The 113,611-nt window shown below is 74.4% G+C and carries 105 protein-coding genes and 2 pseudogenes (2 of these 107 only partly in view); 58 read left to right on the top strand and 49 right to left on the bottom strand.

Annotated elements, in window-relative coordinates; genetic code table 11:
- The 3 genes in view from OG767_RS09080 to OG767_RS09090 are tightly spaced (at most 47 nt apart) and all read left to right on the top strand, a layout consistent with a single transcriptional unit that may run on beyond the window.
- Positions 1-431: the 3' portion of a sulfurtransferase gene (locus OG767_RS09080; RefSeq protein ID WP_405092997.1), read on the top strand. The gene continues 427 nt to the left of window position 1, outside the view; 431 of the gene's 858 nt are visible here — the last part of the coding sequence; its start codon lies off the left edge, out of view; the stop codon is at positions 429-431.
- 47 nt (positions 432-478) lie between these two features.
- Entirely contained in the window at positions 479-1,660 is a 1,182-nt protein-coding gene (locus tag OG767_RS09085; protein WP_405092998.1) for an acetoin utilization protein AcuC, read from the top strand.
- 23 nt (positions 1,661-1,683) lie between these two features.
- On the top strand, positions 1,684-4,239 hold the full coding sequence (locus tag OG767_RS09090) for a GNAT family N-acetyltransferase (RefSeq protein WP_405092999.1): 2,556 nt from the start codon (positions 1,684-1,686) through the stop codon (positions 4,237-4,239).
- A gap of 58 nt (positions 4,240-4,297) precedes the next feature.
- Here the strand turns inward: OG767_RS09090 and OG767_RS09095 are convergent, their stop codons facing one another.
- Both OG767_RS09095 and sigB read right to left on the bottom strand, forming a co-directional pair.
- The gene (locus tag OG767_RS09095; protein WP_405093000.1) at positions 4,298-4,705 is read right to left on the bottom strand and encodes a VOC family protein; all 408 of its coding nucleotides are present in this window, start codon (positions 4,703-4,705) and stop codon (positions 4,298-4,300) included.
- An 84-nt stretch (positions 4,706-4,789) separates the two neighbouring features.
- Positions 4,790-5,776, bottom strand: coding sequence for an RNA polymerase sigma factor SigB (sigB, locus tag OG767_RS09100; RefSeq protein ID WP_281935362.1), 987 nt, complete (start codon positions 5,774-5,776; stop codon positions 4,790-4,792).
- Positions 5,777-5,999: 223 nt separating this feature from the next.
- Between sigB and OG767_RS09105 the strand changes: the two genes are divergently transcribed.
- Positions 6,000-6,788, top strand: coding sequence for a sporulation protein (locus tag OG767_RS09105; protein WP_405093001.1), 789 nt, complete (start codon positions 6,000-6,002; stop codon positions 6,786-6,788).
- A gap of 16 nt (positions 6,789-6,804) precedes the next feature.
- Here OG767_RS09105 and dtd read toward each other — a convergent pair whose 3' ends face one another.
- Entirely contained in the window at positions 6,805-7,227 is a 423-nt protein-coding gene (gene dtd, locus OG767_RS09110; RefSeq protein ID WP_405093002.1) for a D-aminoacyl-tRNA deacylase, read from the bottom strand.
- Complete coding sequence (locus OG767_RS09115; protein ID WP_405093003.1) at positions 7,227-8,711, bottom strand: methyltransferase; 1,485 nt, start codon at positions 8,709-8,711, stop codon at positions 7,227-7,229. Before OG767_RS09115 ends, dtd begins: the two co-directional genes overlap by 1 nt.
- Positions 8,712-8,893: 182 nt before the next feature.
- Here OG767_RS09115 and OG767_RS09120 point away from each other — a divergent pair, with 182 nt between their 5' ends.
- The 3 genes from OG767_RS09120 to OG767_RS09130 all read left to right on the top strand — a co-directional run bounded on the left by OG767_RS09120 (position 8,894) and on the right by OG767_RS09130 (position 12,034).
- Positions 8,894-10,114 carry a S8 family serine peptidase gene (locus OG767_RS09120; RefSeq protein WP_405093004.1) on the top strand — a complete coding sequence of 407 codons (1,221 nt, stop codon included), beginning with the start codon at positions 8,894-8,896 and terminating at the stop codon, positions 10,112-10,114.
- A 114-nt stretch (positions 10,115-10,228) separates the two neighbouring features.
- Complete coding sequence (locus tag OG767_RS09125; RefSeq protein ID WP_405093005.1) at positions 10,229-10,804, top strand: HhH-GPD-type base excision DNA repair protein; 576 nt, start codon at positions 10,229-10,231, stop codon at positions 10,802-10,804.
- A 3-nt stretch (positions 10,805-10,807) separates the two neighbouring features.
- Positions 10,808-12,034 (top strand): low temperature requirement protein A, encoded by a 1,227-nt coding sequence (locus OG767_RS09130; protein WP_405093006.1) that lies wholly within the window; start codon positions 10,808-10,810, stop codon positions 12,032-12,034.
- A 49-nt stretch (positions 12,035-12,083) separates the two neighbouring features.
- Here OG767_RS09130 and OG767_RS09135 read toward each other — a convergent pair whose 3' ends face one another.
- Together OG767_RS09135 and OG767_RS09140 are read right to left on the bottom strand one after the other, a co-directional pair.
- Positions 12,084-12,395, bottom strand: a complete 312-nt coding sequence (locus OG767_RS09135) for a hypothetical protein (protein ID WP_107159166.1) — start codon at positions 12,393-12,395, stop codon at positions 12,084-12,086.
- A complete protein-coding gene (locus tag OG767_RS09140; protein WP_233219766.1) occupies positions 12,385-12,696 on the bottom strand; it encodes a hypothetical protein in 312 nt (103 codons plus the stop codon). Before OG767_RS09140 ends, OG767_RS09135 begins: the two co-directional genes overlap by 11 nt.
- A 98-nt stretch (positions 12,697-12,794) precedes the next feature.
- Here OG767_RS09140 and OG767_RS09145 point away from each other — a divergent pair, with 98 nt between their 5' ends.
- Entirely contained in the window at positions 12,795-13,151 is a 357-nt protein-coding gene (locus OG767_RS09145) for a DUF3099 domain-containing protein (RefSeq protein ID WP_281935345.1), read from the top strand.
- 165 nt (positions 13,152-13,316) lie between these two features.
- On the opposite strand, the gene OG767_RS09150 is transcribed toward OG767_RS09145, so the two are convergent.
- Entirely contained in the window at positions 13,317-14,231 is a 915-nt protein-coding gene (locus tag OG767_RS09150) for a carbohydrate kinase family protein (RefSeq protein ID WP_405094169.1), read from the bottom strand.
- Positions 14,232-14,398: 167 nt separating this feature from the next.
- The gene (locus tag OG767_RS09155; protein ID WP_357296772.1) at positions 14,399-15,334 is read right to left on the bottom strand and encodes a pseudouridine-5'-phosphate glycosidase; all 936 of its coding nucleotides are present in this window, start codon (positions 15,332-15,334) and stop codon (positions 14,399-14,401) included.
- Positions 15,335-15,421: 87 nt separating this feature from the next.
- Here OG767_RS09155 and OG767_RS09160 point away from each other — a divergent pair, with 87 nt between their 5' ends.
- The 3 genes from OG767_RS09160 (at position 15,422) to OG767_RS09170 (ending at position 18,241) form a co-directional block, all read left to right on the top strand.
- Complete coding sequence (locus OG767_RS09160; RefSeq protein WP_107159174.1) at positions 15,422-15,640, top strand: DUF3039 domain-containing protein; 219 nt, start codon at positions 15,422-15,424, stop codon at positions 15,638-15,640.
- A 40-nt stretch (positions 15,641-15,680) separates the two neighbouring features.
- On the top strand, positions 15,681-16,331 hold the full coding sequence (locus OG767_RS09165) for a trimeric intracellular cation channel family protein (RefSeq protein WP_405093007.1): 651 nt from the start codon (positions 15,681-15,683) through the stop codon (positions 16,329-16,331).
- Between the two features lie 176 nt (positions 16,332-16,507).
- Complete coding sequence (locus OG767_RS09170) at positions 16,508-18,241, top strand: DEAD/DEAH box helicase (RefSeq protein ID WP_405093008.1); 1,734 nt, start codon at positions 16,508-16,510, stop codon at positions 18,239-18,241.
- A gap of 72 nt (positions 18,242-18,313) precedes the next feature.
- Here the strand turns inward: OG767_RS09170 and OG767_RS09175 are convergent, their stop codons facing one another.
- The gene (locus OG767_RS09175; RefSeq protein ID WP_091070720.1) at positions 18,314-18,547 is read right to left on the bottom strand and encodes a hypothetical protein; all 234 of its coding nucleotides are present in this window, start codon (positions 18,545-18,547) and stop codon (positions 18,314-18,316) included.
- 247 nt (positions 18,548-18,794) lie between these two features.
- Positions 18,795-20,396, bottom strand: a complete 1,602-nt coding sequence (locus OG767_RS09180; RefSeq protein WP_405093009.1) for an RNA polymerase sigma factor — start codon at positions 20,394-20,396, stop codon at positions 18,795-18,797.
- A 284-nt stretch (positions 20,397-20,680) separates the two neighbouring features.
- Between OG767_RS09180 and OG767_RS09185 the strand changes: the two genes are divergently transcribed.
- Entirely contained in the window at positions 20,681-21,502 is an 822-nt protein-coding gene (locus tag OG767_RS09185; protein WP_405093010.1) for an inositol monophosphatase family protein, read from the top strand.
- A 96-nt stretch (positions 21,503-21,598) separates the two neighbouring features.
- Here the strand turns inward: OG767_RS09185 and OG767_RS09190 are convergent, their stop codons facing one another.
- Positions 21,599-22,114: a LytR C-terminal domain-containing protein gene (locus OG767_RS09190; protein WP_405094170.1), complete on the bottom strand. Its 516-nt coding sequence runs from the start codon at positions 22,112-22,114 to the stop codon at positions 21,599-21,601.
- 438 nt (positions 22,115-22,552) lie between these two features.
- On the opposite strand from OG767_RS09190, the gene OG767_RS09195 reads away from it, so the two are divergent.
- Positions 22,553-22,849, top strand: a complete 297-nt coding sequence (locus OG767_RS09195; protein WP_013284790.1) for a DUF4193 domain-containing protein — start codon at positions 22,553-22,555, stop codon at positions 22,847-22,849.
- A 270-nt stretch (positions 22,850-23,119) separates the two neighbouring features.
- Positions 23,120-23,848 carry a hypothetical protein gene (locus OG767_RS09200; protein ID WP_405094171.1) on the top strand — a complete coding sequence of 243 codons (729 nt, stop codon included), beginning with the start codon at positions 23,120-23,122 and terminating at the stop codon, positions 23,846-23,848.
- 19 nt (positions 23,849-23,867) lie between these two features.
- On the opposite strand, the gene OG767_RS09205 is transcribed toward OG767_RS09200, so the two are convergent.
- Positions 23,868-24,359, bottom strand: coding sequence for a DUF3093 domain-containing protein (locus OG767_RS09205; RefSeq protein WP_405093011.1), 492 nt, complete (start codon positions 24,357-24,359; stop codon positions 23,868-23,870).
- Between the two features lie 82 nt (positions 24,360-24,441).
- Here OG767_RS09205 and dut point away from each other — a divergent pair, with 82 nt between their 5' ends.
- From dut to OG767_RS09225, 4 genes are all read left to right on the top strand, one after another.
- Positions 24,442-24,939, top strand: coding sequence for a dUTP diphosphatase (dut, locus tag OG767_RS09210; RefSeq protein ID WP_199199859.1), 498 nt, complete (start codon positions 24,442-24,444; stop codon positions 24,937-24,939).
- A 25-nt stretch (positions 24,940-24,964) separates the two neighbouring features.
- Positions 24,965-25,609: a DUF3710 domain-containing protein gene (locus OG767_RS09215; RefSeq protein ID WP_405093012.1), complete on the top strand. Its 645-nt coding sequence runs from the start codon at positions 24,965-24,967 to the stop codon at positions 25,607-25,609.
- A gap of 165 nt (positions 25,610-25,774) precedes the next feature.
- Entirely contained in the window at positions 25,775-26,155 is a 381-nt protein-coding gene (locus OG767_RS09220) for an OB-fold nucleic acid binding domain-containing protein (RefSeq protein ID WP_107159277.1), read from the top strand.
- Complete coding sequence (locus tag OG767_RS09225) at positions 26,152-26,835, top strand: DUF3159 domain-containing protein (RefSeq protein WP_405093013.1); 684 nt, start codon at positions 26,152-26,154, stop codon at positions 26,833-26,835. The genes OG767_RS09220 and OG767_RS09225 overlap by 4 nt, the downstream gene beginning before the upstream one ends.
- A gap of 6 nt (positions 26,836-26,841) precedes the next feature.
- On the opposite strand, the gene OG767_RS09230 is transcribed toward OG767_RS09225, so the two are convergent.
- Together OG767_RS09230 and OG767_RS09235 are read right to left on the bottom strand one after the other, a co-directional pair.
- Entirely contained in the window at positions 26,842-27,531 is a 690-nt protein-coding gene (locus OG767_RS09230) for a potassium channel family protein (protein ID WP_396776100.1), read from the bottom strand.
- Between the two features lie 3 nt (positions 27,532-27,534).
- Positions 27,535-28,200, bottom strand: a complete 666-nt coding sequence (locus OG767_RS09235) for a potassium channel family protein (protein ID WP_405093014.1) — start codon at positions 28,198-28,200, stop codon at positions 27,535-27,537.
- 157 nt (positions 28,201-28,357) lie between these two features.
- Here OG767_RS09235 and OG767_RS09240 point away from each other — a divergent pair, with 157 nt between their 5' ends.
- From OG767_RS09240 to OG767_RS09260, 5 genes are all read left to right on the top strand, one after another.
- Positions 28,358-30,409 (top strand): APC family permease, encoded by a 2,052-nt coding sequence (locus OG767_RS09240; protein ID WP_405093015.1) that lies wholly within the window; start codon positions 28,358-28,360, stop codon positions 30,407-30,409.
- 55 nt (positions 30,410-30,464) lie between these two features.
- Entirely contained in the window at positions 30,465-31,703 is a 1,239-nt protein-coding gene (locus tag OG767_RS09245) for a class I SAM-dependent RNA methyltransferase (protein WP_405093016.1), read from the top strand.
- Between the two features lie 54 nt (positions 31,704-31,757).
- Positions 31,758-32,909, top strand: a complete 1,152-nt coding sequence (locus OG767_RS09250; protein WP_405093017.1) for an anhydro-N-acetylmuramic acid kinase — start codon at positions 31,758-31,760, stop codon at positions 32,907-32,909.
- A 48-nt stretch (positions 32,910-32,957) separates the two neighbouring features.
- Entirely contained in the window at positions 32,958-34,901 is a 1,944-nt protein-coding gene (gene dxs, locus OG767_RS09255) for a 1-deoxy-D-xylulose-5-phosphate synthase (protein WP_405093018.1), read from the top strand.
- A 78-nt stretch (positions 34,902-34,979) separates the two neighbouring features.
- On the top strand, positions 34,980-35,507 hold the full coding sequence (locus OG767_RS09260; protein ID WP_405093019.1) for a GNAT family N-acetyltransferase: 528 nt from the start codon (positions 34,980-34,982) through the stop codon (positions 35,505-35,507).
- Between the two features lie 97 nt (positions 35,508-35,604).
- On the opposite strand, the gene OG767_RS09265 is transcribed toward OG767_RS09260, so the two are convergent.
- Complete coding sequence (locus tag OG767_RS09265) at positions 35,605-36,798, bottom strand: hypothetical protein (protein ID WP_405093020.1); 1,194 nt, start codon at positions 36,796-36,798, stop codon at positions 35,605-35,607.
- 144 nt (positions 36,799-36,942) lie between these two features.
- Between OG767_RS09265 and OG767_RS09270 the strand changes: the two genes are divergently transcribed.
- On the top strand, positions 36,943-38,841 hold the full coding sequence (locus OG767_RS09270; protein WP_405093021.1) for a hypothetical protein: 1,899 nt from the start codon (positions 36,943-36,945) through the stop codon (positions 38,839-38,841).
- Positions 38,799-40,583 carry a hypothetical protein gene (locus OG767_RS09275; RefSeq protein ID WP_405093022.1) on the top strand — a complete coding sequence of 595 codons (1,785 nt, stop codon included), beginning with the start codon at positions 38,799-38,801 and terminating at the stop codon, positions 40,581-40,583. The genes OG767_RS09270 and OG767_RS09275 overlap by 43 nt, the downstream gene beginning before the upstream one ends.
- A 97-nt stretch (positions 40,584-40,680) precedes the next feature.
- Here the strand turns inward: OG767_RS09275 and OG767_RS09280 are convergent.
- Positions 40,681-41,205 (bottom strand): annotated as a pseudogene (locus OG767_RS09280) (hypothetical protein); the annotation flags it as partial.
- A 114-nt stretch (positions 41,206-41,319) separates the two neighbouring features.
- Positions 41,320-42,612, bottom strand: a pseudogene (locus tag OG767_RS09285) (hypothetical protein); the annotation flags it as partial.
- A 95-nt stretch (positions 42,613-42,707) separates the two neighbouring features.
- Here OG767_RS09285 and OG767_RS09290 point away from each other — a divergent pair.
- Together OG767_RS09290 and OG767_RS09295 are read left to right on the top strand one after the other, a co-directional pair.
- Entirely contained in the window at positions 42,708-43,961 is a 1,254-nt protein-coding gene (locus tag OG767_RS09290) for a PQQ-binding-like beta-propeller repeat protein (protein WP_405093023.1), read from the top strand.
- The gene (locus OG767_RS09295; RefSeq protein WP_405093024.1) at positions 43,958-45,259 is read left to right on the top strand and encodes a PQQ-binding-like beta-propeller repeat protein; all 1,302 of its coding nucleotides are present in this window, start codon (positions 43,958-43,960) and stop codon (positions 45,257-45,259) included. The genes OG767_RS09290 and OG767_RS09295 overlap by 4 nt, the downstream gene beginning before the upstream one ends.
- Here the strand turns inward: OG767_RS09295 and OG767_RS09300 are convergent, their stop codons facing one another.
- Positions 45,260-46,663, bottom strand: coding sequence for a C39 family peptidase (locus OG767_RS09300; protein ID WP_405093025.1), 1,404 nt, complete (start codon positions 46,661-46,663; stop codon positions 45,260-45,262). It lies immediately after the preceding gene.
- A gap of 68 nt (positions 46,664-46,731) precedes the next feature.
- On the opposite strand from OG767_RS09300, the gene OG767_RS09305 reads away from it, so the two are divergent.
- The 4 genes from OG767_RS09305 to OG767_RS09320 all read left to right on the top strand — a co-directional run bounded on the left by OG767_RS09305 (position 46,732) and on the right by OG767_RS09320 (position 51,888).
- A complete protein-coding gene (locus OG767_RS09305; protein ID WP_405093026.1) occupies positions 46,732-47,397 on the top strand; it encodes a response regulator transcription factor in 666 nt (221 codons plus the stop codon).
- Positions 47,394-48,551: a sensor histidine kinase gene (locus OG767_RS09310; protein ID WP_405093027.1), complete on the top strand. Its 1,158-nt coding sequence runs from the start codon at positions 47,394-47,396 to the stop codon at positions 48,549-48,551. Before OG767_RS09305 ends, OG767_RS09310 begins: the two co-directional genes overlap by 4 nt.
- Positions 48,552-48,754: 203 nt before the next feature.
- Positions 48,755-51,295, top strand: coding sequence for a malectin domain-containing carbohydrate-binding protein (locus OG767_RS09315; RefSeq protein WP_405093028.1), 2,541 nt, complete (start codon positions 48,755-48,757; stop codon positions 51,293-51,295).
- A gap of 206 nt (positions 51,296-51,501) precedes the next feature.
- Positions 51,502-51,888, top strand: coding sequence for a VOC family protein (locus OG767_RS09320; RefSeq protein ID WP_405093029.1), 387 nt, complete (start codon positions 51,502-51,504; stop codon positions 51,886-51,888).
- Between the two features lie 66 nt (positions 51,889-51,954).
- Here OG767_RS09320 and OG767_RS09325 read toward each other — a convergent pair whose 3' ends face one another.
- From OG767_RS09325 to OG767_RS09340, 4 genes are all read right to left on the bottom strand, one after another.
- Positions 51,955-52,725, bottom strand: coding sequence for a hypothetical protein (locus tag OG767_RS09325; protein WP_405093030.1), 771 nt, complete (start codon positions 52,723-52,725; stop codon positions 51,955-51,957).
- A 184-nt stretch (positions 52,726-52,909) separates the two neighbouring features.
- Positions 52,910-54,976, bottom strand: coding sequence for a 3-hydroxyacyl-CoA dehydrogenase NAD-binding domain-containing protein (locus tag OG767_RS09330; protein ID WP_405093031.1), 2,067 nt, complete (start codon positions 54,974-54,976; stop codon positions 52,910-52,912).
- A complete protein-coding gene (locus OG767_RS09335) occupies positions 54,973-56,169 on the bottom strand; it encodes a thiolase family protein (protein ID WP_405093032.1) in 1,197 nt (398 codons plus the stop codon). Before OG767_RS09335 ends, OG767_RS09330 begins: the two co-directional genes overlap by 4 nt.
- A gap of 106 nt (positions 56,170-56,275) precedes the next feature.
- Positions 56,276-57,598 carry a ribonuclease D gene (locus OG767_RS09340; protein WP_405093033.1) on the bottom strand — a complete coding sequence of 441 codons (1,323 nt, stop codon included), beginning with the start codon at positions 57,596-57,598 and terminating at the stop codon, positions 56,276-56,278.
- Between the two features lie 1,088 nt (positions 57,599-58,686).
- Between OG767_RS09340 and OG767_RS09345 the strand changes: the two genes are divergently transcribed.
- Positions 58,687-59,523 (top strand): S1C family serine protease, encoded by an 837-nt coding sequence (locus tag OG767_RS09345; RefSeq protein WP_405093034.1) that lies wholly within the window; start codon positions 58,687-58,689, stop codon positions 59,521-59,523.
- Positions 59,524-59,636: 113 nt separating this feature from the next.
- Positions 59,637-60,536, top strand: a complete 900-nt coding sequence (locus OG767_RS09350) for a hypothetical protein (protein WP_405093035.1) — start codon at positions 59,637-59,639, stop codon at positions 60,534-60,536.
- 98 nt (positions 60,537-60,634) lie between these two features.
- Here the strand turns inward: OG767_RS09350 and OG767_RS09355 are convergent, their stop codons facing one another.
- Positions 60,635-61,207 (bottom strand): DUF3000 domain-containing protein, encoded by a 573-nt coding sequence (locus tag OG767_RS09355; RefSeq protein WP_405093036.1) that lies wholly within the window; start codon positions 61,205-61,207, stop codon positions 60,635-60,637.
- 184 nt (positions 61,208-61,391) lie between these two features.
- Here OG767_RS09355 and hemE point away from each other — a divergent pair, with 184 nt between their 5' ends.
- From hemE to hemQ, 3 genes are read left to right on the top strand one after another with little or no spacing between them, the layout of a single operon-like run.
- Positions 61,392-62,483 carry a uroporphyrinogen decarboxylase gene (gene hemE, locus OG767_RS09360; RefSeq protein ID WP_405093037.1) on the top strand — a complete coding sequence of 364 codons (1,092 nt, stop codon included), beginning with the start codon at positions 61,392-61,394 and terminating at the stop codon, positions 62,481-62,483.
- Between the two features lie 8 nt (positions 62,484-62,491).
- A complete protein-coding gene (gene hemG / locus OG767_RS09365) occupies positions 62,492-63,901 on the top strand; it encodes a protoporphyrinogen oxidase (RefSeq protein WP_405093038.1) in 1,410 nt (469 codons plus the stop codon).
- Complete coding sequence (gene hemQ / locus OG767_RS09370; RefSeq protein WP_281935281.1) at positions 63,898-64,599, top strand: hydrogen peroxide-dependent heme synthase; 702 nt, start codon at positions 63,898-63,900, stop codon at positions 64,597-64,599. The genes hemG and hemQ overlap by 4 nt, the downstream gene beginning before the upstream one ends.
- 115 nt (positions 64,600-64,714) lie before the next feature.
- Here hemQ and OG767_RS09375 read toward each other — a convergent pair whose 3' ends face one another.
- The 4 genes from OG767_RS09375 to OG767_RS09390 form a co-directional block, all read right to left on the bottom strand.
- Positions 64,715-65,833, bottom strand: coding sequence for a lytic polysaccharide monooxygenase (locus OG767_RS09375; protein ID WP_405093039.1), 1,119 nt, complete (start codon positions 65,831-65,833; stop codon positions 64,715-64,717).
- Between the two features lie 112 nt (positions 65,834-65,945).
- On the bottom strand, positions 65,946-66,386 hold the full coding sequence (locus OG767_RS09380) for a GNAT family N-acetyltransferase (RefSeq protein ID WP_396776141.1): 441 nt from the start codon (positions 66,384-66,386) through the stop codon (positions 65,946-65,948).
- A 62-nt stretch (positions 66,387-66,448) separates the two neighbouring features.
- On the bottom strand, positions 66,449-67,138 hold the full coding sequence (locus tag OG767_RS09385) for a hypothetical protein (RefSeq protein ID WP_405093040.1): 690 nt from the start codon (positions 67,136-67,138) through the stop codon (positions 66,449-66,451).
- A gap of 137 nt (positions 67,139-67,275) precedes the next feature.
- Positions 67,276-67,536: a Prokaryotic metallothionein gene (locus OG767_RS09390; RefSeq protein WP_107159255.1), complete on the bottom strand. Its 261-nt coding sequence runs from the start codon at positions 67,534-67,536 to the stop codon at positions 67,276-67,278.
- 152 nt (positions 67,537-67,688) lie between these two features.
- Here OG767_RS09390 and OG767_RS09395 point away from each other — a divergent pair, with 152 nt between their 5' ends.
- The gene (locus OG767_RS09395; protein WP_405093041.1) at positions 67,689-67,964 is read left to right on the top strand and encodes an isoamylase early set domain-containing protein; all 276 of its coding nucleotides are present in this window, start codon (positions 67,689-67,691) and stop codon (positions 67,962-67,964) included.
- Positions 67,965-67,974: 10 nt separating this feature from the next.
- Here the strand turns inward: OG767_RS09395 and msrB are convergent, their stop codons facing one another.
- Positions 67,975-68,385 (bottom strand): peptide-methionine (R)-S-oxide reductase MsrB, encoded by a 411-nt coding sequence (gene msrB, locus OG767_RS09400; protein ID WP_107159259.1) that lies wholly within the window; start codon positions 68,383-68,385, stop codon positions 67,975-67,977.
- A gap of 47 nt (positions 68,386-68,432) precedes the next feature.
- Between msrB and ligD the strand changes: the two genes are divergently transcribed.
- A complete protein-coding gene (gene ligD / locus OG767_RS09405; RefSeq protein ID WP_405093042.1) occupies positions 68,433-69,464 on the top strand; it encodes a non-homologous end-joining DNA ligase in 1,032 nt (343 codons plus the stop codon).
- Positions 69,465-69,486: 22 nt separating this feature from the next.
- Here the strand turns inward: ligD and OG767_RS09410 are convergent, their stop codons facing one another.
- Positions 69,487-70,320 (bottom strand): hypothetical protein, encoded by an 834-nt coding sequence (locus OG767_RS09410; RefSeq protein WP_405093043.1) that lies wholly within the window; start codon positions 70,318-70,320, stop codon positions 69,487-69,489.
- Positions 70,321-70,594: 274 nt separating this feature from the next.
- On the opposite strand from OG767_RS09410, the gene OG767_RS09415 reads away from it, so the two are divergent.
- The 6 genes from OG767_RS09415 to OG767_RS09440 all read left to right on the top strand — a co-directional run bounded on the left by OG767_RS09415 (position 70,595) and on the right by OG767_RS09440 (position 79,345).
- Positions 70,595-73,780: an FtsX-like permease family protein gene (locus tag OG767_RS09415; RefSeq protein ID WP_405093044.1), complete on the top strand. Its 3,186-nt coding sequence runs from the start codon at positions 70,595-70,597 to the stop codon at positions 73,778-73,780.
- 232 nt (positions 73,781-74,012) lie between these two features.
- A complete protein-coding gene (locus OG767_RS09420; protein WP_405093045.1) occupies positions 74,013-76,730 on the top strand; it encodes an FtsX-like permease family protein in 2,718 nt (905 codons plus the stop codon).
- Between the two features lies 1 nt (position 76,731).
- Complete coding sequence (locus tag OG767_RS09425; protein ID WP_405093046.1) at positions 76,732-77,766, top strand: ABC transporter ATP-binding protein; 1,035 nt, start codon at positions 76,732-76,734, stop codon at positions 77,764-77,766.
- Positions 77,763-78,476 (top strand): ABC transporter ATP-binding protein, encoded by a 714-nt coding sequence (locus OG767_RS09430; protein ID WP_405093047.1) that lies wholly within the window; start codon positions 77,763-77,765, stop codon positions 78,474-78,476. Before OG767_RS09425 ends, OG767_RS09430 begins: the two co-directional genes overlap by 4 nt.
- A gap of 51 nt (positions 78,477-78,527) precedes the next feature.
- Positions 78,528-78,995, top strand: coding sequence for a hypothetical protein (locus tag OG767_RS09435; RefSeq protein WP_405093048.1), 468 nt, complete (start codon positions 78,528-78,530; stop codon positions 78,993-78,995).
- Positions 78,992-79,345, top strand: a complete 354-nt coding sequence (locus OG767_RS09440) for a type II toxin-antitoxin system RelE/ParE family toxin (RefSeq protein WP_405093049.1) — start codon at positions 78,992-78,994, stop codon at positions 79,343-79,345. Before OG767_RS09435 ends, OG767_RS09440 begins: the two co-directional genes overlap by 4 nt.
- A gap of 23 nt (positions 79,346-79,368) precedes the next feature.
- On the opposite strand, the gene OG767_RS09445 is transcribed toward OG767_RS09440, so the two are convergent.
- Both OG767_RS09445 and OG767_RS09450 read right to left on the bottom strand, forming a co-directional pair.
- The gene (locus tag OG767_RS09445) at positions 79,369-79,905 is read right to left on the bottom strand and encodes a hypothetical protein (RefSeq protein WP_405093050.1); all 537 of its coding nucleotides are present in this window, start codon (positions 79,903-79,905) and stop codon (positions 79,369-79,371) included.
- An 82-nt stretch (positions 79,906-79,987) separates the two neighbouring features.
- Entirely contained in the window at positions 79,988-80,440 is a 453-nt protein-coding gene (locus tag OG767_RS09450; RefSeq protein WP_405093051.1) for a GNAT family N-acetyltransferase, read from the bottom strand.
- Between the two features lie 51 nt (positions 80,441-80,491).
- Between OG767_RS09450 and OG767_RS09455 the strand changes: the two genes are divergently transcribed.
- Positions 80,492-80,974, top strand: coding sequence for a potassium channel family protein (locus OG767_RS09455; RefSeq protein WP_405093052.1), 483 nt, complete (start codon positions 80,492-80,494; stop codon positions 80,972-80,974).
- A 10-nt stretch (positions 80,975-80,984) separates the two neighbouring features.
- On the opposite strand, the gene OG767_RS09460 is transcribed toward OG767_RS09455, so the two are convergent.
- Entirely contained in the window at positions 80,985-82,133 is a 1,149-nt protein-coding gene (locus OG767_RS09460; protein ID WP_405093053.1) for a helix-turn-helix domain-containing protein, read from the bottom strand.
- Positions 82,134-82,301: 168 nt separating this feature from the next.
- Here OG767_RS09460 and OG767_RS09465 point away from each other — a divergent pair, with 168 nt between their 5' ends.
- Positions 82,302-83,573, top strand: a complete 1,272-nt coding sequence (locus OG767_RS09465) for a YncE family protein (protein WP_405093054.1) — start codon at positions 82,302-82,304, stop codon at positions 83,571-83,573.
- Positions 83,574-83,588: 15 nt separating this feature from the next.
- Here OG767_RS09465 and OG767_RS09470 read toward each other — a convergent pair whose 3' ends face one another.
- Together OG767_RS09470 and OG767_RS09475 are read right to left on the bottom strand one after the other, a co-directional pair.
- Positions 83,589-85,145: an alpha/beta hydrolase gene (locus OG767_RS09470; protein ID WP_405094172.1), complete on the bottom strand. Its 1,557-nt coding sequence runs from the start codon at positions 85,143-85,145 to the stop codon at positions 83,589-83,591.
- A 73-nt stretch (positions 85,146-85,218) separates the two neighbouring features.
- Complete coding sequence (locus OG767_RS09475; protein ID WP_405093055.1) at positions 85,219-86,331, bottom strand: ATP-dependent DNA ligase; 1,113 nt, start codon at positions 86,329-86,331, stop codon at positions 85,219-85,221.
- A 135-nt stretch (positions 86,332-86,466) separates the two neighbouring features.
- Between OG767_RS09475 and OG767_RS09480 the strand changes: the two genes are divergently transcribed.
- Positions 86,467-86,679, top strand: a complete 213-nt coding sequence (locus OG767_RS09480) for a hypothetical protein (RefSeq protein WP_107162219.1) — start codon at positions 86,467-86,469, stop codon at positions 86,677-86,679.
- Positions 86,680-86,707: 28 nt separating this feature from the next.
- Here the strand turns inward: OG767_RS09480 and OG767_RS09485 are convergent, their stop codons facing one another.
- Complete coding sequence (locus tag OG767_RS09485) at positions 86,708-87,184, bottom strand: GNAT family N-acetyltransferase (RefSeq protein ID WP_405093056.1); 477 nt, start codon at positions 87,182-87,184, stop codon at positions 86,708-86,710.
- A gap of 45 nt (positions 87,185-87,229) precedes the next feature.
- Here OG767_RS09485 and OG767_RS09490 point away from each other — a divergent pair, with 45 nt between their 5' ends.
- Positions 87,230-87,757 (top strand): DUF1990 family protein, encoded by a 528-nt coding sequence (locus tag OG767_RS09490; RefSeq protein ID WP_405093057.1) that lies wholly within the window; start codon positions 87,230-87,232, stop codon positions 87,755-87,757.
- A gap of 4 nt (positions 87,758-87,761) precedes the next feature.
- Here OG767_RS09490 and OG767_RS09495 read toward each other — a convergent pair whose 3' ends face one another.
- The 10 genes from OG767_RS09495 to OG767_RS09540 form a co-directional block, all read right to left on the bottom strand.
- On the bottom strand, positions 87,762-88,676 hold the full coding sequence (locus OG767_RS09495; protein ID WP_405093058.1) for a DNA-3-methyladenine glycosylase family protein: 915 nt from the start codon (positions 88,674-88,676) through the stop codon (positions 87,762-87,764).
- 178 nt (positions 88,677-88,854) lie between these two features.
- Positions 88,855-89,511 (bottom strand): hypothetical protein, encoded by a 657-nt coding sequence (locus tag OG767_RS09500; RefSeq protein WP_405093059.1) that lies wholly within the window; start codon positions 89,509-89,511, stop codon positions 88,855-88,857.
- A gap of 208 nt (positions 89,512-89,719) precedes the next feature.
- Positions 89,720-90,502 carry an anti-sigma factor family protein gene (locus OG767_RS09505; RefSeq protein ID WP_405093060.1) on the bottom strand — a complete coding sequence of 261 codons (783 nt, stop codon included), beginning with the start codon at positions 90,500-90,502 and terminating at the stop codon, positions 89,720-89,722.
- A complete protein-coding gene (locus OG767_RS09510; protein ID WP_405093061.1) occupies positions 90,499-91,200 on the bottom strand; it encodes a sigma-70 family RNA polymerase sigma factor in 702 nt (233 codons plus the stop codon). Before OG767_RS09510 ends, OG767_RS09505 begins: the two co-directional genes overlap by 4 nt.
- A gap of 82 nt (positions 91,201-91,282) precedes the next feature.
- On the bottom strand, positions 91,283-92,140 hold the full coding sequence (locus OG767_RS09515) for a spermidine synthase (RefSeq protein WP_405093062.1): 858 nt from the start codon (positions 92,138-92,140) through the stop codon (positions 91,283-91,285).
- A complete protein-coding gene (locus tag OG767_RS09520) occupies positions 92,140-93,120 on the bottom strand; it encodes a hypothetical protein (RefSeq protein ID WP_281935222.1) in 981 nt (326 codons plus the stop codon). Before OG767_RS09520 ends, OG767_RS09515 begins: the two co-directional genes overlap by 1 nt.
- Positions 93,121-93,210: 90 nt before the next feature.
- On the bottom strand, positions 93,211-95,685 hold the full coding sequence (locus OG767_RS09525; RefSeq protein WP_405093063.1) for an AAA family ATPase: 2,475 nt from the start codon (positions 95,683-95,685) through the stop codon (positions 93,211-93,213).
- Positions 95,685-96,833 carry an exonuclease SbcCD subunit D gene (locus OG767_RS09530; RefSeq protein WP_405093064.1) on the bottom strand — a complete coding sequence of 383 codons (1,149 nt, stop codon included), beginning with the start codon at positions 96,831-96,833 and terminating at the stop codon, positions 95,685-95,687. Before OG767_RS09530 ends, OG767_RS09525 begins: the two co-directional genes overlap by 1 nt.
- A 13-nt stretch (positions 96,834-96,846) precedes the next feature.
- Positions 96,847-98,595, bottom strand: coding sequence for an ATP-binding protein (locus OG767_RS09535; RefSeq protein WP_281935217.1), 1,749 nt, complete (start codon positions 98,593-98,595; stop codon positions 96,847-96,849).
- A 316-nt stretch (positions 98,596-98,911) separates the two neighbouring features.
- A complete protein-coding gene (locus OG767_RS09540; RefSeq protein ID WP_405094173.1) occupies positions 98,912-99,691 on the bottom strand; it encodes a pyrimidine reductase family protein in 780 nt (259 codons plus the stop codon).
- 334 nt (positions 99,692-100,025) lie between these two features.
- Here OG767_RS09540 and OG767_RS09545 point away from each other — a divergent pair, with 334 nt between their 5' ends.
- The 5 genes from OG767_RS09545 (at position 100,026) to OG767_RS09565 (ending at position 105,920) form a co-directional block, all read left to right on the top strand.
- Positions 100,026-101,345, top strand: a complete 1,320-nt coding sequence (locus OG767_RS09545; protein WP_405093065.1) for an ABC transporter substrate-binding protein — start codon at positions 100,026-100,028, stop codon at positions 101,343-101,345.
- Between the two features lie 121 nt (positions 101,346-101,466).
- The gene (locus tag OG767_RS09550) at positions 101,467-102,444 is read left to right on the top strand and encodes a carbohydrate ABC transporter permease (protein WP_405093066.1); all 978 of its coding nucleotides are present in this window, start codon (positions 101,467-101,469) and stop codon (positions 102,442-102,444) included.
- 10 nt (positions 102,445-102,454) lie between these two features.
- Positions 102,455-103,357 (top strand): carbohydrate ABC transporter permease, encoded by a 903-nt coding sequence (locus OG767_RS09555; protein ID WP_396776187.1) that lies wholly within the window; start codon positions 102,455-102,457, stop codon positions 103,355-103,357.
- Positions 103,354-104,787 carry a GH1 family beta-glucosidase gene (locus tag OG767_RS09560; RefSeq protein ID WP_405093067.1) on the top strand — a complete coding sequence of 478 codons (1,434 nt, stop codon included), beginning with the start codon at positions 103,354-103,356 and terminating at the stop codon, positions 104,785-104,787. The genes OG767_RS09555 and OG767_RS09560 overlap by 4 nt, the downstream gene beginning before the upstream one ends.
- A gap of 86 nt (positions 104,788-104,873) precedes the next feature.
- Positions 104,874-105,920 (top strand): LacI family DNA-binding transcriptional regulator, encoded by a 1,047-nt coding sequence (locus OG767_RS09565; RefSeq protein WP_107162237.1) that lies wholly within the window; start codon positions 104,874-104,876, stop codon positions 105,918-105,920.
- Positions 105,921-106,054: 134 nt separating this feature from the next.
- Here the strand turns inward: OG767_RS09565 and OG767_RS09570 are convergent, their stop codons facing one another.
- The gene (locus tag OG767_RS09570; protein ID WP_405093068.1) at positions 106,055-107,266 is read right to left on the bottom strand and encodes an acyl-CoA dehydrogenase family protein; all 1,212 of its coding nucleotides are present in this window, start codon (positions 107,264-107,266) and stop codon (positions 106,055-106,057) included.
- Positions 107,266-108,339, bottom strand: coding sequence for a phosphotransferase family protein (locus OG767_RS09575; protein ID WP_405093069.1), 1,074 nt, complete (start codon positions 108,337-108,339; stop codon positions 107,266-107,268). Before OG767_RS09575 ends, OG767_RS09570 begins: the two co-directional genes overlap by 1 nt.
- A gap of 148 nt (positions 108,340-108,487) precedes the next feature.
- Here OG767_RS09575 and OG767_RS09580 point away from each other — a divergent pair, with 148 nt between their 5' ends.
- On the top strand, positions 108,488-109,192 hold the full coding sequence (locus tag OG767_RS09580; protein WP_405093070.1) for an amino acid-binding protein: 705 nt from the start codon (positions 108,488-108,490) through the stop codon (positions 109,190-109,192).
- Positions 109,193-109,273: 81 nt separating this feature from the next.
- On the top strand, positions 109,274-110,407 hold the full coding sequence (locus tag OG767_RS09585; RefSeq protein WP_405093071.1) for a GNAT family N-acetyltransferase: 1,134 nt from the start codon (positions 109,274-109,276) through the stop codon (positions 110,405-110,407).
- 813 nt (positions 110,408-111,220) lie between these two features.
- Here OG767_RS09585 and OG767_RS09590 read toward each other — a convergent pair.
- Both OG767_RS09590 and OG767_RS09595 read right to left on the bottom strand, forming a co-directional pair.
- The gene (locus tag OG767_RS09590; RefSeq protein ID WP_405093072.1) at positions 111,221-111,415 is read right to left on the bottom strand and encodes a DUF397 domain-containing protein; all 195 of its coding nucleotides are present in this window, start codon (positions 111,413-111,415) and stop codon (positions 111,221-111,223) included.
- Complete coding sequence (locus OG767_RS09595; RefSeq protein WP_405093073.1) at positions 111,403-112,236, bottom strand: helix-turn-helix transcriptional regulator; 834 nt, start codon at positions 112,234-112,236, stop codon at positions 111,403-111,405. The genes OG767_RS09590 and OG767_RS09595 overlap by 13 nt, the downstream gene beginning before the upstream one ends.
- Positions 112,237-112,579: 343 nt before the next feature.
- On the opposite strand from OG767_RS09595, the gene OG767_RS09600 reads away from it, so the two are divergent.
- The 3 genes from OG767_RS09600 to OG767_RS09610 all read left to right on the top strand — a co-directional run.
- Positions 112,580-112,870 (top strand): hypothetical protein, encoded by a 291-nt coding sequence (locus OG767_RS09600; protein WP_405093074.1) that lies wholly within the window; start codon positions 112,580-112,582, stop codon positions 112,868-112,870.
- Positions 112,870-113,127 carry a flavin reductase gene (locus tag OG767_RS09605; RefSeq protein ID WP_405093075.1) on the top strand — a complete coding sequence of 86 codons (258 nt, stop codon included), beginning with the start codon at positions 112,870-112,872 and terminating at the stop codon, positions 113,125-113,127. Before OG767_RS09600 ends, OG767_RS09605 begins: the two co-directional genes overlap by 1 nt.
- Before the next feature lie 195 nt (positions 113,128-113,322).
- On the top strand, positions 113,323-113,611 hold the beginning of the coding sequence (locus OG767_RS09610) for a glycoside hydrolase family 9 protein (protein WP_405093076.1). The gene runs 2,597 nt beyond the window's last position; 289 of the gene's 2,886 nt are visible here — the first part of the coding sequence; its start codon is at positions 113,323-113,325; its stop codon lies off the right edge, out of view.

Here is a 113,611-nt window from a genome sequence, read left to right on the forward strand (position 1 = left end):
CGCCCGGCGACGTGACCGTCACCCCGGGCGCGATGCCGGTGCTCGACGCCGGACAGGCCGCCCGGCTCGCCGCCGCCGAGGACGCGGTGCTGCTCGACGTGCGGGCCGCGCCGCGCTACCGGGGCGAGAACGAGCCGGTTGATCCGGTCGCCGGGCACGTTCCGGGCGCGGTGAACCTGCCCGCCCCGGAGTACGTGACCCAGGGCCGGTTCCCGGCCGCGGAGACGCTGCGCGCGCGGTTCGCCGAGGCGGGGGTGCGCGGGGACGCGCCGGTCGGGGCGTACTGCGGCTCCGGGGTGACCGCCGCGCAGACGGTGCTGGCGCTGCACCTGGCTGGCCGGCCGGACGCGGCGCTGTACGTGGGCTCGTGGAGCGGCTGGGTGGCCGACCCGGACCGTCCGGTGGCGACCGGTGGCGCCACCGGTCGGTGAGTGCGCAGTTGGTGGGCGTGTCCGCGCTCACGTGCGACGATGGCCGCATGGCCGACGACACGGTGGTGGTGTGGGACTCCGCCCTCCTCGCCTACGACATGGGGGACCACCCCCTCGACCCGGTCCGCGTCGAGCTGACCATGGCGCTCGCCCGCGAGCTGGGCGTGCTCGACCGGCCGGGCGTGTGCCTGGTCAGGCCGGAGCCGGCCGACGACGCGCTCCTCACCCGGGTGCACGATCCGGCCTATCTGGACGCGGTCCGGGCCGCGCCGCGTGACCCGCTCTTCGCCGGCTTCGGGCTCGGCACCTCGGACAATCCGGTCTTCGACGGGATGCACGAGTCGAGCGCGCTGATCGCCGGCGCCACCGTGGCCGCCGCCGAGGCGGTCTGGCGGGGCGAGGCGCGGCGCGCGGTGAACGTGGCCGGCGGCCTGCACCACGCCATGCCGGCCCGGGCGGCCGGCTTCTGCGTCTACAACGATCCGGCGGTGGCCATCGCCCGCCTGCTCGACCTGGGCGCGGAGCGGATCGCGTACGTCGACGTGGACGTGCACCACGGCGACGGGGTGCAGGAGATCTTCTACCGGGACCCGCGGGTGCTCACGGTCAGCCTGCACGAGACCCCGCTGGCGCTCTTCCCCGGCACCGGTTTCCCGGACGAGACCGGCGGGCCCGGCGCGGAGGGCAGCGCGGTCAACGTGCCGTTGCCGCCGGGGGTCGGCGACGCCGGCTGGCAGCGCGCGTTCCACGCGGTGGTGCCGTCGGTGCTGCGCGCGTTCCGGCCGCAGGTGCTCGTCACCCAGTGCGGGGCGGACGGGCACCGGGCCGACCCGCTGGCCGACCTGCACCTGTCCGTGGACGGGCAGCGGGCCACCTACCGGGCGTTGCGGGCGCTCGCCGACGAGCTGTGCGAGGGCCGCTGGGTGGCCACCGGCGGCGGCGGGTACGCGCTGGTCGAGGTGGTGCCCCGGGCCTGGACGCACCTGCTCGCGGTGGCCACCGGTGAGCCGCTGGACCCGGCCACGCTCACCCCGCCGGGCTGGCGGGAGTTGGCCGCGCGCCGGCGGCCCGGGCACGACATCCCGCTGCGGATGACCGACGACGTCGATCCGGAGTACCAGCCATGGCAGCCCAGCGGCGAGCCGAACGCGGTGGACCGGGCGGTCGCGGCCACCCGCAAGGCCGTCTTCCCGCTGCTCGGGCTCGACCCGCACGATCCGCGCGACTGAGCGGCGGTGGGGAGGACCGACCGGTGACCACAGTCGAACAACCGGTGGACGTGCTGCTCAGCGACGGCACGACCGTCCAGCTGCGGCAGATCCGCCCGAACGACGCGGCGGCGATCGTGGCGATGCACGCCCGGTTCTCCGAGCGCACCCGCTACCTGCGGTACTTCTCGCCGTATCCGCGCATTCCGGAGCGGGACCTGAAGCGGTTCGTCACGGTGGACCACCGCGACCGGGAGGCGTTCGTGGTGCTGGCCGGCGAGCGGATCGTGGCCGTCGGCCGGTACGAGCGGCTCGGTCCCGCCTCGCCGGAGGCCGAGGTGGCGTTCGTGGTGGAGGACGCCTACCAGGGGCGGGGCATCGGCTCGGTGCTGCTGGAGCACCTCGCGGACGCGGCCGGCCGGCACGGTATCGGGCACTTCGTCGCCGAGGTGCTGCCGGCGAACGGGACGATGCTGCGGGTCTTCGCCGACTTCGGTTACCAGGTGCAGCGCCAGTACGCCGACGGCGTGGTGCACCTGAGCTTCCCGATCGCGGCGACCGAGGCGACGCTCGCGGTGCAGCGTGGCCGGGAGCACCGCACCGAGGCGCGGTCCATCGCCCGGCTGCTCGCCCCACGCGGCATCGCCGTCTACGGCGCCAGCACCACCGGCCAGGGCGTCGGCGCGGCGCTGCTCGGGCACCTGCGGGACGGCGGGTTCACCGGCGCGCTCGTCCCGGTGCACCCGAGCGCGGCGACGGTGGCCGGGCTGCCGGCGTACCGGTCGGCGGCCGACGCCGGTCTCGACGTCGACCTGGCCGTGGTGGTGGTCGCGCCGGACGCGGTGCACGACGTGGTGCGGGACGCCGCCCACGCGGGCGCGCACGGGCTGGTGGTGATCTCGGCCGGGTTCGCCGAGGCCGGCCCGGCCGGGGCGGCGGCGCAGCGGGCCCTGGTCCGGGCCGCGCACCTGGCCGGCATGCGGGTGGTCGGCCCGAACTGTCTCGGCGTCGCCAACACCGACCCGGCGGTACGCATGAACGCCACGCTCGCGCCGGCGCTGCCGGCGCCCGGGCGGGTGGGCGTGTTCAGCCAGTCCGGCGCGTTCGGGGTGGCGTTGCTGGCCGAGGCGTCCCGGCGCGGGCTCGGGGTGTCGAGTTTCGTCTCGGCCGGCAACCGGGCCGACGTGTCCGGCAACGACCTGTTGCAGTTCTGGCAGGACGATCCGGGCACCGACGTGATCACGCTCTACCTGGAGACGTTCGGCAATCCGCGCAAGTTCGCCCGGCTGGCCCGGCACATCGGCCGGAGCAAGCCGGTGGTGGCGCTGGCGTCGCTGGCCCGGCCGCCCGGGGTGGGCGAGGCGCCGGCGCTGGACGCCGCCGCGGTGAGCGCGCTGTTCGCGCAGTCCGGCGTGCTCCGGGTGGACACGGTCGCGGAGCTGCTCGACGTGGGTGTGCTGCTGGCCCACCAGCCGCTGCCGGCCGGACGGCGGGTCGCCGTGGTCGGCAACTCGTCGGCGTTGACCGGGTTGGCCGCGACCGCCGGCGCCGGCCAGGGGCTGATCGTCGTCGACGGGTACCCGCACGACGTCGGGCCGACCGGCGGCGCGGCCGCGTACGCCGCCGCGCTCGCCGCCGCGGCGGCGGACGACCGGGTGGACGCCGTGGTGGCGGTGTTCGCGCCGCCGCTGCCCGGTCAGCTCACCGATCCGGAGGCGGACTTCGCGGCGGCGCTGCCGGACGCGCGGGCCACCGGCAAGCCGGTGGTGGCGACGTTCCTCGCCGGGCGGGCGCCGACCGGGGTGCCGACGTACCCGAGCGTGGAGGAGGCGGTGCGGGCGCTGGCCCGGGTCACCCGGTACGCGGACTGGCTGCGTCGGCCGCCGGGCGTGCTGCCCGAGCTGGCCCGGGTCGACCGGGCGGCCGGGCAGGCGGCGTGGGGCCCGGACGGGGCGGATCCGGCGACGCTGCTCGCCGCGTACGGGATCGACGTGGTGGCGTCCGTGCCGGCCGGTTCGGCCGAGGCGGCGGTGGCGGCGGGGGAGCGGCTCGGCTGGCCGGTGGCGCTCAAGGCGGCCGCCCCGGGGCTGCGCCACCGCCTGGACCTGGGCGCGGTCCGGCTCGACCTGGCCGACGCCGGGGCGGTGCGCCGCGCGTACGCCGAGATGGCTTCGGGGTTCGGCGCGGAGGTGCTGGTGCAGCCGATGGTGCCGCCGGGCGTGGCGTGCGTGGTGGAGCTGGTGGAGGATCCGGCGTTCGGCCCGGTGGTCGGGTTCGGGTTGGGCGGGGTGGCGACCGAGCTGCTCGGCGACCGGGCCTGGCGGGCGGTGCCGCTGACCGACCGGGACGCCGCCGAGCTGGTCGACGAGCCGCGCGCCGCGCCGCTGCTGCACGGGCACCGGGGCGCCGCCCCGGTGGACCGGGCGGCGCTCGTCGACCTGCTGCTGCGGGTCGGGCGGCTGGCCGACGAGCAGCCCCGGGTACGCGCGCTGCGGCTCAACCCGGTGCTGGCCCGTCCGGACGGCATCTCGGTGCTGCACGCCACCATCCGCACCGGCCCGGATTCACCGCGCCCCGACACCGGCCCCCGCCGCTTGTAAGGACGGGCCCCCTGTTAACGCCTCCGGTAGAGGCGGGGACCCCTGTTGACACCCGGGCTCAGCCGCGGGCGGAGATCTGCTGCACTGACCACTTGTTGCCGTCCGGGTCGCGGAAGAACACGAAGCCGACGTTGTCCAGCGGGTGCGGCATCGGCCGGGGGTTCCTGCCGACGACCTGGATGTCGCTGACCTCCACGCCCCGCTCGACCAGCTCCGCGCGGGCCTTCTCCAGATCGGGCACGACCAGTTGCAGCCCTCTGAGGGAACCGGGTGGCATCTCCGGCACGACGCCCCGGCCGAGGACGATCGAGCACCCGGAGCCGGGGGGCGTGAGTTGCACGACGCGTCCCACGTCACCCAGGTCGGTGTCGTGGTCGACGGCGAAGCCGACCCGACCGGCGTAGAACTCCTTGGCCCGGTCCACGTCGGAGACCGGCACGACCACCACTTCCAGGGTCCAGTTCACCGTCCCAGGGTGGTCGGCCCGGGCCGCCGGATCAAGCGCGACAGGCCCCGGCGAACCGCCGGGGCCTGTCGGTGGGGCGTCGGGTCAGCAGGCGTACGCCTCGAGCCGGTTCGCCCGCTCCGGGTCGCGCAGCTTGAGCAGCGTCACCTTCTCGATCTGCCGGATCCGCTCCCGGGACAGCCCGAACTCGCGGCCCACCTCGTCCAGGGTGCGCTGCCGGCCGTCGTCCAGGCCGAAGCGCAGCCGGATCACGGCCTGCTCCCGCTGGGAGAGGGTGGCCAGCACGATCCGCACCTCGTTGCGCAGCTCGCCGTTGGCGGCGGCGTCGCCCGGCTCGGTACGCGGGTCGACGGCGGCGACGAAGTCGCCGAGCGCGCTCTCGCCGTCCTCGCCGACCGCCTGGTCCAGGCTCACCGGCTCCCGGTCGAACGAGATCAGCTCGATCACCTGGTACTCGGGGACCTCCAGCGCGGTGGCGACCTCGGCGACGGTGGGCTCGCGACCCAGCGTCACGGACAGCTCGCGGCGCACCCGGACCATCCGGTTGACCTGCTCGACCATGTGCACCGGGATACGGATGGTGCGGGCCTGGTCGGCCATGGCGCGGGTGATGGCCTGGCGGATCCACCAGGTGGCGTACGTGGAGAACTTGAAGCCCTTGGTGTAGTCGAACTTCTCGACCGCCCGGATGAGACCGAGGTTGCCCTCCTGGATCAGGTCGAGGAAGGCCATCCCGCGCCCGGTGTAGCGCTTGGCGATGCTCACCACCAGGCGGAGGTTCGCCTCCAGCAGGTGGTCCTTGGCGGCGCGTCCCTCGGCCGCGACCAGCGCCAGGTCCGCGCGCAGGTCGGCGGAGACCGGCGTGCAGGTGGCGAGCTTCTCCTCGGCGAAGAGGCCGGCCTCGATCCGCCTGCTCAGCTCGACCTCCTGCGCCGCGGTGAGCAGCTTGGTGCGGCCGATGCCGTTCAGGTAGGCCCGGACCAGGTCGGTGGAGACGCCGCGGTCGTCGGTGGCGTCCAGGTCCGTGAGGGTGACGTCCATGTCCTGGTGCTCGATCATCTGCTGGGTCATCTCTGTCTCTCCCCGTGTCCTACGTGCCGTACCGGCCCGTGCCGCCGGCGCGGTGGGGGCCGGTGACAAACAGCTTCGCAACCGGGGCGTGAGACGGGAGTGAGGCGATCGGGGACCCGACACGAATCCGGGGGGAACGTGGGGTGTCGCTTGTCCCGTCCGGCTACCGTGCCAGCGAACCGGCCGGCAGGGCCGGGGACGAACCGGCGATCGGAGAACTCAGGTGGTCTTCAAGCGGCTCATGCAGGCGATGGGGGTGGGCGGGCCGTCGGTGCAGACGGTGCTGGCCAACCCGAACTGCCGTCCCGGCGGTCAGCTGGAGGGCCGGGTCCAGGTGGTCGGCGGCGACCACCCGGCGGACGTGAGCTGGATCTCGCTCGGCCTGCTCACCCGGGTGGAGGTGGAGAGCGGCGACTCGGAGTACAACACCAACCAGGAGTTCGGCCGGATCCAGCTCACCGGCGCGTTCCAGCTGGCGCCGGGGCAGCGCCACGACGTGCCGTTCCGGTTCCAGGTGCCCTGGGAGACGCCGCTCACCGACCTGTACGGCCAGCACCTGCACGGCATGACCATGGGGCTGCGGACCGAGCTGGAGGTCGCCCGGGCGGTGGACTCAGGTGACCTGGACGCGGTCGCGGTGCACCCGCTGCCGGCCCAGGAGCGGCTGCTGGAGGCGCTGCTGCGGTTGGGCTTCCGGTTCGCCCGCGCCGACGTCGAGCGGGGCCACATCTACGGCGTACGCCAGCAGTTGCCGTTCTACCAGGAGATCGAGTTCTATCCTGCGCCGCAGTACGCCGGCGCGATGAACCAGCTCGAGGTCACCTTCGTCACCGACCCGCAGCAGGTGCAGGTGGTGCTGGAGATGGACAAGCGGGGCGGCCTGTTCACCGAGGGCCGGGACGCGTTCGGCCGGTTCACCGTGGACCACGCCACGGCGGACCGCACCGACTGGGCCGCCCAGCTCGACGGCTGGCTGCGCCAGTCGTTGTCCCGGCGGGGCCTGTTCTTCTAGGCGGCGACGCGGGCGCTCACAGGTCCAGCAGGAGCGAGCGGGGGCCGACGTTGACGCTCTCCACCAGCATGTGGGTGCGGAAACGACCGGTCGCCACCGTCGCGCCGCGGGCGCGCAGCTCCTCGACCACGGCGTCGACGAGCGGCTCGGCGACGTCCGCCGGGGCAGCGGCGGTCCAGCTCGGCCGCCGACCCTTGCGGGCGTCGCCGTAGAGCGTGAACTGACTGACCACGAGCAGCGGCGCCCCGGTGTCCGAGGCGCTGCGCTCGTCGTCCAGGATGCGTAGCTCGTGCAGCTTGCGGGCCATGGTGGCGGCCACCTGCCGGGTGTCGGCGTGGGTGACGCCGACCAGCACCAGCAGCCCGTCGGTGATCTCGCCGACCACCGCGCCGTCGACCGTGACGGAGGCCCGGGCGACGGTCTGCACCAACGCCCGCATCAGTCCGTCACCGGCTCGACGAGACCGCGCTCGACCAGGTGCGCCACGATCGGGCCGGCCGCCTCGGCCAGCTCGTCCGGGGCCACGTCGTGCGCGGCGGCGAGCAGGGCGAGCTGGTCGCGCAGCGGCAGCCGGCCGTCCGCGCCGCCGACCAGGGCGAGCACCAGCGGGTCGATCTCCTCGGACCAGCGCAGTCCGCGCGGCGCGGCGAGGACCTGCCGGTCCACCGCCCAGCCGTCGTCGCCCATGGTGGCCTCCTGGCGGAGCTGGAGCCCGTCGGCGGCGCGGTAGCGGGCGGCCAGCAGCCCGTCGGTGTCCCGGGCACGCAGCCAGTCCTGCCTGTCGAACCATTCGGCGATCCGGTCGCCGAGCGGCGGTTCGACCCGCTGGCGCAGGTCCTCGACCCGGACGATCGGCTGGTCGTGGCCGGCCCGGCGCAGCGACACGAGGCCGAAGCCGATCGCCTCCACCTTGTGCGCGTCGAACCAGTCCAGCCAGGCTTCCATCCGCTGCGGGTCGGCGCTCTCCCCGACGTCGGTGAGCCAGAGGTTCACGTACGCCATCGGGTCGGCCACCTCGCGCTGGATGACCCAGGCGTCCAACCCGGTGCCGGCGAACCAGCCGGTGACCCGGTCGGCCCAGTCCTCGCCTGTGACGTGCACCCAGTTCGCCAGGTACTGCATGGTGCCGCCGTCGGTGAGCAGGTGCGGCGCGGCGGCGGCCAGCTCGGCGCCGATCGCGTCGCCGACCCGCCCCGAGTCGCGGTAGACGTGGGTGGTGGTGCCGGGGCCGACCACGAACGGCGGGTTGCTGACCACCAGGTCGAAGCGGCGTCCGGCGACCGGGGCGACCAGGTCGCCGCGGAGCAGCTCCCAGTCCTGCCCGTTGAGCGCGGCGGTGGTGGCGGCGAAGCGCAGCGCCCGCTCCGAGACGTCGGTGGCGGTGACCCGGCGGGCGTGGGTGCCCAGGTGCAGCGCCTGCACGCCGGAGCCGGTGCCGAGGTCCAGCGCGGTCTCCACCGGGCGGCGTACGGCGGCGCCGATCAGCGTCTGGGTGGCCCCGCCGATGCCCAGCACGTGCTCGGCGTGCAGCGGCCGGCCGGGTCGGGCGCTGGCCGGCACGTCGGCGAGCACCCACCAGTCGTCGGCGTACGGCTCCAGGTCGACGCCGGCGCGCAGGCCGTCGCCGTGCCGCTCGACGATGCCGCCGGCGAGCGCCTCGTCCACGGTCAGCGGCGCCAACGCGGCGGCCACCACCGGCTCCGGCTCGGTGCGGTCGCAGATGAACACCCGGATCAGCGTGCCCAGCCGGTCGCGGTCCTCGGTGGCGCGCAGCGCGGCCCGGTAGTCGTTGCGGGCGACGCCGCCGGTGGCCTGCGAGCCGAGCCGCCCGGCGATGCCGTTGGCGGTGAAGTCGGCAAGCGTCAGCGCGGTGCGCAGCGCGTCGACCCCGGCGGGGGAGAGCAGCATGTCGTGACGGTCCACGTGGCCATCCTGCCCCGACCGCCGCCCGGCGCGACGCGCACCCGCCGGATCCGGCCGGCAGACGGTCTTACCCGGCAACTATCTCTTTCATGGGCATCAATGTGTGGTTAGCATTCCCGTCAACATCCGTCGATGGGCGGCCCGCCGGCCACGAGCCGGCCCGCCCGGTAGGGAGCCAGACGATGCCCGACGTGTCCGTTCCCCGGCGTCGCGTGCTGCACGCGCTCGCCGTCACGGCCGCCGCCGCGGCCCTCACCGCCGCCGCCTCCACCCCGGCCCTCGCCGCGCCGACCGGTCAGGTCCGGTTCGCCGGCGCCGCCGACGCCGTCAGCGGCAGCTACCTGGTCGTGCTCAAGGGCGACGCGGTCGGCGCCGCGAACAGCCGCACCGCGCGTACCGCCGTGCCGGAGCGGGCCGCCGGCCTGGCGAAGCGCTACGGCGGCAGTGTCGCCACGGTGTGGAGCGCCGCGCTCACCGGCTACAACGCGAAGATGAGCATCGGGCAGGCGCGCCGGCTGGCCGCCGACCCGGCCGTCGCGTACGTCGAGCAGGACCGGCGGGTGACCGTCCAGGGCACCCAGACCGGCGCCACCTGGGGGCTGGACCGGATCGACCAGCGCAGCCTGCCGCTCAACAGCACCTACACCTACCCGAACACCGCCACCAACGTGCGCGCGTACATCATCGACACCGGCATCCGGACCACGCACAGCCAGTTCGGCGGCCGGGCCACCTGGGGCACCAACACGGTGGACAGCAACAACACCGACTGCAACGGCCACGGTACGCACGTCGCCGGCACGGTCGGCGGCAGCACCTACGGCGTGGCCAAGGGCGTCCGCCTGATCGCGGTCAAGGTGCTCAACTGCTCCGGCAGCGGCAGCACCGCCGGCGTGGTCAACGGCGTCAACTGGGTCACCTCGAACGCGGTCAAGCCGGCGGTGGCGAACATGAGCCTCGGCGGCGGCGTCAGCACCACGCTGGACAACGCGGTGGCCAACTCGATCAGCTCCGGCATCACGTACGCGCTCGCGGCCGGCAACTCCAGCGCCAACGCCTGCAACTCCTCGCCGGCCCGGGTCGCCTCGGCGATCACGGTGGGCTCCACCACCAGCAGCGACGCGCGGTCGTCCTTCTCCAACTACGGCACCTGCGTGGACATCTTCGCGCCGGGCTCGTCGATCACGTCGTCGTGGAACAGCAGCGACAGCGCGACCAACACCATCAGCGGCACCTCGATGGCGTCGCCGCACGTGGCGGGCGCCGCGGCGCTGGTGCTGTCGGCGAACCCGTCCTACAGCCCGGCGCAGGTGGCCAGCTACCTGACCAGCAACGCCACCACCGGCAAGGTGACCAGCCCGGGCACGGGCTCGCCGAACCGGCTGCTCTTCGTCGTCAACTGACACCCGTCGGCTGACCGCGGCCCGGTGGATTCGAGTGGAGTCCACCGGGCCGCGTCGTGCCGTGTGTCGGAGAGTCGGCGGCGGGAGCGGTGGCCGGAGCGGCAGGATGGGGGCATGACGCTCTCCCTACCCATCGACCCGCAGGCCAACGAACTGCTGCGGCGCGACCCGCTGGCCCTGCTGCTCGGGATGGTGCTGGACCAGCAGGTGCCGATGGAGAAGGCGTTCTCCTCGCCGTACGTGCTGGCGCAGCGACTCGGCCACGAGCCGGACGCCCGGGAGCTGGCCGGGTACGACCCGGACGCGCTGGTGGCGCTGTTCGCCCGGCCGCCGGCGCTGCACCGGTTCCCGAAGGCGATGGCGGCCCGGGTGCAGGAGGTCTGCCGGGCGCTCGTCGAACGCTACGACGGCGACCCGGCGCGGCTCTGGTCGGAGGCGGCCGACGGCGCGGAGCTGCTGCGCCGGGTCGGCGAGCTGCCCGGTTTCGGCCGGCAGAAGGCGCAGATCTTCGTGGCGCTGCTCGGCAAGCGGTTCGGGGTCGCCCCGGCGGGCTGGCGCGAGGCGGCCGGCGCCTACGGCGAGGCGGAGGCGTACCGGTCGGTCGCCGACGTGACCGATCCGGAGTCGCTGGGCCGGGTGCGCGAGTTCAAGCAGCGGATGAAGGCGGAGTCGAAGGCCGCGAAGGGCTGACGCGTGAGCGAGCAGCGGGGCGGAGGGCTGCTGCGCACCAGGTCCAGCCCTGGACGGGCGACCTTCCTGGAACTCTTCTTCGACCTGGTGTTCGTGTTCGCGCTGACCCGGGTGTCGCAGCGGCTGGTGGCCGACGTCGACAGCGGGCACCTGGCGGCCGGCGTCGGCCGGACGCTGCTGCTCTTTCTGGTGCTCTGGCAGGTCTGGACCATCACCACCTGGGTGACCAGCCGGTACGAGCCGGAGCGGGTGGTCATCCAGGCGGTCGTGGTCGGTGTGATGTTCGGCAGTCTGGTGCTCGGTGTGACGCTTCCCCGCGCGCTGGAGGAGCGGGCGTTGACGTTCGCGCTGGCGTACGTGGTGATGATGGTCGCGCGTCCGCTGGTGCTGTTGGTGGCGCTGCGCGGGCATCCGCGGCGAATGGTGCCGGTGCGGCTGGTCGGCTGGGCCGTGGCGACCACCCCGCTCTGGCTGGCCGGCGCGCTGGTGCCCGACCTGCGCCTGCCGCTGTGGGCGGTCGCGCTGGCGGTGGACTACCTGGGCACGTTCCTGGGGTGGCCGCTGCCCCGGCTCGGTTCGTCCCGCATCCGGAGCTGGCTGGTCGCCGGGGAGCACCTGGCCGAGCGCTACCAGCAGATCTTCCTCATCGCGCTCGGCGAGTCGATCCTGGTGATCGGGGTGTCCTACAGCGGGGAGCAGTTCTCCGGGCGGTCGGCCGCCGCGTTCGCGCTGGCGTTCCTGGTCACCGCGTTGCTCTGGCGGATCTACTTCCACCGGGCCGGGCACCTGCTGGCGGAGGCGTTGCGGCTGGCCGGCACGCCCGGGCGGCTGGCTGAGTCGGCCGCCCAGACCCACCTGTTCATGGTGCTCGGGGTGCTCGTCTCGGCGGTCGGCTACGAACTGGTCATCGCCCACCCGTACGACGCGGCGGATGCCCGCTGGCTGGTCTTCGTGGTGGGTGGCCCGGCGCTGTTCCTGGCCGCCCGGTCCCGCTTCGAGTACGAGATCTTCGGCCGGGTGTCCCGCTCCCGGCTGGTCGGGCTGGCGGGCCTGCTGCTGCTCGCGCCGGTGCTGACGGCCGGCCCGGTCCTGCTGGCGCTCGCCGTGGTGGCCGGCGTGCTGGCGCTTGTCGCGCTCGCCGACATGTGGCACGCCCGGGGTGGGCCGCCGGAGTCGTCGGCATCGCCGGTCGGGCGGGAGGCGCTCGGCAAGGCCGGCCCCGAGGCGTGAACCGGGCCCGCCAGCCCCGCGGTCGCGAACCGAGGTGACGCGTGCGGGCTCAGGCGGCGGTCGGGCGGGACAGCGAGGCCAGCGCGCGGCGCACGTCGGCCAGCGAGACCGTGGCCGAGTCGTCCAGGTCGGCCAGGCCCGCCTCGATCCACTGCCGCATCAGCGTGGTCACCCCGATGCCACGGGCGTCGGCGGCGGCCCGGACCCGTTCGTACGTCTCCAGCGGCAGGCGTACCGACCGGCTGACCATCGGCACGTCGGTGTCGGGGGTGGGCAGTTGCGCCGGCGACGTCTCGTCGATCAGGTCGGCGAACGCGTCGCCGCCGGCGTGGAACCGCTTGGTCGCCTCGTCACGGTGCATGGTGACCGCCTCCTCGTCGGCGTGCCCTCCGCACCGCCTCGTCGTAGCGCTTGGCCTCGACGTCGCTCAGCTCGCGGGCGGAGAGGATGTCCCAGTCGTTGTCGGTGCCGTCTGCCTCGGCCAGCAGCACGGCGAGGCGCCGGCCGCGGTGGTCGGTGGCGTAGACCACCATCACGTCGTCGCCCAGGTGCCGGATGACCCGGCGGTTGCTGTGCAGGGCCTCCCAGACTTCCCCGGGTGTGACGTCGTAGACCCGCAGGTTCGCCAGCGCCTCGTCGGTGAAGCTGAACCGGTTGGCCACGAGCGGAGCGTACCACGCACGTAACACGTCACCGGATTGTCGCCGATCACCTGCCCCGAGTGACAGGATGGGCGGTATCCCCTCGTAGGAGGTCCGTGGTGAAGCGTCAGGCCTACCAGCCGATCCTGATCACCGACGCCCGGCGCAGCCAGGACGACCAGCTCAGCAGCCGGCAGAAACGCTATGTGCTGATGATGGGCATCCGGGTCGCCTGCATCGTCGTGGGTGCCGTCCTGGTCGGCGTCAAGGCCCCGCTGCTCTGGCTGTGGCTGCCGCTGTGCGCGCTCGGCATGGTGCTCATCCCGTGGCTGGCGGTGCTGCTGGCGAACGACCGCCCGCCCAAGGAGGAGCACCGGCTGGCCAACCGGTTCCAGCCCCGGGGCCGCGACGAGACCCCGCCGATGGCGCTCGCCGCCGAGGAACGCCCACACAAGGTCATCGACGCCGAGCCCTGACCGGTCGTCATCACGCTCCGTGACGCCGGCTCGGAGAGTCCGCCGACAGACCGATATGCCTCTCAGGCATAAATATGACCAGAAGGCATATCGGCCGTCAGGCACACCGGTTCCGAGCCCGGCATGCCAGGCCCGGAACCCGATCACCGCGTGTCCGGCCGCCCGTCAGGCGCCCGGGCGGGCGCCGACCGTGGTCACGGCCAGGGCGCCGAGGTCGCCGGCCCGGGCCAGCGCCGCCCGGGGGTCGGCCCCGGCCAGCCAGGCGGTGAGCAGGCCGGCCGCGAACGCGTCCCCGGCGCCGGTGACGTCCACCACGGCCACCCCGGGCGCCGGGGCCGTCTCCACCCGGCCGTCGCGCTCCACCCAGACCGCCCCGGCCGCGCCGCGCTTCACCACCACCCGGTGCGCCACCGAGGTCAGCGCCCGGCCCTGCGCCGCCGGATCCAGGCCACCGGCCAGCACGGTCGCCTCGTCCGTGTTGACCAGCAGCAGGTCGACGTCGCGTACCCAGGTCAGGAACGCCCCGCCGACGCGCCGCAGCGGCGCCGCGGAGGCCGCGTCGACGCTGACCGTCAGCCCGCGCTCGCGGGCGACGGCCAACGCGCGCAGCCCGGCGCCGCGCGACCCGACGTCCAACAGGGTGTACGCGGACAGGTGCAGATGCCCGACGTCGGGCGCCGCCGCCAGGGCGGCCTCGACGTGCCGCGCGGTCAGCCGCAGGTTCGCGCCACGCTGACTGACCATGGTGCGCTCCCCGCCGTGGGTGAGCACGATCACCGTGCCGGTCGGGTAGCCCTCGTGCCGCTCCACCGCGCAGTCCACCCCGATCCCGGTCAGCTCGGCGACCCGGTCCCGGCCGGTCTCGTCGTCGCCCACGGCGGCCACCAGCGTCACGGCCGCGCCCTGGCCGGCGAGCCAGGCCGCGGTGTTGGCCGCCTGCCCACCGCCGCTGAACCGGATCCCGGCCGCGGTGTCCGAGCCGGTCGCGAGCGGCCCGGACAGCATCGCGACCACGTCCGTGATCACGTCGCCGACGACGGCGATGCCGGGCACCCCGCTCGTACCGGGCCGACCGGACATGCCCTCGCTGCCCACGCCGTGCTCACGGCCCTCGCTGCGCTCGGTGCGTTCGCTCATGCGGTGCTGGCTGGGCATGCCCTCACGGCCCTCGCTGCGCTCGGTGCGTTCGCTCATGCGGTGCTGGCTGGGCATGCCCTCACGGCCCTCGCTGCGCTCGGTGCGTTCGCTCATGCCGGGCCGGCGGCGGGTCGGGTCGCCGCGGCGACCGCGATGCGCGCCGCCAGGTCGGCGTTGCGCAGGATGATCCGGACGTTCACCGCCAGGCTGGCGCCCTCGGTGGCGGCGTGGAAGTGGGCCAGCAGGAACGGGGTCACCGCCTTGCCGGTGATCCCCTCCCGGGCCAGCGCCGCCAACCCGTCGGCGAGCGTGCGGTCGTGCAGCGCCGGGTCGAGCTGCTCGTCGGCCGGCAGCGGGTTGGCCACGATCAGCCCACCGGTGTGCACACCCTGCTCGGCGCGGGCGGCCAGCACGTCGGCCACCCGCTCCGGCGAGTCCACCGACCAGTCCAGGTCGAAGCCGGCGTCGGTGAGGTAGAAGCCGGGGAACCGGCGGGTGCGGTAGCCCACCACGCCCACCCCCAGCGTCTCCAGCCGCTCCAGCGTGGCGCCCACGTCCAGGATCGACTTCACGCCGGCGCAGACCACCGCGATCGGCGTGCGGGCCAGCGTGACCAGGTCCGCCGACTCGTCGAACGTGTGCGCCGCCTCCCGGTGCACCCCGCCCAGCCCGCCGGTGGCGAACACGCCGATGCCGGCCGCCGCCGCCACCGCGCTGGTGGCCGCCACCGTGGTGGCGCCGTCCGCGCCGGTCGCCGCCGCCGGCGCCAGGTCGCGGACCGAGAGCTTGCTCACGCCGTCGACCGTGGCGAGCCGGGTGAGTTGGGCGTCGTCGAGCCCGACCCGCAGCTCGCCGCCGACCATGCCGATGGTGGCCGGGACCGCGCCCGCGTCCCGGACCGCCTGCTCGATCTGCCGCGCCACGCGCAGGTTGTCCGGGCGGGGGAGGCCGTGCGACACGATGGTGCTCTCCAGCGCCACGACCGGCCGCCCGGCGCGCAGGGCGTCGGCCACCTCACCACCGAGACTGATGCGAAAGTTGGTCACTTCCGTTACGGTACGGGCCGCCCGCCGGAGGGCCGTGGTGGACCCGACCCGGCCGGCCTGCAAAACTGGGAAGCCGGAGGTGGGGACGTGAGCACTGAGATTCTGGAGCGCCCGGAGCAGAAGGAGGCCGACACCGGCCCCGAGATGTTCCACTACGTGCGCAAGGACAAGATCGCCGAGAGCGCGGTCATGGGCACGTACGTCATCGCGCTGTGCGGGGAGACCTTCCCGGTGACCAAGGCCGCCAAGCCCGGTTCACCTGTCTGCCCGAAGTGCAAGGAGATCTACGAGTCCTGGGGCGAGTGATCGCGGGCGGCTCCGCCGCCCGCCCACGTAACCTGCGCCGATGACCACCTCCACCGCCCTGCTCCTCGCCGACCTCACCGGCGTGGCGGTCTTCGCCGCCTCCGGCGCCTCCGCGGCGGTGGCCAAACGGCTCGACCTGTTCGGGGTGGTCTTCGTCGGTGTGGTCGCCGCCCTCGGCGGCGGCATCTTCCGTGACCTGGTCATCGACGAGGTGCCCCCGCTGGCGTTCGCCGACTGGCGGTACGCGGTCACCGCGGCCGTCACCGCCGCCGCCGTGTTCCGGCTGCACCCGCAGCTCGCCCGGCTGCGCACCACCGTGCTGGTGCTGGACGCCGCCGGGTTGGCCCTGTTCACCGTCACCGGCACGCTCAAGGCGCTCGACGCGCACGTGCCGGCCGTCGGCGCCTGCATGATCGGCATGCTCACCGCGATCGGCGGCGGGCTGGGCCGGGACCTGCTCACCGGCGAGATCCCGGTGGTGCTGCGCCGGGAGATCTACGCGGTGGCCGCGCTCGCCGGCTCGATCGCGGTGACGGTGCTGTCGACGTACGGGCAGGCCACCACCGGGCCGCTGACCGGTGCCGCGGTCTTCGTCTTCGGGCTGCGGCTGATCTCGCTGCGCCGGCGCTGGTCCGCCCCGGTGCCGATGACGCGCCCGCCCCGCACCGGCGCCCGGGGACCACTGCCCTGAGCCGTCCCGCCCGGGTGGGCGGATGTGACCAGCGTGGCGTCGGGTGGGGCGGCCGGGGCCCGCTGGTTATGCTGAGTCGGCCTTCGCGGCACGGATGCGCGAGGGCGTTTTCATGGGCGGCGGCCCCCGTGGCCCCGGTCGGGCCCGTCGCCGTCCGCGGCGGAGAGGAGCTACCCGTGCCACCGCGGTTGCCGGCGCTCGACACGTTCCCACCACTGCGTTCCTGGCAACGCAAGGCGATGGTGGAATACCTGCGCCGCCGGGCCGAGGACTTCACCGCGGTCGCCACCCCCGGCGCCGGAAAGACCACCTTCGCCCTGCGGATCGCCGCCGAGCTGCTCGCCGACGGCACCGTCGAGGCGGTCACCGTGGTCGCGCCGACGGAGCACCTGAAGACCCAGTGGGCGGAGGCCGCGGCCCGGGTCGGCATCCAGCTCGACGCCGCGTTCCGCAACGCCGACCTGCACTCCGCCGCCGACTTCCACGGCGCGGTGGTCACGTACGCCCAGGTCGGCATGGCGCCGCAGGTGCACCGGCGGCGCACCATGACCCGGCGGACGCTTGTCATCCTCGACGAGATCCACCACGCCGGCGACGCCCGCACCTGGGGCGACGGCGTCAAGGCGGCGTTCGAACCCGCGGTACGCCGGCTGATGCTCACCGGCACGCCGTTCCGCTCCGACGACAACCCGATCCCGTTCATCAGCTACGAGCGCGGCGGGGACGGGCTGCTGCGCTCCCGCGCCGACTCGGTCTACGGCTACGCAGACGCGCTGCGCGACGGCGTGGTCCGGCCGGTGCTGTTCCTGGCCTACTCCGGGGAGACCCGGTGGCGCACCAACGCCGGCGACGAGCTGGCCGCCCGGCTGGGCGAGCCGATGACGCAGGACCTGATCGCGCAGGCGTGGCGTACCGCGCTGGACCCGGCCGGCGACTGGATGCCGCAGGTGCTGCGTGCCGCCGACGCCCGACTGAGCACGCTGCGCGCCAACGGCATGCCGGACGCGGGCGGCCTGGTCATCGCCACCGACCAGCAGGTCGCCCGCGCGTACGCCAAGCTGTTGGAGCAGGTGACCGGTGAGAAGGCCGCCGTGGTGCTCTCCGACGACCAGGGCGCGTCCGCGCGGATCGCGACGTTCGCGGCCTCCGAGCAGCGCTGGCTGGTCGCGGTGCGGATGGTGTCCGAGGGCGTGGACATCCCCCGGCTGGCCGTCGGCGTGTACGCGACGAGCGCCAGCACCGCGCTCTACTTCGCGCAGGCGATCGGCCGTTTCGTCCGGGCCCGCCGACCGGGCGAGACCGCCTCGGTCTTCCTGCCCAGCGTGCCGCACCTGCTCGGGCTGGCCAGCGAGATGGAGATCGAGCGGGACCACGTGCTCGGCAAGCCCAAGGACTCCGACGGCTTCGACGACGACCTGCTGGAGCGCGCCCAACGCGAGGACGGGGCCAGCGGCGAGCTGGAGAAGCGGTTCGCGGCGCTCTCCGCGACCGCCGAACTGGACCAGGTGATCTTCGACGGCGCGTCGTTCGGCACCGCCGCCCAGGCCGGCACGCCGGAGGAGGAGGAATACCTCGGCCTCCCCGGCCTGCTCACCGCCGACCAGGTCTCGCTGCTGCTGACCAAGCGGCAGGCCGACCAACTCGCCGCGCAGAAGCGCCGGGCGGCCCAGCGGGCCGCTGAGCCGGCCGCTGCGGCCCCGGCGGCGGCGCCCCCACCGATGAGCGCGGCCCAGCGTCGGGTGGCGCTACGGCGGCAACTGAACGCCCTGGTGGCCGCCCGGCACCATCGCACCGGCCAGCCGCACGGCAAGATCCACGCCGAGCTGCGCCGGCTCTGCGGCGGCCCGCCCAGCGCCCAGGCGACGATCGAGCAGCTCGAGGAGCGCATCGCCACCGTGCAGACGTTGTGACAGAAACCGGCCGGAGGCACCTCGTGCGGTGCCTCCGGCCGGTTATGTCGAGTTACTCGTTGTCTGTCGGACTCAGTTCGCCATGAGATCGGTGCCGCGCCAACTGAACTCCGGGTCCGTCGCGTACCGCACGGTGATCTTCACGAGATCCTCCGCGTACTTGTTCGCGTGGTGCCCACAGAACACCAGCTCACTCCCACCCGAGAGGGTGATCCGGAGCTTGCCGGCAGCATTACAGCGGTCGCACCGTTCATCGGCGGCCGGGGGGCTCACCGTCTCGGGCGGCGGCGTGAGGGTCGGGGTCATCGCCTTCCTCCTCTGGTCGTCACCGATGAACACACTCGTCGGTCGTTGCTCACCTATCCTGCAACACCCATCTCGGGCCCTGCCTTCCCTGTGTGCCCGCGGGGGACCGAGGTCACACCTGGCGTGGAAGACAGTGTGCCGTGCACCAAGGGTGCCACGTCAACGATCACAAACAGGCAACCGACCGATCAAGGATCGGTGTTCTACGGGTGGTGATCAAACCGACACGTCTGGTTGACGTGCGCGGTCAGTCCAGGTAGTCGCGGAGCACCTGGGAACGCGAGGGGTGCCGCAACTTGGACATGGTCTTGGACTCGATCTGCCGGATGCGCTCCCGCGTCACGCCGTACACCTGGCCGATCTCGTCCAGGGTGCGCGGCTGGCCGTCGGTGAGGCCGAAGCGCAGGCGCACCACGCCCGCCTCACGCTCGGACAACGTCTGGAGGACCTGCTGGAGCTGGTCCTGGAGCAGCGAGAACGACACCGCGTCGACCGCCACGACGGCCTCGGAGTCCTCGATGAAGTCGCCGAGCTGGCTGTCCCCCTCGTCACCGATGGTCTGGTCGAGCGAGATGGGCTCCCGGGCGTACTGCTGGATCTCCAGCACCTTCTCCGGTGTGATGTCCATCTCCTTGGCCAGCTCCTCCGGAGTGGGCTCGCGGCCCAGATCCTGGAGCAGCTCGCGCTGTATCCGGCCGAGCTTGTTGATCACCTCGACCATGTGCACCGGGATACGGATGGTGCGGGCCTGGTCGGCCATGGCGCGGGTGATGGCCTGGCGGATCCACCAGGTGGCGTACGTGGAGAACTTGTAGCCCTTGGTGTAGTCGAACTTCTCGACGGCCCGGATGAGGCCGAGGTTGCCCTCCTGGATCAGGTCGAGGAAGGCCATCCCGCGCCCGGTGTAGCGCTTGGCCAGCGAGACCACGAGTCGGAGGTTCGCCTCCAGCAGGTGGTTCTTGGCCCGCTCGCCGTCCCGGGAGATCCACATCAGGTCGCGCTGCAGATCGCGGACCAGCTTCTCCTCGCCCTCGTCGGCGGCGCGCAGCCGCTCGGCGGCGTAGAGGCCGGCCTCGATCCGCTTGGCGAGCTCGACCTCCTGCTCGGCGTTGAGCAGCGGCACCTTGCCGATCTGCTTGAGGTAGGCCCGGACCGAGTCGGCGGAGGCGGTCAGCTCGGCGTCCCGACGCGCCTGCTTGAGCGCCTCGGACTCCTCGTCGTCCCACTCGAAGTCGTTGTCGGTGGCGGAGTTCGCGGCGTCGGCCTCGGCGGCCTGGGCCAGCTCGGCCGGCTCCTCGACCACCACGTCCTCGATCTCGGCGGCCAGCTCCTCCGGGTCGACCTCACCCTCGGCGCCCTCGCCGGCCTTCGCCGGCTTCGCCGCGGCCGTCTTGGCGGCCACGGTGGCCTTCGTGGCCCGGGTCGCCTTGGTGGCCTTGGCCGGGACGGCAGCCTTGCCGGCCACCTCGGCGGTGGTGCCGGCGACCTTGCGGGCCGTCGCCTTCCGGGGCGCCGGCGCGGGGGACTCGTCGGCGGCGGGCGCCTGCTTCGGGGCGGGTGCGGCCGCCTTCTTGGTGGTCTTGGCGGTGGTGGCCCGGGAAGCCGGGGTGGCGGACCGGGCCGCGGCGACCCGGCGGCGGGTGCTCGCGGAGCCGTCCACCACGACCGTCACGCCCGCCTCGGAGAGCGCGCGGAGGATCTTCTTGGCCTGGGCCGGGGTCACCTCAGCGGACTCGACGGTGCGCGCGAGCTGGGCCGACGTGAGCTGACCGCCGGCGCTCTGGGCGTGGGCGATCAGGGTGTCGGTGAGCGAGCGAACGTCGGCGCCGGTCTGGCGGGGTTCTGTCACGAATGACCTTCCGGAGGCGAAGAGCGAGCACGGCCGGGTCGTCCGGCGCAGCACGGGGCCGTGCCGGGCGAGTCGTTGAGGGACCCCCGTGTCCCGGTCCGTCCGGTCGTTGGCGGTCCGTGGCGCGTGGGCAGGGTGAATTGTAACGCCGTCTGCCGCGATCATCCTGCGCAGCACGGCGTACCGGCGGTCCGGGACCGCCGATTCGACGCAGATGTGGACTTTGTAAGGATGATACCCACGCACGGCCAGGCCGGTCCGGGCCGCGCGGGAAGGGGACGAACATGATCGCCTCGGCGCCCACGCCGCGGGAATTGCTCACCATCGCCGTCGAGGTGGCCCGGGACGCCGCGGCCACCGCCCACCGGATGCGCGCCGAGGGCGTCTCGGTGGCCGCGACCAAGAGCACCGCGACCGACGTGGTCACCGCCGCCGACCGGGCGGTGGAGCGGCAGGTGCTGGCCGCGTTGCGGGACCGGCGGCCCGCCGACGCGGTGCTGGGCGAGGAGTACGGCGCGGCCGGGGCCGGTCCGGTCGCGGGGGACGGGGTGCGCTGGATCGTCGATCCGATCGACGGCACCGTCAACTACCTCTACGGGCTGCCCTACTGCGCGGTCTCGCTCGCCGCCGAGGTGGCCGGCGAGGTCGTCGCCGGCGTGGTGCGCAACGTGTTCACCGGCGAGGAGTGGACCGCGACCGCGGGCGGCGGCGCCTGGCGGGACGGCCGGCGGCTGCGCTGCTCCGCCGAGGCCGACCTCGGGCAGGCGCTGGTCGCCACCGGCTTCGGGTACGACGCGGGCCGCCGCGCGCACCAGGCGCGGGTGGTCGCCGAGCTGATCCCGCACGTGCGCGACATCCGCCGGATGGGTGCGGCCGCGCTCGACCTATGCCTGGCCGCCGAGGGACGGGTGGACGCGTACTTCGAGAAGGGGCTGGCCGCCTGGGACCTCGCCGCGGGCGGGCTGGTCGCCCGGGAGGCCGGGCTGCTGGTGACCGGCCTGTCCGGCCGGCCGGCCGGACCGGACCTGGCGCTCGCCGCGCCGCCCGCGCTGCACGGCCCGCTGCACACCCGGCTCGCCGACCTGGACGCCGCCGGCGGGCCGTGACGACCGGTCACCAACCACGGGTACGCGACGAGGGCGGCCTCCCGAACCGCGGAGACCGCCCTGCGTCGTCGTCGGGCCGGCGGGCCGGCCCACGGGTCACTTCTCGACCGGCATCGGGCACGTCTCGGGCGGCGCCTCGGGAGCGCCCAGGTCACCCAGCGACTGGTTCACCTCGGTGGTGGTGGCCAACTGCTGGAACCCGTTGCCGAGGACCACGTCGACGGTGTCGTCCTTGCGGTCCGGCAGGAACACCCGCTCGGCGTTGTTGAGGAAGTAGGCCCGGAGCAGGTGGGCCGAGCCGACGCCCTTGGGGCCGAAGCGCAGCACCGCCACGCCGTCGACCTCCTTCGACTCGTTGCCGACCTTCTTGACCTGGAACTTGCGGTTGCGGAAGTCGTCCGCCACGCCGCCGGCCCGGCCGGACTCGTCGGTGGCGTTGTAGACGTTGATCTTCACGTCCTTCTGCTCGCGCAGTCGCAGGTCGACCAGCGGCCAGCCGTCGGGGCAGTCGGCGGCGGTGCCGGCCGTGCCCTGACTGTCGCGGACCACGGCGACGACCACGAAGACCAGGGCGATGACCGCCAGCAGTCCGACGACAACGAGTGCCCGCACTCGCGCAAAACTCATCCTGGGCGCTCCCCGGACAGTGATTGGGTGGCGGCGGCCGGCGCGGTCGGGCCGCGTCTGTCGACCGTCGGAGTACGCCGCTGAGGTTAACCCTTGTCCGGCTCCCGCGTGGAAACAGTCCGACATGCCGGCGCGCCACGGGGGGAACGGGTAGGACTACCCCTATCTTCGTGTCGCCTGAGTCACATTGGGAACAACTTCGGGCGCAGGGGCGTACATCTCTCCCGCGAGGGCGGTATACATGCCTCGCCCAAAGGGGGGGTAAGGTTCCGCGCTCGCCGGAGGGTTCCGCTCCGGCGAACCCGGCCCACCGGTCGTCGGGTCGGGTGCCCGACACAGTTGGTGGCCGGCCAGGGGAACCGAAACGGCGTCGTCCGGCGTTACAACCGGCAGCGACCATATCGATATTGGAGAGTGAAACCGATGGCCACCGACTACGACGCCCCGCGTCGCGACGAGGTCGACCTCGGCGAGGACAGCCTCGAGGAGCTCAAGGCCCGGCGGGTCGACTCACAGTCGGGCGCCGTGGACGTCGACGAGGCCGAAGTGGCCGAGAGCTTCGAGCTGCCCGGCGCCGACCTGGCCGACGAGGAGCTCACGGTCAAGGTGCTCCCGATGCAGCAGGACGAGTTCCGGTGCGCGCGCTGCTTCCTGGTCCACCACCGCAGCCAGCTCGCGGTGGAGCGCAACGGAGACCTGATCTGCCGAGAGTGCGTCTGATCCCGAGCCGGGACACCGGCGGCGGCCTCCTCGTCGGGGCCGCCGCTGTTCGAGCCGCCGTGCGCCGGTGGCCGGAAGCTGCTTGACTCGTACGGGCGGCTGCCGGCCGCGCGGGAGCAGGAGGGCGGACGGGTGAGCGAGCGCAGCGAGCGGGATGACCGGACGGGAGTCCCGGAGACGGGACCGACACCGTCCGTCCCGGACCCGACCACCGTTCCGGCGCGCGCGGAGGAGACCGTCGAGCCGGCCGCGACGCCGACCGGCGAGGAGTTGGGCGCCACGGTCGCCGCCCTGACCGCCGACGACATCGCCCCGGCCCGCCGCCGGCAACTGCTGGTCCGGCTGGTCGGCCAGGCCCGGGCGCGCGGTCTCACCGACCTGTTCAAGCCCAAGGCCGCGCTGCGCTGGATGACCGAGACCGTCGCCGAGGTCGCGCCGCACGTGCCGATCCGTGACCTCGCCACGCTGCGGCGGCACTTCCCCGGCCTGGACGACGACGCGCTCGCCGACCGGCTGGTCCGCAACGCGTCCCGGGCCACCGCCGGGGTCGGCGCGGCCGGTGGCGGGGTCGCCGCGGTCGAGTGGGCGGTCACGCCCACCCTGCTCTCCGCCCCGGTCCTGCTGGCCGCCGAGACGGTCGCCGTGGTGGCGATCGAGTTGAAGCTCATCGGGGAACTGCACGAACTCCACCGGATGCCGCTGCCCACCGGCGGCACCGCGCGTGCCGTGGCGCTCGTGCAGTCCTGGGCCGGCCAGCGGGGGATCAACCCGATGATGCCCGGCGTCGGGGTGAGCGCCGTGCTGGGCACCGCCGCCCGCCGCGAGCTGCGGGACAGCATGCTGCGTCGCTTCGGCCGCAATCTCACCACGCTCGGGCCGTTCCTGACCGGCGCCGCGGTGGCCGCGTACCTCAACCGGCGGGCCACCCGCACGCTCGGCGAGCAACTCCGCAAGGACCTCCGGCACACGTCCCGCGGCCTGCCCCACAAGCGGGGCTGACGGCCGGGACGGGGAGCGGTCAGGCCGTGTCGCGGGCGGTCAGCAGCGCGGTCGCCAGCTCCACCGGGTGCCGGGTGCTGACCACCCAGAACGGGGTGGGGTCCGCCGGGTCGTCCAGCACCACCTGCACGGCGCCGCCGATCCAGGGGCGCTGCACCACGAACGCGAGCGGATCGGCGCCGACGCCGAGGACCTCGCGCCGGCCGGCCGCGTCCAGCGGCACCGCGTCCGCCACGTGGCGCACCGGGAGGTGGGCGTCGTCGACCCGCAGCTCGCCGTCGCGTACCTCGACCCGGATCCGGCCCAGCCACCACAGGGCGGCCACCGTGCCGGGGATCAGCAGCACGAACGGCAGCCAGGCCCGGAAGCCGGTCGCGCCCAGCCACAGCTCGGCGGCGAGCAGCCCGGCCACGGCCAGCCCGGCGGGCCAGGCCCACCAGGGCAGCCCCAGGCGCTCCGCGTACGGCGCGGGGGTGGCCGTCGGGGCGGCCGGGGATGACGACTGACGCACACTGCGAGGGTACGGCGCGTGGCGGGCCGGCCAACCGGCAGGATGGCAGGGCACCCCGAGGACCGGACGGAAGAGGATGACCGTGACAGATGTCGTACCCGTGCCCGTACGGCGGCTCGACCCGGAGCTGCCGCTGCCGGCGTACGCCCATCCCGGCGACGCCGGCGCGGACCTGGTGGCCGCCGCGGACGTGGAGCTGCCGCCCGGCGGGCGCGCGTTGGTGCCCACCGGCGTGGCGGTGGCGCTGCCGGAGGGGTACGTCGGGCTGGTCCACCCCCGGTCGGGGCTGGCCGCCAGGCTCGGCGTGACGGTGCTCAACGCGCCCGGTACGGTCGACGCCGGCTACCGGGGTGAGATCCTGGTCAACCTGATCAACCATGATCGGGACACGCCGGCGCGGATCAGCCGGGGCGACCGGATCGCGCAGTTGGTGGTCCAGCGGGTCGCCCGGGCCGAGTTCCGGCCGGTGGCCGAGCTGCCCGGCTCCCGGCGCGGGACCGGCGGGCACGGGTCCACCGGCGGGCACGCCGGGCTGGTTCCGGCTCCGGGCGGCGGGCAGAGCGAAGAGGTGGCAGGGTGAGTGCGAACAGCGGAGGGTGGGCGCAGTGATCTTCTCCCGGAAGCGGGCCGACGAGGCGCGGCACGCGCGTGACAACGGGGTCCTCGACGCCGGGGAGACCCCGGCGGCGCCGGCTCGTGGCCCCTACGACGTCAGCGAGGCGCCCGACGCGCCCCGGCTCGACCTGGGCAGCATCCAGATCCCGGCGGTGCCGGACGTGGAGGTGCGGGTGCAGGCCGACCCGCAGGGCGTGATCCAGCAGGTGGTGCTGGTGCACGGGCAGAACGCGTTGCAGCTCGGCGTGTTCGCCGCGCCCCGCTCGGAGGGCATCTGGGACGAGGTGCGCGAGGAGATCCGCACCTCGCTGCTGAACGACGGCGCCGCCGCCCAGGAGGTCGAGGGGGAGCGCGGCACCGAGCTGCGGGCCCAGGTCCGCACCCCGGACGGCGTGACCGACCTGCGGTTCATCGGCATCGACGGGCCGCGCTGGATGGTGCGGGGCGTCTTCCAGGGCCAGGCGGCCGTCGACCCGGCCGCCGGCGGCCCGCTCGCGGCCTGCCTGGACGGCCTGGTGGTGGACCGCGGCCAGGAGGCCAAGCCGGTCCGCGAGCCGCTGCCGCTGCGGCTGCCGCGCGAGGTGGCCGAGCAGCAGGCCGCCGAGCAGCAGGCCGCCGGTCCGCAGGAGGTCTGAGACACGCGCCGGGCCCGGTCCCGTCGGCTCCGAGCCGGCGGGACCGGGCCCGCGGCGTGTCCGCCCGGCGTGCCGCCGGTCCCGCACGCCGGCCGGACCGGCGTACGCTGGCGGGACGGTTCCGCCATCCGCGGGACCCCGGTGCGGAGAGGTGACGCGGAGGTCATGACGACCGACCAGGGCCGGGTGTCGCTGCGGCGGCTGCTGCAACGGTTCACCGCGAGCGAGGCCGAGATCGAGGCGCAGGAGCTGCGCCGGGAGAGCGCCGAATCCGGCGGCACCCCCACCCACCAGTGCAACCGCGGCCAGGTGGTCTCGGTGGCCGGGCGGCTGCGCACCGTGGTCTACACGCCGCGCACCAACCTGCCCACGCTGGAGGCCGACCTCTACGACGGCAACGACGTGGTCACCCTGGTCTGGCTGGGCCGGCGGCACATCGCCGGGATCGAGCCGGGCCGGCACCTCACCGCCCACGGCCGGGTGGCCGTGCGGGACGACCGCAAGGTGATCTACAACCCGTACTACGAGCTGGAGCCGCCGAAGTGACGACCGGACAGCAGCACACCCCGTCGGGCCTCGACCCGCAGGACGAGGAGCGGCTGCCCAGCATCGCCGAGCAGATGGCCGACCAGCTCGGCGGCTGGCGCGGCCTGGTCGAGTCGAGCATCCCGGTGGTGGTCTTCGTGATCGCCAACGTGGTGGGCGAGCTGCGCCCCGCCGTGATCGCCTCGGTCGCGGTGGCGCTGCTGATCGCCGTGCTCCGGCTGATCCAGCGCCGGCCGGTGCGACACGCGGTCAACGGGCTGTTCGGCGTCGGCATCGGCGCGGCCATCGCCTGGCGGACCGGCAACGAGCGGGACTTCTACCTCCCCGGCATCCTCTACGGCATCGGCTACGGCCTGGCGCTGCTGCTCTCCGCCGCGATCCGGCAGCCGCTGGTCGGCTGGATCTGGTCGGTGCTGGTCGCCAAGGGCCGCTCCGAGTGGCGCGACGACCCCAAGCTGGTGCGCACGTTCACCCAGCTCACCGTGCTCTGGGGCGTGGTGTGGCTGGCCAAGGTCGGCGTGCAGGCCGGGCTCTACCTGGCCCACCAGGACACCGCGCTCGGCGTGGCCCGGCTCGCCCTGGGCTACCCGCCGTACGCGCTGCTGCTGCTGATCACCGTCTGGGTGGTGCGCCGGGTCACCCGGGAGGGCGCCGGCGCCACCCCGCTGCCCGGCGCCTGAGCCCGCTCAGGAGCGCTCGCGCAACCGATCGGTGCTCTCCGGCCCGAGGATCACGGCGCGCACCTCGTCCTCCACCTCGGCGGTGCACACGAACACCAGCTCGTCGCCGGCCTCGATCGGGTCGTCCGGGGTGGGCACCAGCACCCGCTTGCCGCGCAGGATCGCCACCAGCGCCGCGTCCCGGGGGATCGGCACCGCGTGGATCGGCTGCCCCACGTAGGGCGCGGTCGGCGGCAGGGTGATCTCCACCAGGTTCGCCTCGCCCTGCCGGAACGTCATCAGCCGGACCAGGTCGCCCACGGTCACCGCCTCCTCGACCAGCGCGGCCATCACCCGCGGCTTGCTGACCGCGACGTCCACGCCCCACTGCTCGGTGAACAGCCACTCGTTCTCCGCCCGGTTGACCCGGGCCACCACCCGGGGCACCGCGAACTCGGTCTTGGCCAGCAGCGAGACCACCAGGTTGACCTTGTCGTCGCCGGTGGCCGCGACCACCACGTCGCAGCCGGCCACGTTGGCCTCCTCCAGGCTGGCCAGCTCGCACGCGTCGGCCAGCACCCAGTCGGCGGTCGGTACCCGGTCGGGCCGCAGCATCTTCGGCTGCCGCTCGATCAGCATCACCTGATGGCCGTTGTCGATCAGCTCCTGGGCGATCGAGCGGCCCACGTTGCCGGCGCCGGCGATGGCGATCCGCATGACTCAGTGCCCCCCTTCCGGCGGCGCCGCCGCCACCGAGGTGACCGAGGCGACGATGTCGTCGGTCACCAGCATGAAGACCTGGTCGCCCTCCTGCACCACGGTGGAGGCGGTGGGCAGCGTGCCGATCCCGAAGCGGGTCAGGTAGGCGACCCGGGTGCCGGCGGACTCCTCGAGCTGCCGCAACGGCCGGCCGATCCAGTCCTTGTGCACCGGCACCTCGACGATCGACACGGTGCTGGTCAGGTCGCGGAAGATCTCCACGTTCCCCTCGGGGACCAGGTGGCGCAGCATCCGGTCGGCGGTCCACCGGACGGTCGCCACGGTCGGGATGCCGAGGCGCTCGTAGACCTGGGCGCGGCGCTGGTCGTAGATCCGGGCCGCCACCCGGGAGACGCCGAACGTCTCGCGGGCCAGCCGGGCCGAGATGATGTTGGAGTTGTCGCCGCTGGAGACCGCGGCGAACGCGTCGGCCCGCTCGATGCCGGCCTCGCGCAGCACCTCGCCGTCGAAGCCGGCGCCGGTGACCGTGATGCCGGCGAAGTCGGGCCCGAGTCGGCGGAACGCGTCCGCGTCCTGGTCGATCACCGCCACCGAGTGCCCCCGGGACTCCAGGCTGTGCGCCAGGGTCGACCCGACCCGGCCGCAACCCATGATCACGACATGCACGGTGTCCGCTCCTCCCACGGTGCCGCCCGCCGACCCGTCGTCTGCGAGCCTGCCACGTCCCCGCGCCCGGCGGGGCACCGACGGTACCGCGCGGGCGCGCGCGGCGGTGATCAGCCACCCCACCGTCCCGTGCCGGGTGCCCGTACGCTTGTCGGTTGTGGCCAGCCCCACCTCGCTGCTGAAGCGACTCCTCCTCGGTCGACCGTTCCGGTCCGACCGCCTCCAGCACACCCTGCTGCCGAAGCGCATCGCGCTGCCGGTCTTCGCGTCCGACGCGCTCTCCAGCGTGGCGTACGCGCCGGACGAGATCCTGCTGACGCTCTCCATCGCGGGCGCGTCCGCGTTCTTCTTCTCGCCGTGGATCGCGCTCGCCGTGGTCGTGGTGATGCTCACCGTGGTGGCGAGCTACCGGCAGAACGTGCACGCCTACCCGTCCGGCGGCGGCGACTACGAGGTCGCCACCGTCAACCTCGGTCCGCGGGCCGGGCTCGCGGTGGCCAGCGCGCTGCTCGTCGACTACGTGCTGACGGTTGCCGTGTCGGTCTCCTCCGGGGTGGCGAACCTCGGCTCGGTGGTGCCGTTCGTGGCCACCCACAAGGTGCTCATCGCGGTCACCGCGGTGGTGGTGCTGACCGCGATCAACCTGCGCGGCCTGCGCGAGTCGGGCACCGCGTTCGCCATCCCCACCTACGGCTTCGTGATCGTCATCGGCGGCATGCTGCTGACCGGCCTGGTCCGGGTCTTCGTGCTCGGCGACGACCTGCGCGCGCCGAGCGCCGGCCTGGAGATCCACGCCGAGCACAGCGTCACCGGGTTCGCGTTGATCTTCCTGCTGCTGCGGACGTTCTCCTCCGGCTGCGCGGCGCTCACCGGCGTGGAGGCGATCTCCAACGGCGTACCGGCGTTCAAGTCGCCGAAGTCGAAGAACGCGGCCACCACGCTGCTGCTGCTCGGCGGCATCGCGGTCGCCATGCTGGTCGGCATCATCTGGCTGGCCCGGCTCACCGGCCTCCAGTTCGTCGAGGACCCGGCGACGCAGATCGTCGGCGGCCCGGCCGGCTACGTGCAGAAGACGGTCACCGTGCAGCTCGGCGAGACCGTGTTCGGCGGCGGCTCGGTGCTGCTCTACGTGGTCGCCGGGATGACCGCGCTGATCCTGTTCCTGGCCGCGAACACCGCGTTCAACGGTTTCCCGGTGCTCGGCTCGATCCTCGCGCAGGACCGCTACCTGCCCCGGCAGCTGCACACCCGGGGCGACCGGCTGGCGTTCTCCAACGGCATCGTCTTCCTGGCCGTCTTCGCGGTGGTGCTGATCGTCGGCTTCCAGGCCGAGGTGACCCGGCTCATCCAGCTCTACATCGTCGGCGTGTTCGTCTCGTTCACGCTCTCCCAGGCCGGCATGATCCGGCACTGGAACCGGCACCTGCGCAACGAGCGGGACCCGGAGGCCCGCCGGCGGATGATCCGCTCCCGGGCCATCAACGCGTTCGGCATGGCCATGACCGGCGTGGTGCTGGTCATCGTGCTGGTCACCAAGTTCCTGCTCGGCGCGTGGATCGCGATCGCGGCGATGGCCGTGATGTACGTGGTCATGCTGGGCATCCGCCGGCACTACGACCGGGTCGCCGCCGAGCTGGAACCGACCGAGCAGCGGGCCGTGCTGCCCGCCCGCAACCACGCCATCGTGCTGGTCAGCAAGCTGCACCAGCCCACGCTGCGGGCCGTCGCGTACGCCCGGGCCACCCGGCCGGACACGCTCACCGCGGTGACCGTCAACGTGGACGAGAAGGACACCCGGGACCTCCAGGCCGACTGGGAACGGCGGGAGCTGCCGGTGCCGCTGACCGTGATCGACTCCCCGTACCGGGAGATCACCCGGCCGATCCTCAACTTCGTCTCCTCGGTCCGCCGGGAGTCGCCGCGCGACGTGGTCACCGTCTTCATCCCGGAGTACGTGGTGGGCCGCTGGTGGGAGAACCTGCTGCACAACCAGAGCGCGCTGCGCCTCAAGGGCCGGCTGCTGTTCGAACCGGGCGTGATGGTGACCAGCGTGCCCTGGCAGCTCGCGTCCACCGCCAGCAAGAACCTGGACCGCCTGGACGCCACGCTCAGCCGCGGGCCGGCGCGCGGTCCCCGGGTCGCACCGCGCAGCACCCTGCCGCCGCCGGTCGACGCCACGCCCTCCGGCGAGCAGGGGGAGCGCTCATGAGCGCGAGGTGTGAGCCGGTCCTGCGAGCCCCGCAGTCGCGAACGAAGGTGATGCCGTGAGCGCGCCGGAACGCCCCGGGCTGGTGGAGGCCGAGCGGGTCGAGCTGACCGTCGACGCGGTCGCCCCCGGCGGGCACTGCGTGGCCCGGGTCGGCGGCCAGGTGGTCTTCGTCCGGCACGCGCTGCCCGGCGAGCGGGTGGTGGCCGAGGTGACCGAGCTGCACCGGGGCTTCGCCCGCGCCGACGCGGTGCAGATCCTCGACGCCTCGCCGGACCGGGTCACCCCGCCCTGCCCGTACGCCCGGCCGGGCGGGTGCGGCGGCTGCGACCTTCAGCACGTCGCCCCGGCCGCCCAGCTCGACTGGAAGCTCGCCGTGGTGCGCGAGCAGCTCACCCGGCTGGGCCGGCTCACCGACGCGCAGGTGGACGCGCTCGGCGTCCGGGTCGAGGCGCTGCCCGGCGGGCCGCTGGGCTGGCGCTCCCGGGTCCGCTACGCGGTCGACGCCGCCGACCGGGCCGGGCTGCTCAAGCACCGCTCGCACGAGGTGGTGCCGATCGACAGCTGCCTGATCGCCCATCCGGCGATCCGGGAGCTGCCGGTGCTGCCGCCCACCGGGGCGCGCTGGCCGGACGCCGACGCCGTGGAGGCGGTCGCCAGCAGCGGCGAGGACGTCGCCGTGGTCGCGTACGCCGACGGGGTGCCCACCGCCGTGCGCGGGCCGGAGCGGGTCCGGGAGACGGCGGCCGGGCGGTCGTTCACGCTGCCCGCGTCCGGCTTCTGGCAGGTGCACCCGGCGGCGGCGGACGCCCTGGTCGGCGCCGTGCTGGACCTGCTCGACCCGCGGCCCGGCGAGACCGCCTGGGACCTGTACGGCGGGGCCGGGCTGTTCGCCGCCGCGCTCGCCGGCCGGGTCGACGGGGCCCGGGTGACGGTCGTCGAGTCCGCCCCGGACGGGGTGGCCGCGGCCCGGACGAACCTGGCCGACCTGGCCGCCGTGGAGGTGGTCGCGGCCCGGGTGGAGACCGCGCTGGCCCGCCGCCGGGTCACCGGGCCGGTCGACCTGGTGGTGCTCGACCCGCCGCGCTCCGGCGCGGGCGCGGCGGTGGTCCACGGCGTGGTGGCCGCCGACCCACGGGCGGTGGCGTACGTGGCCTGCGACCCGGCGGCCTTCGCCCGGGACGTGCGCACGTTCGCCGAGGCGGGCTGGCGGCTGGCCGCGCTGCGCGGGTTCGACCTGTTCCCGATGACCCAGCACGTCGAGCTGGTCGGCCTGTTCCTGCCCCCGGCGCGTTGAGCCGGGGCCCTTTCTCTACCGGATCCGTTAAAAGGGGGCCCTTCCTTGCGCATCGTGGGGTTGATGTCGGGGACGTCGTACGACGGGGTGGACGTTGCCGCGGGGGAGTTCACGCTCGACGGGGACACGCTGCGGTTGCGGCCGCTCGGGCACCGTGAGCTGGCGTACCCGGACGACCTGCGGGCGCAGATCGAGGCGCTGCTGCCGCCGGCGGCCACCACGATCGAGGCGGTCTGCCGGCTCGACAACCGGCTCGGCGAGGTGTTCGCCGAGGCGGCGGCCGTCGGCGTCGAGCTGGCCGGCGGCGCCGTCGACGCGGTCGTGTCCCACGGCCAGACCGTCTTCCACTGGGTCGAGGCCGGCCGGGCGCGCGGCACGCTCCAGCTCGGCGCGCCGGCCCGGGTCGCCGCGCGCGTCGGCGTACCGGTGCTGCACGACCTGCGCTCGGCGGACGTGGCGGCCGGCGGGCAGGGCGCGCCGCTGGTCCCGGCGTTCGACGCGTTGCTGCTCGACGCCGCCACCGGATCCCGGGCGGCGTTGAATCTCGGCGGGATCGCGAACCTCACCGTGGTCGCCCCCGGGGCGCCGGTCCTCGGGTACGACGTGGGCCCGGCCAACGCGCTGCTGGACGCCGCCGCCCGGCGCTTCCTGGGCCGTCCCTGCGACGTCGACGGGGCGCGCGCCGCCGCCGGCCGGGTGCACGGCGCGCTGCTGGATCGGCTGCTCGCCGAGCCGTATTATGCCGCGCCGCCGCCCAAGTCGACGGGCAAGGAGCTGTTCCACGGCGGCTACCTGGACGCCGCGCTGGCCGCGCTCGGCGAACCGGTGGCCGCCGACGACGTGCTGGCCACGCTCACCGAGCTGACCGCCCGCACGGTCGCGGACGCGTGCGACCGGCACCGGGTCACCGAGGTGGTGGCCGCCGGCGGGGGAGTGCGTAATCCCACACTCCGGGCGCGGCTGGCCGCGCTCGGCGCCGGCCGCTGGCGGCTGCGGACCACCGACGAACTGGGCGTCCCGGCGCAGGCCAAGGAGGCGTACGCGTTCGCGCTGCTGGGCTGGCTGAGCTGGCACGGGCTGCCCGGCGCGGTGCCGTCGGTGACCGGCGCGTCCCGGGCCGCGGTGCTCGGCTCCTGGACCCCGGCCGGGCCGGCGTTCGGGGTGCCGACCCCGGCGCCGCCGCGTCGGCTGACGGTGGCGTCCTGAGCCACGGCTCGGCTGCGGACTGTGCCACGGCCGATAGACTCTCCGGTCATGAGTGTTGAAGAGGGCACGGCCAACCACGGTCGGCTGCTGGGCGCCGTCCGTGGCCCACAGGACGTGAAGCGGATGACCGCCGAGCAGCTGGACATCCTCGGCGCCGAGATCCGTGACTTTCTGATCGCCAAGGTCTCCCGCACCGGCGGGCACATCGGCCCCAACCTCGGCGTCGTCGAGCTCACGCTGGCCATGCACCGGGTGTTCGACTCCCCGCGCGACCGGCTCCTCTTCGACACCGGGCACCAGGCGTACGTACACAAGATCCTCACCGGCCGGCAGGAGGGCTTCGACAAGCTCCGTCAGCGCGGTGGCCTCTCCGGCTACCCCAGCCAGGCGGAGAGCGAGCACGACCTGATCGAGAACTCGCACGCCTCCACCGCCCTGTCGTACGCCGACGGGCTGGCCAAGGCGTACGCGCTGCGCGGCGAGAAGCGCTCCGTGGTGGCCGTGGTCGGCGACGGCGCGCTCACCGGCGGCATGTGCTGGGAGGCGCTCAACAACATCGCCACCGCCGGCAACCCGCTGATCATCGTGGTCAACGACAACGGCCGGTCCTACTCGCCGACCATCGGCGGCCTCGCCGACCACCTGTCGTCGCTGCGGCTCAACCCCGGCTACGAGAAGGTGCTCGACACCGTCAAGGACGCGCTGGGCAACACGCCGTTCGTCGGCAAGCCGATGTACGAGGTGCTGCACGCGGTCAAGAAGGGCATCAAGGACGCGGTCGCCCCGCAGGCCATGTTCGAGGACCTCGGCATCAAGTACGTCGGCCCGGTCGACGGCCACGACGTGCCGGCGGTCGAGGCGGCGCTGCGCGCGGCGAAGAACTTCGGCGGCCCGGTGATCGTGCACGCGGTCACCCGCAAGGGCTACGGCTACCGTCCCGCCGAGGACGACGAGGCCGACTGCCTGCACGGCCCCGGCGCGTTCGACGTGGAGACCGGTCAGCTCGTCGCCGCGCCGTCGGTGAAGTGGACCCACGTGTTCGCCAACGAGCTGGTGACGATCGCCGACGAGCGCCCCGACGTGGTCGGCATCACCGCCGCCATGGCGGAGCCCACCGGCATCGCCACGCTGGCCCGCAAGTACCCGGAGCGGGTCTACGACGTGGGCATCGCCGAGCAGCACGCCGCCACGTCCGCCGCCGGCCTGGCCATGGGTGGCCTGCACCCGGTGGTCGCGGTCTACGCCACGTTCCTCAACCGCGCGTTCGACCAGGTCCTGCTGGACGTGGCGATGCACAAGCTGCCGGTCACGTTCGTGCTGGACCGGGCCGGCATCACCGGCCCGGACGGGCCCAGCCACTACGGCATCTGGGACATGTCGGTCTTCGGCGTGGTGCCCGGCCTGCGGATCGCCGCGCCCCGCGACTCGGCCACGCTGCGCGAGGAGCTGCGCGAGGCGATCGCCGTCGATGACGGCCCGACCATCCTGCGCTTCCCGACCGGCACCGTCGCCGCCGACCTGCCGGCCGTGCGCCGGGTCGGCCCGGTCGACGTGCTGGCCGAGTCGGCGCGTACCGACGTGCTGCTGGTCGCGGTCGGCTCGTTCGCCGGCCTCGGCATGGAGGTCGCGTCCCGGGTCGCCGAGCAGGGCTACGGCGTCACCGTGGTCGACCCGCGCTGGGTCCGGCCGATCCCGGCCGAGCTGGTCGAGCTGGCCGCCGGACACCGGCTCGTGGTCACCGTCGAGGACGGCGTCCGGGTCGGTGGCGTCGGCTCCGCGCTGGCCCAGGCGATGCGCGACGCCGACGTCCGCGTGCCGGTCCGCGACCTCGGCGTACCCGCCGGCTGGCACCCGCACGGCACCCGCGCGCAGATCCTCGCCGACCTGGGGCTGACCGCGCAGGACGTGGCGCGCGACGTCACCGGCTGGATCTCCGGCCTGGACGCCGCCCCGGTCGACCCGGCCACCGACGGGGCCACCGCGCAGAACTGATCCCGGTCACATGTCGGGGCGGTCCCGCTGTCGCGGGGCCGCCCGGCCACTGTTCCGGGGACCGCCGCCACGTCGGCGGTGTGGAGCGGACGCAGGAGGGATGGCGCGACGGACATTCGAGAGGCTGGGCCGGCCGACCTGGACGACATCATCGCGCTGCACACCCGGGCCCGGATCGCCTACTACGGCGCCGGTGGATTGCCCGTCGAGGAGATCGTCACCCCGGAGTCGGCGCGGCAACAGCGGGAGGGTTGGACGGCCGCCGTCGCCGCGCCGCACAAGCACGTGCGCTGCGCCCGCATGGCCGGTCGACTGGTCGGTCTGCTGGCCATGGGCCCGCCACACGTGCCCGAGGCGAACGCCGCCCAGCTCTACCAGATCCACGTCGACCCCGACCGATGGGCCGGGGGCATCGGCTGCGCGCTGCACGGTCATTTCCTGCGCCACCTGGAGACCGAGGGAGTGTCCGTGGGTGTGCTGGAGGTGTGGGAGCGCAACGTCCGCGCCCGGGCCTTCTACACCCGCCTCGGCTGGCATCCCGACGGCACCAGCCGCCCCGGTCCCGCCGACGCTCCCTATCTGGGCATGCGCCTCACCCACCCCTGACAAGGCCCGCCCACAGCCCCCGGAGAGATCTTGGAAGCAAAGTGCCCCTCCGGGGGCCATTTCTTTCCAAGATCTCAGGCGGCGTCGAGGGTGGGGGTCAGCGGGGGGAGGAGAGGGAGCGGTACCAGGTTTTTTCGGTGCCGGCCAGGCTGAACGTCTGCTTGGCGTCGGTCTGCTCGACCACCACCAGGCCCGGACGGTCGACCAGGCGGGTGGTGCCGGGCGGCGCGGCGAACGAGGCGTCCCGGGTGCGCCAGGTGAGCACCGCGAGCGGCTGGCCCGGCACCGGCAGGGGGTACGCCTGGAGCGTGGTGGACCGGTCGGCCGGGGAGACGACGGGCGCACCGCCGCCGGCCGGGCGGTAGAGCACGGCGGTCATCGTCCCGGTGGGACTGTCCCAACTCAACTGCTCCAGGTCGCCCGGCTCCCCGCCGCCGAGCGCCACCTCACCCAGCGAGCGCGTGGCGATCTTCGCCATCGGCCAGGACTCGGGCACCGAACGGGGCGCCTCCCGGTCGCCGAGACGGCGCGGGACGCTGCCGAACGGGCCCCGTACGCCGGCCAGCGCGCAGGTGTCCAGGCCGGTCAGGGCGCGTTTGCCGGCACCGGTCTCGTCGCGCACCAGCGGGTAGCGGGGCGCTTCGGTGGCCGTACCCAGGTCGAGGACGCGGTCCGCGGCCCGGCCGCGCGGCAGCGACGGCGTGGGCCGCAGCGTCGCGGTCAGCTCGACGGCCCGGCAGGCCGGCACCGCGACCGGCTCGGTGATGCCGTCGGCGCCGGGCACCGTGCGGCCGTCCGGGCCGAGCAGGCGTTCGACGCGGGCGGAGGTGAGGTAGCGGCGTCCGGTGGGCTGCCGGACCGGCAGCACGTCGGCGTAGACCAGGTAGCCGGCCTCGGTGTACTCGGTGGCGTGCGACACCCGCCACCGTTGCCCGTCCCGGTCCAGTTGCAGCAGCCAGGAGGCGGCCTCGCCGGGCACGTCGGCGGCGACCAGGGCCAGCGGCGCGCCGGCCACCTCACCGGAGAAGAGGATGCCGGAGGAGGGCAGGTGGACCCGGTCGTCGACCGGCGAGCGCCAGTCACGCACCGCAGCGGTGATCGCGGCGGTGGCGGCGGCGTCACCGGCGAGGCTGCCGCGCGGCGGCCAGACCGCGAGCGAGCCGTCCAGGCTGTCGTAGCCGACCCGCAGGGCCGCCGACTGCCGCTCGGTCACCGGCCCGCAACCGGCTGTGGCCAGCGCCAACGCTGCCAGCGCGGCGCCCGTCACCGCGTTTCGGCGGGCTGAAACCACAGTGATCCCCTCGCCGGTCGTCGGTCGGAAGCCCACATGGTACGAGACGTGCGGTCACCGGGCGGAGCCCGGCTCACCCGTTCGTCGCGGAACGTGACGTGCGATTCGTGGCTCAATATCCGGCTCCGGTAGACTCCGCCGACTGTGACGCCTGCCGAGACCCGCGGCGCCTCGACGCCGGCCGCCGCCGCCCCGACGGGCTCCCGATCCGTCACCCTCGACCCCCCACCGCCGGTCACCCGGACCGAACCGCCGGCCGCACCCACCACCGAGGACGCCGCGCCGGCCGCCCGCCGCCGGTGGCGGTGGACGCGCCGCCGCATCGACCTGGTGGTGTACGCCGCCTTCCTGCTCGCCGCGATCTGGGTGACCAGCGGCATCTGGGCCGACCCGGCCGGTCGGGTGGCCGCGCTCTACAGCAGCGACCCGGCCCAGGTGCAGTTCTTCCTCGCCCACTCGGTGCGGGTGGTGCTGCACGGCGAGTTCCCGTTCTTCACCGAACAGTTCAACTACCCCGACGGGGTCAACCTGATGGCGAACACCGCCATCCTGGCGCTCGGCATCCCGATGGTGCCGGTGACGCTCCTGTTCGGACCGGCGGTCTCCTTCGTCACGCTTGTCACGCTCGGCCTGTGCGGCACCGCCGCCGCCTGGTACCGGGTGCTCTCCCGGCACCTGGTCCGGCACCGGCCGGCCGCCGCGGTCGGCGCCTGGTTCTGCGGGTTCTCACCGGCGATGCTGTCGCACGCCAACTGGCACCCGAACATCATCAGCCAGTTCCTGCTGCCGTTCATCGTCTGGCGGGTGCTGGTGCTGACCCGGTCGGCCCGGCCGGTCCGCGACGGCGCGCTGCTCGCCCTGCTGGTCGTCGTTCAGGCGTTCATCAACGAGGAGATCCTGCTCTTCACCGCGCTGGCGCTCGGGGTGTTCCTGATCGCCGTGCTGGTGCAGCAGCGGGACCGGTGGGCCACCGCGTGGCGACCGCTCGGCACCGGCCTGGCGGTCTGCGCGGTGCTGGCCGGCGCGCTGCTGGCGTACCCGCTCTGGGTGCAGTTCGCCGGCCCGATGGCGTACCACGGGCTCAGCGACGCGGTCCGCGACTACGGCAACGACATCGCCGCGTTCGTCGCCCCCGGCTCGCCCACGTTCGGCGGCAACGAGCGGGCCAACGTCAACCTCGCCCCGAACTACTCGGAGGAGAACGCGTTCTTCGGCTGGAGCCTCTCGCTGCTGGCCGTCGGCATCGTGGTCTGGCTGCGCCGGGACGTGATCGTCCGGGCACTGGCCGCGACCGGGCTGTTCTTCGCGGTGCTCTCGCTCGGTGAGCGGATCTCCTGGTGGGACCGGGAACTGGTGACCGGCCCGTGGGAGCTGCTGGTGCGGCTGCCACTGCTGGACGCCGTGGTGCCGACCCGGTTCGGCCTGATCACCACCGTGACGGTGGCGATCCTGCTGGCGTACGCGGTGCGCAGCGCCTGGGTGCTGCGCGGCGTCCAGCGGCGGACCGCGCGGACGCTGACCGCCGCCGGCCTGGTCTTCGCGCTGCTGCCGATCGCGCCGATGCCGCTGCGGGTCACCACCCGCCCACCGGTGCCGGAGTTCATCACCGCCGACCGGTGGCGGCAGTACGTCGGGCCGGACCAGACGCTGGTCTCCGTGCCGGTGCCGGCGATGGGCAACACCGACCCGATGCGCTGGGCGGCCAGCACCGACCTGGCTTTCAAGATCCCCGGCGGCTACTTCCTCGCGCCGCGCAACGGCGTCACCGGCGACCCGGGCCGCTTCGGCGGCCGGCGCAGCGGCATCGGCGAGCTGCTCGCCGACGTGGCGTCCACCGGGCGTACGCCGAAACTCGACGACCGGCAGCGCCGTCGCTTCCTGGACGAGCTGCGGCACTGGAACGCGGCGGTGGTGGTGCTGCCGCTGGACGAGCAGAACGCCGAGCCGCTGCGGCGCACCGTGGAGCAACTGGTCGGGCCGGCCCGGCAGGAGCTGGACGTGTGGGTGTGGGACGTCCGGACACTGACCGACCGGTCCGCCTGAGCCCGGCGGCCCGCCCCGGGCCCGCGCCCCGGCGGCGGTGGCCCCGGCCGGTCGACGCGCTCGTGGTGGCCGGCTACCTCGCCCTGGCCGTGCTGCTCACCGCCGACCAGTGGCGCCGCCCGGAGCGGCTGTTCCACCAGGCCGGCGACCAGATGCTGTTCGAATGGATGCTGGCCCGGGCCGCCCGCGCGGTGACCGACGGCGAGAACCCGCTGCACAGCGCCGCGCTGAACGTCCCGCACGGGGTGAACCTGATGGCCAACACCTCGGTGCTCGGGCTGGGCGTGCCGCTCACCCCGGTCACCGTGGCGTTCGGCAGCCAGGCCGCGTTCCTGGTCGCGGTGGCGCTCAGCCTCGCCGGCACCGCCACCGCCTGGTACGCGCTGCTGGCCCGCCGGCTGGTCCGCTCCCGGGCCGCCGCCGCGGTCGGCGGCCTGGTCTGCGGGTTCGCCCCGGGCATGGTGGCGCAGGCCGGGGCGCACCTGCACATGGCCGCCCAGTTTCTCGTCCCGGTGATCCTCGCGCTGGTGTTCCGGCCGGCCACCGACCGGATCCGGCGCGACGGCGTGCTGCTCGGGCTCGCGGTCGCGTACCAGGTCTTCCTCGGCGAGGAGGTGCTGGTCTTCCTGGCGCTGGCCGCCGGCGTGCTGGCCGGGGCGTACGCGCTGGCCGACCGGGACACCGCACGCCGTCTGGCGCCCGTGGTGGCGGGCCGGCTGGGCCTCGGCGCGCTGGTCGCCGGCGTGCTGCTGGCGTACCCGCTGTGGGTCCAGTTCCTCGGCCCCGGCCACTACACCGGGATGCCGTTCCACACCCGCGGCTACCGGCTCGACCTGGTCTCGTTCACCGCCACCGCCCGGCAGACCGTGGGCGGGGACGGCCACCGGGCCGGGCTGCTGTCGCCGAACCCGACCGAACAGAACTCGTTCTTCGGCCCGTTCCTGCCGTTGCTGGCGCTGCTGGTGGCGGTGCGGCTGTGGCGGCGACCGCTGGTGCGCGCGCTCGCCGCGTGCGGCCTGCTGTTCGCGCTGCTGTCGCTCGGCACCACGGTGGTCGTGGGGCGGCACGACACCGGGCTGCCCGGCCCGTACCGGCTGCTCGCCGGCGTGCCGCTGCTGGACCTGGTGGTGCCGGCGCGGTTCGCGCTGGTCTGCGTACCGGTGCTGGGGGTGCTGGTGGCGCTGGCGGTGGACCGCGTCCCGGGCGGCACCGCACGCGGGCGGGCGCTGTGGGCCGGCGCGGTCGCCGCCGCGCTGCTGCCGCTCGTCCCGACCCCGATCCGCACCGTGCCGGTCCCGCCGGTGCCGGCCGTGGTGACCGGCGGCGGCTGGCGGGCGTACGTCCCGCCGGGCCGGACGCTGGTGCCGGTGCCACCGGTCACCGGCGCGGCGGTCAGCCCGGCCATGTTCTGGTCGGCGCGCGCCGGGCTGGCCTTCGACGCGCCGGGCGGCTACTTCATCGGGCCGCGCTCGACCGCCGACCCGACCGCCCGGTGGGGCGCGCCGGACCGCCCCACGTCGTTGCTGCTGCGCCGGGCCGCCGAGACCGGCCAGGTGCCGCCGGTGGGCGACGCGGAACGCCGGCAGGCGGTCGAGGACCTGCGGCACTGGCGGGCGGCGGCGCTGGTGCAGGCCGACTCGTCACCCGGCGACCCGGTACGCGCGACCGTGGACGCCCTGGTCGGGCCCGGGCGGGACGTCCCCGGCGGGCACCTGTGGGACGTCCGCCCCCTGCTCGGCTGACCGCCCCGTCCGCGGCTGAAGGAGGGGCCCCCTGTTAACACGTTGGTGGTGAGAGGGGGCCCCTTCTCTACCGGAAACGTTAAGAAGGGGCCCGTCCTTACACGCGGTCGCGCACGTCCCAGAGCCAGACGTCGTCGATCCGCTGCGGGGGGCCGAGCAGCGCGGTCATCAGGTCACGCAGCACCGCCTCGCGCGGCCCGGCGCCGAGCACCACCACCGACGCCCGCCAGAAGCGCAGGTCCTCGACGGCCTGCCGGCGGTTCTCCGCGGTGATCTCGGGCAGTTCGTTGCGGTCCATGGTGGCGTAGATCAGCGTGCTGGTCGGGCGGTTCGGGGCGCCGAACACGCCCTCGCCCAGCTCGTTCGGGCCGATGAAGTAGCCGCCCGGGATGGGGAACTCCTGCCCGGACAGCGCGCTCCAGCGCAGTGTCGGCAGCCCGTGCACGTTGCTCGGGATCGGCACCGGCACCAGCGTCCGGCCGGCCGGCACGAACGGCCGCCAGCCACCGGCGGTGATGAAGTGCGGCGGCGGGTCCATCCGCTGCGCCGGCAGGGGGCGCGGGACCAGTGGCAGCAGGGCGGCCACGATCGCGGCGTACCCGACCAGGCGCAGCGCCCGCCGCCGGCCGGATGCGGCCCGGCCCGCGTCGGTCCGTGCGTCGTCGGTCCGCCCGTCGTCGGTCCGTGCGGCGTCGGTCGGGTCGTTGTCGGTCGGGTCGTTGTCGTGGTCGCCGGGGCGGGGTGCGGGCACCGGGGCGGTCCCGGGTCGGCCGGCCCGGGACAACGCGTCCCAGGCCAGCGCGAGCAGCACGCCGACGGCGGCCACCACCACCAGGCTCAACCGGGTCGGCATCATCATCTCGACGAGCGGCAGGTCGTCCGGCACGTACGCCCACGGGCCGGCCACACTCGTCTCCGCGCCGTCGAACCGCACCACGGGCCCGATCGAGGCGATCGTGAAGAGCACCACCAGCACGGCCAGGATCCGGGCCGGCACCGACCGGCGGACCAGCAGCGCCAGCGCGGCCAGCGCGACCAGCACCAGCGGCCAGCCGAACCAGGTGTTCTGCTCGGTCAGGCCGATGGTCTTCTCCACCGCCTCGTCCCCGGCCACGGTGTCCCGGGCGAACGTGACGAAGGCCATCAGGTCCTCGCCCCAGTTGTGGAAGACGCCGCCCTGCAACCCCCGGTAGGACTGCGGGCCGTTGAACTGGAACCAGATCGGGTACGCGGTGAGCAGCAGCGCCACCCCGCCGCCGACGGAGATCGCGGCCAGGAAGGACCCGGCCCGCGCCCGCGTCTCGCGCGGCCGTTGCACCGCGTACGCCAGCACGACGACCAGGCAGGCCAGCGCCGTGAGCAGCAGCATCTCCTCGTTGATGAAGATCTGGTACGCCACCAGCAGCCCGAGCGCCACCCCGTTACGTCGCCAGCGGCCCGGCTCGCCGAGCCGGAGCACCCGCGCCACGATCAGCGGGAGCAGGAAGTTCGACACGAAGTTCGGCTGCCCGTTGGCGTGGTGCACGATGCCCGGGGCGAACCCGAGGAACGCGCCGCCGACGAACGCCGCCCCCCGGGAGCGGACCAGGTGCCGCGACAGCGTCCAGTACGACGTCGCGGCGGTCGCCGACAACGCCGCGCCCAGGTAGAGCGCGTACATCACCGGTGGACCGAGCAGCATGGTCAGCGGCGCGAGCGGCAGCGTCACCCCGAGCAGCGAGGTGTTCGCCATCATGTTGACCCCGTCCGGCGCGTTCTGCCGGGCGGTGAACAGCGGGTTCTCCAGGTGCCGCACCGAGTACGCGCCGTGCGCGAACAGCCACTCGAACCAGCTGTGGTCGGTCGGCAGGTGCGAGGACACCCGGTGCTGCACGTCGCCCCAGTAGTTGAGGCAGACGAGAACGCCGAGCAACGCATAGGCTCCGAGGGCCAGCAGGTCGGCGCGAGCCGGCCGGCGACGGGGTCGTCGCGGCGGATCCGCCGGGACGGCGTCCACCTCGACGGATGAGGAGTTCAGCGAGGGGTCCACCACCGGCACGGCCACGACGGGCCATCGTACAGGCGGTCCGGCGTCGGTCCGGTCACGGTCGGGCGGCGGTCCGGCGGCGCGGAAAAGGGGTGGTCGTGACCGTCATCGATCTGGGCGACCTGCGCGGCGACGACACGCCGCCCGACACCGTGCCCCGCCCGCCGCGGGCGGTCGGCCGCCCGTTCCGCGTCGTGGTGGCGCTGCTGGTGACGCTGGTCACGCTCGCCGCCGCCGCGCCACCGGCCCGGTCCGGGCCGGTCACGATCCCCAGCGGCGCCGGGGCCTCCGCGTTCCTCGCCGACGACCGGGTGTACGTGGTGCGGCGCGCCGCGTCGGAACCGGGCTGGGACCTCGTCGCGTACCGGGTGGGGCGGGAGCGGTGGCGGGCCCGGGTGGACGGCGTCGACGACGTGGTCGCGGTGTGGGAGCAGGGCGGGCGGGTGCTGGCTCTCGGGCCGGCCGGAAACGGCGCCCGCTGGGAGACGACGGTGTTCGACGCGGGCACCGGCGCGCCGCGCTGGCGGCAGGACGGCGTGGTGTTCCCGGCCGGCGACGCGCTGCTGCTGCGCCCGTCCGGCGGGCCGGGCCCCCAGTCGGTCCGCCGGTTGGCGGTGGCCGACGGGCGCACGCTCTGGACCGTGCCCACCACCGGTCGGGACGTGCAGTTCAGCTACGGCCGGTCCGGGGTGGACCGGATCCTGCTGCTGCCGGCCGCCGGCGAGACGGTGGTGCTGGACGCGGCGACCGGCGCCCGGCTGGCTGCCCGCGACCTGCATCCGGGGGAGGTGCCCGGCGCGCGTGCCATGCAGGGCGCGGGCCGGCTGTTCCTGGAGACCCGGTTGGCCGGCGACGTCGTCACCGCCTTCGAGATGGACACGCTCCGGCCACGCTGGACCGCCGAGCTGCCACTTGTCGGTTACCTGGAACCGTGCGGCGCACTGCTCTGCGCCGGCCGGCAGACCGGCGGGATGTGGGCGCTGGACCCGGCCACCGGCGCGGTGCGCTGGGCCAGCGACCTGTGGTCGAGCGTGCTCCGGGCCGAGGGCGGACGCCTGCTGGTCGCCGCCGGCCGGGAGGGGGGCGAGGGCCTGTCGGTGCTGGACGGGACGGACGGCCGGCTGATCGCCGAGGTCGGCGACTGGGACGTGCTCCCGCAGGGCGAGAGCGGTGACCGGCTGTTCCTGACCCGGCCGCTGGGCGGCGACCGGAGGCTCCTCGCCGAGCCGGATCTCTCCGGCAGCCCACCCGTGGTGCGGGACGTGCTGACCGGCGCCGACTGCACCGTCGGCCGGGTGCTGTTGGTCTGCCGGGAGCGGGGCGGCGACTTCACCGTACGGCGGCTGCCGTGAGCCCGGTCATCGAGCTGGGCGAGCTGCGCCGCCCCGAGGACGACGACGAGCCGCTGCCCGCGCCGCCGCGGCGCCCGCCGGGCCGGGTCGCCCGCGCGGTGGCGCTCGGGTGCCTGCTGCTGCTCACGCTGGCCGGCGCGGCGGCGCCGGCCCGGCCGCCGGCACCGGTGCGGGTGCCCGCCGCGCCGGGTGCCCTCTTCGTGGTGCTGGCGGGCCGGCTGATGGTGGCGGACGGTCCGAGCGCGCTCCACCAGGGCGGTCGGGTGGTCACCGGCTATCGGCTCACCGCGGGCGCGCCGGCGTGGCGGTTCGCGTTGCCCGCCGGGGACCATGTGCTGGGGCTGACCGGCGCGGTCGGCGGCCTGCTGGTGTCGAGCAGCCCGACCGGGGTCGGGGACGCGCGCGCCACGCTGCTCGACCCGGCGACCGGCGCGGTGCGCTGGCAGCAGGCCGGCTACCCGGTCCCGACCGCGTCCGGCGGGGTGCTGTTCGAGAATCCCCGGCCGGGCGGAACGGGCCGGGTGCTCGCCGTCGACCCGACCTCCGGCGCGACGCGCTGGTCGCTGGCGGTGCCCCCGCAGGGGGTGGCGTACCGGCGGGACGACCGGGGAGTGACGCAGCTCCTGCTGATCGAGCCGGACGGCCGGGTGGCGGTGCACGACGCGGACTCGGGCGCCCGGGTGCGCGCCGGCCGGGTGTCGTCCGCGCCGGACGGTGTCGCCTACCGGTTCGCGCAGGTCGTCGCCGGTCTGCTGCTGGTCGAGGGTGCCTCCGGCGAGATCACCGCGTACGGGGTGGACCGGCTGGACCGGCGCTGGAGCGTGCCGGTGGACCCGCGCGCCGGGTCCTGGTTCACCGACTGCGCCGGCATGGTCTGCCTGCGGGACCAGGTCGGCGACGCGCAGGCGCTCGACCCCGCCACCGGCCGCCCGGCCTGGACGGACGAGCGGTGGGCGGGGTTCGGCCCGGTCGGCGACCGGCTGATCGCCGCCGAGGCGGGGGACGGGCCCGAACTGGAGTTGTCGGTGCTGGAACCGGCGACCGGCCGGGTGCTCGGGCGGCTGGGCCGCTGGCGGGTCAGCGGGCGGGACGACGGGTCCGGCCGGTTGCTCGGGCTGCTCGGGCTCCGGCACCTCGCCGGGGACCGGACGCTCGTCGGGGAACTGGACGTGCCGGCCGGCGAGGCGCGACCGCGGGCGGTCCTGCCCGGCTCCTGGGCCGAGTGCGCGGACGCCGGGGTGGCGTTGGTGTGCCTGCGCCCGGCCGGCGGGCTGGCGGTGTGGCCGGCGCGGCGGTGATCACCAGTTGGCCTGGGCGGGCGGCGCCGGCAGCGGCACCGTCTCCGGCCGCAGCACGTACGCGATCCCGCCGCTGCCCGCCTGCCAGGCCGCCTCGAACGGCGCGCGCGGCACGGTCCGGCGGACCCGTTCGTCGTCCGGCGCGTACGGGTCGTTGAGCACCGGGTCGCCGTCGGTGGTGAAGCCGGCCAGCACGATCAGGTGGCCCCGGGTGTCGTAGTCCAGCCCGGGGACCTGCCCACGGGTGAACGCCGCCGAGACGACCAGCGGGATGCCGGCGGCCACGAACCGTTCCGCCTCCGCCAGCGAGCGCAGCCGGGTGACGAACGCGTCCACCCCGTGCGTCGCCGCGTACGCGGTGTTGAACGGCCAGTTCCCGGCCCCGGCGTACGCGTGGTCGTAGCAGTGCCGCGCGGCGTGCACCACCACCGGGCGGGGGCCGGGCGGGTCGACCCAGGCATACCGCTCCGGGGTGGGGCCGGCACCCCAGAAGTCGAGCACCATCGACACACAGGTGGGGCTGCACCAGGAGTCGCCACCGCCACCCCAGCGGGTCTCCCCGCCGGCGTGCAGCCGCTGCGCGTAACGCGGCACGTCCAGCACCCGCCCCCACGCCCGGCCCGCTGCCCCGGCGTCGTCGGGCGCGCCCCCGCCGGCCGGGTCGCTGTCGACGTGCCCGGGCGGCGGGGACGCCGGGACGTGACCGCCGGCGCTGGCCACCACGCCGACCGTGCGCAGCACCGGGCCGGCCGGTGCGTCGGGCCGGCGGAGCAGTGTCACCCGGACCTGCCAGCCGGTCACCCGTGCCCCGGTCACCCGGAGCGTGTCCGCGTCGACCCGGGCCCGGTCGTCGGACTGGCCGGGCACCGAGGCGCGGCGTACCGTGCCGTCGTCGGCCGCCCAGTGGCCCAGCTCGTACCAGCCGGTGGTGGCCGCGTCGCCGGCCCAGCCGCGTACCTCCACCCGGAGCCAGCAGCCGGGCGGCGTGTCGGCGGTCCAGGACGGCACCAGCTCGGCGGCGGCGAAGCCGACCTCCGTCACCGGCGAGGTCCAGGTTCCGGCGGCGGCCCCGGGAACCGGATCGGGGCGCGCCGGCCGGTCGGCCGCCGCGTCGGGCGTGGACCCGTCGGCGTCGGGCGTGGGGCCGTGCGCGTCGGCCGTGGACCCGTCGTTCGCGGCGGGCCCGGGGCCGTCCGCGTCGAGCGTCAGCCCGGCCGGGCCGGCGGAGAGTCCGGCGGCGTGACCCAGGTCCCGGTCCGCCGGGAAGCGGAAACGGCGGTACGCGACGTCCCGGCCGGGGGCGGCGGCGGTCATCGGCGGCTCCACTCGGCTCGGCCCGGCCGGCAGCCGGGACGGTGGGCGATCGTTGCCGGCGAGCATCGCGTACCCGAAGGTTTTCTGCAACGGCGGGCCGTGCCGTCCGGTTGGCGCCGCGCACTAGGTTGTGGGAGGTCACGAGGCGGGAGGCCGGAATGCGGGTACTGGTGGTCGAGGACGAGCGCAACCTCGCCGACGCGATCGCGCGCGGGCTGCGCAAGCGCGGCATGGCGGTGGATGTCGCCTACGACGGCGACGCCGGGCACGAGGCGGCGTTCGTCACCCGCTACGACGTGGTGGTCCTGGACCGGGACCTGCCCGGCGTGCACGGCGACCGGATCTGCGCCGACCTGGCCGCTTCCGGCACGCTGACCCGGGTGCTCATGCTGACCGCGAGCGGGACCGTCGCCGACCGGGTCGAGGGCTTGCAGCTCGGCGCCGACGACTACCTGGCCAAGCCGTTCGCCTTCGACGAGCTGGTGGCCCGGGTGCAGGCGTTGGGCCGGCGGGCCACCCCGGCCGCGCCGCCGGTGCTGGCGGTGGCCGACCTGGAACTCGACCCGGCCCGGCGGGTGGTGACCCGGGCCGGCGTGCCGCTCGACCTGACCAACAAGGAGTTCGGCGTGCTCGCCGAGCTGCTCCGGGCCCGCGGCGCGGTGGTGTCCAGCGAGGAACTGCTGGAACGGGTCTGGGACGCCAACACCGACCCGTTCACCACCATCGTCCGGGTCACCGTGATGACGCTGCGCAAGAAACTCGGCGACCCCCCGCTGATCGACACCGTGGTCGGCGCGGGCTACCGGATCGAGCGCGCCAAATGACCTCCACGCGGGTACGGCCGACGCTGCGGCTGCGGCTGACGCTGCTCAACGGCGTGCTCCTGGTCGGCGCCGGCGCGATCCTGGTGCTGCTGGCCTGGCTGCTGGTCCGGGACGCGCTGCGCCCCACCGACGAGCTGCTGCCCGGCACCACGGTGGTGCTCACCGACGGCCGCACCCTCGACGCCGGGCAGTGGCAGCGGCAACTGGTCGACGCCGCGTCCCGGGAGCTGCTGTTCAAGGGCCTGCTGGCGCTGCTGGCGATCAGCGTCGTCGGGGTGGCCGGGGCGTACCTGGTGGCCGGCCGCGCGCTGCGCCCGCTGCACCAGGTCACCGCCACCGCCCGCCGGCTCGGCGAGACCACGCTCGACGAGCGGATCGGGTGGTCCGGCGCGGACGACGAGGTGGCCGAGCTGGCCGAGACGTTCGACGCGATGCTGGACCGGATCACCGCCGCGTTCGAGGCGCAGAAGCGGTTCGTCGCGAACGCCTCGCACGAGCTGCGGACCCCGCTGGCGGTGATGCGTACCGAGATCGACGTGACGCTCAGCGACGACGACGCGGACCTGGCCGAGTACCGGCGGATGGCCGGCGTGGTGCGGGAGGCGTCCGAGCGGGCCAACGGCCTGGTGGACGCGCTGCTGGTGCTGGCCCGCAGCGAGGCGCAGACCGGCCGGCGGTTGGCCCGCCGCGCCGAGTGCGACCTGGCCGTCGGCACCGCCAACGCGCTCTCCGCGGTGGCCCGCGAGGTGGAGCGGATCGGCCTGCGGGTGCACACCTCGCTGCGTCCCGCGCCGGTGGTCGGCGACCCGGGGCTGCTCGACCGGCTGGCCGGCAACCTGGTCGAGAACGCGGTCCGCTACAACCACCTGCACGGCCGGATGTGGGTGCGCACCGGCACCGACGGGCAGCGGTCCTGGCTGGTGGTGGGGAACACCGGCTTCGAGGTCGCCCCGGCCGAGGTGCCCGGCCTGTTCGAGCCGTTCCGGCGCGGCGGGCAGGAACGCACCGGGGCGCGCGGCTCCGGTCTCGGCCTGTCCATCGTCCGGGCGGTCTGCGACGCGCACGGCGGCACGGTGAAGGCGGTCCCGCAGCCCGGCGGCGGCCTGGAGGTGACCGTCACGCTCCCGTCGGCCGACCCGCCGGCGGCCACCTGACCGCCGATCCGCGACCGCCCGGCCGGGCACCCGCCCTCACCTGTTCGTGCGGCCGGGCGCGCTGTCCCGCCCGCCCACGGCGGTGGTCGGGCGTGGCGGCGCGGTGGTCGGTCAGAAAGCTTGCCGCGCGCTGGACGTCGCCGCGGGCGTGGCTCAGGGTGAGCGGTGCGACACGCCTCACCGCCCGACCTACGGAGCTGCCCGTGACCCACCCCTCGCCGCCGCGCCGCCGCGCCCTCGCGGCCCTCGCCGTCGTCGCGTTGACCGCGGCCGGCCTGGCCCCGGCCGCCCCCGCCGGCGCCGCGCCCAACCACACCACAGTGGTCAAGGACGTCCCGGCCACCACCTCGCCGGACATCATGGACGGCACCGTCGACGCGATCCACGACGCCGGCTCGAAGATCATCGTGGCCGGCTCGTTCAGCACCGTGCAGAACCGCAACTCCGACACCGACATCACCCGCAACTACCTGCTCGCCTTCGACAAGGCCACCGGCACGGTCGACACCGCGTTCGCGCCGTCGGTCGACAACGAGGTGTACGCGGTCGTCGCCGGCCCGACCGCCGGCACGGTCTTCGTCGCCGGCAAGTTCAACACCGTCAACGGGGTGACCCGGCGCAAGGTGGCCCTGCTCGACGTCGCCACCGGCGCGCTGGTCACCAGCTTCACGCCGCCGGCGTTCAACGGGCTGGTCAACGACATCGCGCTGGCCGGCACCCGGCTGCTGGTCGGCGGCATCTTCACCACGGCCGGCAACCCCAACCCGCGTGGCGGGCTGGCCTCCCTCAACGCCACCACCGGCGCGGTGGACAGCTACCTGACCACCGCGCTCACCGAGCACCACAACTACGACGGGGTCAGCGGCTCCAACGCCGGCGTCGGGGTGGAGAAGATGGCGCTCGCCCCGGACGGCACCAGGCTCGTGGTGATCGGCAACTTCAAGAAGGCCGACGGGGTGCTGCACGACCAGATCGTCCAGCTCGACCTGGGCGCCACCGCCGCCACCGTGGCCGACTGGAACACCAGCCGTTACACGCCCCGCTGCAAGTGGCAGGCGTTCGACTCGTACATGCGGGACATCGCGTACGCGCCGGACAGCAGCTACTTCGTGGTGGTCACCACCGGATCGCCGTACGGCGGCACGCTCTGTGACGCCGCGGCCCGCTTCGAGGGCGGCACGACCGCCACCGACGCGCAGCCCACCTGGATCGACTACACCGGCGGCGACACGTTCCTCTCGGTGGCGGTCAGCGAGCAGGCCGTCTACGTGGGCGGCCACTTCCGCTGGCTGAACAACAGCGCCGGCGGCGACAACGCCCGGGCCGGCGCGGTCGGCCGGGCCAGCATCGCCGCGCTCGACCCGCGTACCGGCCTGCCGCTGTCCTGGAACCCGGGCCGCCACCCGCGCGGCATCGGCGCCTCCGAGATGCTGGTCACCCCGGCCGGGCTCTGGGTCGGCGGCGACACCTCCTGGATCGGCAACTTCCAGTACCGCCGGGAGCGGATCGCGTTCTTCCCGCTGGCCGGCGGCACGGCCCCGCACCCGACCACCGAGCCCACCCTGCCCGGCACGGTCTACCAGGCCGGCGTGCCGAAGCCCACCAACGTGCTGTACCGGGTCAACGCGGGCGGGCCGCTGGTCGCCGCCACCGACGGCGGACCGGACTGGGCGGCCGACGACGGCGGCAACCCCAGCCCGTACCACAACAGCGGCAGCTCCGCCGCCGGCTTCGCCGCGGTGGGCGCGCTGGACACGACCGTGCCGACCGGCACCCCGGCCGCGCTCTACAGCGACGAACGGTACGACCCGGCCGGCGCGCCGGAGATGACCTGGCAGTTCCCGGTGCCCACCGGCACCGAGGTGCGGGTCCGGCTCTACCTGGCCAACCGGTACGACGGCACCGCCGCCGTCGGCGCCCGCGTCTTCGACGTGGCGCTGGAGGGCGCCACCGTGCTCGACGACCTCGACCTGTCCGCCAGCGTCGGGCACAACGTGGGCACCATGCGCGAGTTCACCGTGGTCAGCGACGGCAGCGTCGACCTGGAGTTCCGCCACGTGGTGGAGAACCCGCTGATCGACGGCATCGAGATCGTCAAGACCGGCGCCCCGCCGGCCGGCACCGGCGACGAGGTGCAGGCCCGCTCGTACGACGGGACGACCACGGTCGGCGCGCCGAGCCCGGTGGCGAACCCGGACGGCACCGCCTGGTCCACCGCGCGGGGCGCGTTCTGGGTCGGCGGCACGCTGTTCTACGGCATGGACGGCGCGCTGTGGCGGCGTACGTTCGACGGGACCACGTTCGGCACGCCGTCGCTCGTCGACCCGTACCACGACGCCTACTGGGACGCGGTGGTGACCGACTCCGGGCCGGCCGACCAGACGTACGCCGGGGTGACCACCGGCTTCTACGCCGAGATCCCCAACGTGACCGGCATGTTCCACTCCGGCGGTCGGCTCTACTACACGCTCGCCGGGCAGAGCGGCCTGTTCTGGCGCTGGTTCACCCCGGACAGCGGCACGGTCGGCGCGGACCGGTTCACGGTGGCCGGCGCGGGCGGGCTCGCCGACGCGGGCGCGGTGTTCCTGGCCGGCGGCACGCTCTACAAGGTCAACCGGAGCACCGGTGACCTGTTGGCGACGGACTGGCTCAACGGCGCACCGACCGCGACGTTCACCGTGCGCAGCGGCCCGGCCGTCGACGGCACCGACTGGCGCGCCAAGGCGGTGTTCCTCGCCCCCTGAGCGGTGCAAGGAGGGGCCCCTTCTTAACGTTTCCGGTAGAGAAGGGGCCCCATCTCACCACCCCGGGGCAGGTCTTGTGGCAGGATGCTGACGTCAGCCGAGAGGTGGAAGGGGGTGTGGTGATGTCCGTTCTCAACAATCCCGCGCCCCGCGTTCCCCGCTGACCTCGCACTCCGCCGGGGCGCACCCCCATCGGAGGAAACATCGTGAGTGCACACGTCCACTGCGTGACCGTGGAGTCCGACGACCCGTACGCCCTGGCCGGATGGTGGGGCCGCGTGCTCGACCGCGAGCGGCACGCCGACGACCACCCGGGTGACCCGGAGGCGGTCCTCGTCTCGCCCGACGGGCACGGCCCCGACCTGCTCTTCGTCGAGGTGGGTGAGCGCCACGGCAAGGGCGCGTTCCACCTCGACCTCCAGCCGGCCGAGGGCACCCGGGACACCGAGGTCGTCCGGCTGCGCGAACTCGGCGCGACGCTTGTCGCCGACCGGCGCCGGCCGGACGGCAGCGGCTGGGTGGTGCTCGCCGACCCGGAGGGCAACGAGTTCTGCGTGTGCCGCTCCACGGCGGAACGCGCCGCGTCGGCCTGACCCGGAAACGGCGCCGGGCCCCCGCCGATGGCGGGGGCCCGGCGCTCCGAGCGGGATCAGTCGGGATCAGTCCTGCTTCTCGATCTCACCGCGCATGTTCACGAACTCCGACTGGAGCTCGGACGAGGACTTGAAGTAGACGACCACCATGCCGAGGCTGCCCTTGTCGGACCAGATGCAGACACCGACCGGGATGTCCTGGGCCTTGCCGTCGCCGCACTTGGCGTCGCCGCCGAGCGGGCCGGCGTCGACCGTCTTGAACTCCTTGGTGCCCAGGTCCGGGGTGACCGCGGCGATGGCGTCCGCCATCTCCTTCTTCGGGTCGGCGATGACGCCGGAGACGGCGACGATCATGACCAGGTCCTTCTTGGCCGGGTCGCCGTAGAACGCGCCCGCCGTGCTGGTCGCGTTCGGCACGTCCTTGCCGAGCTCGGACTTCATCTGGAGCGCGGTCGACTGGAGCTGCGGCTCGGTCGCCTTCGGCCGGCCGCCCAGCGTCGTCGGCTCGACGACCCGGGTCTTGGTGGCGGTGACGACGTCCTTGACGTCGTCACCGGCGGCGAGCCAGAAGGCGACGCCGCCGCCGACGCAGAGCACCAGCACCACGGCCAGGACGATCAGCAGGATCTTGCCGACCCCGAACTTCTTCTTCGGCGGGACCGGGGCGCCGAACTGGTCGCCGCCGTACTGCGGCTGCTGCGGGTAGTCACCGCCGTACTGCTGCTGCGGCGCCGGCGGGTGCTCACCGCCGTACTGCTGCGGCGGCTGGTAGCCACCCGGCTGTGCGGAGGGGGAGGGGTTGTGGCCGGGGTAGGGATTGGACGGCGGCTGGGACATGAAGGCAGCTCCTGTGAAGATTCTGGACGCGTGATGGTAGCCAGAGCCGCCGACACCCTGCCGTCCGGTCCGGGGCGGTGTGATCAAACCGGAACCGTCCCGTGACCGGCCCCGGAACGCCGATCGCGGTGCCCGCACCGTCCGGAACGGACGGCGCGGGCACCGCGATCGATGCGTGGAACGGTCAGCGCAGGCTGGCCACACCGCGCGGCAGGAACCGTCGGCCGGTCACCCGCTCGGAGGTGCCGGTCCGGTCCAGGTACGGCGTGACGCCGCCCAGGTGGAACGGCCAGCCGGCGCCGAGGATCATGCACAGGTCGATGTCCTGTGCCTCGGCGACGACACCCTCGTCGAGCATCAGCCCGATCTCCTGCGCCAGCGCGTCGAGCGCGTTCTGCCGCACCTGCTCGGCGGTGAGCGGCTGGTCGCCGACCACGAGCAGCTTGGCGACCTCCTCGTTGACCTGGTCGTCGACCACGATCGGCTGGCCGGAGTCGGCGATCCGCTTGAGGTTCTCGCTGACCGTGAACCGCTCCGGGAACGCCTCGTGCAGGGTGCCGCCCACGTGGTACGCCACCGCCGGCCCGACGAGCTGGAGCAGCGCGAGTGGGCGCATCGGCAGGCCCAGCGGGTCCAGCGCGCTGTCCGCGACGTCCAGCGGGGTGCCGGCGTCAACGGCGGCGAAGACGGTGCCGAGGAAGCGGGTCAGCAGCCGGTTCACCACGAACGCCGGGGCGTCCTTGACCAGCACCGACGACTTCTTGAGCTGCTTGCCGACCGCGAACGCGGTGGCCAGCGTGGCGTCGTCGGTGCGCTCGCCGCGGACGATCTCCAGCAGCGGCAGCACCGCCACCGGGTTGAAGAAGTGGAAGCCGACGACCCGCTCCGGGTGCTCCAGGTCGGCCGCCATCTCGGTGATCGACAGGGAGCTGGTGTTGGTGGCGAGCACCGCCTCCGGCGCGACGATCTTCTCCAGCTCGGCCCAGACCTGCTTCTTGACGCCCAGGTCCTCGAACACGGCCTCGATGACGAAGTCGGCGTCGGCGAACACCGACTTGTCGACCGAGCCGGACACCAGGCCGTACAGCTTGGCGGCGGTGCCCTTGTCCATCCGGCCCTTGCTCACGGCCTTCTCGATCTGCGTGTGCACGTAGCCGACACCCTTGTCCACCCTGGACTGATCAAGGTCGGTCAGCACCACCGGCACCTGGAGCCGGCGGGCGAACAGCAGCGCGAGCTGGCTGGCCATCAGGCCGGCGCCGACGATGCCCACCTTGGTCACCGGCCGGGCCAGGCCCTTGTCCGGCGCGCCGGCCGGGCGCTTGGCCCGCCGCTGCACCAGGTCGAACGCGTACAGGCCGCTGCGCAGCTCCTCGGAGAAGACCAGGTCGGCGAGCGCCTCGTCCTCCGCCGCGGTGCCGGCCGCGAAGTCCGCGTCCTTCGCGGTCTCCAGCAGGTCCAACGCCTTGTACGCGGCCGGGACCGCGCCGTGCAGCCGCTGGTCGAGGGTCTGCCGGGCGAAGTAGAGCACGCCCGCCCACATGTCCTTGTCGACCTCGGGGCGGGTCACGGTGACCTCGCCCCGGACCACGCCGGCGGCCCATTCGAGCGACCGCTCCAGGAAGTCGGCCGGCTCCAGCAGCACGTCCGCGATGCCCATCTCGGCCGCCTGCTTCGGCTTGAGCATCCGGTTCTGCATCAGCGGGTTCTGCAGGATCACCTGGGTGGCGGCGGGAATGCCGATCAGGTTCGGCAGGAGCTGGGTGCCGCCCCAGCCGGGCACCAGGCCGAGCGAGACCTCGGGCAGCGCCAGCGCCGCCGCGCCGGCCGACAGTGTCCGGTAGTGGCAGTGCAGCGCCAGCTCCAGGCCGCCGCCCATGGCCGCGCCGTTGACGAACGCGAACGTCGGGACGTCGCTGTCCTTGAGCCGGGCGAAGACCCGGTGGCCGAGCCGGCCGACCTCCAGCGCCTGCTCGCGGTCCTCCAGCTGGGGCAGGCTGGTGATGTCCGCGCCCACGCAGAAGATGTACGGCTTGCCGGTGACCGCGACGAACGCCGGGTTCGCCGCCAGGGCGGCGGTGATCGCCTCGTCCAGGCTGGTCAGGCCGCCCGGACCGAAGCTGTTCGGCTTGGTGTGGTCGAAGCCGTTGTCGAGGGTGATCAGGGCGGCCGGGCGGTCCAGCCCCGGTACGGCCACCTGACGCAGCAGCGCCCTGGTGACGACCTCGTTCGGTGCCGCGAGCGCGCTCACTTGTCTCCACCCTCCCAGTTCGGGTTCTCCCAGATGACCGTGCCGCCCATGCCGATGCCGATGCACATGGCGGTGACGCCGTAGCGGACCTCGGGGTGCTCGGCGAACTGCCGGGCGAGCTGGGTCATCAGCCGCACGCCGGAGGACGCGAGCGGGTGCCCGATGGCGATCGCGCCACCCCAGGCGTTGACCCGGGGGTCGTCGTCGGCGATGCCGAAGTGGTCGAGGAACGCGAGCACCTGCACCGCGAACGCCTCGTTCAGCTCGAACAGGCCGATGTCGTCGATGCTCAGGCCGGCGATGCGCAGCGCCTTCTCGGTGGAGGGGATCGGCCCGACGCCCATCACCTCGGGCTCGACGCCCACGAAGCCGTACGACACCAGCCGCATGCCGACCGGCAGGCCCAGCTCGCGGGCGGTCTCCTCGGCGACCAGCAGCGCGGCGGTGGCGCCGTCGTTCAGGCCGGCCGCGTTGCCCGCGGTGACCTTGCCGTGCGGGCGGAACGGGGTCTTCAGGCTGGCCAGCTTCTCCAGTGAGGTGTCCCGCGGCGCCTCGTCCACGGTCGCCAGGCCCCAGCCACCGTCGGCGTCCCGGATGGCCACCGGCACCAGGTCGCCCTGGAGCTTGCCGTTGGCGTACGCCTTGGCGGTCTTCTGCTGGGAGGCGAGCGCGAACGCGTCGGTGCGTTCCTTGGTGATGTGCGGGACCCGGTCGTGGAGGTTCTCCGCGGTGGCGCCCATCACCAGGGCGGACGGGTCGACCAGCTTCTCCGCGACGATCCGCGGGTTGGGGTCGACGCCCTCGCCCATCGGGTGGCGGCCCATGTGCTCCACGCCGCCGGCGATGGCCACGTCGTACGCGCCCATGGCGATGCCGCCGGCCACCGTGGTGACGGCGGTCATCGCGCCCGCGCACATCCGGTCGATGGCGAAGCCGGGCACGGTCTTGGGCAGGCCGGACAGCAGGGCGGCGGTGCGGCCGATGGTCAGGCCCTGGTCGCCGATCTGGGTGGTGGCGGCGATCGCCACCTCCTCCACCTTCTCCGGCGGCAGCTGCGGGTTGCGGCGCATCAGCTCGCGGATGCAGCGGATCACCAGGTCGTCGGCGCGGGTGTTGGCGTACATCCCACCCGCCTTGCCGAACGGCGTTCGGACGCCGTCGACGAAGACGACATCTCGGACTTCACGGGGCACTTGGAGCCTCCCTCGGCACTGGCCATTTCTCCGGATGCTACTCGCCAGTAACCAGCGGCGTCACCACCCCCCGTGTGGCCCACCTCACAACCCGCGTCGGGTCGGCTCAGGACGCCGGGGTGCGCAACGCCTCGGTGAGTGCCGGCAGGAGCAGGCCGAGCTGCCACTCGCGGGCACCCAGCGTGCGCAGGGTCTCCGCCACCGTGTCGTCGGTGATCTCCTCCGGCGGCTGCCAGGCCAACCGGCGGATCGAGTCCGGCGCGATCAGGTTCTCCGCCGGCAGCCGGTGCGCCGACGCGGTGCCGACCACCACCTCCCGGCAGCGGGCCAGCCGGCCCGCCGCGACCGGGTCGCGCTCCGCCCACCGGTGCGGCGGCGGCGGACCCTCCACCGTCGGACTCACCGGCAACGCGTCGTCCGGCAGTTGGCGTGCGTCGTCCAACGCCGCCAACCAGGTACGCGCCAGCCGGCGCACCGAGCGGCCACCGAACCCGGGCAGGGTCAGCAGCGTCTTCTCGTCCTTCGGGTCCAGCTCGGCCGCCGCCACGATGGCCGAGTCGGGCAGCACCCGCCCCGGCGCGGCGTCCCGACGGGCGGCGATCTGGTCCCGCGCGTACCAGAGGGAGCGCACCCGGGCCTGGGCGCGGGCGCCGCGGACCCGGTGGATGCCGGACGTGCGCCGCCACGGCTCGGCGCGGACCCGGGGCGGGCGGGCGCCGTTGCGCACCAGCGCGGCGAACTCCTCCGCCGCCCAGCCGGACTTGCCCTGCCTGTCGAGTTCGGCGTCGAGCGCGTCGCGCAGGTCGACAAGCAGCTCCACGTCCAGGGCCGCGTACGTCAGCCAGGACTCCGGCAGCGGCCGGCTGGACCAGTCGGCGGCGGAGTGGTGCTTCTCCAGGCTGAAGCCGAGCAGCTGTTCGGTCAGCGCGGCCAGGCCGACCCGCTCGAAACCAGCCAGCCGGGCGGCCAGTTCGGTGTCGAACAGCCGGCGCGGGCGCAGCTCCAACTCGGCCAGGCAGGCGAGATCCTGGCTGGCGGCGTGCAGCACCCACTCCGCCTCGGCGATCGCCGCGTCGAGCGCGGACAGGTCGGGCAGCGGCAGCGGGTCGATCAACGTGGTACCGGCGCCGGCCCGGCGCAGCTGCACCAGGTAGGCCCGCTGGCTGTAGCGGTAGCCGGAGGCGCGTTCGGCGTCCAGGGCCACCGGGCCGGTGCCGGCCGCGAAGCGGGCCACGACCGCGTCCAGCTCACTGGGGGTGGCCACCGGCGCGGGGGTGCCGTCGCGCGGGGCGGTCAGCGGAACGGCTGCGCTCGCGTCGGTCTCGGTCCCCGCGCCCGCCGGCTCCGGCACGGCCGTCGACGGATGCGGAGACACCTCTCCCGTACGGCTTTCGGCGGCCCGACGGCGCAGGGGTGGTTCGTCGGTCACCTGACAACCCTAGTAGGCCGGACGATCCGGTGCGCGCAGCCGGTCCGTTGCGTGTCGACGAGATGTCCCCCAGGTGTCCGGAACGCGCCGGGTTGCGCGGGGGTGAGAGGGTCGGACATCGGGGAAGACAAACCCCGTTCCCGCCGGTACGGTCCATCGAGCCGTGGGCGGCGCGGGGGCGACCGGGTAACGGTCGGCGCGCCGGCGGAGCCGGCGGGGGAGGACAGGCGATCATGGCAGGCGGGTACGAAACCGGCGACGGCGTGCCGGGGCAGGGCGGCGACGGAACGGCCGACCGGCCGGGGCCACTGCCGCCACGCATCGCTCCGCCCGGCCGGGCGGCCCCGTTCCCCGGCGCGCCCACCGGCCCCGAATTCTCCCGGGGCGTCGCCGCACCGGAACCGGCCCGGGGCAATGCCGCGCCCGGAGCGCCCCGGGGCGCCTCGTCCGGTCCGGCCTGGGGCACTGCGACCGCGCCTGGAGCGGCCCGGGGTGCCGCCGCGCCCGGCTCGACCTGGGACGCCGCGCCCGGTCCGGCCTGGGACGCCGCCGCGCCCGACCCGGGTCGGGGCGTTGCCACGCCGGATTCGGCCTGGGGCGGCGGGGCGGGCCACGCCGGTCACCCGCCGTTCGGCGGGGCATCCGCGGCATCGCCAGCGCCGACCCAGCCGAATGCCGGTTCGGCCTGGTCGGGCCAGCCGGCGTCGGGGTCGGCCTACCCGTCCCGACCGGCCCCGGCTGCGCCGTCGAGCGGTCAGCCGCCGTCCGGTCCGGCGTATCCGGGTCAGCCGGTCTCCGGTCCGGCGTATCCGGGTCAGCCGGTGTCGAGCCCGGCGTTCCCGGGTCAGTCGCCGTCCGGTCCGGGATATCCGGGTCAGCCGACGTCGAGCCCGGCGTTCCCGGGCCAGTCGCCGTCCGGTCCGGCGTCTCCCGGTCAGCCGACGTCCGGTCCGGCGTTCCCCGGTCAGTCGCCGTCCGGTCCGGCGTTCCCCGGTCAGCCGACGTCCGGGCCGGCCTGGCCGGGTCAGTCAGGCTCCGGGTCGGCCTGGCCCGGTCAGCCCACACCGGGCTCGGCGTATCCGGCCGGTGTGTCCGGCCAGACCGGATTCGGCGGGTCGCCGCTCGCCGGTGGCCCCGACCCGTCCCGCCGCCGGGGCCGGCTGCCGGTGGTGGCGCTCGTGCTGGCCGGTGTGCTGGCCGTGGTCACCGGCGTGCAGGCGTACCAGATCCACCGGCTCGACGACCGACTCGCCGCCGCCGACCGGCGGACGGCCGAGGCCCAGGGCGCGGACGCCCGCCGGCTCGACGGGCTGGAGCAGCGCGCCGGAAGCCTGGAGAAGCAGGCCGGCGCCGCGTTCAATCCCGAAGCGGTGGCGAGCGCGGTGCTGCCCAGCGTGTTCCGGGTCCGGGCCGGCCAGTTCACCGGCACGGCGTTCGCGGTCGGCAAGGCGCCGGCCGGCGGTGGCACGACGCTGCTCACCAACTTCCACGTGGTGGAGTCGGTCTTCGCCGCCGGCGAGCGCAAGGTGTTCCTGGAGCGCACCGACCAGCGGTTCGAGGCGACCATCATCGACACCGACAAGGAAAAGGACCTGGCGCAGTTGCGCACCACCGCGACGTTCGGCGGCCTGGTCGCGGCCCGGACGCCGGTGAAGTCCGGCCAGCAGATCGTGGTGGTCGGTGCCCCGCTCGGCCTGCAGGACAGCGTCACCACCGGGGTGGTGAGCGCGTTCCGCAAGGACGAGGGGGGCTCCGGCCCGGTGATCCAGTTCGACGCGCCGATCAATCCCGGCAACTCCGGCGGCCCGGTGATCAACGGGTCGAAGGAGGTCGTCGGCATCGCCACGGCCAAGGCCCGTGACGCCGAGGGCATCGGGCTGGCGGTGCCGATCAAGACCGCCTGCGACCGCTTCAAACTCTGCTGAGTCGCGGCTCAGCGCGGCGCGCGCCGTGCGGGTGTGGCCCCGACCACGCCACGCCCCCTCGACCCCGGCCCACCGGGCCACCCCGCGGGGACCAGCACAACTGGAGGAACGACATGTCCCAGCCACCCACCGGAGCGGAGGGCCACCCGCCCCAGCCGCCGGGCGGCACGGTCTACGGCAACCCGTACGGGAGCCAGCCCTCGCCCCCGCCGTACGGCCCGGCGCACCCCGACCCCACCCGGCCCCAGCCGCCCGTCTCCGGCCCCGGCGACCACGGTTCCGGCGCACCCGGCCCGGGCGCGTACGGTTCCGGCGGGTACGGCGCGGGCGGTCCCGCCCCGGGCGGGCCCGGTCCCGGTGCCTACGCGCCGGGCGCCGCCCCCGTCCCGGCGCAGCCGATGTCCGCGCCGCCGGTCTCCGGCGCCGGCTACCCCCCGCAGCCGATGTCGGCGCCGCCCGTCTCCGGCCCCGGCTTCGGCCCGCAGCCGATGTCCGGGCCGCCGGTCTCCGGTCCCGGGTTCGGCCCCCAGCCCATGTCCGGGCCGCCCGGCGCCGCGCCCCCGTACGGCCCGGCCGGTTACGGCACGCCGACGGGGACGCCGGCCGGCGGTGGCCGGGGCCGGACCACGCTGATCCTCGCCCTCGTCGCCGGGCTGCTCCTCGTCCTCGGCGGCGTGATGACCGGTCTCTACGTCACCACCAACGGCAAGCTGACCAGCGCCGAGCGGCAGGTCAGTCAGCGTGACGGCACCATCTCGGCGAACCAGCGGGAGATCGAGAAGCTCAAGGGTGAGGTCAAGGCGGTTCAGGAGCGCCTGGCCGACACCGAGCAGGACCTGACCGGCACCAAGAACGACCGGGACGAGCAGGCCCGGCAGAAGAAGGTCATCGCGAACTGCCTGGACAAGCTGACCACCGCCATCACCGCGGCGTCTCGTGGCGACAAGGCGGGCTTCGAGGCGGCCAACAAGGGTCTCGACAAGATCTGCGACGAGGCCGAGAACTACCTCTGAGCCCCACCCACCTGATCGATCATGAAGTTGGCGGCCGTCTGGATCTCCGGAACGGCCGCCAACTTCATGGTCAACAGGGCTGGTCGAGAGGGTCCGGGTCAGGCGGCGCCGGCGGGGCGGCGGATGGGCAGCGCGGTGACGCCCGGGGGCGGCAGACCGGCCGTCGAGGCCAGCAACGTGCACCAGCCGAGCAGGTGCGGCCCCAGGTCGGCGCGGAGCGGCGTCCAGGAGGCGCGGATCTCGATGTCGCCGGCGGCGGGCGGCCCGGCCAGCTCACCGAACCGGGTGGAGAGCGTCTGGGTGACCGTGCCGCCGATCGCCCGGTGCCCGGCGCCCTGCGCGTCCAGCGCGTCGGTCAGCCAGGTCCAGCCCACCCCGGGCAGCAGCGGGTCGCTGGCCAGGTCGACCTCCAGCTCGGCGGTGACGTACGTGACCAGGCGCAGCGTGCCCTGCCAGGCCTCGTGCCCGGCCGGGTCGTGCAGCAGGATCAGCCGGCCACTGGCGATCTCGTCGTCGTCGCGCAGGACCGCCGCGGAGAGGGCGAACGCGTACGGGGCCAGCCGCTGCGGAGCGCCGACCTCCTCCAGCAGGATCTCCGGCCGGGGTGTGGCCGACCGCAGTCCCGCGACCGCGCGGGCGAACGTTTCCGGGAGCGCGATCGGGGGGGCCATGCCGGCAGCCTATGCCGCCTCCGCCGCGCGGTGGGTGACGCCGCGCCGGGCGCGTCGCGGGCGCCTCGGCGTTGAGCGGGGCGCCCGCCTCTACCGGAGGCGTTAACAGGGGGCCCCTCCTTTCACGTCACATGTGGGGGCGGGGGGCGTGAGGGTGGGCGGGGGGCGTGGCACGATTGCGGCGATGACCACCGACACCACGGGCACTGCCGCCCGAGACGGAGAACCCCGCCGCGGCGGGCCGGCCGACTCGCCGTTCGTGCGCGCCTGCCGGCGCGAGCCGGTCCCGCACACCCCGGTCTGGTTCATGCGCCAGGCCGGCCGGTCCCTGCCGGAGTACCGCGAGATCCGGGCCAGCGTGCCGATGCTGGAGTCGTGCCGCCGCCCCGAGCTGGTCACCGAGATCACCCTCCAGCCGGTCCGCCGGCACGGGGTGGACGCGGCGATCCTGTTCAGCGACATCGTGGTGCCGGTGGCGGCGGCCGGGATCGACCTGGACATCGTGCCCGGAACCGGGCCGGTGGTGGCCGAACCGGTGCGCACCGCCGCCGACGTGGAGCGGATCACCCCGATCGGCCGCGACGAGGTGTCCTACGTGGACGAGGCGGTCCGGCTGCTCGTCGCCGAGCTGGGCGACACCCCGCTGATCGGCTTCGCCGGCGCGCCGTTCACGCTGGCCAGCTACCTGGTCGAGGGCGGGCCGTCGCGGACCCACGCGAAGACCAAGGCGCTGATGTACGGCGACCCCGACCTGTGGCACACGCTCTGCGGCCGGCTGGCCGACGTGACGCTGTCGTTCCTGCGGGTGCAGATCGAGGCGGGCGTCTCCGCCGTGCAGCTCTTCGACTCGTGGGCCGGCGCGCTCTCCGAGGCCGACTACCGCCGCTTCGTGCTGCCCCACTCGTCGTACGTGCTGGGCGGCCTGGAAGACGCCGGCGTGCCGCGGATCCACTTCGGGGTGGGCACCGGCGAGCTGCTCGCCGCGATGGGCGAGGCCGGCGCCGACGTGGTCGGCGTCGACTGGCGTACGCCGCTTGACGTCGCCACCGGCCGGATCGGGCCGGACAAGGCGGTGCAGGGCAACCTCGACCCGACCGTGCTGCTCGCCGGATGGCCGGTGGTCGAGGCCGAGGTGCGGCGCATCGTCGAGCAGGGCCGCGCCGCGCCCGGCCACGTGTTCAACCTCGGCCACGGCGTCCTGCCGGAGACCGACCCCGACGTGCTGACCCGGGTGGTCGCGCTGGTGCACGAGCTGTCCGCGCGACCGGCCCGCTAGGGGGAGCCGTGGCGCGGCCGTGGCGGGTGGCGATCGTCGGTGGCGGGATCACCGGGCTGGCCGCCGCCGTCCGGTTGCGCGACCGCGCCCCCGCCGGCACCGAGATCACCGTGTACGAGCAGTCCGGCCGCCTCGGCGGCAAGCTGCGCACCGGTGAGCTGGCCGGCGGGCCGGTCGAGTTCGGGGCCGAGTCGTTCCTGATGCGCGACCCGGCCGGCGGGGAGTCGGCCGCGGTGACCCTCGCGCGCCGCCTCGACCTGGCCGCGCAGCTCGTGCACCCGACCGTCGGGCAGGCTGCCCTGCTCGTCGACGGCGGGCTGCGCCCGGTGCCGGGCGGCACGCTCGTCGGCGTACCCGGGGATCTGGCGAAGGTGGCGGCGGTGGCCCGGCCGGCGGCGGACGCCGACCGGGACGCGGGCCGCCCGCTGCTGGCCCCCGGCGAGGACCTCGCGGTCGGCCGGCTGGTCCGGGAGCGGCTCGGCGACGCCGTGGTGGACCGGCTGGTCGACCCGATGCTCGGCGGCGTGTACGCGGGCCGCGCCGACGACCTCTCCCTGGTCACCACCATGCCGGCGCTGGCCCGCGCGGCCCGTCGGGAGCACACGCTCGTCGGTGCGGTACGCGCCGCGCAGGCCGCCGCGCCGCGCGCGCCCGGCGTCCCGGTCTTCGGCACCCTGGCCGGCGGGCTGAGCACGCTGGTCGAGGCGGCGGCGCGGGCCAGCGGGGCGACGATCCGCCGGGACGCGGCGGTGCGGGAGCTGCGCCGCACCCCGGACGGCTGGCGACTCACCGTCGGCCCGACCCGCGAAGCCGACCATGTCGAGGTCGACGCGGTGGTGCTGGCGGTGCCGGCCCGGCCGGCGGCCCGGCTGCTGGCCGGCGAGGCGCCCGAGGTGGCGGCGACCGTCGGCGCGCTCGACTACGCCAGCGTCGCGCTGGTCACGCTCGCGCTGCCCGCGCCGGAGCTGCCGGAGCTGTCCGGGTTCCTGGTGCCGGCCGGCGAGGGCCTGCTGATCAAGGCGGCCACGTTCTTCACCACCAAGTGGGGGCACCTGCGCCGGCCCGACGGGTTGGCGCTGGTGCGCGCCTCGGTCGGCCGCTACGGCGACGAGACCTCGCTCCAGCTCACCGACGACGACCTGGCCGCCACCGTACGCCGGGAGCTGTCGGCGGCGCTGGGCACGGCGCTGCCCGACCCGGTGGCCCGGCACGTGCAGCGGTGGGGCGGCGCGCTGCCGCAGTACCCGCCCGGGCACACCGGCCGGGTGGCCGGGGCACGGGCGGCGTTGCGCGCCGCGCACCCGACGCTGACGCTGGCCGGGGCCGGCTACGACGGGGTCGGCATCCCGGTCTGCGTCCGCTCCGGCGAGACGGCGGCCGAAGAGATCATCACAGCACTGGGAGGATCGGCGACATGACCGAGCAGACCAACGCGGCCCGGCTGCGGGAGCTGAACGAGACCATCCGCTACACCATGTGGTCGGTGTACCGGGCGTCGAGCCCGCTGCCGTCGCTGCGGGAGAACGTCGTCGACGAGGTCGAGTCGCTCTTCACGGAGCTGGCCGGCAAGGACGTCACGGTCCGGGGCACGTACGACGTGGCGGGGCTGCGCGCCGACGCCGACCTGATGATCTGGTGGCACTCGTCGTCGAGCGACGCGCTCCAGGACGCGTACCTGCGGTTCCGCCGCACCACGCTGGGTCGGGCGCTCACCCCGGTCTGGTCGCAGATGGCGCTGCACCGGCCGGCCGAGTTCAACCGCAGCCACATCCCGGCGTTCCTGGCCGACGAGCAGCCGCGCGCCTACCTCTGCGTCTACCCGTTCGTCCGTTCGTACGAGTGGTACCTGCTGCCCGAGGGGGAGCGCCGGGAACTGCTGGCCGAGCACGGGAAGATGGCCCGCGGCTACCCGGACGTGCGGGCCAACACGGTCGCCTCGTTCGCGCTCGGCGACTACGAGTGGATGCTGGCGTTCGAGGCCGACGAGCTGCACCGCATCGTCGACCTGATGCGCGACCTGCGGGCGTCCCGGGCCCGGCGACACGTCCGCGAGGAGATCCCCTTCTACACGGGCCGCCGCCGCCCCGTCGCCGACATCGTCACCTGCCTGGTGTGAAAGGAGGGGCCCCCTTTTAACGCCTGCGGTAGAGAAGGGGCCCCCTCTCACACCGGAGTGTTAAAAGGGGGCCCCTCCTTGCCGGCAGGCCGGGGTCAGGGCGGCGGGCTGGCGGTCAGGCGGTCGTCGTGCAGGAGAGGATCCCGGGCACCGGGTTGGTCCCGCTCGCCGAGCCGGTGAAGCCGAACGAGGTGCTGGCCCCCGGGGCGAGCGCGCCGTTGTAGGCCACGTTGCGTGCGGTGACAAGCGTTCCGCTCGTGGTGACCGTGGCGTTCCACGCCGAGGTGACCTGCTGGCCGTTCTGGTAGTTCCAGCTCACCGACCAGCCGCGGATCGCTGAACCGCCACCGTTGGTGACCTTGACCTCGGCCTGGAAGCCGCCGCCCCACTGACCGGTGACCTGGTAGGTCGCGGTGCAGCCCCCGGCCGGGTTCGGCGTCGTCGGTCCACCGGTGGGGGTGGCGGTCGGCGACGCGGTCGGGCTGGCCGTCGGCGACGCGGTCGGCGAGGTGGTGGGGGACGCGGTCGGCGACGGGCCGCTGCCGCCGAAGTCGACGTCGCTGCACAGGTAGTACGACTGGTCCAGGTGGCTGGCCTGCCAGATGGTGTAGACGATGTGCCGGCCGGTCCGGCCCGGCGCGTTCGCCGGCACCTGGATCGACACGCCCGAGGTCTCGGGCGTCCACTGGCTGGCCGGGGTGTTGCCGATCTGGCCGACCTGCTCCAGGTCGCTCCAGCGCAGCGGCGAGGTCAGCGCGTTGAAGCCCTGCTTGGTCACGTACACCCGGATGTAGTCGGCGCCGTGGCTGGCCTGGTCGTACAGCTTGATCCGGAAGTTGTTGGAGATCGGCGTGGTCTTCCAGGCGCCGACCGTGTCGAGCGCGTTGTAGCGGCCGCTGGAGGTGCGCCCGCCGCTGCACAGCTGGCCGTCCGGGATGGCGCCCTGGTGGTTGCCGGCGACGCCCTCACGGAACAGGCCGTTCCAGTTCCACATGGCGGCCGGGTCGGCCTGCCAGGCCTGCCAGCACATCGGGTCCTGGGTGGCCATCGCCGGGTTCTGGAAGTCGCTGCCCCAGCGCTGCCAGCAGCCGTAGTTGCGCGAGGCCGGGTCGACCACCGACCCGTGCGCCGAGGCCGGGCCGGAGAACGCGGTGGTGAGCAGCGCCGCGACGACCGCGCAGACGCCGAGGATCGCCGCGCCGAGCGGTATGCGGCGACGGTACGGAGTGGACATGGGAAGCCTCCGGGGGTGGGGTGTCGGTGCACGACGCCCGGACTGTGGGGAGTTGCCCTCTCCCGCGTGGCGGCTCGACCCGCACGCTGCCACAGAAAACGATACACGTCAATTAGTTGGGATTCCGGCGCATCGGGGTGTGCGGGATGCCGTCCTCGACGTAACCGGGCCCGCTGACCGTGAAGCCGTGGCCGGCGTAGAGACCCACCAGGTGCGTCTGCGCCTCCAGCACGCACGGCCGGTCGCCCACCACGGCCAGCGCCTCGGTGAGCAGCGCACCGGCCAGGCCCGCGCCCCGCGCCGCCGGCGCCACCACCACCCGGCCGATCCGCGCCACGCCGTCGGGGTCGGCCAGGATCCGCAGGTACGCCGCGACGGCGCCGTCGCGGGCCAGCCAGAGATGGCGCGTGCCGGGCTCGACGTCCCGACCGTCCAGCTCCGGGTACGCGCAGGACTGCTCCACCACGAACACGTCGATGCGCAGCCGGAGCAGGTCGTGGAACGTGCGGGTGTCCAGCTCGGCGAAGCCGGCCTGGTGGAACTCGACGGACATGCCGCCAGGTTAGGCCGCGGTCCGCGGGTGATCCACGCCGGTCCGACCCGCCGGGCGGACGGTCAGCGCGCCGCCACCCGCAGGCCGGCGCCGGTGGCGACGGCGGCCCGGTCGAACCAGGTCGCGGTGGCGGCGGTCGAGCGCGTCCACACCCCCACGCACTGGGTCACCCGCCCCCGGTGCAGACAGCCGTAGCGGTGCGGGAAACGGGTGCCGTCGGGCAGCGTCATGGTGGCGGCGACCGCGCGGCCCGACACGCCCACCCCGGCGGGCAGGTCGACGGCGGAGTGCCCAGCGGTCACCTGCCCGTCCTCCTCGTCGCGGTCGCACGCCGCCAGCACCTCGAAGATCCGGCGTACGGCGTCGGCGGCCACCGTCGCGTCCGGGTAGACCACGGTCTCCTGGGCCAGCTCGACGAACTCCTCCGGTGGAGCGCCCTTCGGTGTGCCGAAGACCCGGGTGGAGGCCACCAGCCTGCTGTCGAGCAGGGGCAGCGGCCGGCCGCAGGCGATCCCGTCCGAGTCGAGCCGCTCGCTGGCGTGCTCGGGCTTCTCGGCCAGGCCGGCGAGGCTACCGGTGGCGGCATGCCGGTCCCGCAGCGCGAGGGCGACGCCGCCGTCGGTGGGTGCCGGTACGGCGAGAGCCGGTGCGGCGCCGGTCGGCCCGCTCGGAGCGGGGGTCGGGGCGGAGGTCGGGGCGCAGCCGGCCAGCGTGGCGAGGATCGCCGTCGCGGCGATCATCCGTCGGTTCACCGGAGGATGCTAGCCGTCGATGAACGCGGGCCGCCGCACCGGACAGCCGGCAGTGTGGCCGGTCGCGGGTGGCTGTTTCCGGGGTCAGCCGGCCCGCCGGCGTGGCGGACGCCCGGCTCCCGGGTCGGGCCGTCCGGTCAGGCGGGGCGGGCGCCGACCGCGTCGCGGATCTCGGCGCCCTGGTCGCCCTCGACCGCGCGGGCGCAGTGGGCGCAGCAGAAGAAGCGGCCGGAGACCTCGACGCCGTGTCCGACGATCTTGATCTGACAGTGTTCGCAGATCGGTGCCATCTTGTGCACCGCGCACTCGAAGCAGTCGAACGTGTGCCGGGCCCCGTCGACCGTGCGCACCTCGAACGCCATCCAGTAGTCGTTGCCGCAGACCTCACAGGCAGCCATACGAAACCCCCCGAAAACGGACTTGTGATCCCAGGGTCGGGCAACGGACGCGCCGGAGCGACCGGAACGGCGAACCCGGGCCGGCCCCGACGGCGTGTCGCTGCCGGCGTGTCGCGCGTTGACCCGGGTGGACGGCGAGATCAGGAGGAACCGTGATCAAACGCACCAAGCTCTTCGGCAACCAGACCCGGGTGACGTTCTCCCTGCCCCGCGACGCGCCAGCCGGCACGGTGAGCGTGGTCGGCTGCTTCAACGGATGGGAGCCCGGCCGGCACGAGCTGCTGCCGCGCCGGGACGGCACCCGGACCGTGACCGTACGGCTCGGCCCGGGTGAGTACCGCTTCCGCTACCTCGCCACCGGCGGTGTGTGGCTGGACGACGAGAGCGCCGACCGGGTCGACGAGGTTGGCGGCCTGCTGCGCCTGTAGGGCCGCGCGGTCAGCCGCCGCTCGGCTCCAGCCGTACCGAGATCGAGTTGACGCAGTGCCGGGTGTCCTTCGGGGTGAAGCCCTCGCCCTCGAAGACGTGCCCCAGGTGGCTGTCGCAGCGCGCGCAGCGGATCTCCACCCGCCGCATGCCGAGCGTGTTGTCCGGGATCTCCTTGACCGCGCCGGGAATGGCGTCGTCGAAGCTGGGCCAGCCGCAGTGCGAATCGAACTTGTCGTCGCTGCGGAACAACTCGGCCCCGCAGGCCCGGCAGTGATAGACGCCAGGGGTCTTGGTGTCGACGTACTCACCGGTCCAGGGCGCCTCGGTGCCGGCCTCGCGGAGCACCCGGAACTCCGCCGGGCTCAACCGGACCCGCCACTCGTCCTCGGTGCGGGGCAGTTCATTGTCGGAAAGACTCACCGCTCCACGGTACGTCGGCTGTCGGTGGCATCGCATATGGTCGCCTGATGGCGGGCAGCAGAAGCGCGGTCGAGGAGATCGAGGTCGCCGGCCGGGCCGTGCGGCTGAGCAGCCCGGGTCGGGTGATCTTCCCGCAGCACGGCTTCACCAAGGCGGACGTCTTCCACTACTATCTGGCGGTGGGCGAGGGCATCACCCGGGCCCTGCGGGACCGGCCCACCACCCTGCAACGCTTCCCCGAGGGCATCGAGGGGGAGATGTTCTTCCAGAAGCGGGTGCCCGCCCGTGGCGTACCCCCGTGGGTCCGCACCGCGGAGATCAGCTTCCCCAGCGGCCGGACGGCTCAGGAGCTGTGCCCGGCCGACCTGGCCCACGTGGCCTGGGCGGCGCAGATGGGCACCGTGGTGTTCCATCCCTGGCCGGTGCGGGCCGCCGACACCGACCGTCCCGACGAGCTGCGCATCGACCTCGACCCGCAGCCCGGCACCGACTTCGCCGACGCGGCGACCGCCGCCGGTGAGCTGCGCGGGGTGCTGGACGAGCTGGGCGTGCCGGGCTGGCCCAAGACCTCCGGCGGCCGGGGCGTGCACGTCTACCTGCGCATCCAGCCGCGCTGGACGTTCGTCGAGGTGCGCCGGGCCACCATCGCGCTGGCCCGGGAGCTGGAACGGCGGCGGCCCGAGCTGGTCACCACCGCCTGGTGGAAGGAGGAGCGGGGCCGCCGGGTCTTCGTCGACTTCAACCAGATGGCGCGGGACCGCACCATCGCGTGCGCGTACTCACTGCGGGCCAACGGGCGGGCCACCGTCTCCACCCCGGTCGACTGGGACGAGCTGCCCGAGGTCGACCCGGACGACTTCCACCTGGGCACGGTGCCGGCCCGGTTCGCCGAGCGAGGTGACCCGCACGCCGGCATCGACGACGCCCCGTGGGACATCACGCCGCTGCTGGAGTGGGCCGAGCGGGACGCCGCCGACGGTCTCGGTGACCTGCCGTACCCGCCGGAATACCCGAAGATGCCCGGCGAGCCGAAGCGGGTCCAGCCCTCCAAGGACCGCGACCGCCCGAAACCGTCCTGACCACCCCGTCCCTGCCCCGCATTCAGAGGAGCGCCCGGACGGACCTCCGGATGTGGTTCGGGCGGCGGTAGAGATCGGTGGCGGTGTAGATCCGGATACGCCAGCCGTGCTCGGCCAGCCAGTTCAGCCGGGAGCGGTCGTGGTGCAGGCGGTCGGGGTCGAGGTGGGAGCGGCCGTCGTACTCCACGCCGACGCGCTGCCGGCGGTAACCCAGGTCGAGCCGGTACACCGGCACGCCCTCCTCGTCCGGCACCCAGAGCTGCGGCTCCGGCGCGGGTAACCCGGCGTCGATCAGCAGCAGGCGTAGCTGGCTCTCCTGCCGGCACTCCGCACGCGGGTCGGCCAGCTCGGCCAGCCGGCCTGCCTGGCGTACCCCGCGCAGCCCGGCGTGCCGGGTCACCTCCGCCAAGAGGTCCGCCCGGCGGCACGCGCCCACCCGTAGGCACAGGTCCAGCACCGGTAGCGCGTCCGGCCGACGGAGCACCCGGGCCAGGTCGACAGCGCAGCGGGCGGCCGGCGCGCACGGCACCCCGGCGACCTCCACCACGTCCCTGACCGGCAGGACTGTCTGATGAACGGTCACGCCCCGGATGCTCGGCACCGGGCCTCCGGCCGGAACGACCACGTGCACCTTGTCGCCGGACACGGCACCGAAGCGGTGCAGCCGGGCACCGGTGTGGAACCCCGCCACGGCGCCGGGCGGCAACCGGCGGAAGAGCGCCCGCAGCCGGCCCGCCTCATCGTCCGCGCGTCCGTAGACACCTCTCGACAGCCGGCCCAGACGCCCCGCCTCCACGCGGTGTCGCACCGCTCCGCGGCTCACCCCGCCGGCCCGCAACTCGTCGTACCGCCACACCCCGCCAGCCTCCCGGGCCTCCCGTCCCCCCGTCCGCCCCTGTGGACAACCCCGCCCCCGCCTCGTCGATCTAGGAGTAATGGCACCTTACAAAAGGTGCATAACTGACATTCCATGGCACCACAACTCCAAGATCGACGAGGTCAGGGTGGGGCGGGGGCGGGGGTGGGGTGGGGGTGGGTGGGGTAACGATCATGTAACGGGCGCGAACCTTTTCGTGGGGGTGGCGGGTCTTCCTGGTCATCGGCTCACCCGGGCCAGGGAAGGACGTCGGATGAAGCTGGTGTGGAGGCGGGCGGTCGAGGCCCGAGGGCTGCTGCTCGCCGCCGCGGTCGCGGCGCTCGTCGCGGTCGGGCTGGTCACCGGGCTCTCCGACTACAACCGGCGGGCGGTCGAGGCGGGCGCCCGGGCGGTGCTCGACGCCGCCCCGCCCGAGGAGCGCAGCCTGCTGGTCAGCGGCTCCGGCGGCGCCGACGCGGCGGCGTTCGCGGAGCGGGACCGTGCGGTCCGGGCGCAGTTCGCCGGCCGGTTGGGCGGGGTGCCGGTCACCGTGGCCGCCGCCCGCTACGGCACCGGGCGGGAGTTGACCGGCGACGTGGGCGCCGCCCGCACCGACGACGACCCGATGTTCGCCAACCTCGCCACCCTTGACGACCTGCCGGCGCGCGCCGAGCTGACCGCCGGGACGTGGCCCACGCCCGGCGCCGCTCCGTTGCAGGTGACCGTGCCGGAGAAGGTGGCCGCGCGGCTCGGCCTGGTGGTCGGGGAGCGGGTGCCGCTGTTCGACCGGGCGGCGGAACGGCCCGGTGCGGTGACTGTCGTCGGCACGTGGCGGCCCCGCGACGCGGCCGACGCGTACTGGCGGCTCGCCCCGGGTGTCGGCGACAGCCAGGGTGACGCGGCGAGCACCTCGTACGGGCCGTTCGCGCTGGATCCGGCGGACTTCGCGCGTACCTTCCCGGGCTCGGTCTCGGCGGCCTGGCTGGCCGTCCCGGACCTGACCGGCGTGGAGCCGGGCCGGCTGCCCGCCGTCACCGCCGCGCTGGCCGACGTCACCGAGCGGCTGCCCGCGGCCACCGGCCTGGGTTCCTCCGCGCAGCAGGTCAGCCACCTGGACCGGCTGGTGGACCGGCTCGGCCGGGCCGACCTGGTGGGCCGGTCCGCCCTGCTCACCCCGCTGCTGCTGATCGTGGTGCTCGGCGGGTACGCGCTGGTGCTGGTCGCCGCGCTGCTCAACGAGGACCGGCGGGCCCAGACCGCGCTGCTGCGGGCCCGGGGCGCCGCGCGTGGCCAGCTCGCCGGGCTCGCCGTACGCGAGGCGACGCTCGTGGTGGCGCCGGCCGTGCTGCTGGCCCCGGTGCTGACCGGGCAGGCGGTCCGGCACCTCGGCGCGGACCTGGGGCTGGCCGACGGCGGTGCGGCCCGGGTCTGGCTGGTGGCGCTCGCCGCCGCGGTCGGTTGCCTGCTCGCCATGGTGGTGCCGGCCCTGCGCCGGGCCGGCACCTACGTCGCCGACATGGCCGCCCGCTCCCGGCCGAGTCGGGGTGCGGCCGTGCAACGCGCCAGCGTCGACGTGGCCCTGGTGGCGCTGGCCGTGCTCGCCTGGACCCAGCTGCGGCAGTACTCCTCGCCGCTGGCCGGCGCGAACGGCAGCCTCGGCATCGACCCGCTGCTCGCCGCCGCGCCCACCATCGGCGTGCTGGCCGGCGCCGTGATCGCGCTGCGGCTGCTGCCGCCGGCCACCCGGCTCGCCGAACGGCTCGTCGACCGGCGACCGTGGAACGCGACCATGTTCGGCATGTGGCAGGCGGGCCGCCGGCCGCACGCCGGGCCGGTGCTGCTGCTCGCGCTCGCCGTCGGCGGCAGCACGCTGGCCTGGTCGCTGGTGGCCTCCTGGGAGCGGTCGCAGCGGGACCAGGCCTGGCACACGGTCGGCACCGACCTGCGGTTGACCGAACGCGACGGCACCGCCCCCGACGGCCGGGCCGCCGCGCTGGCCGCCGCCCCCGGGCTGGACCGGGTGCTGCCGGCCTGGCGGGACGACATCCGGGTCGGTCGGGAGGCCCGCCCGGCCACCGCGGTCGCGTTGGACGCCACCGCCGCGCGCGGGATGCTCCGGCTCGACGACGCCGACGGTGGGGCGTCCACCGCCGCGCTGCTGGATCGGCTGGCGGGCGGCCGGGGCACGCCCGCCGGGACCCTCCTGCCGGCGGCGGCGCGCACGCTGTCCGGGACCGTCAGCACCCCGGTCGACACCGGGTACACGCCGCCCACGGTGGCCGTGACCGCGCTGTTCACCACCGACGCCGGTGCCGCCTGGCGGCTGCGGCTGGCCGAGGCCGACGGGGCCGGCCGGCCGGTGCGCTTCTCCGTCGCGCTGCCCGACACCGGTGGCGTGCCGCTGCGGCTGGTCGGCTTCGAGGCCGACGGCGGCGACGTGGTCGGCCGCTCCTACCGGCTGCTGGTGGCGGGGCTGCGGCTCACCGACGCCGGGGACGTCGCGCTGCCGCTGCCACTCACCGGCGCCTGGCAGGTGGTCGATCCGGCGACCGGGCCGCAGGGCGGCGCGCAGGCCACCCCGACCACGGTGGACGCCACCCGGAGCTTCCGGGTGCCCGACGGGCTCCTCCAGTACGCGGGCACGCCGCCGTCCCGTTTCGCGGTGGTGCCCCGGTCCGACGCCCCGCCGGTGCCGGTGCTGATCACCCCGGGCGTGGCGGCGGCGCTGAGCGTACGCACCGGTGACTCGCTCAAGCTGTCGCTGGCCGAGGTGACACTGGACGTCACAGTGGTCGGTCAGGTCGCCGCGGTCCCCGGCACCGAGGGCGACGGGGTGCTCCTCGACCTGCCCGCCGCCGCCGGCCAGATGCTCCAGCAGCGTGGCGGCGTACGGTCGGTGGCCGAGTGGTGGCTGCGGACCGGGCCGGGCGGGCACACCGCCGCCGCGCGGGCGCTCACCGGGGCCGACGGCACCGTGCTGCACGACCGGCGACAGGTGGCCGAGGAGGCCGCCCGGGACCCGTACTGGCGGGGGGCCCGCACCGGGCTGCTCGCCGCCGCGCTCGGGTCGGTGCTGCTGGCCCTGGTCGGCCTGGCCGTGGACGGGTGGGCCACCACCCGACGCCGGCTCACCGAGTTCGCCGTGTTCACCACGCTCGGCGCGACCAGCCGGTTGCTGGCCCGCGCGTACCTGGCCGAGCAGACGTTCCTGGCCGCGATCGGGGTCGGCGTCGGGCTGCTGGTCGGAGCCGTGGTGGCGGCGACCATGGTGCCGCTGGTGATCCTCACCCCGGCGGCCGGCCGGCCGGTGCCCGAGGCGGTCTTCACGGTGCCCTGGCCGCCGGTCGGGCTGACCGCCGCCGGGCTGCTGCTCGCCGCGCTCGCGTTCGCCGCCGTCGTCACCACCGGCATCCGCCAACGGATCGCCGCCGTGCAGCTCCGGATCGGGGGGGAGCAATGAGCGCGAGGAACGCAGCGCAGCGGAGTCCCGCAGTCGCGAATGAAGGTGAGCACCGATGAGCGCGAGGAACGCAGCGCAGCGGAGTCCCGCAGTCGCGAATGAAGGTGAGCACCGATGAGCGCGAGGAACGCAGCGCAGCGGAGTCCCGCAGTCGCGAATGAAGGTGAGCACCGATGAGCGCGAGGAACGCAGCGCAGCGGAGTCCCGCAGTCGCGAATGAAGGTGAGCATCGATGAGGCTGCCAGGCGCCGCCGGGCGGGTCCGGGCGTTCGGGGGGCAGTTCCTGTTGCTCGCCGTGCTGACCGCGGTGACCGCGCTGCTGATCACCGGCGTGCCGCGGGTCGCCGACCGGCTCACCGGCCAGGGGCTCACCGAGTACGTGGCCGGGCAGCCGCCGGCCCGGCGCGACGTCACGTACGCCACCGCGCCGACCACGTTCACGACCGGCGACCAGGTCGCCACGCAGGCGGCCCAGCTCGCCGCGATCGAGGACCGGATGCCCGACGCGGTCCGGGACGTCATCGGGCAACGCTGGTACGTCGCGCAGGCCGTGCCGGGTCGGCTGCGCGGCCCGACGCTCTCCACCGACAAGGGGCTGATCGACCTCGTCCTGCGCGGCGGCACCGGGCTGCGCGAGGCGGCCACGCTGACCGGCGGGCGGTGGCCGGAACGCGGCGTCACCGAGGCCGGCGCGATCGAGGTGGCACTCGCGGAAGCGGTGGCCACCGGACTGGGCGTCAGGCCCGGCGACCGGTTCCGCCTGTCGCTGCTCGACCCGAGCGGCGCCCCGCTCGAGTCCCGCCCGATCGAACTGGTCGGCGTGTGGCGGCCGAACGATCCGGGCAACGGGGTCTGGGACGCGCTGCCGTCGATGCTGCGGCTCACCCCGCCCGAGGGCGACGGCGACCCGTTCGTGGCGGTCGCCTACACGGCCGACGCCGGGGTGGATGCCGCCGCCGCGGTCGGATGGCCGGTGAGCTTCGGTTGGCGGTACCGGATCGCCCCGGACCGGCTCGCCGCCGGCCGGCTCGACGCGCTGATCGCCGGCATCGACGGGCTGGAGCGGACCCGGCCCGCCTCGGTCACGCTGACCCAGGGTGTGGACGTTCCGCTGCGCCGCTTCGCCGCCTCGCTCACCGCCGCCCGTACGCTGCTGGCGGTCATCGCCGCCGGCCTGCTCGCCACGCTGGCCGGGCTCGCCCTGCTGGCCGCCCGGCTCGCCGCGCGTCGCCGCCGCGCCGAGTTCCACCTGATCCGGGCGCGCGGCGGCTCGACCGGCGCCGTGCTGCGTCGCGGCCTGGCCGAGTCCGCCCTGGTGCTGCCGGCGGCGGCCGGGATCGGCTGGCTGCTCGCCGGCCTGCTGCCCGGCGCCGGCGCGTCGGCGTGGTGGGTGCTGGTCGCCGCGCTGCTGGCCACCCTGCTTCCGCCGCTGGCGGCGCTCGCGGTGGGCCGTCGGGTCGCCGGCCGCGCCGACCTCGGTGGCCGGTCGCCGGCGCTGCGGCTGACCGTCGAGGTGGCGGTGCTCGGGATCGCCGTGCTCGGGGCGTTCCTGCTGCGTCGGCGGGGGCTCACACCGGGGTCGGTGGATCCGCTGCTGGTCTCCGTGCCGGTGCTGCTGGCGGTGGCCGCGGCGTTGCTGGCGCTGCGCGCGTACCCGTGGCCGTTGCGGCTGCTCAGCCGCGTGACGGCGCGGGCGCGCGGCAGCGTCGCGTTCCTCGGCACCGCCCGCGCCGGCCGCGCCGCCAGCACCGGACCGCTGGTCGTGGTGGTGCTGGCGGTCGCCACCGCCGCGTTCTGCGGGGTGGTGGCCACCGGCATCGAGGCCGGCCGGGACACCGCCGCCGCCCGCGCCGTCCCCGGCGACCTGCTTGTCGACGGCGAGCGGTTCGCGCCGGACACCGCCGGTGAGTTGGCCGCGCTGCCCGGCGTCCGCGCGGTGGCCCCGCTGCTGGCGGTGCGGGCCCAGCGCCCGTACGTCGACCGGGCCGGCCGGCCGGCCCCGATCCGGGAGCTGCGGGTGCTGATGGTCGACGGTGACCGGTTCGCCGAGGTGGCCCGACGTGCCGGCGTACCCGTGCGCGTGCCCGGCCCGCTGCTCGGCGGCGGTGACGGGAGCGCCCCGCTGCCGGCGCTGGTGTCCCCGACGGTCGCCGCGGAGCTGGCCGACGCCGGGCTCGCGGACGCCGAGGGGCGCCGTCCCGCCTGGCTGGACGTGCAGGGCAACCGGCTGCCGTTGCGCGTCGCCGCCACCGTCGACGGGTTCGCGCTCGTCGACCGCGAGGCGACCCGGTTCGTGGTGCTGCCCTGGCCGAGCCTGCCGGCGGACGCCCCGCACCCGCTCGCCCCCACCGGCTTCGTGCTGGCCGGGCCCGGCGCGGACCGGGCCGAGGTGAACCGGGTGGCGACCGAGGGGCAGCGCCGCTACCTGCGGATCGGAACGGTGGAGAACGGGGACCGGGCCCGCCCGCCGCAGGTGACCACCCGCGCCGACGTCCGCGCCGAGCTGGGCGGCAGCGGCGTGAACGGGCTGCTGGTGTTCGGGTTCGTGCTCGGTGCCGGCGGCGGCGCGGTGCTGGGCCTGCTCGGGCTCGCGTTCGCGGTGCTCGCCGGCGCCCGGTCCCGGGGGCAGGTGCTGTCCCGGCTGCGCACCATGGGCCTGTCCCGACGGCAGTGGCGCGGCCTGTTGCTGGTCGAGCTGACGCCGCTGGTGCTGGTGTCGGTGCTGACCGGGGCGGTGGTCGGCGCGCTGCTGCCGCTGCTGCTCACCCCGGTGCTCGGACTGCCCGCGTTCACCGGCGGGGTGACCGTGCGTCCGGCGTTCGAACCCGGCCTGGTGGCCGGAGTGTCCGCCCTGGCCCTGCTGGCCCTCGCCTTCGCGATCACCGTGGAGGCCGTGAACAACCGCCGGATGCGCCTCGGCGAGGTGCTGCGGCTCGGAGAGGAGAGCTGAGATGACCGCGACCGCCTCCGGCTCGGCGCGTCCGGCGCCGCGCCACGATCCCGGACCGCCGACGGCCGTGCCGGACCTGGCCGCCCTGCAACAGCGCGCCGCGGAGCGCGCCGCCGAACGGGCCGGCGGACGGGACCGGCTGCGCGGGCACATCGTCTGCGACGGGCTGGTGCGCATCTTCAAGACCGAGGGCGTCGAGGTGGTCGCACTCCAGGGCCTCGACCTGGTCATCGACCGCGGTGAGTTGGTCGCGATCGTGGGCGCCTCCGGCTCCGGCAAGTCCACCCTGCTCAACATCCTGTCCGGGTTGGACACCCCGACCGCCGGTATCGCCCGGGTCGCCGAGTACGACCTGCTCGCCCTGTCGAACCGGAAGCGGCTGGCGTACCGGCGGGAGATGGTCGGCTTCATCTGGCAGCAGACCGGCCGCAACCTGCTGCCGTACCTGACCGCGGTGGAGAACGTGGAGTTGCCGATGCGGCTGGCCCGGCGACCCGGCGGCCGGCGGGACCGGCGGGAGCGGGCCCGCCGGCTGCTCGACCTGGTCGGGGTCGGCTACTGCGCGGACCGCCGGCCGGGTCAGATGAGCGGCGGCGAGCAGCAGCGGTGCGCGGTGGCCGTGGCGGTGGCCAACGACCCGGAGATCCTCTTCGCCGACGAGCCGACCGGCGAGCTGGACGAGGCGACCGGCGCGGAGGTCTTCGCCGCGCTGCGCACCATCAACGCCGAGCTGGGGGTGACCATCGTGGTGGTCACCCACGACCACGCCGTGTCCGGCCAGGTCCGCCGGACCGTCGCCATCCGCGACGGCCGGACCGCCTCCGAGGTACGCCGGACCGCGCGGGTCACCGCCGACGGCGGCACCGAGCTGGTCAGCGAGGAGTACGCGGTGCTCGACCGGACCGGCCGGATGCAGTTGCCGGCGCCGTTCGTGGAGGCGCTGGCCCTGCGCGACCGGGTCCGGCTGGACCTGGAACCCGACCACGTCGAGGTCCGCCCCGGCGACCGGACGTACGCCGAGGAGAACGAGCGATGACCGATCGGGCTGTGGTGCTGCCGGCGACGCCGGTCGACGAGGTGGTGCGGGTCGAGGGGGTGAGCCGTACGTTCGGCCGGGGGGAGCACGCCGTGCACGCCGTACGGGACGTCTCGCTCACCGCCGGCCGGGGGGAGCTGGTCGCCGTGCGCGGCCGGTCCGGGGCCGGCAAGACCACGCTGCTGAACCTGATCGGTGGGCTGGACCGGCCGGACGCCGGCCGGATCGAGGTGGCCGGCCACGACGTGACGTCGGCGGGGGAGCGGGAACTGCTGGCGCTGCGCCGGGGCACCGTCGGTTTCGTCTTCCAGACGTTCGGTCTGGTGCCGATCCTGTCCGCGGCGGAGAACGTCGGGGTGCCGCTGCGGCTGGCCAAGGTGCCGGCGGCGGAGCGGGAACAGCGGGTGGCGGTGCTGCTGGAACTGGTCGGGCTGGGCGCGCACGCGGCGCAGCGCCCGTACGAGTTGTCCGGCGGCCAGCAGCAGCGGGTGGCGGTGGCCCGGGCGTTGGCGAACGAGCCGGACCTGCTCATCGCCGACGAGCCGACCGGTCAGCTCGACTCCGAGACCGGCCGCTCGATCATGGACCTGATCCGTGCCGTGGTGCACGCCCGGGGCATGACCGCGCTTGTCGCCACGCACGATCCGGCGCTGATCGAGCTGGCCGACCGAACTCTGGTCCTGCGCGACGGCCACCTGGTCACCGACTGACCCGCGCCGTTCGCTAGCAGTCTCTCCTACTTCTGAAGTAGTGTTGATGTCATGTCCATGCCGTTGGAGTCCGTGCCGTTCTCCGAGCTGCTGCGTCAGCCGGCGGAAACGGCCGAGCGGTTGTCCCGCGCCCGCGCGCTGCGGTTGCGTCGCCGTGACGCCGCCGACCTGGTGCTGATGTCCGCCGACCGCGCGGCTGCCGAGGGTGAGGTGGTAGACCTGACCGCCCGGCTGCTGGCCAGCCTGGTCCGCCGTGACCCCGGTCTGGTACGCGAGGCGCTGCCCACCGTGCTGCCCTGGGTGCGATTCCTGCCCGCGGAGGATGCCCATCAGATGGCCGACGAGTTCATCGCCACGGCGGAGGCCGCCGCCGCGGTGGGCAACACCGCCGCGCTGTCGCAGCTGCTCACCGAGTGGCGGCGCACCGCCGAGGTCCATGCCGATCCCGACCTGCACCGGGTCCTGGCCACGCCGAGCGACGACGACTTCGGGCCGGTCACGCGCCCCACCGGCGAGTGAGCGCGAAGCGAGGCGATCGGGCCGCGCCACCGCCCCGCCCCGGCGGCTACGCCCTGCGATTCGCCACCAACGACGCGGCCAAGGGCTGGGAGGAACTGTGCCGCCAAGCGGCGGCCAACACACGCGCCGCGTTCGACGCCATCGAAGCTGACCCCTGCCCTGCGCCACCGACCAGCCGCCAGCACCCTCTGAAAGGCGGCCTCGCCGTCGGCGTGCACCGCCACGAGACGCTGCCGCAGTGGCAGTACGAGGTCACTGCCGGCGGTCGCATCTGGTATCTGGTCGATCACGACACCCGCACCTGCTGGATCAGACATGCCGGCACCGGGCATCCCAGGGCCACCGACTAGCAGTCGTCTGGTGCAAGCCTGACCTACCCGCCCGATCGGCGGTGGTGGTAGGACCAGGTGACGGCCAGCAGGAGCGGGCCCCAGAGCACCAGCGGGGCGTAGCAGCCGACCAGGAGCGCGAAGCCACCTGTCGGCAACCCCAGGTCGTTGCCGTGCACCAGCGCGCCCCACATCGCGTACCCCCAGATCACTGTGAGCGCGACGGCGCCGGCGGTGGCGGCGGTGACCGCGAACGGCGGCGGCACCCGCCGGTTACCGAGCCACGGGAGCCGGCGGGGGAACACCTCGCCCCACGGGCGGACCAGGCCCAGCGCGAGCAGCGCCAACCCCTCCGAGACGAGGCTGAGCGCGACGATGTAGACGCTCTCGCCGAACCCGGGCCGGATCGGGACGCCGGCCACCACGGCGCCGATCGGCAGACCGGCCACCAGCGCGATCCGCCACAACCCGGACGGGAGCGCGACGAGCGGGATCAGGTGGGCGGCGCGGACCGCCCACCGTGGCGGCGGCCGGCCGTCGTGGGGGTGGACGGCAGGCGGGGACAGCGTGTCGGCGGGCATCGGGCCTCCTTGGCGGTGGATGCCCCCAGCCTGGTCGGCGGTCGGGCGCGCGGCCTCCCCCGCCGGCGGGAGCCGGGACCCCCTACAGGGCCAGCTTCATCCCCTCGTGGCTGGCCACGAAGCCCAGGTCGCGGTAGAAGCGGTGGGCGTCGGCACGCTGCTTGTCGGTGGTGAGCTGCACCAGCGCGCAGCCCCGCTCCTGGGCCCGGTCGATCGCCCAGCGCATCATCGTCCGGCCCAACCCCCGGCCGCGCCGGTCGGCGCGCACCCGCACGGCTTCGATCAGCGCACGCTCCGCGCCGTGCCGGCCCAACCCGGGGATGTACGTGAGCTGGAAGCAGCCGACCAGCTCACCGCCGTCGTCGGCGACGATCAGGTGGTTGCGCGGGTCGGCGGCCAGATCGGCGAACGCCCGCTCGTACGCCGCGTCGACCTCGGGCCGGTCGCGGGTGCGGCCCAGCACGTCGTCGGCGAGCAGGGCCAGCACGTCGGGCAGGTCGGCGCGGACCGCCTCCCGGAAGATCACCTCGGTCATCCGACCAGCCTGGCACAGCGGCGGGTGGCGATGGCCGGGCAGCATGGCGCCATGGACCTTCTGCTGCTGCCGTTCCGCTGGATCTACCGAGGGCTGGTCTGGTTCGCCAACTCGCCCCGGACGCTTATCACCTCGTACCTGCTGATGATCGTGGTGGCCGGCGTGCTCTACAGCCAGGCCGAGCAGAAGGGCGCCGCCGACTCGGTCTGGTGGGCGGTGGTGACCGCGTCCACGGTCGGGTACGGCGACATCTCCCCGACCACGTTCGCCGGCCGGTTCCTCGCCGCGCTGCTCATCTCCACCATGGTGCTGCTGGTGATCCCGCTGATCACCGCGCACTTCGCCAGCCGGCTGATCGTCGACGACGACGCCTTCGAGCACGCCGAGCAGGAGGAGTTGAAGGCCGACGTCCGGCGGCTGCGGGCGCTGGTGGAGGAGATGGCCGCCCGGCAGGGCGTCGTGCTGCCCGAACCGCCCCGCCCGACGCCCGAGGCCGGGCCCGGCGGGCCCCGGGTCCGGCGCCGCCGCCGGTGAGGCCCACGGGTCAGCACCCGTCCAGCCAGCTCCGCAGCGCCCACCACCAGTGCACGGTCTCCGGCACCGTGCACCGGGCGCCCTCCTCGACCGGCGGCCCGCCGGTCACCTCCCGGAGCCGGCGCAGCCGGTACCGCACCGTGTTCGGGTGCACGTGCAACGCCGCCGCGGTCTGGTCCAGCCGCTGGCCGTGATCCAGCCAGGCGAGCGCCGTGGCAGCCAGTTCCCGGTGGAACTCGTCGGCCGGGTCGAGCGCGCCGAGCAACCCGTCCCGCAGCAGCTCGGCCAGCGCCGGCTGGGCGGCCAGCGCGGTCTCCCCGGCCAGGTCCGTCACCCGACGCAGACCGCGTAGCCGGCGACGGGTCGCGGTGCGCAGCGCCGCCAGGCAGAGCGCGTACATGGTCGGGGCCCGCTCCAGCGGTTGCGCGGGCGCCACCAGCGCCAGCAGGCCGGCCGGGGCGGCGTCGGGCAGCCGGGGGAGCAGGCCGGCCAGCCGGTCCTCGACGGTGCCGACCAGACCACCGTGCCGGGTGAGCTGCCGGTGCAGGGTGTACGACCGCACCGGGTCGGGATGCGCGGTGACCAGGCAGTGGTAGCGCCCGTCCGGCCGTAACCCGAACCGGGCCAGCTCGGCCGGGGCCGCGCCGGCAGGACCGTCGAGCAGCAGCCGGCGCAGCAGTCGCGCCCGGACCGACGCGCCGGTGCCGGCCAGTTCCCGCTCGGCGGCGCGGTGCCCGTCCACCACCGCCCGCTCCACCGCGGCGGCGTACCGGCCGATGACGAGCAGCCCCTCCAGCAGCACCTGGTCCGGGATGCCGGCGGCCCGGCCGTGCCGGACCACCAGCTCCACCGCCCGGTCCCGGCCGGCCTGGACGCCGCGCAGCAGGCCGGCGACGGAGATGCCCTGCGCCGCCCGGTCGGCGCCCAGTCGGCGGGCCTCGGTGAAGTCCCGCCCGGCCGGATCCTCGTGCCGTTCCAGCGCGCCGAGTCCGCTGGTCAGCAGCAGGACCACCTGCCGGCGGACCTCGCCGGTCGGCAGGCGGGCCACCTCCGGGGAGTCGGCGCGGGCAGCCTGCGCCACCTCCTCCACGGCGGCCGCGTCGCCGGCCAGGTCGCGCAGCAGCGCGCCGAACGTGGGGGCGTCTCCGGTCCGGGTCATCGGCGCCCGCTTCCCGTTGTCGTCGCGGCACAACCGGGACGGTCGGGCGTTGGCGTCCGGTTCCTAGCCGCCGTGGCCGGCCGGTTGCTCTCCTGGTTGTTACCGCAAGGTAACACCGATCGAGCCACCGAGAAACGTCGATGTCCCACCGGCTGTCAGGAGACGTCCATGACCCCCGTGCCACCCCGCCCGTCCCGATCCCGCCGCCGTGCCGGCCTCGCCGCGCTGGCCGCGCTCGCGCTCGCCCTGCCGACGCCGCTGGCCGCCACGCCCACGCCCGCCGCCGCGGCCGTCGCGCTCCAGGAGGTGATGTTCGTCGGCAACAACTGGGACGGCACCGCCGACGTCATCCGCTCCCGTGGCGACTATGCGAAGCTCGGCCGGATCGACGTGATCCCGGACCGGGCCGCGCGGCTGCGCGAGATCTACCTCAACCCGATCAAGCTGGCCTACTTCCTCGGCATCCGGCAGGGGCCGGGGGAGGGGCACGACCAGTTCGTCGACGACATGTACACCACGCCGGACGGCACCGCGCTCGTCGCGTCCCGGCCCAGCTTCGCCGACGTGGTCTCGATCGACCTGGCCACCGGCGCGATCCGCTGGCGGTTCCCGGTCTCCGGCTACCGCGCCGACCACATGGCCGTGTCGCCGGACGGCACCCGGGTCGCGGTGTCCGCCTCCACCTCGAACACGGTGCACGTGCTGGACATCCGCACCGGAGCGCAGCTCGGCTCGTTCGGCACCGGCGACAAGCCGCACGAGAACATCTTCACCCGCGACAATCGACTGTGGAACATGTCGATCGGCGAGGTCAACACCGACCTGGACGCGCCCTGGCTCGACTGGACCAAGGGCGACCGCCGGATCACCGTCGCCGACGCCACCACCTACCAGGTGGTCAAGGTGATCGACATGCGGGATCGGCTGGACGCCGCCGGCCGCCGCGACCTCTCCGACGCGGTCCGCCCGGCGGTGTTCACCCCGGACGGCAGCCGGCTCTACTTCCAGGTGTCCTTCTTCAACGGCCTGGTCGAGTACGACGTGGCCGCCGACCGGATCACCCGGGTCGCCACGCTGCCGAAGAACCCGGCGACCAGCGAGGACCGCACCACCTGGGTGAACGACTCCCGGCACCACGGGCTGTCGGTCAGCCCGGACGGCTCGCGGCTCTGCGTCGCCGGCACCATGGACGACTACGCGACGGTGGTGGACCGGGCCACGCTGATGCCGGGGACGCTGGTGCCGGCCAGCAAGCCGTACTGGGCCACGGTCAGCGGGGACGGCCGGGACTGCGTGATCTCCGAATCCGGCGCCGACCAGGTCACCGCCATCAACTTCGCCACCGGGCAGAAGGTGGCCAGTGTCGGAGTCGGCGACCACCCGCAGCGGGTCCGCATCGGGCACCTGCCGGCCGGCTGGACGCCCCCGGCCGCCGGCTGACCGGCCGCCGCACCGTCACCGGGCGGGGCAGCGCAGCCCCTCCCGGGGGACGGTGAGCGAGATCAGGTACGCGTCGACGGCCGCGTTCACGCACGCGGTCTGCGGGTACGCGGTGTGCCCCTCGCCCTCCCAGGTGAGCACCCGGCCGACGCCCAGCATCGAGGCCAGCGCCCCGGTCTGCTCGTACGGCGTGGCCGGGTCGCCGGTGGTGCCGACCACCAGGATCGGCGGCGCGCCGACCGCCCGCCCGGTCGGGTACGGGTCCCGCGCGCCCGGCCACTCCACGCAGCCGAGCATCCCCACCGCCAACGCCGGGCCGAACAGCGGGTATTTCTGCCGCCACTGCGACTGCAACGACCGGACCTGCTCCCGGGTCGGCTTCTCGGTCTCGTCGGCGCAGTTCACCGCCAGGTTGGCGTCGAACAGGTTGGAGTAGCGCCCGTCGTCCTCGCGACCGGCGTACGCGTCGGCGAGCTTGAACACGCCCGCCGGGTCGCCGCCCTGGAGGTCGTCGATCGCGCGGGCCAGCTCCTGCCAGCCCTGCTCGGTGTAGAGCGACGAGATCACCGCGTAGAAGACCCAGCCGGCGGTGGCCTCCCGGCCGCCCGCGCCGCGGACCGGGGAGGCGTTGGCCTTGTCGATCGCGGCGGTGACCGCGCCGCGGGCGTCCGGCGCGATCGGGCAGCGTCCGGCGTTCGCCGCGCACCACGCGGAGAAGTTGTCGAACGCCCGCTCGAAGCCCTTGGCCTGGCTCTCCGAGCCGGCGACGAGCTGCTGCCGGGGGTCGACCGCGCCGTCGAGCACCAGCGCGCGCACCCGCTGCGGGTAGAGCTGGGCGTAGGTCGCGCCGAGCAGCGTGCCGTAGGAGTAGCCGAGGTAGCTCAACTTCTCGTCGCCGACCGCCGCGCGCACCGCGTCCATGTCCCGCGCGGCCTGCTCGGTGCCGTAGAGCGGGAGCTGGTCGCCGTACTTCGCGCCGCACCGCTGACCGATGCGGCGGTTGAGGTCGACGAAGCCGTCGAACGACGCCTGGCTCTCCGGGTCGGGGTCGTAGCCGAAGCTGGCGTCCAGGTCGGCGTCCGGGATGCACTTCACCGGGCTGGACCGGGCCACCCCGCGCGGGTCGAAGCCGACGATGTCGAAGCGTTCGGTGACCGCTGTCGGCAGCCCGCCGAACGCCGGGCCGAAGGAGAGGTAGACGGCGGTGTCCACGCCGGACGCCCCGGGGCCGCCCGGATTGACCACCAGCGACCCGATCCGGTCGCGCTGCTTGGTGGAACGGGCCCGGATCAGCGCGATCTCGAACGTCTCGCCGGTGCCCGGCCCGGCGGTCGCGCCGGTGGCCGCCCCGGCGCCCCAATTGCGGGGCACCGCGATCCGGGTGCACTCGTAGCGCATGTCGGGCGCGCCCCGGCCGACCAGCTCGCCCGGCACCTCGGGGCAGGCCCGCCAGGTGGGCGCGCTGCCCGGCGGCGCCGCCTCGACCGCGCCCCCGCTCTCGGCGCGCGGCGCGAACGCCGGCAGCGTGCAACCGGCGGTGAGCACCAGTGCCGCGACGAACGCGGCCAGCACGGGCCGGACCCGGCGGGGCCGGTCGGGGAGACGGGTCACGTGGACGCCTTCCATGATCGGGTCGACCGCCAGGCTACGCCCGGTCGCGGGTGTCGCTCACCGTCGCCGCCGGATCGCCGCGCAGCACCTCGTCGACGTCGTAGCGGATCGGGCGGTCGAGCTGGCCGTAGCCGCACGAGCGGGGATCCCGGTCGGGACGCCAGCGGAGGAACCGGGCGGTGTGCCGCAGCCGGTCGCCCTCCATCGCGTCGTAGGCGACCTCGACCACCAGCTCGGGGCGCAACGGCTCCCACTCCAGGTTCTTGCCGCCGGTCCACCGGCTCACCCCACCCGGGATGCGCTGGCCCCGCTCGTGGTCGCCGTGCGCCCACGGGTGCTCGTCGCCGACCTCGCGGTAGGGCTCCAGCTCGTCGAGCAGCTCCTTGCGCCGGGCCATGGTGAACGAGGAGCTGACGCCGATGTGGTGCAGCACCCCGTCGTCGTCGTAGAGCCCCAGCAGCAGCGAGCCGACCACCGGGCCGGACTTGTGCCAGCGGAAGCCGGCCACCACCGCGTCCGCGGTGCGGGCGTGCTTGACCTTGAACATCAACCGCTTGCCCGGCTCGTACGGCAGGTCGGCCGGCTTGACGATGAGCCCGTCCAGCCCGGCGCCCTCGAACACCTCGAACCAGCGCCGGGCCGTCGCCGGGTCGGTGGTCACCTGCGTCACGTGCACCGGCGGCCGGACCCCGGCCAGGGCCTGCTCCAGTCGTTCCCGGCGCTGCGGGTAGGGCTTGTCGGTGAGCAGCTCGTCGTCGAGCGCCAGCAGGTCGAACGCGACGAAGTCGGCGGGCGTGGTCTCGGCCAGCATGGTCACCCGGGACTTGGCCGGATGGATCCGCTGGGCCAGCAGCTCGAAGTCGAGCCGCGGCTGCCCGTCGGGACCGTCCCGGCGGATCACGATCAGCTCGCCGTCGATCGCGCACCGGCGCGGGAGCTGGCGGCGTGCCTGCTCGACCACCTCGGGGAAGTAGCGGGTCATCGACTTGCCGCCGCGACTGGCCAGCTCGACCTCGTCGCCGTCGCGGAAGACGATGCAGCGGAAGCCGTCCCATTTCGGCTCGTAGGTCAGGCCGGGATCGGTGGGCAGTTCGGCCAGGCTCTTGGCGAGCATCGGCTCGACCGGCGGGTTGATCGGCAGGTCCACGGCGACCAGTCAACCAGACCCCGCCGACACCCGTGAGCCATCTCACCGCCGCCCCGGGTGCGGCGTGTCCCGCCGCGAGCCCTTCGTCACCCGCGGCCGGATGGTGAAACCGCAGGTCAGAGCTACCGTCGCGGCGTGCCGGAGTGGAGCTGCGGATGCTGCGGTCGCTGGCGGGTCAGCGTGGAACTGGTCCGGGGGCGGTACCGCTACCGCCTCGTGCACCGCTACCCGGCGGAGCACGGCGGCGGCGCGAACGTCGTCGGCGAGGTGGGCTCCGTGGCCGAGCTGGAGCGTCTGCTCCGGCGGTACGCGCCGGTCGGCCTGGCCGACCTCCGCGAGGCCGCCTGACCCCGCGCCGGCCGCGGAAGACCGGCCCTCAGCCGGCGCTCACCTTCTCCAGGACCGCCAGCCGGTTGCCGTTCTCGTCCGGCCGGTGCGCCACCACCCGGTAGCCGCGCCGGGCGTACAGGCCCAGGTTGTCCGCGCTCTGCGCGCCGGTGAACAACGCGAACCGCGCCACCCGGCCGGCGCAGGCGTGCTCCACCGCGGCCAGCAGCCGCCCGCCGATGCCGCGTCCCTGCTGGTCCGGGGCGACCGCGAGGCGGCCGACGTGGGCGGTGTCGCCGTCGAGGCGGGCCCGCACCGAGCCGACCAGGCGGGTCCCGCGCCGGGCGGCGAGCACCACGACCGGGCCGGCCAGCGCCGCCCGGACCTCGTCCAGCGTCTCGGTCAGCGGTGGCAGGAACACGTCCCGGTACCGCTGCGCCTCCACCAGGTACGCGGCACGTTGCACGGTGAGGATCTCACCGGCGTCCGCGACGACGGCGGGGGCGATGGTCACGTCGTCGGTCACCGGGTCAGCTCACCACATCCGCCCCGGGCGGACGTACCCTGGCGGGTGTCCCCGCGCGAGGAGGTGGCCGACGTGCCCGAGTTGACGTACCCCGAGGTGGGCGCGACCCGCGACGGTGGCCGGCCGGCCGGCTACCACCACCTGCGCCACCGGGTCCGGCTGCCGGACGGCGCGTTTCCGCTCGCGGCGGACGCGGTGCTCGGCTGGCGGCTGCACCGCGCCGCCGGCGTGGTGATGCGCGCCGACGCGCCGCGCGCCGCGCCCGGGGTGCGGGTCACGCCGGGGCTGGGCGTCGGGCCGGCACGGATCTGGGGGCCGACCGAGGTGGTCTGGGCCGTGGACGAGCCGGACCGGGCCGGCTTCGGCTACGGCACGCTGCCCGGGCATCCGGAGATCGGCGAGGAGGCGTTCCTGGTCACCCGCGGCGCGGACGGGACCTGGTTCGAGGTGACCGCGTTCAGCCGGCCGGCCCACTGGTACGTGCGTGCCGCCGGGCCGGTCACCCGGGGCTTCCAGCTCGGGTACGCGTGGTGGCTGGGGCGGACGCTGCGTCGGCTCTGCGCCGGCCGGTGACCGCTCAGTAACGGGCGAACGAGCGGATCGGGGCGCGCGGGCCGTACTTCGGCGCCTGCACGCCGGCGGCCTCCAGCAGCACGCACACCCGCCCCCGGTGGCCCCGGAACGGCTCCAGCAGCGCCAACATCCGGGCGTCGTCGCCGCGCGGTTCCCCGGCCAGCGCCCAGGCCACCGTGTTCGGCACGTGGTAGTCGCCGACGCTGACCGCGTCCGGGTCCCCGTACGCGATCCGGACCACCTCGGCGGCGGTCCACGGCCCGATGCCGGGGATCGCGGTGAGCCGGCGGGTCGCCTCCGCGGCGTCCGCGCAGCGTTCCAGCCGGTCCGCGACGGCGGCGGCGCGGCGCAGCGTGTCGGCCCGCCGCTGCTCCACCCCGAACGGGTGGAACACCCAGTACGGCGTGGCGGCCACCGCGTCCGGCGTCGGCGGCAGCAGCAGCGGTTGCAGCGGCCCCGGCGCCGGCTCGCGGAAGTGCCGCACGGTCGCCGCGTACGCCCGGTAGGCCTCCTTGCCGGTGACCTTCTGCTCGAAGACGGCCCGCAGCAGCCGGGGGAACACCTGGCCGGTGGCCGGCATCCGCAACCCGTGGTGCTGGTGGGCCAGCCGGGCCACCAGCGGGTGCGTGGCGGCCAGCGCGGCGAAGCCGGTCAGGTCGTCGGCCAGCCCGGACACCCGGTCGGCGCGGTCGACCACCCACGCCGCGCCCGGGCCGTACCCCTCGGCGACCAGCTCGCCGGCCTCGGGGCGCAGCGCCAGCGTGGCCGGACCGTCCGGGGTGCGGGTGGCCCACCAGAAGCTGCCGGCGGCGATCCGCGCGCACGGGTCGTACGGGCTGAAGGTCAACGCCCGCACCGAGGCGGCCAGCCGGTAGCCGGCCGGAGGGCGCAGCGTACGGCGGGCGGCGGGCGAGGTCACCCCGCCACTCTGCCACGCGGCTCCGCCGTGACGACGGACACCGCCGCGCACCCTCGGGCGCGCGGCGGTGGGTCGGTGCCGGGAGGCGGGGCGATGCCGGTACGCCCCGCCTCCCGGGTCCACGACGGTGACCGGCCGCGCCCTCCCCGGCGGCGGCCGGTCACCGTGTCCGGTGCGGTCAGTACGAGTAGTCCGAGCCGCCGCCCGAGTCGCCGGAGCCACCCGACGCCGGCGGGGCGACCGCCTTCGGGGTGCCGGTCGGCAGGCAGGTCAGGTTCTTCTTGCCGTTCGGATCCACGACGAACCAGGTGCCGCCGACGCCCTGGCCCTTCCACTGGCCCGGCTTCTTGTCCCCGATGTAGCGGTAGACCGGCCAGTCCCCGATGGTGATCTGCCGGGTGCCGTCCTGGCGGGTGACGGTGCCGACCTTGTCGTCGGAGACGCCCTGGAGCTGCGGGTTGCCGTCGGTCAGCGCCGGCGGCCAGACCTCGGCGCACTTGTCCACGCAGTTGGACTGCGCCGGGTTCGACGAGTCCTTGTCGAACCGGTACAGCACCCAGCCGTCCTGGTCGGTGACGACCTTGCCCATCCGGGGCAGCTTCTTGCCGACCAGCTCGTCGGTGAGTTTCACGTCCGACGGGGGCGCCTGGTCGGCGGCGGGCGTCTCCGGGGGGGCCGACGCCTCCGGCTCGGCCGCCGCGGTGGGTTCGGCCGCGGCGACGGCGACCGGCTCCGCCGCGCTCGAGTTCGCCCCGTCGTAGCCTGCGGGGGCGCAGGCCGTAAGTGCGACCATCGCGCTCGCGACGATGACGGTCGTCCGCATGTGGTGTGCCACGTGCCCTCCTCGTTCTTGGCAGTTCGCCGGGTAGTACGGGCGACGGTGCTGTCAAGGTTGAAGTCAAAAGGGTGGGCCATTTCACAGTGGACGGATTGAACCGATCCGGTCCGTGGCCCGTGCGCCACCACGACGGGACGGAACGGTCCGGAAACGACACGACGGCGCCGGACGGCCGTGGCCGCCCGGCGCCGTCGGCGCGGTGGGTTCAGAGGTCGGAGACGGTCACCAACGGGCTCGCCACGCCGTTGACGTCCACGGACTGCACCTGAACCTTCTCGATGTCGGCCAGCGGCGCCGAGGTCGACGCGCTCAGCTCCAGCGCGAGTGGGTTCTGGTTGGTGCCGTAGCCGCCGCCCGGCACCGACCAGGTGCCCACCACCTCGCTCGTGGCGTTCCTGCGCACCACCACCAGCCGGCAGGTGCGCGGCCCGGGCAGCCGGCTGAGCTGCACGGCGATCTGCGTGCCGTACTCCTTTTTCGCCAGCCACATCGTGGTCGTCACGCCGGTGCCCGGATCGGTGGCGTTGTGCTCGTCGCCCTCGATGTCCTTCTCGCCGCCGACACCCGGCCGGTTCGGGTCGGTCGGGTCGCCGCTCGGCGCGGCGGTCGGCACACTCTGCGTCGGCTCCGCCTGCGGCACCGGCGGCGGGTCGTCGCCGAGGAACCCGGCCGCGACGCCGCTCAGGCCGCCGAACACCACCACGGCCGCCGCGGTGGCCAGCAACTGCCGCACCCGGGTACGCCGCCGGTCCCGTCGTACCGCCACCAGCGTCCGGTCCAGCAGCGCCGGATCGGTGTGGGTCTGCTCCAACGCGGCCATCGCCTCGCCGTCGATGCCGGAGAGCAGCCCCACCACCGGGACCATCGTCTCCAGCTCCGCCGCGCACGCCCAGCAGGTGGCCAGGTGCTCCTCGAACCGTTCCATGTCCTGCGGATCCAGCACGCCGAGCGCGTACGCGGCGACGTCCATGTGGTCGGCCCGGCTCATTCCGTCACCCCCCTCTCCTGCAGAGCCGTGCGCAGCGCGCGCAGCGCGTAGTAGACCCGGGACTTCGCGGTGCCCAGCGGCAGGCCCAGCTCCTCCGCCGCCTCCGGCACGGTACGACCCCGGAAGTACGTCGCCACCAGGATCTCCCGATGCGACTGGCTGAGCGTACGCAGCGCGTCCGCGACCGTCATCGTGCGCAGCACCCGGTCGGTGCTGTCCGACTCGGCGAACGCGGTCAGGTCCCGGTCGTACGTCTCCGCCGGGCGGGCCTGTTCGCTGCGGTGCTCGTCGATGGCGATCCGCCGGGCCACCGTGACCAGCCAGGGGCGCAGCGAGCCCGGACCACCCTGCACGCCGAGGCGGTGCGCGTTGCGCCAGGCCCGCAGCAGCGTCTCCTGCACGATGTCCTCGGCGCGCTGCCGGTCCCCGCCGGTCAGTCGCATCACGAACATCAGCAGCGGGCCGGCGTGCTCCGCGTAGAGCAGACGGATCAACTGGTCGGAGTGGCTGGCCTCGGCGGAGGTCGCCTGGTGGCGTCCGGGGGCGGGTCGAGGCGGCACCGGGTCATTCTGGCGATCGGCGGGACGTGCGTCGACCCCCCGCCCCGAACGCGACGCGCGGGAGTGTGGCTGCGCCCGGGCGAACATCCACTCGGGCCGCGCCACCTCGCCGTGCCAGCCGGCCGCCACCGCATGCATGCAGACCTCCGGTGTCCAATGACATCAGCCGGCCCCCCACGGGCATGGCCGCCCGGTGATACGCAGCGCCCCGCCGAACGGATCAACGTTTGACGGAAAAAATTCCCGGTGGCGGCGGGGTGGAGTCCACCGCGTCCGCGTCGGAGACCACCGGGACACCGCCGGCGAACCGGTCCAGCTCGTCACCGGCCACCACCCGGCCCGGGAACCAGTCGCCGGCCGCGCGCCGGGACAGCTCCGGCACCGGCGGCTCCACCCGGGACGCCACCAGCACCAGATTGCCGTACCGCCGGCCGCGCAGCACCGCCGCGTCGCCCACCAGGCAGGCTCGGGGCAGCACGGTCCGCACGGTGGCGACCTGCCCCCGGGCGTGCCGCAGCGGCGGGCCGTCGGCGACGTTCGCCAGGTAGCAGCCGTCCGGCGCCAGCACCCGGGCCACCTCGGCGGCGAACTCCACCGAGGTCAGGTGGGCCGGGGTGCGGGCGCCGGCGAAGACGTCCGCGACGATCACGTCGTACCCGCCGTCCCGGCTGGACGACAGCGTGGCGCGGGCGTCGGCCACCCGCACCCGCAACCGGGGATCGGCCGGCCAGGGCAGCTCCCGCCGGACCAGCTCCACCAACGCGCCGTCCACCTCGGACACCCGCTGCATCGAACCGGGCCGGGTGGCCTGCACGTACCGGGGCAGCGTCAGCGCGCCGCCGCCCAGGTGCAGCACCCGCAACGGCGCGCCGGCGGGCGCGACCAGGTCGATCGCGGCGGCCAGCCGCCGGACGTACTCGAACTCCAGGTGCGTCGGGTCGGTCAGGTCCACATGCGACTGCGGGGTGCCGTCCAGCAGCAGCGTCCACGAGCCGGGACGGTCCCGGTCCGGCACCAGCTCGGCCCGCCCGGTGTCGACGTCCGCCGCCACCCGGTCGGCGTCCCGTCGCCGGCCCATCAGCGCCGCATCCCACGCGCCGCCGAGGTGAGCACCCGGTGCAGCAGCCGCGCGTCGCCGAGCATCCCGCGCAGCTTGCGCTCCAACCCGGCGATCGGCACCAGGTTCTGCGGGGCCCGCGGGTCCTTGTACGGGGTGGACGCGAACCGGGGCAACGTGACCAGGGACAGGTCCGCCAGCGCGACCGCCTCCGGCACGGTCAGCTCGGCCGAGCACTCCATCCGGACGATGCCCGCCCAGGGCGCCCCGGCGGCCACCGGCAGGCGCAGATACCACGACCAGCCGCCCCACGCCGTGCCCAGCCGGAACACCGGGCAGCGCTGGCCCGGCGCCAGCCCGGTCACCACCGCGGTCAGCCGGGCGTCGAGATACTGGCTGTGCTGGGTCTTGATGTAACCCAGGGTGCGCGGCAGGTTCCGGCGGCTGCGCAGCGGACCGTCCACCACCAGCAGGTCACCGTCGGCGCGGACCGCGTCCGAGACGGCCACCTCCAGCGCGGTCAGCGGGCCCTGCACCGCGGCCGGCAGCTTGCTCAGCTCGCCGGTGCCGCCGACCCGGTGCACCGGGTAGCGGACCGAGCCGGCCACCACCTCCTGCGCCGACGGGCTGGCGGTGAACAACCCCCGGCCCACCCGGGCGCCGGCCAGCTCGGCGGCGCCCCGGTCCAGGTCGCAGCGGACCACCCCGGCCGCGTACGAGGCGGCGATGCCGGGGAACGAGCCGCCGTCCTCCTCGGCCGTCCAGACGCTGGCGTCGATCCGGCGGACGCCGTCGACGAGCAGCACCACGTCCGGCGACCGCACCCCGGGACGGGGATCGATCGCCCGCCAGTCGGTGACCGGCAGTTCGACGTCGGCCTCCACCTGAGCGCTGCTCGGCGTCGCCGGCCCGGTCCCGCCGGCCGCCTCGAACGACGCCCCGTACGCCGGGTCCCACGAGTCGACGAAGAACCGGGCGCCGGCCCGGGACGGCCCGGTCACGCGGCGTCCCGCCGCGCGCCGTCGTACGCCCTCACCGTGCCGGCCTTTCGTTCGCGACTGCGGGGCTCCGCTGCGCTGCACTCCTCGCGCTCACAGGCCGGTCCGCTCGATGCGGGCGGTGCGGGCGTCCTTGCGGACCTCGAAGCGGACCGGGATCCGCTCGGCCAACGCCGGCACGTGGGTGACCACCCCGACCATCCGGTCCCCCCGGGCGGCCAGGCTCTCCAACGTGGCGGCGACCGTGTCCAGCGTGGCCGCGTCCAGCGTGCCGAAACCCTCGTCCAGCACGATCGACTCCAGGCTCGCCGCGCTCGTCGACATGCCCGCCAACTGCTCCGACAACGCCAGCGCCAGCGCCAGCGACGCCTGGAACGTCTCCCCGCCGGACAGCGTCCGCACCCCGCGCCGCAGCCCGGCGTCGTGGTGGTCGACCACGAAGAACTCACCCTTGTCGTGCACCAGGTCGTACTGCCCGCCGGAAAGCTCCCGCAGGATCCGCGACGCGCCGTCGACCAGCAGGTCCAGCGCCTCGGTGAGCAGCCAGCGCTCGAAGTTGTTGGCCCGCAGGTGGCTCGCGAGCGCGCGGGCCACCCGCGCCTGCCGCTCGTGGCCGGCCCGCTGCTCGCGCAGCTCGATCGCCTGCTCGCGACGCTCGGTGAGCCGACGCAACTCCGCCTCGGCCCGCTCCACCGCCACCGCGGCGTCGCGCAGCGGATCGTCCGGCGCGTCCAGCCCGGCGGCGGTGAACAACGCGCCGATCCGGTCGGACACCTCGGTCGCCGCCCGCCGGGCCGCGTCCACCGACCCGGCCAACCCGCCCCGGTCGGCCCGCCGCCGGTCGGCCTGCTCGCCCGCCCACCCGGCCAGCGCCGCCCAGGCCGACGCCACGTCGTCCCGGTCGGCGGCCGGCGGGCCGAACCGGGCCAGCCCGTCCCGCACCGCGTCGAAGTCGCGCCACGCCCGGCGCAGCCGGTCCTGCGCGCCGTCGAGCGTGCCCCGTGCCCGGCGGGCGGCCTCCCGGCCGGCCCGCACCGCGCCACCGGCCTCGTCCAACGCCGTCCGGAGCCGGGCGTGCTCGGCCAGCGACCGCCGCAGCGCCTCCGGCGCGGCGGCGTCCGCGAGCTGCCCGTCCAGCTCGGCCAGCCGCGCGGCGAGCCCGTCCTGCTCGGCCCGGACCCGCAGCAGCACCCGGTCCAGGTCACGGGCGGCGGCGTCGCGCTCGGCCACCACCCGCTTCGCGGCCTCGCTGGCCGCCCGCGCCGCCTTGCCGGCCGCGAGCGCCCGACTCACCGCCGACCCCTTCGGCACCGCCGGCACGGCGAGGACCACCTGCTCGCACACCGGGCACGGCGCGCCGTCGACCAGGTGCGCCCGCAGCGCCACCGCCTGGTCGGCAGCCTTCGCCTCGTCGTGCGCCCGGAACGCCGCCTCCAGCTCGACCTCGGCCCGCTCGGCGGCGGCCCGCGCCGCGTCCAACGCCGCGACCGCGGTGTCGTGCTCGGCCCGCGCCGCGTCGACCGCCGCGCGGACCGTCGCCGCCTCGCCGGTCAACCGCTCCCGGTCGGCGTACGCCCGCAGCAGCAGGCGCGCCGCGCTCTCGTCGCCGGCCGCGGCCAACTCGCCGCGCAGTTTCTCCTCGCGCTCCTCGGCCAGCCCGACCGCCGCGGTCGCCTCGTCGACGGCCACCCGGGCCGCGGTCACCGCGCGGGCCAGCTCGGCGGTCCCGTCCGGCGGCCGGACCCCGGCCAGCACGCCCAGCTCGGCGTCGAGCGCGGCCAGCGCCGCGGCCCGCTCACCGGCCGTGGCCCGGGCCCGTTCCAGTTCCGGTACGGCCGCCGCGACCGCCCCGGCCAGCTCCCGCACCGCCTCGACCCGGCCCTGGGCGTCGGCCAGCCGCGCGTCGTCCACGTCGGCGAGACCGCCGAGCATCTTGTCGACCGTCTCCAGCTTCGCCTCGGCCTGCCCGGCGCGCTCGACCGCCTTCTTCTGCACGTCCTCGTAGACGCCCAGCCCGAGCAGGTTCACCAGGATCTGCTGACGGGTGGCCGGCTTCGCGTGCAGGAAGTCGGCGAACTGCCCCTGCGGCAGCACCACGCACGAGGTGAACTGCTCGTACGGCAGCCCGACCGCGTCCAGCACGGCCTGCTCCATCTCGGCCGGCGTGCCGGCCACCACGTCGCCCAGATCCTCGGGGCTGAGCCCGGTGTCCAGCTTGGTCACGTCGAAGCCGGGCGGCATGAGCTGGAGCCCGGCGTTGGCCGTCTTCACCGTGCCCCGGCCGTCGCGGCGGACCACCCGGGTGGCGACGTACCGGTCGCCGGCGGACTCGAAGACCAGCCGGACCCGGGCCTCGGTGGCCGACGGGGCCAGCGCGTTGGCCAGCCCGCGCGTGCCGCCCCAGCGTGGCACCGTGCCGTAGAGCGCGAAGCAGATCGCGTCGAGCACCGTCGACTTGCCCGAACCGGTCGGCCCGACCAGCGCGAAGAAGTCGGCGTCGGTGAAGTCGACGGTGGTCTCCTCGCGGAACACGGTGAAGCCGGCCATGTCCAGCCGCATCGGCCGCATCAGTGCTCCACCTCCTCGAGCAGCTCGTCGAAGAGTTCCCGGACGCCGTCGTCGGCGTGCCCACGGCTGCCCAGGTAGTCGGCGAACAGCTCGCGCGGCGAGCGGCCGGCCCGCTGGGCGGTGCGGGTGCCGCTGCCCGGCGTCGGCATCAGCTCCGGGTCGATCCGGATCTCCAGCGCGCGGGGGAGCAGCTCCTGGACCTCCTCGCGCAGCCCGGCCCGGGGTTGCTCCCGGACGAAGACCCGCAGCCAGCCGTCCGGCGGCTCGATCTCGGCGAGCTGCGCGAGGGTGCCCCGCACCGTGCGCAGCGGCACCGCGCCGGGCACCGGCACCTCCCGGACCCGGGCGGCGGTGGTGGCGGTGACCTCCACGATCGTCACCGAGCCGACGTTCTCCTGCTCGCCGAAGTCGACCGCGAGCGGGCTGCCGCTGTAGCGGATCGGGCAGGGGCCGATCACCCGCTGGGAGCGGTGCAGGTGGCCCAGCGCCACGTAGTGCGCGTTGCCCGGGAAGACGGTCGCCGGCACCGCGTAGCCGAGCACGGTGTGCGCGTCCCGCTCGCCGCCGCCGGTGCTCGCCCCGACCACGGTGAGGTGCGCGGTGACCAGGTGCACCCGGTCCGGCTCGGTGAAGCCCTCGGCCAGCTTGTCGAGCACCCGGCCGAGATGGTCGGCGTAGGTCTGGTTCGCCTCGGCCGGGGTGAGCGCGTACATCTCCACCGCGCGGACCGCGTAGCGCTGGGACAGGAACGGCAGCGCGGCGACCCGCCACCGCTCGCCGTCGCGGGTCACCCCGTCGATGACGTGCTCGGCCGGATTCTCCCGCACGCTGCCGCGCAGCGTGATGCCGGCGGCGTCGGCCCACGGGCGCAGCGCGTCGAGCGCCGCGCCGTTGTCGTGGTTGCCGCCGATCGCCAGCACGTCGGCGCCGGTGCGGCGCAACGCGGTCAGCGCGCGGGTGACCAGCCGGGTCGCCTCCGGCGTCGGCGCGGCGGTGTCGTAGAGGTCACCGGCGACGATCACCAGGTCGGGCCGTTCCTCGCGGGCGATGTCGATCACCTGGGCGAGGACCTGCGTGTGCTCCTCGGCCCGGGACTGCCCCTTGAGGACCTTGCCGACGTGCCAGTCGGAGGTGTGCAGGATCTTCATGGTGGGTCGCCGCCTAGAACGGGATGTCGTCGTCGGAGGTGCCGGAGCCGACCACCGCGAACGGGTCGGCGGCCTGCGTGATCGACCGTAGCGTCTCCGACGGGGCGCGGCCCGCCTCGGAGACCCGGGTGGCCCACGCCGGGAACGGGAACTCCAGGCAGAGCGGCACCGGGATGTCCGGCTGGTTGACGAACATGGTGCCGGGCTTGGCCAGCAGCGCCCGCTGGCGTTGGGCGGGCGGCAGGAAGCCGTACTCCGGGCGGGACGCCTCGGCCGGGTCGAGCCGGCCGACCACCCGGATCGCCGAGTTGGTGACGATCCGCCGCTCCACCTCGCTCGCGGTCTGCTGCGCGCCGACCAGGATGACCCCCAGCGAGCGGCCCCGCTCGGCGATGTCGAGCAGCACCTCCTTGATCGGGGAGGAGCCCTCGCGGGGCGCGTACTTGTTCAACTCGTCGAGCACGACGAAGAGCAACGGCTTGGCGGTGCCGGCCTTCTCCTTGCGCTCGAACTCGCTCTTGAGCGTCACGCCGACCACGAAGCGCTGCGCGCGGTCCGGCAGGTTGTGCAGGTCGACCACGGTGACCTGGGCGCTCTCCGCGGTGTTGATCGAGTGCGGGCGGCGGGTGGCCAGGTCACCGCGGATGAGCCGGCCCAGGTCCTTCTTGCTGCCGATGAGCCGGCGGGCGAACGCGTTGACGGTGCCCAGGCCGACCGCGCTGCCGGCCCAGTCGCCCCGGGTCTCGTCGTCGTTGAGCTGCTCGACCACGTGGTCGACCAGGTCGGCGTAGGAGCCGAGGCGGACCCCGTCGATGCTCACCCCGCCGTCGGCGGGCTGGGCGTATCGGGCCAGGTGGGCGGCGACCGAGTGGACCACCATGGTGTATTGCTGGCGCTCGTCGTCGGCGTCGGCGAACACGTAGGGCAGCAGGCGGTCGGCGCAGAACTCGCTCAGCGTCCAGTAGAAGCTGTCCACGCCGGTGAGCCGGCTGCTCACGTCCGGCGTGCCGGAGGAGTCACCGACCCGGGGCGGGGCGTAGACCCGCACGTCGGGGAACGCGCCGGCGTCGAGACCGAGCTTCGCGTACGCCGCGCGGGTCGGGTCGTCGAGCCGGGTGTTCGGGTGGTCGAGGAAGAGCAGGTCCTCGCCCTTGACGTTGAAGATCAGCGCCTTGGCGTTGACCGCGTCGCCGCCGAGCACGCCGGAGCGGAACACCGAGTAGAGCAGGAAGGTGGCGAAGCTGGTCTTGGTGGCCACCCCGGAGATGCCGGAGATGGAGACGTGCGCGCCCCGGGTGCCGTCGAGGAAGTCGGCGTTGAGGTAGACCGGCACGCCGTCGCGGCCCATCCCCATCGGGATCCGCCGCTCCATCCGGTCGAAGTGCAGCGCCCGGGCCCGGGCGTCACCCTCGGCCCGGTGCACCACCGCGCCCGGCGTGGGCGGGACGTAGAACTCCGGATCGACCCGGGTGGTGGTGATCTCGGCGGCCTCCTGCACCTGCGCCGGCAGCGTGCCGTCGGCGATGGCGAAGACGTCGGAGTCGAACTGCGCCCCCTCGTGCCGGGCGCGCACCTGGGTCACCACGCCGGCGATCGTCACCGGCTCCCGGTCGGGCAGCTCGCGTCGGGTCACCACCACGTCATCGAGTTGCAGGTAGCTCCCCGGGGCGACGGCCGTCCAGAAGGTGAGCGGGGTGGCGTCGGCGGTGCCGAGCACCCGGCCGACCCCCTCGCCGGGGCCGTCGAGCTGGTCGTCGGTCATCGGCGGTCTCCGGTCGGCTGGTCGTCGGATTGGCGGCGCACGTCCTGCATCCTGCCCGAGGGATGCGACAGGTTGCCACGCGACGCGTCGGACGCCACGCCGGCCGCTCGCCGGGCGGATCCGGGCGAACACGGTACGTGTGATTCCCGCTCCCGACGTGCCCTTCGGCGGGCGATCCCGCAAGCGGGCGGAGAGCCGGGCCGTCAAGCCGTACGACTGCGCGCTGATTCACGGAAAGCGGGCCTGTCCCGGGCGAAATGACGACTCTTTCCGAGAATCTGCGCGTAATCGGCGGGGGTGGGGTGGGGTGGGGTGGTCAGGGGGTGGGGCTGGTGGGCGGCGGGTTGCCCGGGTCGCGGGCGTAGCGCAGCATCAGCACGCCGTCGGCGGCGGCCAGCACGTGCCGCAGTGGCAGGGGGCGTGCGGCGCTGCCGGGCCCGGCGGTGATCCGGGCGGGGCCGGCGCCGGCGAGCAGCGGCGCCACGGTCAGGCACAGCTCGTCGACCAGGTCGGCGGCGGTGAGCGCGCCGAACAGGTGCGGGCCGCCCTCGCAGAGCACCTGGCCCAGCCCGCGGCGGTGCAGCTCGGCCAGCCCGGCGGTCAGGTCGACGTGGTCGGTGCCGCAGCGGATCAGGTCGGCGACCTCGGTGAGCCCGGCCGGTGGCACGGCGCCGGAGCGGGTGAGCACCAGCGGCCGGACCGGGGCGTCGGCGAAGCAGCCCTGCGCCGGGTCGAGGTCGAGCGAGCCGGAGACCACCACCAGCGTCGGGAACTCGGCCAGACCCCGCTCGCGGCGCCAGGCGCGGCGGTCGGCGCTCAGCCGGACCGCGCCGTAGCCCTCGTGCCGCAGCGTGCCGGCGGCCACCAGCAGGCCGTCGCAGAGCATCCGCAGCAGCCCGAAGACGCGCTTGTCCGGCTCGCCGGAGAGCCCGGCGGAATAGTCGTCCAGGGTGACCGCGCCGTCCGCGCTGGCGACGAAGTTGACCCGCAGGTGCGGCTGCGCCGCCCGGTCGTAGAGCGCGGTGAGTTGCGGGTCGGTGAGCGGACCGGTCCCGGGCGCGGGCCAGACCCGTTCGATCGGCGTGCCGCCGCTCATTCGCCGGCCGGCCCGGTGACCGGCGGCGTGGGCCCGGGTGCGCGGTGTTGGCAGTCGCACCACGTCCGGCCACGGCAGTCGCGGTGTCGCCGCTCCCGGCAGGCTCGGCAGATCATGCTGGCAGCCTATGCCGCGCCGGGGCGGCGGAACGCACGCGGTAACGAAATGGGAACGCTCCCAGCGGCCTATTGACACCCCTGTTACCTGCCGGCAATCTCATGGGAGCGCTCCCGGCAGTGGTGTGAGTCTCTTTCCTGCCCGCTCCGGCCCAGCGCCAAACGCACCCCCCACCACACAGATATCTCGCCTCACCACCGAAAAGAGGGGTCTGAAGATGAGCGTCCCGATTCACCGTCGGCGCTTCGCGGCCATCGCGCTCGCGTCCGCCATGGTCCTTGCCGGCGCCACGGCCTGCGGCAACGACGACGACTCGTCAGGCGGCGGGGACAGCGACGGCCCGGTCACCCTGGTCGTCGACGTCTTCGGCGACCAGGGCTTCGGCTACGAAGACCTGTACAAGCAGTACGAAGCCGAGCACACCAACGTCAAGATCCAGGAGCGCGGCAAGGGCCTCGGTCTCGGCGACTACAACACCCGCCTGACCCAGCAGATCACCGCCGGCTCCGGCGCCGGTGACGTGGTGGCCCTCGAAGAGGGCACGATCGTCCAGTTCTACGCGCAGGCCGACAAGTTCGTGAACCTGGCCGACCACGGCGCGAACGACCTCAAGGGCAACTTCCTGCCGTGGAAGTGGGAGCAGGGCACCACCCCCGACGGCAAGGTGCTGGGCCTCGGCACCGACGTCGGCTCGATGGCGCTGTGCTACCGCACCGACCTGTTCAAGGCCGCCGGCCTGCCCACCGACCGCGAGCAGGTCGGCGCGCTCTGGCCCACCTGGGACAAGTTCATCGAGGCCGGCCAGAAGTTCGCCGGTGCCGACAAGAAGCACAAGTTCGTCGACTCGGCGACCAACTTCTACAACGTGGTGCTGATGCAGGTCGCGGGCCAGGGCACCGGCTACACGTACTACGACAAGAGCAACAAGCTGGTCATCGACCAGAACCCGGACGTGCAGGCCGCGTACCAGCTCACCACCAAGATGATCTCCGCCGGGCTGTCGAACAACCTGCAGTCCTTCTCCAACGAGTGGAACGCCGGTTTCAAGAACGGCACCTTCGCCACCATCGCCTGCCCGGCGTGGATGACCGGTGTGATCAAGGGCCAGGCCGGTGACGCGGCGGCCGGCAAGTGGGACATCGCCAAGGCCCCCGGCGCGGGCGGCAACTGGGGCGGCTCCTTCCTCGGCGTGCCGAAGTCGAGCAAGCACCAGAAGGAGGCCGCGGAGCTGGCCAAGTTCCTGACCAGCGCCAAGGGTCAGATCGGCGCGTACAAGGCGGTCGGCAACCTGCCGTCGAACCCGCAGGCGCTCACCGACCCGGCCGTGGCCGACTCGACCAACGACTACTTCAGCAAGGCCCCGGTCGGCAAGATCTTCGCCGCCGGCGCCACCGACCTGAAGCCGGTCTACCTCGGCCCGAAGAACAACGCGGTCCGCACCGCCGTGGAGAACACGCTGCGCGCCGTGGAGCAGGGCAAGTCCGCCGACGAGCAGTGGCAGGCGGCTTTGAAGAACGGTGCGGCCGCCGGTAAGTGATCCGGCTGAGCCGCTCGCGGGTGGCGTCGGCAGCCCCGTGCTGCCGGCGCCACCCGCGGTGCCCGCAGAGCCCGGCGTCGCCCGTGAGGCGGGCGACGCCGGCCGAGGAGAAGGACTCCTGATGAGCCTCGACCTGCACGCCACGGCGCCGCCCGAGCCCCGCCCGCCGCGCGCCCGCACCTCGCACCGCCGCGCCAGCTCGGCCACCAAGCTGGACCTGAAGTACTCGCCCTACCTGTACGTCCTGCCGTTCTTCCTGCTCTTCGCCGTGTTCAGCGCGTACCCGATCGTGTACACGGTCTGGATCGCGTTGACCGACCGGTCCCCGCTCAACGCGACGATCTCCTTCGTCGGGCTGGACAACTTCGTCGAACTGCTCACCGACGACCCGCAGTTCTGGAACGCGGTGGTGAACACGTTCGGCATGTTCGTGCTCTCCACCGTGCCCCAGCTGATGCTGGCGCTGATGCTGGCCAACGCGCTGAACCGGAAGCTGCGCGCGCAGACCTTCTTCCGGATGGCCATCGCGATGCCGATCATCACCTCGACCGCGGTGGTCGCGCTGATCTTCTCGATGATCTACGCCAAGGACTTCGGCCTGATCAACTGGCTGCTCGACGCCGTCGGCCTGGACCCGATCGACTGGCGGGCGAACCGCTTCGCCTCCTGGTTCGCCATCTCCACCATGGTCGACTGGCGGTGGGTCGGCTACAACGCGCTGATCTACCTGGCCGCCATGCAGTCGATCAGCAAGGACATGTACGAGGCCGCCGCGCTCGACGGGGCGTCCCGGCGCCGCCAGTTCTGGTCGATCACGGTCCCGCAGCTACGCCCCACGATCATCTTCACGCTGATCATCTCGACCATCGGCGGGCTCCAGCTCTTCACCGAGCCGCTGCTGTTCACCAGCGGGTCGGGCGGCCTCTCCGGCGGCTCCGAGGGCCAGTTCCAGACCATCACGATGTACCTGCTCGACGTGATGAACCAGCGCTTCCGGTGGGGTTACGCCGGGGCGGTCGCGCTCGTGCTCTTCGTGCTCATCGCACTGATGTCGACGATCAACTACCTGCTGGCCCGTCGCATCAGCTCCGACAAGTGAAGGTGACGAGATGACGACCACCACACTCCGTCCGCCCACCCGGCCGCCCGCGCCCGCCAAGGTCAAGGCCACCCACCAGGCCGAGCGGCTCTTCAAGGCCAGCCCGCTCACCTGGTTCGGGCTGGTCCTCGGCGTGTTCCTGTCGCTGTTCCCGTTCTACTGGATGATCGTCATCGCCTCGCGGACCAACGACGCGGCCAACTCCTGGCCGCCGCCGTTCCTGCCCGGCGGCAAGCTCGGCGAGAACATCGAGCGGGTGCTGGCCAACGGCGACGCCAACGTCGTCAAGGGCCTGATGAACTCGTTCCTGGTCTCCGGGACGATCACCATCGCCACGGTGTTCTTCGGCTCGCTGGCCGGCTTCGCGTTCGCCAAGCTCCGCTTCCGGGGCAAGAACGCGCTGCTGCTGATCATCCTCGCCTCGATGATGGTGCCGATCCAGCTCGGTGTGCTCCCGCTCTACATCCTGATGGCGAAGCTCGACTGGCTGAACACCATGCCGTCGGTCACCGTGCCGTTCCTCATCGGCGGCTTCGGGATCTTCATGATGCGCCAGTACGCCGAACAGGCCGTCCCGAACGAGCTGATCGAGGCCGCCCGGGTGGACGGCTGTTCGACCTGGCGGGTGTACTGGCACGTGGTGATGCCCGCGCTGCGGCCCGCCGCCGCGGTGCTCGGCCTGCTCACCTTCATGGAGCAGTGGAACCAGTTCTTCTGGCCGTTCGTGGTGCTGGCCGACCCGTCCAACCCCACCGTCCAGATCTCGCTCCGTAGCCTCAACACCGCCTACTTCGCCGACAACTCGCAGATCTTCGCCGGTACGTTGATCGCGACCCTGCCCCTGTTCATCGTGTTCGTTCTGTTCGGCCGCCAGATCATCGGCGGCATCATGGAAGGCGCCGTCAAGTCGTGAGCAACCCAGCCAGCCCGCCCGCCGTCGGCGTTCTCGACGAGGGCCCGGCCGTCACCTTCCCGCCCGGCTTCCTCTGGGGCGCGGCGACCGCCGCGTACCAGATCGAGGGCGCCGCGGCGGAGGGTGGCCGTACGCCGTCGATCTGGGACACCTTCAGCCACACCGAGGGTCGGACGGTGGCCGGGCACACCGGCGACGTGGCCTGTGACCACTACCACCGGATGTCGGACGACGTGCGGCTGATGGCCGACCTGGGGCTGCGGTCCTACCGCTTCTCCGTCTCCTGGCCCCGGGTGCAGCCGGGCGGCGCCGGCGGGGCCAACCAGGAGGGGATGGACTTCTACCACCGCCTGGTCGACGAGCTGCTCGGGCACGGCATCGAGCCCTGGGTGACGCTCTACCACTGGGACCTGCCCCAGCCGCTGGAGGACGCCGGCGGCTGGCCGGCCCGGGACACCGCCGGCCGGTTCGCGGAGTACTCGGCGCTGGTCGCCGACGCGCTCGGCGACCGGGTGAAGTACTTCACCACGCTGAACGAGCCGTGGTGCTCGGCGTTCCTCGGCTACGGCTCCGGCGTGCACGCGCCGGGCCGGTCGAACGGCGCGGACGCGGTCCGGGCCGGGCACCACCTGATGCTCGGGCACGGCCTGGCCGTGCAGGCGGTGCGGGCGTCCCGCCCGCAGGCGGAGCTCGGCATCACGGTGAACCTCTACCCGGTCACCCCGGCCACCGGGTCGGCGGCGGACGCCGACGCGGCCCGCCGCATCGACGCGCTGGCCAACCGCTTCTTCCTGGACCCGGTGCTGCGTGGCGCGTACCCGGCCGATCTGATCGCCGACCTGCGGGGCGTCACCGACCTCGGGCACGTCCGCGACGGCGACCTGGCCACCATCTCCACGCCGCTGGACATGGTCGGGGTCAACTACTACAGCCGGCACGTGGTCGCCGCGCCGGTCGAGGGCGGGGAGCCGGAGCCCTACTGGCGGGCGCCGTCCTGCTGGCCGGGCAGCGAGGACGTCCGGTTCGTCACCCGGGGCGTGCCGGTGACCGACATGGACTGGGAGATCGACGCCCCGGGCCTTACCGAGACGCTGGAGCGGGTCCACCGGGAGTACACCGACCTGCCGCTCTACGTCACCGAGAACGGCTCGGCGTTCGTCGACACGCTGGCCGACGGGCGGGTCGACGACCCGGACCGGCTGGCCTACTTCGCCGCGCACCTGCGCGCGTCGCACGCCGCGATCGAGGCCGGGGTGCCGCTCAAGGGCTACTTCGCCTGGTCACTGATGGACAACTTCGAGTGGGCCTGGGGCTACACGAAGCGGTTCGGCATGGTCTATGTCGACTACGACAGCCAGGCCCGGATCGCGAAGTCCAGCGCCAGGTGGTACGCCGACGTGATCCGACGCAACGGCCTGGCCGCACAATAAGCTGGGCCAGCCAGTAACGGGTGGTGCCCGGCGCCGGGGCCTCAACCGGTGCCGGGCCCGCCCGACCGTCGGAGGAGCACAAGACGATGACAACGCAGCGCACCCGCTCGCTCGGGCGCCCGACCCTCGACGCGGTCGCGGCCCGCGCCGGCGTCGGGCGCGGCACGGTCTCCCGCGTGGTCAACGGCTCGCCGCAGGTCAGTCCGGAGGCCCGGGCGGCCGTCCAGCAGGCCATCGCCGAGCTGGGCTACGTGCCGAACCGGGCCGCCCGGGCGCTGGTCACCCAGCGGACCGACTCGGTGGCCCTGGTGGTCTCCGAGTCGGGGGAGCGGGTCTTCACCGAGCCGTTCTTCGCGGCGATCGTCCGGGGCGTCAGCTCCGGGCTGGTGGAGACGCCGATGCAGCTCTGGCTGGCGATGGTGCAGTCGCCGATCGAGCGGGAGCGGGTCGAGCACCACCTGACCAACCAGCACGTGGACGGCGTACTGCTGCTGTCCCTGCACGACTCGGACCCGCTGCCCACGCTGCTGGAGGAGCGCGGTCTGCCGGCGGTGCTCGGCGGCCGGCCGGCCCGGATGCTGCACCCGAACGCCCAGCCGGCGTGGTTCGTCGACGTGGACAACGTCGGTGGCGCCCGGCAGGCGGTGGAGCACCTGTTCGCCCGGGGGCGGCGGCGGGTCGCCACCATCGCCGGCCCGCAGGACATGGGCGCCGGCCTGGCCCGGCTCTCCGGCTACCGGGAGGCGGTGCGCGCCGCCGGGGGCATGGTCGAGAACGGCCTGATCGCGTACGGGGACTTCAGCGAGGGCAGCGGCACGGCCGCCATGCGTCGGCTGCTGGACTCCTGCCCGGATCTGGACGCCGTCTTCGTCGCCTCCGACCTGATGGCCTTCGGCGCGTTGCGCGCGCTGCGGGAGGCGGGTCGCCGGGTGCCCGAGGACGTGGCGGTGATCGGCTTCGACGACGCCCCGATCGCCCGCCAGGCCGAGCCGCCGCTGACGACGGTGTTCCAGCCGGTGGAGGAGATGGGCCGGCAGATGGCCCGCCTCCTGGTCTCCCGTATCCGTGGCGACGACGTCCCCTCCCCGCACGTCCTCCTGAACACCGAGCTGATCCACCGCGCCTCCGCCTGACGCGCCCCCACCCCACCCCACCCCCCGCACGATCCGCGCTGATTCACGGAAAGAGTGGTCATCGCACGCGGAATGAGCACGCTTTCCGTGAATCAGCGGGCAGTCGGGGTGGGGGTGGGGGAGGGGCAGGGGGGTCAGGACCAGCGGCGGAGTTCGCGGCGGGCGAGGGACGCGCGGTGGACCTCGTCGGGGCCGTCGGCCAGGCGCAGCGTGCGGGCCTGGGCCCAGAGCGCGGCGAGCGGGGTGTCCTGGCTGACGCCGGCCCCGCCGTACGCCTGGATCGCCTTGTCGATCACCCATTCGGCCATCGCCGGAGTAGCGATCTTGATGGCCTGGATCTCGGTGTGCGCGCCCTTGTTACCCACGGTGTCCATCAGCCAGGCGGTCTTGAGCACCAGCAGTCGGGCCTGCTCGATCCGGACCCGGGACTCGGCGATCCACTCCCGCACCACGCCCTGCTCGGCGAGCGGGCGGCCGAACGCCACCCGGTCCAGCGCGCGGCGGCAGAGCAGCTCCAGCGCCCGTTCGGCCATGCCGACCAGCCGCATGCAGTGGTGGATCCGCCCCGGACCGAGCCGCGCCTGCGCGATGGCGAAGCCGGTGCCCTCGGCGCCGACCAGGTTCTCCACCGGCACCCGGACACCCGTGAAGTCGATCTCGGCGTGCCCGCCGTGCGGGGCGTCGGAGTAGCCGAAGACGGTCATCCCGCGGCGTACCGTCACGCCCGGGGTGTCCCGGGGGACCAGGATCATGCTCTGCTGGCGGTGCCGGTCGGCGTCCGGGTCGGTCTTGCCCATCACGATGAAGACCTCGCAGCGCGGGTCCATCGCGCCGGACGACCACCACTTGCGGCCGTCGACCACGTAGTGGTCGCCGTCGCGGGTGATCCGGGTGGCGATGTTCGTCGCGTCGGAGGAGGCGACCTCCGGCTCGGTCATGCAGAAGGCGGAGCGGATCGTCCCGTCCAGCAGCGGCGCGAGCCAGCGTTCCCGCTGCGCGTCGGAGCCGAACTCGGCCAGCAGCTCCATGTTGCCGGTGTCCGGCGCGGCGCAGTTCAGCGCCTCCGGGGCCAGGTGCGGGCTGCGCCCGGTCAGCTCGGCCAGCGGCGCGTACTGGAGGTTGGTCAGGCCGGCGCCGTAGCGTGCGTCCGGCAGGAACAGGTTCCACAGGCCCCGGGCCCGGGCCTCGGCCGTCAACTCGGCCATCACCGGCGGCCGGGCCCACGGGTCACCGGCGGCGAGCACCTGCTCGTGGTGCACCGGCTCGGCCGGGTAGACGCACTCGGTGAGGAACGCCTCCAGCCGCTGCCGCAGCTCGACCGTGCGGTCGTCGTACGCGAACTCCATCACTTCTCCCTCACCGCGTGCAGACCGTGCGCGACCAGCGGCGTCACCATCTCGCCGATCCGGTCGAACCCCTCGCCCAGCGTCTGCCCGAGGGTGTGCCGGTAGTGGATGCCCTCGCAGATCACCGCCAGCTTGAAACAGCCGAGCGCCACGTGCCAGTGCAACGGGCCGACGTCGACGTCGCTGCGGCCGGCGTAGCGGTCGATCAGCTCGGCGCCGGTGGGGAAGCCGGCCCGGGGGCCGATCCCGTCGGCCACCGGGTTGCCCTCGGCGAGTTCGCTGTCGCCCAGCACGTCCCAGTAGGTCAGCAGCAGGCCGAGGTCGGCCAGCGGGTCGCCCAGCGTGGCCATCTCCCAGTCGAGCACCGCCCGCACCGTCACCGGGTCGACGGCGGCGAGCAGATTGTCGAGCCGGTAGTCGCCGTGCACGATCCGGCCCGCGTTCGCGCCCTCCGGCACGCTGCCGGCCAACGCGTCGCGCAGCTCGTCGATGCCGGGCAGCGGGCGGCTGCGGGACCGGTCGAGCTGCCCGGCCCAGCGCCGGACCTGCCGGGCCAGGTAGCCGTCGGGGCGGCCGAAGTCGGCCAGCCCGACCTCGGCCGGCTCCACCCGGTGCAGCGTGGCGAGCGTGTCCATCATCGCCATGGCGAGGTCACGCCGCTGGCCGGCGGTGAGCGCGTCGGTCTGCTCGCGCCGCCGGTAGACCTCGCCGTCGACGTGGGCCATCATGTAGAACGGCGCGCCGATGACGCTCTCGTCGGCGCAGAGCAGCAGCGCCTCGGGGACCGGCACGCCGGTCGGGGCCAGCGCCGAGATCACCCGGTGTTCGCGCGCCATGTCGTGCGCGGTGGCCAGCACGTGCCCGAGCGGGGGTCGGCGCAGCACCACCTCGCGGTCACCGGCGCGCAGCAGGTAGGTCAGGTTGGACTTGCCGCCGGCGATCAGCCGCGCGGAGAGCGGCCCGGCCAGCTCGGGCCGGTGGGTGGCCAGGTGGGCGGCGAGTCGGTCGAGGTCGAGCCCGCGCGGGGCCGGACCGGTCGGTGGCCGGGTGGCGTCGACGGCCGGATCGGTCATCCGGATAGTCGACGGCAGCTCAGCTTTGTTGTCAAGGTCGGATTTTCCCGGCGGGACATGCCGCGGCAACGGGGACGAAACGGCCGGCCGGCAGGCTGGGAACAGCCTGCCGGCCACGCGCCGGCCCGCCGAGCGGAGGGGATCAGACATGCTGCTGAGAGTTCGGGTGACCCTGCCCGACCGACCGGGCACGCTCGGCCAGGTGGCCCGGACACTCGGTGTCTCCGGGGCGGACATCGTCCAGGTGGTGGTCCTGGAGCGGCTCGGTGGGCGGGCGGTCGACGACTTCACCGTGGTCTGGCCGGGCGCGGCGCGGGTGGAACGGCTGCTCGCCGGGCTGGCCGCGATCCCCGGCGTCCGGGTGGACGGCGTGTGGCGGGCGATCGGCACGCCGACCACCACCGGTCAGGACGCCGAGCTGCTCGCCCAGGTGGCGGCGAACCCGACCGACGGCGTGGCCACGCTCGTCGACGCCGTGCCCGGCCTGCTCGCCGCGGACTGGGCGGTGGCCGCGGTGGTGCCGCTGGACTGGGCCGCGCGTCCCGGTGGGGCCGGCACGGCCACGGTCGGGCACGCGAGCTGGCGGGCCCCGACACCGCCCCGGCTGCCCGAGGTGACCCCGCTGCGCGCCCGCGCGCTGACCAGCCCGGAGGGGCACCACTACGCGGTGGCGCCGTTCGGCCGGGCCGGGCTGGTGCTGGTGGTCTCCCGCGACCACGGCGAGCCGCTCTCGGCGGCCGCGTTCCACGCCATCGAGGTGGACCGGCTCGCCCAACTCGTCCGCGCCAGCGCGGTGATCCTCGGTGACCGGCTGGACCTGGTGGGCGCGCCGCCGGTGACCACCGTCACCTGACCCGGTGGCGGGGCGTCACCCCGGGGCAACGGGCACGCAACAGGCGACCGGCATCGTCGGTGGTGAGGAAGGGAGACAACCATGGCGCTGTGGCGGATCCGAGCCACCGTGGACGACCGGCCGGGTTACCTGTCGGTGCTCACGGCGAGCCTCGCGTTGCGCGGGGTCAACATCCTCACCGTGCAGGTGCACACCACCGAGGTCGGTGCCGTCGACGACTTCCTGGTCGACGCGCCCGAGCAGATCACCGAGGCCGACCTGCGGGCCGCGGTCGAGCGGGGCCGGGGGCGGGACTGCTGGGTGGCGCGCAGCGAGGCGCGTGGGCTGGCCGACGAGCCGACCCGGGTGCTCGGCCTGGCCGGTCGGCTGCTCCGCGATCCGGAGGGCCCCGGCGCGGCGCTGCGGACGCTGCTGGGCGCCGACGCGGTGACCTGGCGTCCGACGTCCACCGCGGCGCCGGGCGGCGTGGGCGGCACCACGATGCTGCTCGCCGACCCGGCGGGCGGCGCCTACGAGCTGCGCCGTCGGGAGCCGAGCTTCACCCCGGCCGAGTACGCCCGGGCGCAGGCGCTGGTCGAGTTGGCGGCGACGCTGGACCGCCGGGACACCCACCGGGTCACGCTGGTGCTGCCCGACGGCGGGGAGGTGTCGGTGCGGCCGGCCACCGCCGACGACGTGCCGGCCGTACGCGAACTGCACGTCGGCTGCTCGGAGCGGAGCCGGCAGCGGCGCTACCTGAGCGGCGCGTACCCGTCGCCGGCCCGGCTGCGTCGGCTGCTCGAACCGGCGCGGGGGGTGACCCTGCTCGCCACGGCGGGCTCCGGCGGGGCGGCGGAGCCGGTCGTGGCGATGGCCAACCTGCTCGGCGAGGGCGACGAGGCCGAGGCGGCGCTGCTGGTCCGGGACGACTGGCAGCGGCGGGGCCTCGGCTCGGCGCTGCTGCGTCGGCTGCTCGGGCACGCCGGCCGGGCCGGTTGTGCCGCGGTGCTGCTGCACGTGCAGGCCGAGAACACGCCGATGTTGCGGACACTGCGCCGGCTGGACCGGCCGGTGACGCTTGACCGCGACGGCGGTGTGCTGACCGCGACGTTGCCGCTGACCCCCGCCGGCCGGGTGGGCGTGCCGGCCGGCCGAGGGCCGGGGGTTGTCCGACCGGCGTGGCCCGGCCGGGACACCGCGGCGGGACTGCCGGCGCAGCGGCCGGGTCAGAGCTGACGGCAGCCCGGCCGGGCCCACTCGGCGAGCCGCAACGGCGCGGCACGTCGACGGGGCCCGGCGGGGAGCCGACACCGGCGCCGATGCGGCGCCACCCTGACCGACCTCCGATGCGGGGGGCGGTGACACGAACGGGGCCTCCGGTGCGGGGGCCCCGTTCGTGTCCCTGGGCGGCAGGTAGCTGACGGTTCGTCCGCCGCGACCTGCCCGCCGGCAAGATGCCGACCACGCGTCGCCAGCCCCGACGCCCGCCGACGCCCGACACGGCAGAGCGCCCCGGGCCGTACGGGTCCGGGGCGCTCGGGCCGGTCCGGTCAGCCGCGCTCGGCAACCCGGGCTGAGCACCCGTCACGTTGTCCATGTCTTCCGTGCTCACGCCCGCGAGGGCTCCGATGGGCGGACAAGCGGCGGGACAGAGAGGTGATCATGAAGTTGGCGGCATCAACGGAGATCAACACCGCCGTCAACCTCATAATCACTCGCTCGACTTGAAAGTGCGGCGGGCTCGAGGTGAGGGTTTCGTCGATCATGGACTTGTGGTGCCAAGAAATGTTCGATTCGGCGTGAAATCGGAGGTGCCACAAGTCCAAGATCGGCAGAGGTTCGCCTATGTCGGGGGGCAGCCAGGATGAATGCTCGGGCAGCCCGGAGTGGGTGCTGGCGGACAACGGCACGAACGCAACTGAATATGGGGCTGCTCCGCGCAGGTCATCAGGTGCTCGACCTGCTCGGCCATCACGCCAGACCACCGCAGGCCCGGCGGCAGAGCGCCCCGGGCCGCACGGGTCCGGGGCGCGCTCGGGTCAGGAGCGGTCAGCCGCGCTCGGCAACCTGGGCGACGAACGCCCGCCAGGAGCCCGGCTCGAAGGCGAGCGCCGGGCCGGTCGGGTCCTTCGAGTCCCGTACGCCGACGACGCCGGAAAGATTGTCGGCGACCTCCACGCAGGCCCCACCGTTGGTGGACGAGCGGGACGACTTCCGCCAATAAGCACCCGTCATGTTGTCCATGTCTTCGCCGCCTCCTTGAGTATGTCGAGTGTCTGCCCGAGCGGGAGGGCTTCGCCCCGAACCGCGTCCCACGACAATCCCAGGCCAACAACTGGATCCGGCTGACCTGCGATCTGCGCTGCCAACTGATTGTCGACGTAGCCGGCCCGCGATCCGTCGGGTAGGTCAGCCAAGATGAACGCTCCGGCCAGCCCGGAGTAGATGCCAGCGGACAGCGGCACGATACGCAACTGAATATGGGGCTGCTCCGCGCAGGTCATCAGGTACTCGACCTGCTCGGCCATCACATCAGCACCACCGCAGGCTCGGCGGACGACCATCTCGTCCAGAACCACGAAGAGCCGTGGAGCTGGCACGCGGTCGAGGACATTTTGCCGCTCCAACCTCGCCGACACGCGCTGGTCAAGCTCCGGCAGCGGCACTCGCGCCGCGCGGAATGTCGCCTGCGCGTACGCCTCGGTCTGGAGAAGGCCGGGCACGAAGGCGTGTTCGTACCAGCGAAGCGCCGTCGCTTCGCGTTCAATCTCGATCCACTCGCGGAGCCATACCGGCGCAGCATCGCCCTTGACCAGCTCTTCCCAGAGCGTCGCGAAGTACCCACCCGTCGTCAACGCCTCATCTACGGCGGCAAGGAACGGCAACGTCGGCGGCTTCGTGCCTGTCTCAATCGCACTCACCTGCGAGTCCGAGCAGAAGACCCGCTCGCCGAGTTGGGCTTGGGTTAGCCCGGCGGCCGTGCGCCGCCGCCGTAGCTCGCGTAGTAGGTACTCAGATGGCGAGATTCCCACGGCTTCCACGCCCTTCCGCAATGCTCCACGCATTTCTTCGGGAACCCGCGTCCGGCCCCCACACTCCGCGATCAGGCAATCACTATTCCGGGCGTAGAGGGTGTGCGTCCAGGGTGGAAGGACAGACGGCGCGGCCGGCAGGGACCCCCGAGACGCGGCGACCGTGTCAGTCAGGGGACCGCCTCGTCCGGCAGGCGTCAGCGCGGGGCGGTCCCCCTTCCATTTCCACCCGAGAGGAGGGCGTGTCCGTGCCCGAGGAGAAGCCGACCCCCAACCCGCAGTCGACCCCGCCGGTCCGGCCGAACCGCGTTCCGTCGTCGCGCTGGCTGTCGTCGCCGGCAACGACGACGCTCTTCCCACGACCGGGCGACGGCCGGTGACCGCGCCGCGTCGCCGGCCGGAGGTGCCCACGCTGTGCGCTGGCGATGTCCTGCACCTGACCGGGGAGGCGTCGCCGCAGTTCACCCGGCCGATCAGGGTCCGGCTGATCCGTGTGCTGGACTGGACGACGTACGACGGTTGGTTGTGGGCCGATGTCTACCAGCTCGGCCCGGACGGCAACGCGACCGCCCGCCGGTCCCTGTTCCTGCGGCGCAGCGGAGTGCGCGTGCTGACCCCACCGCCGCCGGTGTCGCAGCGCCGCCCGCGCGTCGGCGCTCTCGTGTGATGGCCCGCCGCCCCGGCCCCGCCGACCACGTCCCGTCGCGACCCACCTGGCGCTGCCGTGCTTGCGGGGCGGCCTGGCCGTGCTCGACGGCGAAGCTGACCCTCCTCGCGCGCTACCGCGAGCGGAAGGCCGAGCTGCGGGCGTATCTCCTGACCCTGCGGGGGACCGCGGCCGAGGAACTGGCCGAGCTGGACAGCGGCCGGCGCCCGGCGGACCTCGAAGACCGCTTCACCGCCTGGGCCGAGCCTCGCGGCTGACCCTCCCCGACCGACCCGCCCCGGCGACCTCTTGTCCGGGGAGCGGCGGCGAGATTACATTGTCAACCATCCATGGGAGCGCTCCCGCGCTCCTGCGGCCCACCCCACCACCACCGCCGCACGGCGGCCCGACCGGCACCGTCCGACGCCGGATCGCGCCGCCGTGCGGCAGCCCATCCTCCACAGGAGCTCGCCATGCCCCGACCGACCCCGCCGCCGCGCGGTCGCCCGTCCCGCCGGCTGCTCGCCGCCGGCGCCGCGCTGGTGGCCGCGTTGGCCACCACCGTGCCGCTGCCGGCCGCCGCCGCGCCGGCCGCCGCACCCGCCCCGGCGGCGCAGGCCGCGGCCACGTACAACTACGCCGAGGCGTTGCAGAAGTCGCTGTTCTTCTACGAGGCGCAGCAGTCCGGCCGCAAGCCGTCCTGGAACCGGGTCTCCTGGCGGGGCGACTCGGCGTTGACCGACGGCGCGGACGTCGGCGTCG

The organism is Micromonospora sp. NBC_01392, assembly GCF_045040125.1.
GTDB lineage: Bacteria > Actinomycetota > Actinomycetes > Mycobacteriales > Micromonosporaceae > Micromonospora.

What these genes read in the sequence shown, in the direction of transcription:
- OG767_RS09135 (WP_107159166.1), bottom strand. Translation starts at nt 12,395, where the DNA reads ATGCACCGTGACGAGGCGACCAAGCGGTTCCACGCCGGCGGCGACGCG.
- OG767_RS09195 (WP_013284790.1), top strand. Translation starts at nt 22,553, where the DNA reads ATGGCCACCGACTACGACGCCCCGCGTCGCGACGAGGTCGACCTCGGC.
- OG767_RS09150 (WP_405094169.1), bottom strand. Translation starts at nt 14,231, where the DNA reads ATGTCCGGTCGGCCCGGTACGAGCGGGGTGCCCGGCATCGCCGTCGTC.
- OG767_RS09465 (WP_405093054.1), top strand. Translation starts at nt 82,302, where the DNA reads ATGACCCCCGTGCCACCCCGCCCGTCCCGATCCCGCCGCCGTGCCGGC.
- OG767_RS09355 (WP_405093036.1), bottom strand. Translation starts at nt 61,207, where the DNA reads ATGGCCCCCCCGATCGCGCTCCCGGAAACGTTCGCCCGCGCGGTCGCG.
- OG767_RS09555 (WP_396776187.1), top strand. Translation starts at nt 102,455, where the DNA reads ATGACGACCACCACACTCCGTCCGCCCACCCGGCCGCCCGCGCCCGCC.
- OG767_RS09605 (WP_405093075.1), top strand. Translation starts at nt 112,870, where the DNA reads ATGGCCCGCCGCCCCGGCCCCGCCGACCACGTCCCGTCGCGACCCACC.
- OG767_RS09540 (WP_405094173.1), bottom strand. Translation starts at nt 99,691, where the DNA reads ATGAGCGGCGGCACGCCGATCGAACGGGTCTGGCCCGCGCCCGGGACC.
- OG767_RS09515 (WP_405093062.1), bottom strand. Translation starts at nt 92,140, where the DNA reads ATGGGCCGGCGACGGGACGCCGACCGGGTGGCGGCGGACGTCGACACC.
- OG767_RS09390 (WP_107159255.1), bottom strand. Translation starts at nt 67,536, where the DNA reads ATGGCTGCCTGTGAGGTCTGCGGCAACGACTACTGGATGGCGTTCGAG.
- OG767_RS09460 (WP_405093053.1), bottom strand. Translation starts at nt 82,133, where the DNA reads ATGACCCGGACCGGAGACGCCCCCACGTTCGGCGCGCTGCTGCGCGAC.
- OG767_RS09570 (WP_405093068.1), bottom strand. Translation starts at nt 107,266, where the DNA reads ATGGAGTTCGCGTACGACGACCGCACGGTCGAGCTGCGGCAGCGGCTG.
- OG767_RS09085 (WP_405092998.1), top strand. Translation starts at nt 479, where the DNA reads ATGGCCGACGACACGGTGGTGGTGTGGGACTCCGCCCTCCTCGCCTAC.
- dxs (WP_405093018.1), top strand. Translation starts at nt 32,958, where the DNA reads ATGAGTGTTGAAGAGGGCACGGCCAACCACGGTCGGCTGCTGGGCGCC.
- OG767_RS09450 (WP_405093051.1), bottom strand. Translation starts at nt 80,440, where the DNA reads ATGACCGAGGTGATCTTCCGGGAGGCGGTCCGCGCCGACCTGCCCGAC.
- OG767_RS09580 (WP_405093070.1), top strand. Translation starts at nt 108,488, where the DNA reads ATGCTGCTGAGAGTTCGGGTGACCCTGCCCGACCGACCGGGCACGCTC.
- OG767_RS09230 (WP_396776100.1), bottom strand. Translation starts at nt 27,531, where the DNA reads ATGCGGATCGCCATCGCCGGCGCCGGCAACGTGGGCCGCTCGATCGCC.
- hemE (WP_405093037.1), top strand. Translation starts at nt 61,392, where the DNA reads ATGACCACCGACACCACGGGCACTGCCGCCCGAGACGGAGAACCCCGC.
- OG767_RS09125 (WP_405093005.1), top strand. Translation starts at nt 10,229, where the DNA reads ATGACGCTCTCCCTACCCATCGACCCGCAGGCCAACGAACTGCTGCGG.
- OG767_RS09445 (WP_405093050.1), bottom strand. Translation starts at nt 79,905, where the DNA reads ATGCCCGCCGACACGCTGTCCCCGCCTGCCGTCCACCCCCACGACGGC.
- OG767_RS09525 (WP_405093063.1), bottom strand. Translation starts at nt 95,685, where the DNA reads ATGCGGCCGATGCGGCTGGACATGGCCGGCTTCACCGTGTTCCGCGAG.
- OG767_RS09380 (WP_396776141.1), bottom strand. Translation starts at nt 66,386, where the DNA reads ATGTCCGTCGAGTTCCACCAGGCCGGCTTCGCCGAGCTGGACACCCGC.
- OG767_RS09505 (WP_405093060.1), bottom strand. Translation starts at nt 90,502, where the DNA reads ATGAGCCGGGCCGACCACATGGACGTCGCCGCGTACGCGCTCGGCGTG.
- ligD (WP_405093042.1), top strand. Translation starts at nt 68,433, where the DNA reads ATGGCGGGCAGCAGAAGCGCGGTCGAGGAGATCGAGGTCGCCGGCCGG.
- sigB (WP_281935362.1), bottom strand. Translation starts at nt 5,776, where the DNA reads ATGACCCAGCAGATGATCGAGCACCAGGACATGGACGTCACCCTCACG.
- OG767_RS09550 (WP_405093066.1), top strand. Translation starts at nt 101,467, where the DNA reads ATGAGCCTCGACCTGCACGCCACGGCGCCGCCCGAGCCCCGCCCGCCG.
- OG767_RS09415 (WP_405093044.1), top strand. Translation starts at nt 70,595, where the DNA reads ATGAAGCTGGTGTGGAGGCGGGCGGTCGAGGCCCGAGGGCTGCTGCTC.
- OG767_RS09535 (WP_281935217.1), bottom strand. Translation starts at nt 98,595, where the DNA reads ATGACCGACGACCAGCTCGACGGCCCCGGCGAGGGGGTCGGCCGGGTG.
- OG767_RS09585 (WP_405093071.1), top strand. Translation starts at nt 109,274, where the DNA reads ATGGCGCTGTGGCGGATCCGAGCCACCGTGGACGACCGGCCGGGTTAC.
- OG767_RS09510 (WP_405093061.1), bottom strand. Translation starts at nt 91,200, where the DNA reads ATGCATGCGGTGGCGGCCGGCTGGCACGGCGAGGTGGCGCGGCCCGAG.
- OG767_RS09185 (WP_405093010.1), top strand. Translation starts at nt 20,681, where the DNA reads ATGATCGCCTCGGCGCCCACGCCGCGGGAATTGCTCACCATCGCCGTC.
- OG767_RS09325 (WP_405093030.1), bottom strand. Translation starts at nt 52,725, where the DNA reads ATGTCCCAGCCGCCGTCCAATCCCTACCCCGGCCACAACCCCTCCCCC.
- OG767_RS09565 (WP_107162237.1), top strand. Translation starts at nt 104,874, where the DNA reads ATGACAACGCAGCGCACCCGCTCGCTCGGGCGCCCGACCCTCGACGCG.
- OG767_RS09575 (WP_405093069.1), bottom strand. Translation starts at nt 108,339, where the DNA reads ATGACCGATCCGGCCGTCGACGCCACCCGGCCACCGACCGGTCCGGCC.
- OG767_RS09220 (WP_107159277.1), top strand. Translation starts at nt 25,775, where the DNA reads ATGACGACCGACCAGGGCCGGGTGTCGCTGCGGCGGCTGCTGCAACGG.
- OG767_RS09175 (WP_091070720.1), bottom strand. Translation starts at nt 18,547, where the DNA reads ATGACCCCGACCCTCACGCCGCCGCCCGAGACGGTGAGCCCCCCGGCC.
- OG767_RS09545 (WP_405093065.1), top strand. Translation starts at nt 100,026, where the DNA reads ATGAGCGTCCCGATTCACCGTCGGCGCTTCGCGGCCATCGCGCTCGCG.
- OG767_RS09305 (WP_405093026.1), top strand. Translation starts at nt 46,732, where the DNA reads ATGCGGGTACTGGTGGTCGAGGACGAGCGCAACCTCGCCGACGCGATC.
- OG767_RS09430 (WP_405093047.1), top strand. Translation starts at nt 77,763, where the DNA reads ATGACCGATCGGGCTGTGGTGCTGCCGGCGACGCCGGTCGACGAGGTG.
- OG767_RS09165 (WP_405093007.1), top strand. Translation starts at nt 15,681, where the DNA reads ATGACCACCTCCACCGCCCTGCTCCTCGCCGACCTCACCGGCGTGGCG.
- OG767_RS09435 (WP_405093048.1), top strand. Translation starts at nt 78,528, where the DNA reads ATGTCCATGCCGTTGGAGTCCGTGCCGTTCTCCGAGCTGCTGCGTCAG.
- hemQ (WP_281935281.1), top strand. Translation starts at nt 63,898, where the DNA reads ATGACCGAGCAGACCAACGCGGCCCGGCTGCGGGAGCTGAACGAGACC.
- OG767_RS09590 (WP_405093072.1), bottom strand. Translation starts at nt 111,415, where the DNA reads ATGGACAACATGACGGGTGCTTATTGGCGGAAGTCGTCCCGCTCGTCC.
- dtd (WP_405093002.1), bottom strand. Translation starts at nt 7,227, where the DNA reads ATGCGGGCGTTGGTGCAGACCGTCGCCCGGGCCTCCGTCACGGTCGAC.
- OG767_RS09425 (WP_405093046.1), top strand. Translation starts at nt 76,732, where the DNA reads ATGACCGCGACCGCCTCCGGCTCGGCGCGTCCGGCGCCGCGCCACGAT.
- OG767_RS09350 (WP_405093035.1), top strand. Translation starts at nt 59,637, where the DNA reads ATGTCCCAGCCACCCACCGGAGCGGAGGGCCACCCGCCCCAGCCGCCG.
- OG767_RS09420 (WP_405093045.1), top strand. Translation starts at nt 74,013, where the DNA reads ATGAGGCTGCCAGGCGCCGCCGGGCGGGTCCGGGCGTTCGGGGGGCAG.
- OG767_RS09310 (WP_405093027.1), top strand. Translation starts at nt 47,394, where the DNA reads ATGACCTCCACGCGGGTACGGCCGACGCTGCGGCTGCGGCTGACGCTG.
- OG767_RS09375 (WP_405093039.1), bottom strand. Translation starts at nt 65,833, where the DNA reads ATGTCCACTCCGTACCGTCGCCGCATACCGCTCGGCGCGGCGATCCTC.
- OG767_RS09595 (WP_405093073.1), bottom strand. Translation starts at nt 112,236, where the DNA reads ATGCGTGGAGCATTGCGGAAGGGCGTGGAAGCCGTGGGAATCTCGCCA.
- OG767_RS09120 (WP_405093004.1), top strand. Translation starts at nt 8,894, where the DNA reads ATGCCCGACGTGTCCGTTCCCCGGCGTCGCGTGCTGCACGCGCTCGCC.
- OG767_RS09455 (WP_405093052.1), top strand. Translation starts at nt 80,492, where the DNA reads ATGGACCTTCTGCTGCTGCCGTTCCGCTGGATCTACCGAGGGCTGGTC.
- OG767_RS09530 (WP_405093064.1), bottom strand. Translation starts at nt 96,833, where the DNA reads ATGAAGATCCTGCACACCTCCGACTGGCACGTCGGCAAGGTCCTCAAG.